98 protein-coding genes (1 of these 98 running past the window's edge) are annotated in these 115,343 nt (G+C 64.9%); 51 read left to right on the top strand and 47 right to left on the bottom strand.

All coding sequences use genetic code 11. The features are described from left to right. Positions 1-554: the 3' end of a glycosyltransferase family 2 protein gene (locus tag QZY03_RS16045; protein WP_295582773.1), read on the top strand. Its footprint begins 2,092 nt before the window's first position; the window shows 554 of its 2,646 coding nt (coding positions 2,093-2,646); its start codon lies off the left edge, out of view; the stop codon is at positions 552-554. A gap of 278 nt (positions 555-832) precedes the next feature. Here QZY03_RS16045 and QZY03_RS16040 read toward each other — a convergent pair whose 3' ends face one another. The 3 genes from QZY03_RS16040 to QZY03_RS16030 form a co-directional block, all read right to left on the bottom strand. Next, the gene (locus QZY03_RS16040) at positions 833-3,838 is read right to left on the bottom strand and encodes a DUF1998 domain-containing protein (RefSeq protein ID WP_295582771.1); all 3,006 of its coding nucleotides are present in this window, start codon (positions 3,836-3,838) and stop codon (positions 833-835) included. 67 nt (positions 3,839-3,905) lie between these two features. Next, on the bottom strand, positions 3,906-6,338 hold the full coding sequence (locus QZY03_RS16035; RefSeq protein WP_295582769.1) for a hypothetical protein: 2,433 nt from the start codon (positions 6,336-6,338) through the stop codon (positions 3,906-3,908). A gap of 92 nt (positions 6,339-6,430) precedes the next feature. After that, the gene (locus tag QZY03_RS16030; RefSeq protein WP_295582768.1) at positions 6,431-7,009 is read right to left on the bottom strand and encodes a DUF1640 domain-containing protein; all 579 of its coding nucleotides are present in this window, start codon (positions 7,007-7,009) and stop codon (positions 6,431-6,433) included. A gap of 179 nt (positions 7,010-7,188) precedes the next feature. Between QZY03_RS16030 and QZY03_RS16025 the strand changes: the two genes are divergently transcribed. Continuing rightward, positions 7,189-7,794 (top strand): LysE family transporter, encoded by a 606-nt coding sequence (locus QZY03_RS16025; protein ID WP_295582765.1) that lies wholly within the window; start codon positions 7,189-7,191, stop codon positions 7,792-7,794. Between the two features lie 205 nt (positions 7,795-7,999). Here QZY03_RS16025 and QZY03_RS16020 read toward each other — a convergent pair whose 3' ends face one another. After that, complete coding sequence (locus QZY03_RS16020; protein ID WP_295582763.1) at positions 8,000-8,686, bottom strand: PD-(D/E)XK nuclease domain-containing protein; 687 nt, start codon at positions 8,684-8,686, stop codon at positions 8,000-8,002. Positions 8,687-8,877: 191 nt separating this feature from the next. Between QZY03_RS16020 and QZY03_RS16015 the strand changes: the two genes are divergently transcribed. The 4 genes from QZY03_RS16015 to QZY03_RS16000 all read left to right on the top strand — a co-directional run bounded on the left by QZY03_RS16015 (position 8,878) and on the right by QZY03_RS16000 (position 17,338). Further along, positions 8,878-9,954 (top strand): efflux RND transporter periplasmic adaptor subunit, encoded by a 1,077-nt coding sequence (locus tag QZY03_RS16015; RefSeq protein WP_295582762.1) that lies wholly within the window; start codon positions 8,878-8,880, stop codon positions 9,952-9,954. After that, complete coding sequence (locus QZY03_RS16010) at positions 9,951-13,079, top strand: efflux RND transporter permease subunit (protein ID WP_295582759.1); 3,129 nt, start codon at positions 9,951-9,953, stop codon at positions 13,077-13,079. The genes QZY03_RS16015 and QZY03_RS16010 overlap by 4 nt, the downstream gene beginning before the upstream one ends. A 261-nt stretch (positions 13,080-13,340) precedes the next feature. Continuing rightward, positions 13,341-13,904 (top strand): hypothetical protein, encoded by a 564-nt coding sequence (locus QZY03_RS16005; protein WP_295582757.1) that lies wholly within the window; start codon positions 13,341-13,343, stop codon positions 13,902-13,904. Then, on the top strand, positions 13,904-17,338 hold the full coding sequence (locus QZY03_RS16000) for a tetratricopeptide repeat protein (protein ID WP_295582755.1): 3,435 nt from the start codon (positions 13,904-13,906) through the stop codon (positions 17,336-17,338). The genes QZY03_RS16005 and QZY03_RS16000 overlap by 1 nt, the downstream gene beginning before the upstream one ends. A gap of 146 nt (positions 17,339-17,484) precedes the next feature. Here the strand turns inward: QZY03_RS16000 and QZY03_RS15995 are convergent, their stop codons facing one another. From QZY03_RS15995 to QZY03_RS15960, 8 genes are all read right to left on the bottom strand, one after another. After that, positions 17,485-18,846, bottom strand: coding sequence for an agmatine/peptidylarginine deiminase (locus QZY03_RS15995; RefSeq protein ID WP_295582752.1), 1,362 nt, complete (start codon positions 18,844-18,846; stop codon positions 17,485-17,487). Between the two features lie 68 nt (positions 18,847-18,914). Then, positions 18,915-22,829 carry a helicase-related protein gene (locus QZY03_RS15990; protein WP_295582750.1) on the bottom strand — a complete coding sequence of 1,305 codons (3,915 nt, stop codon included), beginning with the start codon at positions 22,827-22,829 and terminating at the stop codon, positions 18,915-18,917. Between the two features lie 16 nt (positions 22,830-22,845). Next, positions 22,846-23,094 carry a hypothetical protein gene (locus QZY03_RS15985; RefSeq protein WP_295582749.1) on the bottom strand — a complete coding sequence of 83 codons (249 nt, stop codon included), beginning with the start codon at positions 23,092-23,094 and terminating at the stop codon, positions 22,846-22,848. Then, on the bottom strand, positions 23,081-23,227 hold the full coding sequence (locus tag QZY03_RS15980; protein ID WP_295582747.1) for a hypothetical protein: 147 nt from the start codon (positions 23,225-23,227) through the stop codon (positions 23,081-23,083). Before QZY03_RS15980 ends, QZY03_RS15985 begins: the two co-directional genes overlap by 14 nt. Positions 23,228-23,230: 3 nt before the next feature. Further along, positions 23,231-24,523, bottom strand: a complete 1,293-nt coding sequence (locus QZY03_RS15975) for an AAA family ATPase (RefSeq protein ID WP_295582745.1) — start codon at positions 24,521-24,523, stop codon at positions 23,231-23,233. A gap of 35 nt (positions 24,524-24,558) precedes the next feature. Continuing rightward, positions 24,559-24,777 (bottom strand): hypothetical protein, encoded by a 219-nt coding sequence (locus QZY03_RS15970; protein ID WP_295582743.1) that lies wholly within the window; start codon positions 24,775-24,777, stop codon positions 24,559-24,561. Between the two features lie 5 nt (positions 24,778-24,782). Beyond that, positions 24,783-25,025: a hypothetical protein gene (locus QZY03_RS15965; protein ID WP_295582741.1), complete on the bottom strand. Its 243-nt coding sequence runs from the start codon at positions 25,023-25,025 to the stop codon at positions 24,783-24,785. Positions 25,026-25,134: 109 nt separating this feature from the next. Further along, complete coding sequence (locus QZY03_RS15960; protein ID WP_295582739.1) at positions 25,135-28,356, bottom strand: DUF1156 domain-containing protein; 3,222 nt, start codon at positions 28,354-28,356, stop codon at positions 25,135-25,137. Between the two features lie 92 nt (positions 28,357-28,448). Between QZY03_RS15960 and QZY03_RS15955 the strand changes: the two genes are divergently transcribed. The 3 genes from QZY03_RS15955 (at position 28,449) to QZY03_RS15945 (ending at position 30,892) form a co-directional block, all read left to right on the top strand. Then, entirely contained in the window at positions 28,449-29,216 is a 768-nt protein-coding gene (locus QZY03_RS15955) for a TIGR04255 family protein (protein ID WP_295582737.1), read from the top strand. Positions 29,217-29,358: 142 nt separating this feature from the next. Further along, positions 29,359-30,018, top strand: a complete 660-nt coding sequence (locus QZY03_RS15950) for a hypothetical protein (RefSeq protein WP_295582735.1) — start codon at positions 29,359-29,361, stop codon at positions 30,016-30,018. Then, complete coding sequence (locus tag QZY03_RS15945; protein WP_295582733.1) at positions 29,993-30,892, top strand: hypothetical protein; 900 nt, start codon at positions 29,993-29,995, stop codon at positions 30,890-30,892. Before QZY03_RS15950 ends, QZY03_RS15945 begins: the two co-directional genes overlap by 26 nt. A 43-nt stretch (positions 30,893-30,935) precedes the next feature. Here the strand turns inward: QZY03_RS15945 and QZY03_RS15940 are convergent, their stop codons facing one another. From QZY03_RS15940 to trxA, 5 genes are all read right to left on the bottom strand, one after another. Then, on the bottom strand, positions 30,936-31,559 hold the full coding sequence (locus QZY03_RS15940; protein WP_295582731.1) for a hypothetical protein: 624 nt from the start codon (positions 31,557-31,559) through the stop codon (positions 30,936-30,938). A gap of 17 nt (positions 31,560-31,576) precedes the next feature. Continuing rightward, entirely contained in the window at positions 31,577-34,831 is a 3,255-nt protein-coding gene (locus QZY03_RS15935) for a DUF499 domain-containing protein (RefSeq protein WP_295582729.1), read from the bottom strand. A gap of 146 nt (positions 34,832-34,977) precedes the next feature. After that, a complete protein-coding gene (gene murU, locus QZY03_RS15930; RefSeq protein ID WP_295582727.1) occupies positions 34,978-35,664 on the bottom strand; it encodes an N-acetylmuramate alpha-1-phosphate uridylyltransferase MurU in 687 nt (228 codons plus the stop codon). Between the two features lie 167 nt (positions 35,665-35,831). Then, positions 35,832-37,088: a transcription termination factor Rho gene (gene rho / locus QZY03_RS15925; protein WP_295582725.1), complete on the bottom strand. Its 1,257-nt coding sequence runs from the start codon at positions 37,086-37,088 to the stop codon at positions 35,832-35,834. Positions 37,089-37,323: 235 nt separating this feature from the next. After that, a complete protein-coding gene (gene trxA / locus QZY03_RS15920; RefSeq protein WP_020503205.1) occupies positions 37,324-37,650 on the bottom strand; it encodes a thioredoxin TrxA in 327 nt (108 codons plus the stop codon). A 274-nt stretch (positions 37,651-37,924) separates the two neighbouring features. On the opposite strand from trxA, the gene QZY03_RS15915 reads away from it, so the two are divergent. After that, positions 37,925-39,811 (top strand): DEAD/DEAH box helicase, encoded by a 1,887-nt coding sequence (locus QZY03_RS15915; protein ID WP_295582723.1) that lies wholly within the window; start codon positions 37,925-37,927, stop codon positions 39,809-39,811. A 132-nt stretch (positions 39,812-39,943) separates the two neighbouring features. On the opposite strand, the gene yrfG is transcribed toward QZY03_RS15915, so the two are convergent. After that, a complete protein-coding gene (gene yrfG / locus QZY03_RS15910; RefSeq protein WP_295582721.1) occupies positions 39,944-40,615 on the bottom strand; it encodes a GMP/IMP nucleotidase in 672 nt (223 codons plus the stop codon). Positions 40,616-40,698: 83 nt separating this feature from the next. Between yrfG and nudE the strand changes: the two genes are divergently transcribed. From nudE to QZY03_RS15870, 8 genes are all read left to right on the top strand, one after another. Further along, the gene (gene nudE, locus QZY03_RS15905; RefSeq protein WP_295582719.1) at positions 40,699-41,310 is read left to right on the top strand and encodes an ADP compounds hydrolase NudE; all 612 of its coding nucleotides are present in this window, start codon (positions 40,699-40,701) and stop codon (positions 41,308-41,310) included. Between the two features lie 100 nt (positions 41,311-41,410). Beyond that, positions 41,411-42,454 (top strand): thioredoxin fold domain-containing protein, encoded by a 1,044-nt coding sequence (locus tag QZY03_RS15900; protein WP_295582717.1) that lies wholly within the window; start codon positions 41,411-41,413, stop codon positions 42,452-42,454. A 79-nt stretch (positions 42,455-42,533) separates the two neighbouring features. Beyond that, on the top strand, positions 42,534-44,342 hold the full coding sequence (locus QZY03_RS15895) for an autotransporter assembly complex family protein (RefSeq protein WP_295582715.1): 1,809 nt from the start codon (positions 42,534-42,536) through the stop codon (positions 44,340-44,342). 165 nt (positions 44,343-44,507) lie between these two features. After that, complete coding sequence (locus QZY03_RS15890) at positions 44,508-45,848, top strand: NAD(P)/FAD-dependent oxidoreductase (protein WP_295582713.1); 1,341 nt, start codon at positions 44,508-44,510, stop codon at positions 45,846-45,848. A gap of 137 nt (positions 45,849-45,985) precedes the next feature. After that, positions 45,986-46,909 carry a hypothetical protein gene (locus tag QZY03_RS15885; RefSeq protein ID WP_295582712.1) on the top strand — a complete coding sequence of 308 codons (924 nt, stop codon included), beginning with the start codon at positions 45,986-45,988 and terminating at the stop codon, positions 46,907-46,909. Further along, positions 46,906-47,745: a MipA/OmpV family protein gene (locus tag QZY03_RS15880; protein WP_295582710.1), complete on the top strand. Its 840-nt coding sequence runs from the start codon at positions 46,906-46,908 to the stop codon at positions 47,743-47,745. Before QZY03_RS15885 ends, QZY03_RS15880 begins: the two co-directional genes overlap by 4 nt. Before the next feature lie 98 nt (positions 47,746-47,843). After that, positions 47,844-48,572, top strand: a complete 729-nt coding sequence (locus QZY03_RS15875) for a lysophospholipid acyltransferase family protein (protein WP_295582708.1) — start codon at positions 47,844-47,846, stop codon at positions 48,570-48,572. 11 nt (positions 48,573-48,583) lie between these two features. After that, a complete protein-coding gene (locus tag QZY03_RS15870) occupies positions 48,584-49,342 on the top strand; it encodes a glycosyltransferase family 2 protein (protein WP_295582706.1) in 759 nt (252 codons plus the stop codon). A 423-nt stretch (positions 49,343-49,765) separates the two neighbouring features. Here QZY03_RS15870 and QZY03_RS15865 read toward each other — a convergent pair whose 3' ends face one another. From QZY03_RS15865 to QZY03_RS15805, 13 genes are all read right to left on the bottom strand, one after another. Continuing rightward, positions 49,766-51,082 carry a cation:proton antiporter gene (locus QZY03_RS15865; RefSeq protein ID WP_295582704.1) on the bottom strand — a complete coding sequence of 439 codons (1,317 nt, stop codon included), beginning with the start codon at positions 51,080-51,082 and terminating at the stop codon, positions 49,766-49,768. A gap of 85 nt (positions 51,083-51,167) precedes the next feature. Beyond that, the gene (locus QZY03_RS15860; RefSeq protein WP_295582702.1) at positions 51,168-51,617 is read right to left on the bottom strand and encodes a 3-hydroxylacyl-ACP dehydratase; all 450 of its coding nucleotides are present in this window, start codon (positions 51,615-51,617) and stop codon (positions 51,168-51,170) included. Further along, entirely contained in the window at positions 51,608-52,417 is an 810-nt protein-coding gene (locus QZY03_RS15855; protein WP_295582700.1) for a beta-ketoacyl synthase chain length factor, read from the bottom strand. Before QZY03_RS15855 ends, QZY03_RS15860 begins: the two co-directional genes overlap by 10 nt. Position 52,418: 1 nt before the next feature. Next, positions 52,419-53,615, bottom strand: coding sequence for a beta-ketoacyl-[acyl-carrier-protein] synthase family protein (locus QZY03_RS15850; RefSeq protein ID WP_295582699.1), 1,197 nt, complete (start codon positions 53,613-53,615; stop codon positions 52,419-52,421). A gap of 34 nt (positions 53,616-53,649) precedes the next feature. Then, positions 53,650-54,390, bottom strand: a complete 741-nt coding sequence (locus QZY03_RS15845) for a bifunctional 2-polyprenyl-6-hydroxyphenol methylase/3-demethylubiquinol 3-O-methyltransferase UbiG (protein WP_295582697.1) — start codon at positions 54,388-54,390, stop codon at positions 53,650-53,652. Then, entirely contained in the window at positions 54,387-55,217 is an 831-nt protein-coding gene (locus tag QZY03_RS15840; RefSeq protein ID WP_295582695.1) for a polysaccharide deacetylase family protein, read from the bottom strand. Before QZY03_RS15840 ends, QZY03_RS15845 begins: the two co-directional genes overlap by 4 nt. Then, on the bottom strand, positions 55,214-57,553 hold the full coding sequence (locus QZY03_RS15835) for an MMPL family transporter (RefSeq protein WP_295582693.1): 2,340 nt from the start codon (positions 57,551-57,553) through the stop codon (positions 55,214-55,216). The genes QZY03_RS15840 and QZY03_RS15835 overlap by 4 nt, the downstream gene beginning before the upstream one ends. Continuing rightward, the gene (locus QZY03_RS15830; protein ID WP_295582691.1) at positions 57,550-58,074 is read right to left on the bottom strand and encodes a LolA-related protein; all 525 of its coding nucleotides are present in this window, start codon (positions 58,072-58,074) and stop codon (positions 57,550-57,552) included. Before QZY03_RS15830 ends, QZY03_RS15835 begins: the two co-directional genes overlap by 4 nt. Positions 58,075-58,139: 65 nt before the next feature. Continuing rightward, positions 58,140-59,078: an acyl-CoA synthetase gene (locus QZY03_RS15825; RefSeq protein ID WP_295582689.1), complete on the bottom strand. Its 939-nt coding sequence runs from the start codon at positions 59,076-59,078 to the stop codon at positions 58,140-58,142. Then, entirely contained in the window at positions 59,075-59,401 is a 327-nt protein-coding gene (locus QZY03_RS15820) for a hypothetical protein (protein WP_295582687.1), read from the bottom strand. The genes QZY03_RS15825 and QZY03_RS15820 overlap by 4 nt, the downstream gene beginning before the upstream one ends. Continuing rightward, a complete protein-coding gene (locus QZY03_RS15815; RefSeq protein ID WP_295582685.1) occupies positions 59,398-60,762 on the bottom strand; it encodes an AMP-binding protein in 1,365 nt (454 codons plus the stop codon). The genes QZY03_RS15820 and QZY03_RS15815 overlap by 4 nt, the downstream gene beginning before the upstream one ends. Before the next feature lie 19 nt (positions 60,763-60,781). Next, positions 60,782-61,459 carry a hypothetical protein gene (locus tag QZY03_RS15810; protein WP_295582683.1) on the bottom strand — a complete coding sequence of 226 codons (678 nt, stop codon included), beginning with the start codon at positions 61,457-61,459 and terminating at the stop codon, positions 60,782-60,784. After that, positions 61,456-61,725, bottom strand: a complete 270-nt coding sequence (locus QZY03_RS15805; RefSeq protein WP_295582681.1) for a phosphopantetheine-binding protein — start codon at positions 61,723-61,725, stop codon at positions 61,456-61,458. The genes QZY03_RS15810 and QZY03_RS15805 overlap by 4 nt, the downstream gene beginning before the upstream one ends. A 426-nt stretch (positions 61,726-62,151) precedes the next feature. Between QZY03_RS15805 and QZY03_RS15800 the strand changes: the two genes are divergently transcribed. The 7 genes from QZY03_RS15800 (at position 62,152) to QZY03_RS15770 (ending at position 71,519) form a co-directional block, all read left to right on the top strand. Next, the gene (locus tag QZY03_RS15800; protein ID WP_295582680.1) at positions 62,152-63,195 is read left to right on the top strand and encodes a radical SAM protein; all 1,044 of its coding nucleotides are present in this window, start codon (positions 62,152-62,154) and stop codon (positions 63,193-63,195) included. Positions 63,196-63,378: 183 nt separating this feature from the next. Next, complete coding sequence (locus QZY03_RS15795) at positions 63,379-63,870, top strand: hypothetical protein (protein WP_295582678.1); 492 nt, start codon at positions 63,379-63,381, stop codon at positions 63,868-63,870. A gap of 137 nt (positions 63,871-64,007) precedes the next feature. After that, a complete protein-coding gene (locus tag QZY03_RS15790) occupies positions 64,008-64,838 on the top strand; it encodes a Uma2 family endonuclease (protein WP_295582676.1) in 831 nt (276 codons plus the stop codon). A 31-nt stretch (positions 64,839-64,869) separates the two neighbouring features. Then, entirely contained in the window at positions 64,870-68,913 is a 4,044-nt protein-coding gene (locus QZY03_RS15785; protein ID WP_295582674.1) for a translocation/assembly module TamB domain-containing protein, read from the top strand. Between the two features lie 298 nt (positions 68,914-69,211). After that, the gene (locus tag QZY03_RS15780) at positions 69,212-69,577 is read left to right on the top strand and encodes a hypothetical protein (protein WP_295582672.1); all 366 of its coding nucleotides are present in this window, start codon (positions 69,212-69,214) and stop codon (positions 69,575-69,577) included. Between the two features lie 23 nt (positions 69,578-69,600). Further along, the gene (locus tag QZY03_RS15775; protein ID WP_295582670.1) at positions 69,601-70,548 is read left to right on the top strand and encodes a lipid A biosynthesis acyltransferase; all 948 of its coding nucleotides are present in this window, start codon (positions 69,601-69,603) and stop codon (positions 70,546-70,548) included. Positions 70,549-70,604: 56 nt separating this feature from the next. Continuing rightward, entirely contained in the window at positions 70,605-71,519 is a 915-nt protein-coding gene (locus tag QZY03_RS15770) for a lysylphosphatidylglycerol synthase transmembrane domain-containing protein (RefSeq protein WP_295582789.1), read from the top strand. Between the two features lie 23 nt (positions 71,520-71,542). On the opposite strand, the gene QZY03_RS15765 is transcribed toward QZY03_RS15770, so the two are convergent. From QZY03_RS15765 to xoxF5, 4 genes are all read right to left on the bottom strand, one after another. Further along, positions 71,543-72,220, bottom strand: coding sequence for a PQQ-dependent catabolism-associated CXXCW motif protein (locus QZY03_RS15765; protein ID WP_295582668.1), 678 nt, complete (start codon positions 72,218-72,220; stop codon positions 71,543-71,545). Positions 72,221-72,270: 50 nt separating this feature from the next. Further along, on the bottom strand, positions 72,271-73,131 hold the full coding sequence (locus tag QZY03_RS15760) for a quinoprotein dehydrogenase-associated putative ABC transporter substrate-binding protein (protein WP_295582667.1): 861 nt from the start codon (positions 73,129-73,131) through the stop codon (positions 72,271-72,273). Positions 73,132-73,159: 28 nt separating this feature from the next. Continuing rightward, positions 73,160-73,696, bottom strand: coding sequence for a hypothetical protein (locus QZY03_RS15755; protein ID WP_295582665.1), 537 nt, complete (start codon positions 73,694-73,696; stop codon positions 73,160-73,162). 143 nt (positions 73,697-73,839) lie between these two features. After that, positions 73,840-75,636 (bottom strand): lanthanide-dependent methanol dehydrogenase XoxF5, encoded by a 1,797-nt coding sequence (gene xoxF5 / locus QZY03_RS15750; protein ID WP_295582663.1) that lies wholly within the window; start codon positions 75,634-75,636, stop codon positions 73,840-73,842. A 463-nt stretch (positions 75,637-76,099) separates the two neighbouring features. On the opposite strand from xoxF5, the gene pip reads away from it, so the two are divergent. Further along, the gene (pip, locus tag QZY03_RS15745; protein WP_295582661.1) at positions 76,100-77,062 is read left to right on the top strand and encodes a prolyl aminopeptidase; all 963 of its coding nucleotides are present in this window, start codon (positions 76,100-76,102) and stop codon (positions 77,060-77,062) included. Between the two features lie 10 nt (positions 77,063-77,072). Here the strand turns inward: pip and pqqE are convergent, their stop codons facing one another. The 5 genes from pqqE to pqqA all read right to left on the bottom strand — a co-directional run bounded on the left by pqqE (position 77,073) and on the right by pqqA (position 80,367). Further along, complete coding sequence (pqqE, locus tag QZY03_RS15740) at positions 77,073-78,218, bottom strand: pyrroloquinoline quinone biosynthesis protein PqqE (RefSeq protein WP_295582659.1); 1,146 nt, start codon at positions 78,216-78,218, stop codon at positions 77,073-77,075. Next, the gene (gene pqqD, locus QZY03_RS15735; RefSeq protein ID WP_295582657.1) at positions 78,184-78,480 is read right to left on the bottom strand and encodes a pyrroloquinoline quinone biosynthesis peptide chaperone PqqD; all 297 of its coding nucleotides are present in this window, start codon (positions 78,478-78,480) and stop codon (positions 78,184-78,186) included. The genes pqqE and pqqD overlap by 35 nt, the downstream gene beginning before the upstream one ends. Then, positions 78,477-79,238: a pyrroloquinoline-quinone synthase PqqC gene (gene pqqC / locus QZY03_RS15730; protein WP_295582655.1), complete on the bottom strand. Its 762-nt coding sequence runs from the start codon at positions 79,236-79,238 to the stop codon at positions 78,477-78,479. The genes pqqD and pqqC overlap by 4 nt, the downstream gene beginning before the upstream one ends. Positions 79,239-79,264: 26 nt before the next feature. Next, positions 79,265-80,179 (bottom strand): pyrroloquinoline quinone biosynthesis protein PqqB, encoded by a 915-nt coding sequence (gene pqqB, locus QZY03_RS15725; protein WP_295582653.1) that lies wholly within the window; start codon positions 80,177-80,179, stop codon positions 79,265-79,267. A gap of 113 nt (positions 80,180-80,292) precedes the next feature. Next, positions 80,293-80,367 (bottom strand): pyrroloquinoline quinone precursor peptide PqqA, encoded by a 75-nt coding sequence (pqqA, locus tag QZY03_RS32135; RefSeq protein WP_363168448.1) that lies wholly within the window; start codon positions 80,365-80,367, stop codon positions 80,293-80,295. 644 nt (positions 80,368-81,011) lie between these two features. Between pqqA and QZY03_RS15720 the strand changes: the two genes are divergently transcribed. From QZY03_RS15720 to QZY03_RS15700, 5 genes are all read left to right on the top strand, one after another. Then, positions 81,012-81,512 (top strand): formate dehydrogenase subunit gamma, encoded by a 501-nt coding sequence (locus QZY03_RS15720; RefSeq protein ID WP_295582651.1) that lies wholly within the window; start codon positions 81,012-81,014, stop codon positions 81,510-81,512. Further along, the gene (locus tag QZY03_RS15715; protein WP_295582649.1) at positions 81,509-83,071 is read left to right on the top strand and encodes an NADH-quinone oxidoreductase subunit NuoF; all 1,563 of its coding nucleotides are present in this window, start codon (positions 81,509-81,511) and stop codon (positions 83,069-83,071) included. Before QZY03_RS15720 ends, QZY03_RS15715 begins: the two co-directional genes overlap by 4 nt. 66 nt (positions 83,072-83,137) lie before the next feature. Beyond that, entirely contained in the window at positions 83,138-86,005 is a 2,868-nt protein-coding gene (gene fdhF / locus QZY03_RS15710; RefSeq protein ID WP_295582648.1) for a formate dehydrogenase subunit alpha, read from the top strand. Between the two features lies 1 nt (position 86,006). Beyond that, the gene (fdhD, locus tag QZY03_RS15705; protein ID WP_295582646.1) at positions 86,007-86,888 is read left to right on the top strand and encodes a formate dehydrogenase accessory sulfurtransferase FdhD; all 882 of its coding nucleotides are present in this window, start codon (positions 86,007-86,009) and stop codon (positions 86,886-86,888) included. Further along, positions 86,885-87,154: a formate dehydrogenase subunit delta gene (locus QZY03_RS15700; RefSeq protein WP_295582643.1), complete on the top strand. Its 270-nt coding sequence runs from the start codon at positions 86,885-86,887 to the stop codon at positions 87,152-87,154. Before fdhD ends, QZY03_RS15700 begins: the two co-directional genes overlap by 4 nt. Positions 87,155-87,187: 33 nt before the next feature. Here QZY03_RS15700 and QZY03_RS15695 read toward each other — a convergent pair whose 3' ends face one another. After that, positions 87,188-87,514 (bottom strand): c-type cytochrome, encoded by a 327-nt coding sequence (locus tag QZY03_RS15695; protein WP_295582641.1) that lies wholly within the window; start codon positions 87,512-87,514, stop codon positions 87,188-87,190. A 458-nt stretch (positions 87,515-87,972) separates the two neighbouring features. On the opposite strand from QZY03_RS15695, the gene QZY03_RS15690 reads away from it, so the two are divergent. The 4 genes from QZY03_RS15690 (at position 87,973) to QZY03_RS15675 (ending at position 94,244) form a co-directional block, all read left to right on the top strand. Next, on the top strand, positions 87,973-90,510 hold the full coding sequence (locus tag QZY03_RS15690) for a DEAD/DEAH box helicase family protein (protein ID WP_295582639.1): 2,538 nt from the start codon (positions 87,973-87,975) through the stop codon (positions 90,508-90,510). Between the two features lie 25 nt (positions 90,511-90,535). Beyond that, complete coding sequence (locus tag QZY03_RS15685; protein WP_295582637.1) at positions 90,536-90,820, top strand: hypothetical protein; 285 nt, start codon at positions 90,536-90,538, stop codon at positions 90,818-90,820. A 163-nt stretch (positions 90,821-90,983) separates the two neighbouring features. Next, positions 90,984-93,512 (top strand): N-6 DNA methylase, encoded by a 2,529-nt coding sequence (locus QZY03_RS15680; protein WP_295582635.1) that lies wholly within the window; start codon positions 90,984-90,986, stop codon positions 93,510-93,512. Between the two features lie 3 nt (positions 93,513-93,515). After that, positions 93,516-94,244 carry a hypothetical protein gene (locus QZY03_RS15675; RefSeq protein ID WP_295582633.1) on the top strand — a complete coding sequence of 243 codons (729 nt, stop codon included), beginning with the start codon at positions 93,516-93,518 and terminating at the stop codon, positions 94,242-94,244. Between the two features lie 169 nt (positions 94,245-94,413). On the opposite strand, the gene QZY03_RS15670 is transcribed toward QZY03_RS15675, so the two are convergent. The 5 genes from QZY03_RS15670 to QZY03_RS15650 all read right to left on the bottom strand — a co-directional run bounded on the left by QZY03_RS15670 (position 94,414) and on the right by QZY03_RS15650 (position 99,757). After that, positions 94,414-94,788 carry a 4a-hydroxytetrahydrobiopterin dehydratase gene (locus QZY03_RS15670; RefSeq protein ID WP_295582631.1) on the bottom strand — a complete coding sequence of 125 codons (375 nt, stop codon included), beginning with the start codon at positions 94,786-94,788 and terminating at the stop codon, positions 94,414-94,416. Between the two features lie 75 nt (positions 94,789-94,863). Beyond that, a complete protein-coding gene (locus QZY03_RS15665; RefSeq protein ID WP_295582629.1) occupies positions 94,864-95,676 on the bottom strand; it encodes a formylmethanofuran dehydrogenase subunit C in 813 nt (270 codons plus the stop codon). A gap of 153 nt (positions 95,677-95,829) precedes the next feature. Further along, complete coding sequence (gene fhcD, locus QZY03_RS15660; protein WP_295582627.1) at positions 95,830-96,726, bottom strand: formylmethanofuran--tetrahydromethanopterin N-formyltransferase; 897 nt, start codon at positions 96,724-96,726, stop codon at positions 95,830-95,832. 1 nt (position 96,727) lies between these two features. Next, the gene (locus QZY03_RS15655) at positions 96,728-98,398 is read right to left on the bottom strand and encodes a formylmethanofuran dehydrogenase subunit A (protein WP_295582625.1); all 1,671 of its coding nucleotides are present in this window, start codon (positions 98,396-98,398) and stop codon (positions 96,728-96,730) included. A 66-nt stretch (positions 98,399-98,464) separates the two neighbouring features. Beyond that, positions 98,465-99,757: a formylmethanofuran dehydrogenase subunit B gene (locus QZY03_RS15650; RefSeq protein ID WP_295582623.1), complete on the bottom strand. Its 1,293-nt coding sequence runs from the start codon at positions 99,755-99,757 to the stop codon at positions 98,465-98,467. A gap of 505 nt (positions 99,758-100,262) precedes the next feature. Here QZY03_RS15650 and QZY03_RS15645 point away from each other — a divergent pair. The 8 genes from QZY03_RS15645 (at position 100,263) to QZY03_RS15610 (ending at position 108,013) form a co-directional block, all read left to right on the top strand. Beyond that, positions 100,263-101,276, top strand: coding sequence for a beta-ribofuranosylaminobenzene 5'-phosphate synthase family protein (locus QZY03_RS15645; RefSeq protein WP_295582621.1), 1,014 nt, complete (start codon positions 100,263-100,265; stop codon positions 101,274-101,276). Between the two features lie 33 nt (positions 101,277-101,309). Further along, on the top strand, positions 101,310-102,212 hold the full coding sequence (locus QZY03_RS15640) for an NAD(P)-dependent methylenetetrahydromethanopterin dehydrogenase (protein WP_295582618.1): 903 nt from the start codon (positions 101,310-101,312) through the stop codon (positions 102,210-102,212). Continuing rightward, a complete protein-coding gene (locus QZY03_RS15635) occupies positions 102,202-103,344 on the top strand; it encodes an ATP-grasp domain-containing protein (protein ID WP_295582616.1) in 1,143 nt (380 codons plus the stop codon). The genes QZY03_RS15640 and QZY03_RS15635 overlap by 11 nt, the downstream gene beginning before the upstream one ends. Further along, entirely contained in the window at positions 103,337-104,320 is a 984-nt protein-coding gene (mch, locus tag QZY03_RS15630) for a methenyltetrahydromethanopterin cyclohydrolase (protein ID WP_295582615.1), read from the top strand. The genes QZY03_RS15635 and mch overlap by 8 nt, the downstream gene beginning before the upstream one ends. Further along, positions 104,317-105,270: a RimK family alpha-L-glutamate ligase gene (locus QZY03_RS15625; protein WP_295582613.1), complete on the top strand. Its 954-nt coding sequence runs from the start codon at positions 104,317-104,319 to the stop codon at positions 105,268-105,270. Before mch ends, QZY03_RS15625 begins: the two co-directional genes overlap by 4 nt. Further along, positions 105,267-106,232 carry a triphosphoribosyl-dephospho-CoA synthase gene (locus tag QZY03_RS15620; protein WP_295582611.1) on the top strand — a complete coding sequence of 322 codons (966 nt, stop codon included), beginning with the start codon at positions 105,267-105,269 and terminating at the stop codon, positions 106,230-106,232. Before QZY03_RS15625 ends, QZY03_RS15620 begins: the two co-directional genes overlap by 4 nt. Positions 106,233-106,251: 19 nt before the next feature. Next, a complete protein-coding gene (fae, locus tag QZY03_RS15615) occupies positions 106,252-106,764 on the top strand; it encodes a formaldehyde-activating enzyme (RefSeq protein ID WP_295582609.1) in 513 nt (170 codons plus the stop codon). 64 nt (positions 106,765-106,828) lie between these two features. After that, on the top strand, positions 106,829-108,013 hold the full coding sequence (locus tag QZY03_RS15610) for a 6-carboxytetrahydropterin synthase (RefSeq protein WP_295582608.1): 1,185 nt from the start codon (positions 106,829-106,831) through the stop codon (positions 108,011-108,013). Here the strand turns inward: QZY03_RS15610 and QZY03_RS15605 are convergent. Next, complete coding sequence (locus tag QZY03_RS15605; protein WP_295582606.1) at positions 107,962-108,717, bottom strand: HisA/HisF-related TIM barrel protein; 756 nt, start codon at positions 108,715-108,717, stop codon at positions 107,962-107,964. The genes QZY03_RS15610 and QZY03_RS15605 overlap by 52 nt on opposite strands. Positions 108,718-108,753: 36 nt before the next feature. Here QZY03_RS15605 and QZY03_RS15600 point away from each other — a divergent pair, with 36 nt between their 5' ends. The 8 genes from QZY03_RS15600 to QZY03_RS15565 all read left to right on the top strand — a co-directional run. Next, positions 108,754-109,755, top strand: a complete 1,002-nt coding sequence (locus QZY03_RS15600; RefSeq protein ID WP_295582604.1) for an ATP-grasp domain-containing protein — start codon at positions 108,754-108,756, stop codon at positions 109,753-109,755. Further along, positions 109,745-110,815 (top strand): hydantoinase/oxoprolinase family protein, encoded by a 1,071-nt coding sequence (locus QZY03_RS15595; protein ID WP_295582602.1) that lies wholly within the window; start codon positions 109,745-109,747, stop codon positions 110,813-110,815. Before QZY03_RS15600 ends, QZY03_RS15595 begins: the two co-directional genes overlap by 11 nt. 37 nt (positions 110,816-110,852) lie before the next feature. Then, positions 110,853-112,238: an aminodeoxychorismate synthase, component I gene (gene pabB / locus QZY03_RS15590; protein WP_295582600.1), complete on the top strand. Its 1,386-nt coding sequence runs from the start codon at positions 110,853-110,855 to the stop codon at positions 112,236-112,238. Positions 112,239-112,252: 14 nt separating this feature from the next. Further along, positions 112,253-112,882, top strand: a complete 630-nt coding sequence (locus QZY03_RS15585) for an amino acid kinase (RefSeq protein WP_295582598.1) — start codon at positions 112,253-112,255, stop codon at positions 112,880-112,882. Positions 112,883-113,066: 184 nt separating this feature from the next. Further along, positions 113,067-113,438, top strand: a complete 372-nt coding sequence (locus QZY03_RS15580) for a hypothetical protein (protein ID WP_295582596.1) — start codon at positions 113,067-113,069, stop codon at positions 113,436-113,438. After that, on the top strand, positions 113,425-113,745 hold the full coding sequence (locus QZY03_RS15575; protein WP_295582595.1) for a type II toxin-antitoxin system PemK/MazF family toxin: 321 nt from the start codon (positions 113,425-113,427) through the stop codon (positions 113,743-113,745). The genes QZY03_RS15580 and QZY03_RS15575 overlap by 14 nt, the downstream gene beginning before the upstream one ends. A 111-nt stretch (positions 113,746-113,856) precedes the next feature. Then, positions 113,857-114,285: a hypothetical protein gene (locus QZY03_RS15570; RefSeq protein WP_295582593.1), complete on the top strand. Its 429-nt coding sequence runs from the start codon at positions 113,857-113,859 to the stop codon at positions 114,283-114,285. After that, a partial coding sequence (locus QZY03_RS15565; protein WP_295582591.1) for an AAA family ATPase occupies positions 114,282-115,343 on the top strand: 1,062 nt, incomplete at its 3' end. The genes QZY03_RS15570 and QZY03_RS15565, both read left to right, overlap by 4 nt.

Below are 115,343 nucleotides of genomic sequence, written 5' to 3'. Positions count from 1 at the left end.
CCTGCCGCCCCGACATCGGCGCGGTCGGCGCCAAGCTCTTATTTCCTGACGGTACCATTCAGCATGGCGGCGTCATCCTCGGCGTGCACGGCGCCGCCGAACATGCGTTCACCGGCCTGCCGACGGACCGCGCCGGGTATATGATGCGTGCCGCGCTCACGCAAAATCTGAGTGCGGTCACCGGCGCCTGTCTCGTCTGTCGGCGTCAAGTGTTCGATCAAGTCGGGGGGTTTGAGATGGTCAACCTGGGGGTCGCCTTCAACGATGTGGACTTTTGTCTGCGGCTGACTGCGGCGGGTTACCGAAACCTGTGGACCCCGCACGCCCGGCTACGCCACTTCGCATCCGCGACCCGCGGGCCGGACCAGCGCGGAACGCAGCGCAGCCGGCTCGATCGGGAGATTGCACATCTGTACAACCGACACACCCCGATTCATCGCGATGGCGGAAGCGCTGATCAAGCGCAAAGGCTGCTTCGTGACCCGTATTACAATCCAGCGTTTGAGATACACGAACACCCGTATGCCACACTAGCAGCCGTGGAACACATATAGCCATCGGACGTGATAACCGGACGTAGGGGCGGGTTTTAAACCCGCCCCTACACCAAGGGTCTGCCTGTATATCAGGTAGGAAGGCTCTAAATCGGCTATTTATTGATTCCTTGCGATAAGATTTCGTTATGCTGCGTAACGTCAGCGGCGGTTGCAAGGATCCACAATGGGAGACCTGACCCTTGTCCTGTCGTGACCTGTCGGATGATGTGGGGCCAAGCATAGCCGACTGATCAAGGCCCCAAGCATCGTATTCGCGTTCATTTACGGACGCTGACTCAATCCCCCAACACCTGCCGCAACACCTCCACCGCCTCCCGCCGACTCAAATGACGATCGACTGAATAGCGGGTCGCGGCGATGGACGGCGGTGATTGCAGACAGAGCGGGCAACCGGCTTCGCTGGCGCAGGGACATTCGGCGAGCCAGTCGCGGGTGTGTTCCAGCATGCGGCGCAACAGGGCGTCGTCATCATTCAGGGCATCGATCAGGCCGATGCCGTGCGGATAGAGGTCAAGGATGACCAGGCCCGATTCGCGGCGGCGGCCGACTTTGAGGTTCTCCGCCGCCATAACGCGCACGGCGTCCTCTTCGACGCCGACATGCACCGCCAAAACCTGGCTCAAGGCCAGCGCGATTGAATGCAGGGCGGCGGTGCGCTCGGCCAGGTCTTCTTCGAGAAAGCGCAGCATCAGCCCCTTGGTCGGGAAGGTCAGGCTCTCGATGGGTTCGCCCCAGTCGGTCTCGCTCTGACGCGGCGCGCCTGAATGTGCATCGTATTGGCCTTCGCGCCGGATCTCGATGAGGCCGCTGACCTCCTCCGCGTACTGGGTCTGGATGACGACCTTATTGAGTGTGTTGTGGGCGAAGAAGGCCTGATTCTGGCTGGGATCGACCAGCGTGCGGCGCAGCCGCGGTTCACTCACCCGCCAGGTCAGCACCGGGTCATCGGTGCGGGTGCAGTAGAGTACGCCGCGACGCTTGATCTCCTGCGCATCGGTGCTGGGCCAGGCGTTGATGCGAAAGGTCTGCCCCTTGACCTGAAAGACGCGCCGTGGATAGGCGACGATGGTTGCCCGCTCCGGGTCGATACGCAGCAGCAGTTCTTCGGCTTCACCGGCCTCGCGCAGGATGATCGAGACCAACTGATCGCCGACGGTGTCCAGCGGACCGGGGCGATATTCCGCGACCGAACTGGTATAGCCGGTATCGACCTTGAGCCGGTTGTCGTGGTCGAGAAAATGCACGTCGCGGCGCTCGATCTGGTGATGATTGGCCAGGTCTTCCAGGACCGGGTCGAGAATACTGTCGCGCCATTGGAAGGTGGTGAGCAAGCCGTTGGCCACCGCTTCCATCTCACGCAAGGCCAGCAGCAGATGACGGCGCACGATCGCCGGCTGCGGCACACCGGGGACCAGCCGGCGCACCTGGCGGAAGAAGGCCGCCGGGTCCCGCTCCAGGCGCAGCAGCAGCCGGCGCACATAGGGGTTCCCCGGCGGCAGGAACACACCGACATGGTGGGCCGGCAAATACTCCAGACAGCGCCCGCCCTGGGAGAGCAGATGACCGAGCGAGAGCACGTCCTCGGCACGCACCTCCATGATCCGCGCCCCGGCGTCGGCCGGCCCCGGCGGTAGCCACTGCGCCAGACGACGCCCGTCGATCCGCTGTTGCAGGAAATCCGCGGTTTTGATCAAGTCCAGGCCCGGCGGTGGCTCGAAACGGGTGCGCCAGCCGGCTTCCACCGAGGTCCGGGCGGCCAGCAGGCTGGGGTCCCCGTGGTCCTGTGCGACCAGGTCCGCGGGTTTGAGGTCGGCCGTCGGCTCCAGCAAATGGATGCAGAGCGGATGGCGGCGGCGCTGGGCGACCACGACCCGATCCTCGGCCTGGTAATCATAGGGCAGCGTCTGCGAGGCGAAGGCGGCGAAATTGGCCTCGTGGCTCTGGTGATAACGGGCGAAGGTGAGTGAGCGGGTCTCCTGATGGCCCTTGCCCTTGATCAGCCGGTGCAGACGATGGGAGACGGCCCAGAAGTTGGCGGCCATGACACCGGAATAGGCGTCCAAATCCCACCAGGCGATGAGACCGATGCGGTTGAGCAGCAGCGGATGATCGGAGAGGTCTGCCAACTGATCCGACAGGGTGCCGGCCGTGAGTACCCAGACCATGGCCGTGGTATCGATAGGGGCATTGGCCCGCGGCAGATGGATCAGCTCGCGGCCTGGCAGCCAGGGCGCAAGACGCTCGGCGAGCGCGGTCGCACCGCGCGGACAGATCACCAGGGTGACCAGTTCCAGACGCAGGTAAGTGAGCCGGATGGCCGCGGCCAGGGCCTCCAACTGGCCGGCATCGTCCGGGGCCAGGATCAGCCGATCCAGCCCATAGCGACGCCGGCCGACGCCGGCGCCGAACAGATCGGCGACGGCCTCGACCAACTCCGGGGCCACCTGGCGCTCGCGCAGGAAGGGCCATTGATCGAGCAGTGCGCAGGCATCGGGGTCCTGGGTCTGGACCCCCTCCAGACTGGGCTCGAGCCGGGCGAGTGGCGTGACGGCGAAGCCGCGGCGGCGTAGCGCGTCCACCCAGTCGTCAGCGTCGGTTTCAGGCGCCGGCGCGGTCGCGGTCGCTGCGGCATCCGCCCGGCCGCGGCTGAAGGCGATGACGATGAGGGTGACGGCGAGGACGGCCAGGATCCCCCAGAGCGCGGCGCGCGCCTGGATTGGCCCTTCGCCGAGTTGGTCGGCACTCCAGGCCAGCAAGAGCAACAGTGGTGTGGCCAGGGCATACCCGACCCAGTGCCGCGCGTCCGCGAACCCGGCGGAACCAGCCAGCCAGCCGCCGGGGCGCGGCTGCTCCGGTCCGCGTTGCGTCGCGGGCAGCAGGAGCCGGATCAGAACCACGGCAAACCAGACGGCGAATGGCATGGCGAGCGCCCACCACTCGGGATGCGCCAGCCGCTGCCCGTCCGCGCCCAGGGGCGTCGGGACCGGCAGCACCAGGGCGGGCAGCCCCGGCAGATCGACCTTGAGCCCGGTCTCGTCGAACAGGGGATGCCAGCCCTTGAACCACCAGGCCAACTCGGTCCATTGGAGCGTCCAGGCATAGAGCAGCGACAGGGCCAGCAGGCCGCCGCACCAGACCAGGACACTGGTCCAGAGCGCACCACTGTCCCGGTCCGGCCGCCGCGCGATGACCAGGGCATTGAGCGCGAATGCCAGGCCCAGCGCGACGGCGAAGGCCGCGGCAGGGATCAGCCAAACCGGAAGCACGGCGATCTGACTCATTGGCCCCGCCCCCGTAGATGCCGCATCCCGCCGGGCGGCACACCTGCCGACCACCGCACTGCTGAACTCATGCCTGCTCCCGCTCCAGGTTCGCCGCCGCCACCCCGGTTTGCAGCACCAACAGATAGACCCGCGCGTGATCGCGGGCCGGGATGATGTCCTCGGCGATGATTCCGAGCCGGTTGTTCAGTTCTTCGACCATGCCCGGTACGGCACGCCAGCGCTGCGCGGTGATGCACCAGCGCTGCGCATCGGTGACACCGGTGTCCTGCATGAAGCGGCAGGCCGGCGCCAGCCGGCTATGGTCGATGAAGTCGATCAGTTCGCGACGACGTAGCGGCAGATCCTCACCAGCATCGCGCCGCTGCTCGGCATGCTCATAGCCGTCCGCATAGGGTTTGCTCAGGCTATCGATGAAGCGCAGCGGATCGAGAAAGGCATCGCAAAAGTGCGCGTTCCAGCCGGCAAAGGGTCGGGGCAAGACGTCCTGTCGATAGCAGATGCGGTCGCGGATCGGCGGATTAGCCTCCAGCATGGTGTCCAGCGCGCCCGCGCGGCTGACCCACTTGCGCACCGCGGTGGTCGGCTGGCTGCTGAGGCGCAAGAACTCGTTGAGCTGACGGCGCAGCCAGTCCATCTCCCGCCCGCGTTCGGCGAGCCGCTCGCCGATGCGGCTCAGCGTTTTCTGCACATCGTTGGCGAGACTGGAGCGGATGTTGCGGCGCACGCGCTCCAGCAAGGATTCGCGCAGGGGCGCCAGCAGGTCGCGGATATGGTCATGGAAGCGTCCGCGCTCGGCGCTGGTGAAAAAGCGCTGGGCGCGCGCGATGCGGGCGGTGATCAGCGGTTGAATCAGCAGCGCCAACAGTACCCACAGGAGCGGCAGCCATACCAGCGTCCAGAGCAGCGGCTGGTTGACCGTATGCAACGTGGTCACCGCCTGATCGAGCCAGCCGCCCAGCCAGGCCGGACCGGGCGGTTTGAGCTGACCGGCCACTTGCACCGACAGGGGCGCCAGGCCAAGCGCAAGCAGGAGCGCGAACAGCGGCCAGAACCATTGCAGCGCGCGGCCCTGACGGGCCAGCCATTGGTCATACTGGTCGCGGTAGCGCCGGTGCAGCAGTCGCAGGCGCCGCAACGGATCGGCGTCGACCTCGGCCGCCGGGAGCAGTCCATCCGCCCCCAGGCGGCGTTCATCGCGCAGGCCGTCGATCGCCTCGCGCACCAGCCGCAGCGAAGCCGGGGCGCGCGCGTCATGCAGGTCCGCCTCGACCGCCGCCGCGACCTGCTGATCCAGGTCCTGAAAGTGCGCCTTCTTGAGCGCGCTGACGATCTCCCAGCCGGCGCGATCCAGCGTCTGCGCCAGGGCTTGGCGCTCACGCTCGAAAACGGCCTGGAGGCGTTCCGGCCAGTCCGCCGCCTGCCGGTCCGGTACCGCCATCAGGGCCTGAGTCAACTGGAGGCCGCCGGTCTGGAACAACTGTTCCAGACGCGCATCGTCGATGCGCTGCTCGATGGTCCGGCGGCGATAGGGCTCGAGGGTCTCGTGCACGCGCCGGGCGGCGCGATCCGGACACTGCTCCTGGTCGCCGATCAGGGCATCCAGCCAGCGCCGCCCGAAGGTCGCCGCCGCCTCGCGACTCAGCACCAGGGTGCTTTCCTCCAGGAGGCGGATACCAAAAGTGGCGGTGATCGGCTGAGCCAGTGACTGCTGCTGGTAGAGCCCCTGCTTGGCGGCGCGCAGCCCCTCGAACAACAGCAGTTCGAGAAACAGCACCACCTCATCGAGCCGCACCGGCGGCGGGCGATGACCCATCGCCGTGCGGCCGTCCACCAGATAACAGCGGTCGACCGCCGCCAGCCGCTGGGCCTGCCGACGCTCCCAGCCCAGCATGGAATTGCGCAAGGCCGCGCGCAGCCCCTCGGCATTGGTCACCGCCTCCGGCGCGCCGGCGCCCTGCCAGTAGTCATCGAAGTCCAGCACCAGGATGCAGTTGAGATTCTCCGCCCCCTGCACCGCGACCTGGAAAAAGCGCGAATCAGCGAGTGTCTTCAAGATGTCCTGGAGCAGGATATCCAGATGCGCGATGGTCTCGGGGACGGTCGGACGCGCCAGGACGATCAGGTCAAGCCCCACCGGGTCGCCCTGATCGAATGCGCCCTGGGCCATGAGCGCATCGGCCGCGCGCCGCACCCAGTGCGCGACTCCGGCCTCGACGGTCGGCGCATCGGCCGGCAGCAGCTTGATCTGGCGGTAGAGATCGGTCAGAAACTGGGGCGCACCGGCCGCGGCCTGGGCGCCGCTGCCGGCCGCGCCGTCGAACGGATCGGGCAGCGCCAGCAAACCCAGGTCTTCGAGCTGACGCTGGGCCGAGGCGACCCCGCCGGTCTGGGTCTCGCGCCACCGCAGCACGCCGCGCAGTGCGGATTGGTGCAGCAGCCGCTGCATGGCGTCCAGACCGAATCCGCCGTAACCAATCAAGAGTGTGCGTCTGGGCATGGTCCCTGGTCTGGCTCCTCAACTGATACCGGCGGGGGTCGACTCCGCCTCAGGCGACCCGGATCGCCGCGCGCCCGTCCTGGAGTCTCAACTCAAAGGAGCTTCACCAAGGCAGCGATGGCGGCAACTTGCGCAAACATCAGCGGAACGATCCATTTCAGCAGATCGATCTTGGTGCGTGCCACCTCGCCGCGGACCCGCTCGATGTCGAGCTTGAGCTCGGCCCGTAACTGTTCGATGTCCGCCTTGAGCTCGGCCCGTACCTGTTCGATGTCCGCTTTGAGATCGGCACGTACCTGCTCAATGTCCTTCTTGAGGCTCAGTTCGGTGGCCCGCAGATCACCACGAACCTGCTCGATTTCCTTTTTCAGTCTCAGTTCGGTGGCCTGGAGGTCGCCGCGCACCCGCTCGAGGTCGAGTTTAAACTCGGCACGCACCTGCTCGATCTCTTTTTTCAGCCGAAGTTCAGTGGCCTGGAGATCACCGCGGACTTGCTCGATCTCCTTTTGCAGACGCAATTCCGCCTCGCGCACATGACCTTGAGTGGCCAAGTCCGGCAGCTGGGGATAGCGTTCTTCCAGACGCTCGAACGCCTCGGCGATCACCCGGGCACGGGTGCGATCGTCGGGGGCCGAGGTCAGGGCATCGTAGAGTGCGACAACAGAGGTCATGGCGGTACTATGGAACCATTCATGTCAGCGGGCAAGCCCCGGCGCGGCGGGAGCCTATCCTCAGTCGCCTGGGTGCTGGACAGGGGCTGGTGACCGAACCCTTGGCGAAGGCTGACTGCGGCGATCACCGCTAAACAAGAAAACCGACGGCCCACAGCGCTTCCATCAGCATGCTCGCGATGACTCTGCAAGCAGTCCTGCTCGGCCTCGGCGCGGGACTTGCGCCCGGCCCCCTACTCGCCCTGGTGATGACCGAGAGCCTGCGCGGCGGTGCGTCCGCCGGAATCCGCGTGGCGCTTGCCCCGCTGCTCACCGACACACCGATCGTCGCACTCAGTTGGGGCCTGGCCGGCAGCCTGGACCCGCAATCTCCCTGGTTGGCCGTACTGTCGTTGACCGGAGCCCTGGTGGTCGCACACCTGGCACGCGCGCAATGGCGTGCCGTGCTGCCCGAACCGGCCGGCACCGCGGTCAACGGCGCGCTCGGGCGGGGCATGGCGGTCAACCTGCTGAGCCCCTACCCCTGGCTGTTCTGGATCACCCTTGGCGGTCCGCTGCTGGCCGCCGCCGCGGACCGGTCCCCCCGGCTCGCCCTGTGGTTCCTGTTGACCTTCTATACACTGCTCGTCGGCACCAAGGTGGTGCTGGCGCTGCTCACCGCGCATTGGGGGCGGGGCCTGACCGATGGCGGATACCGCCTTGTCTGTCGCGCCTTGGGGATCGTCCTCGCGCTGTTCGCCGTGCAACTTGGCTGGGACGGGGTGGCGCGGTTGATGGGGCTGTAACCTCAAGATCAGCGTCTGCCACAGCCGGCCCATCCGACCGTTGCCGTCCGCTTGCCTTCCAGAATGGCCGTGATCTGTTCCTGCGTCAGCCGGTTACCCTCAATAGCCAGGGTGCCGTGAATCGTGCGGATGCGATTGATACGTTCAGTCGCAAGACGCGCAACCTGAGCCGCGTCGCATGGGAGCGGCTGAGGTCCGCGCGCGGTCAAACCACCGCCACCCAATCGGCTTGCGTCAGGTTGCCCGCTTGGGGGTCGAACACCAGTCCAACCTCAAACAAACCCTTGTTCGGCAGACCGCGGTACTTGGCGCTGTAGCCGCGGGCCTGGATTTGGACCAGGGCCGGATTGTCGCCCGCCTGAGTCAAGACGGGCACGGTCGCGTCGCCAGGGCGCGGCTCGATCCCGGACGGCACCGGCCCAGCCTGGCCGCGGTTCAGCTTAATCTCGATGACATAGATGTAGTCGACCAGTTTGATGGTCAGGTCGACCTGGCCCTGATTGCTGATGTCCTCGGGGATGATCTCGGCATTGAGGCTGGCAAAGAAGGCATAGAGGACGCTGGCGTAATAGCCCTCGGTCAAGGGCAAGTCGTTGGCCGTGAAGTTTCGCCAGGGAATACCGGCGAACAGCCGGCTGATTGCCGCCAACAGGCCGGCGACATCACCCTGGGCTAAAGAATCGTAGAGGGTCTTTTGCCAACGCAATCGCTCGCTGGGCAAGCGGGACGTGTAGGCATCGACCAAGTGGTTGGCAAGCGCTTGACGCACTTCCTGATTGGGGACACGAAGTGAGAACAGCCATTGATCAAAAATCTGGCGGGCGTGGTCGATCGTCAGATAACCGGCTTGGAACAGCAGCGTCACCGGATCGATCCGTTCGACCAGGATCACCACGCGCGCGCCGGTCGCAACCTGGGCAGCACGGATCAGATCACCGAAACAGCTGGGGATATCGTGCGGTCAACCGCGTTGGTGCCTGTCGGCCGTTGCTCAGGCTTGCACTGGTACTGGCCGGATGGCGTCTCCATGTTGCGGCAAAGGCTGAATCACCAAGCCCCGTCAAGCGTCCGCCAGGTCACTCCATGCCGCTTCGCACCGCTCTGCTCCTCTGCGCCACACTGCTCGCGGCCGCCGCCGCGTCGGCGGCGGAGACCCCGCCCCAGCCGGCGACGCCCGTGATCGTCGCCGCGGTGCGCACGCTGCCCTTCACTGACCCGGTCGAGGCGCTGGGGACCCTGAAGGCGCGCGAGTCGGTGGTGGTTACCGCCAACGTGACCGAGACCGTGTCGGCGATCCACTTCGACGACGGCCAGCGGGTCAAGAAAGGCGACATCCTGGTGGAGATGACCGGGGCCGAGGAGCACGCGCTGATCGAGGAGGGGCGGGCGCGGGTGGCGGAGGCGCAGCGCCAGTACGAGCGGGTGAAGTCGCTGGCCGGGCAGCGCTCGGCCGCCGAATCGCTGCTCGACGAGCGGCGCCGCGATCTGGAGACTGCGCGGGCGGCACTCGCGGCGATCGAGTCGCGGCTGGCGGACCGGCTGATCAAGGCCCCCTTCGACGGCGTGCTGGGGCTGCGCAATATCAGCGTCGGCGCCCTGGTGGAGCCCGCGAACCAGATCACTACGCTGGATGACCTCAGCACCATGAAGCTCGATTTCTCGGTGCCGAGCGTCTTCCTCGCCGACCTCAAGCCCGGTCTTGCCGTGACCGCGCGCGCCCCGGAGTACGGGGACCAGCGGTTTCGCGGTGAGGTGAGCGGGGTCGACAGCCGGATCGATCCGGTGACCCGCTCCATTGCGGTGCGCGCCCTGATCCCCAATCCGGATGGCCGGCTGCGCCCCGGACTGCTGATGCAGGTGGAGCTCGAGCGCAATCCGCGGCAGGCGCTGGTGATCCCGGAGTCCGCCCTGCTGGCGCTGGGTCAGGATCAGTTCGTCATGCGGGTGGGCGCCGACGACCGGGCCGAGCGTGTCCAGGTCCGCATCGGCGCCCGCCGCCCCGGCGAGGTGGAGATCACCGATGGCCTGCGGGCCGGCGATCGGGTCATCACCCACGGCAGCGACAAGGTACGCGCGGGTCAGGCGCTGGATCTGGTGCTGGACGACGGCACCCGACCGCTCAAGGACCTGCTGGGGGCGCGGGAGGCGGTCAAGCCATGATGCTGTCCGATGTCTCGGTGCGGCGCCCGGTGCTGGCCGCGGTCCTGTCGCTGCTGCTGACCGCCTTCGGCCTGGTCGCCTACGACCGGCTGCCGCTGCGCGAATACCCGGACATCGACCCGCCGGTGGTCTCGGTAGAGACGACCTACCCGGGGGCCGCGGCCGCTGTGGTGGAGACCCGCATCACCCGGCTGATCGAGGACCGCATCGCCGGCGTGGAGGGCATTCGCACCATCGCCTCGGTGAGCGAGGACGGGCGCTCGGCCATCACGGTCGAATTCACGGTCGGCCGCGACATCGACGGGGCGGCCAACGATATCCGCGACCGGGTTTCCGGCATCCTCGATCAGCTCCCGACGGAAGCCGACCCGCCGGAGATCCAGAAGGTCGACAGCAACGATGACGTGATTCTCTGGCTGAATCTGGTCAGCGACCGGCTCTCGGTCCCTGAGCTGACCGATTATGCCAACCGCTATCTGGTGGACCGCTTCTCGGTGCTCGACGGGGTGGCGCGTATCCGGGTGGGTGGGGATCAGACCTATGCCATGCGCGTCTGGCTCGACCGGCAGGCCCTGGCCGCGCGCGGCCTCACGGTCACCGATGTGGAGAACGCGCTGCGGGCCGAGAACCTGGAACTGCCGGCCGGCAGCGTGGAGTCGCAGACGCGTCAGTTCAGCGTGCGGCTCGACCGCGCCTTCGGCTCCGCCGAGCAGTTCGCCCGGCTGGTGCTGGGGCGCGGGCGCGACGGCTACCTGGTGCGTCTGGGCGATGTGGCGCGGGTCGAACGGGGGACCGAGGAGGACCGCAATCTGTTCCGCAGCAACGGGGATGCCGTGGTGGGCCTGGGCGTCGCCAAACAGTCGACCGCCAACACCATCGCGGTGGCCGATGCCGTCAAGGCCGAGGCCGCGCGCATCAATCCGTCCCTGCCCGCGGGTCTGGAGATCAAGCAAAGCTACGACAGCTCGGTCTTCGTCAAGGGCGCCATCGCGGAGGTCTACAAGACGTTGGCGGTCGCCGTGGTCCTGGTGGTGCTGGTCATCTTTCTCTTTCTGGGTTCGGTGCGCGCCACTCTGATTCCGGCGGTGACGGTGCCGGTGTCGCTGATCGCCACCTTCACCGTGCTGTTGATGCTGGGGTTCTCGATCAACATCCTGACCCTGCTGGCCCTGGTGCTCGCCATCGGCCTGGTGGTGGACGACGCCATCGTGGTGCTGGAGAACGTGCATCGACGGATGGCTGAATACGGCGAGACCCGTTTGGTGGCCGCCTACCGCGGGACCCGGCAGGTGGGGTTCGCGGTGATCGCGACCTCGGTCGTGCTGATCGCCGTCTTTGTCCCCATCGCCTTTCTGCAGGGCAGTGTCGGGCGGTTGTTCTCGGAGTTCGCGCTCACCATGGCCGCCGCGGTGGCCTTCTCCACTCTGGTCGCACTGACGCTCTCGCCGATGATGGCGTCCAAGATCCTGCCCCAGGGTCACCAGCCGGGGCGGCTCAGCCGGGGCATCGACCGGGTCTTCGAGTCGATCCGCCGCGGCTATCTGGCGGCGCTGGGATTCTTTCTGCATCATCGCTGGGTCATGGTGCTGGTGCTGCTGGGCACCCTGGGCGCCGCGGCCTGGCTCTATCGCGCCATTCCCCAGGAATACACGCCGAAAGAGGACCGCGGCGCTTTCTTCGTCCTGGTGGACGGACCCGAGGGCGCCTCATTCGCCTATATGAGCGACTATATGGACGAGATCGAACGGCGGCTGCTGCCCTATACGCACAGCGGCGAGGCGACACGGCTGCAGATCCGCTCCCCGCGCAGCTTCGGCGGGACCCTGGCCTTCAACACCGGCATGGCGGTGCTGGTGCTCAACGACTTCGATCAGCGCCGCTCGGCCTGGGTCATCATGGAGGAAATCCGCAACCGGCTCGCCGACCTGCCGGGCATCAAGGCCTTCCCGGTCATGCGCCAGGGGTTCGGGGCGCGCATCCAGAAGCCGGTGCAGTTCGTGCTGGGCGGCGGGACCTATGAGGAACTGGCGCAGTGGCGCGACCTCCTGCTGGCCGAGATCGCCAAGTCCAACCCCGGACTCAGCGGGATCGAGTGGGATTACAAGGAGACCAACCCGCAGTTACGCGTGGCGATCGACTACGAGCGGGCGGCGGATTTGGGGGTCAAGGTCGGCACCATCGGGCGCACCCTGGAGACCATGCTCGGTTCGCGGCGGGTGACCACCTACCTGGACGCCGGCGAGGAATACGATGTCATCCTGGAGGGGGAACGCGACGCCCAGCGCACCCCGGGCAGCCTCACCAACCTCTATGTCCGCTCCGAGCGCAGCGGTGAACTGATCCCGCTCGCCAACTTGGTCCGCGTCTCCGAGCGGGCGGACTCCCGCAGCCTCAACCACTTCAACCGGCTGCGCGCCATCACCCTGGAAGCCAACCTGGCCGAGGGCCTGGCGCTGGGCGACGCGCTGGAGTATCTGGAGGGACTGGTGCGCACTCACCTGCCCGCGCAGGCGCAGATCGATTTCAAGGGCCAATCCAAGGACTTTCGACAGGCCGGCGGCGGCCTCCTGTTCGTCTTCGCCTTGGGCATCATCGTGGTCTATCTGGTGCTGGCCGCCCAATTCGAGAGTTGGGTACATCCCTTCATCATCATGCTCACCGTGCCGCTGGCCATGGCCGGTGCGCTCTTCGGGCTTTGGATCACCGGCGCGACACTCAACATCTACAGTCAGATCGGACTCATCATGTTGGTCGGTCTGGCCGCCAAGAACGGCATTCTCATCGTCGAATTCGCCAATCAACTGCGCGATCAGGGTACGGCCTTTCGCGATGCACTGATCGAGGCCTCGCGCGTGCGGCTGCGCCCCATCCTTATGACCAGTTTCACCGCCGCCGCCGGGGCTATCCCGCTGCTGCTCTCCTCCGGCGCCGGTGCCGAGACGCGCGCCGTGATCGGCACCGTCATTCTGTTTGGTGTCCTTGCCGCGACCCTGTTCACCTTGTTCGTCGTCCCGGTCGCCTATGACCTCCTGGCGGGGCGCACCGGCTCGCCGGGGGACGTGGCGCGGGCGTTGGAGCGGGAGGAGGCCGCGGCGCAGGCAGGTGCGATGACGGGGACGCCGTGAGCCGGGAAATGCTGTATCTTCTTCCGCTTGATTCCAATCGCCACCCGGAACATAGAGTCGGCGTTAATCGGTCATCGCGTTCTCACCAGATGCCCATCCACCCCGCCGAAGCCCTTCGCATGGAGCGCCTTGCCGTCGCTCGCGTCCCGCCCCAGTCGACACGCCAAAGCCCCGGCACGCGTTGGTCTTGCGGATTCACAAAAAGGAGCTATAGTTAACGTACGTCAACTTTGACGTAAATTTTTCTTCAATGGTGTTCCGATGAAAGCGAATCCCGGTGGCATCGTGTCTCCCGCGGACGTGGTCGGGCGTGAACGTCTGATCGCGCAGCTCTGGGCCACCCTGGAGCGCCAGAGTCTGGTGCTGGTGTCCGAGCGGCGCCTGGGCAAGACCACCATCGCCAGGAAGATGCAGGCCGAGGCCGCGCCCGACTTGCGGGTCATCTACATGGATATCGGCGCGGTCAGCCGGGCGGCCGAACTGGTCGAGCGCCTGGCCCAGGCGATCCGCGTCCATCTCGGCGCCACCAAGAAGGCCACCGGATGGCTCGCCGAACAGTGGTCCGCTCTGGGTGGACTCGAGGTGGGCGGCATCCTCCGGCTCCCGGAAAGCAAGGGGCCGTCCTGGAAAGTCGCCCTGGAGCGTCTGCTAGGCGACCTGCTGCACAGCACCGGTCAGCGCACCATCCTGATCTGGGACGAACTGCCCTGGGCGCTCCAGAAGATCGCCCGGAGCGAGGGCGAACCGATGGTCGTGGACGGTGCCTACCGCTTTCGCTTCGATCTGATCCGCCGCTGGTGGCGCTGCGACCTGGGGCTCGACTGATGGCCGCGGAGCATTCCACCTTCACGCCCGGCCAACTCAGCCCGGCGACCTTGGAGGCCCTGTTCGTCGTCCGCGAGCCCCTGGTGCGCGGGATCATGGACGGCATCCGCGCGAGCGCCGCGAGCGGCAACAAGCACCAGCGCCTGCTGATCGGTCCGCGCGGCAGCGGCAAGAGCCATCTGGTCGCATTGGTTTATCACCGGGTGCGGGCCGACCGCGAGCTCGCGGCCCGGCTGCGCATCGCCTGGCTGCCGGAGGACCCCTACGCGGTCGGCTACGCGGGCTTGCTGACGCTGGTGCTGCGGCGGCTGCGCCAGGACGAAGGGGACCTTGACTGGCTCGATGCCCGGCTGGAGGCGATCTTGGACCTGACCGCGCTGCCGCAGCAGGAGTCGGCGCTGGAGGACCTGCTGTTGCAGGCGCTCGACGGCCGCACCCTGCTGTTGATCATCGAGAACCTCGACGAGCTGTTCGGCGCACTGCGCGAGGACGGCCAGCGCAAGCTCCGCGCCTTCATCCAGAATCATGGCCTGGTCAGCATCCTGGCCAGCACCACCAGCCTCACCGCCGATCTGAGCGGGCGCAAGAAGACCTTCTATGGTTTCTTCCGCAGCCACACGCTGGAGCCCTTCGGGGTCGCCGAGGCCGCGGACATGCTGGCGCGGCTGGCGCTGCATAAGGGCGATCCCGACCTCGCCAACCTGATCCTGAGCCCGCTCGGTCTGGCGCGGGTGCGCGCCCTGCACTATCTGGCCGGCGGCAACCCGCGGGTTTACAAGTTCTTCTTCGACTTCCTGACCTGCGACTCGCTCGATGACCTGGTGGCGCCCTTCATGGGGCTGATGGAGTCGCTCACCCCCTACTATCAGGCACGCATGAGCCGGCTGCCGCCCTTGCAGCGCGGCATCATCGACACCCTGCGCCGGCTGCGCGGCGCCGTTCCGGTCAAGGAGATCGCCCGCCAGGTCATGGCGACCTCCCAGACCGTCTCGGCCCAACTCGCCAAACTGGTCGACCTGGGCGATGTGATGCGGGCCGATTCGCTCGGGCGGTCGAATTATTACGAACTGCGCGAGCCGCTGATGCGGCTGTGTCTGGAGGTCAAGGAGCAGCGCGGCGAGCCGGTCGGGCTCTTCGTGCAGTTCCTGCGGGTCTGGTATTCGCAGACCGAGCTCGACCGGCTGGCCGACCCGCACGGGGAGGCCGCGGCGGACGCCCGCTTGCGCGAGGCGGCGGCGCGCGCCCGGGCCGAGGCGGACCCCCTGCGCTCGGCCCTGGATCTGGCCTTCTCCGAGCACTATGGCGTGGGTCATTTTGAGGCGGCGCTCGCCGAGGCCGAGTGTGCCATCGCGCGGGACCCGAACGATGCCGAATGCTGGCGGCGCAAGGTCCGGTGTCTGGAGGCTCTGGGTCGGCCCGCCGAGGAACGGCTGGCGTGCTGGGTGCAGGTGAGCCGGATCGATCCGGATGACTCGTCGGGTTGGAACCGGCAAGGTGCGATCCTGGCGGAGTTGGGCCGGATCGACGAGGCACTGGCGGCCTCGGCACGGGCCATTGCGCTGAAGCCGGATGACCCGGTATTGAACCGCAATCATGCCTGGTGTCTGGAGCAGGCCAAGCGGTTTGCCGAGGCTCGGGACTATTGGCAAAAGGCCATGGACCTGGCGGGCGAGCCCGAGACCGCGGCGGATTGGGATCAACGGGGCTATGACCTGTGGGCCATGGATCGGCACGACGAAGCGCTGGGCGCTTTTCGCCAGGCATTGGCCCTGGAGCCGCGGCGCATCGCCGTCTGGGACCACCTGTTCGGCGCGTTGCAGGAGCAGGGGCGTTACCGGCTGAATCATCAGGTCGCCGAAGGTGCAGCGGGCCTGATGCCGCAGGAGCCGGTATTCGTTTTCTCTCTAGGTAACGCAAAGTCGCACCTCGGCGATTTTGACGGAGCCTTGGCCTGCTACCAACGTGCGCATGAACTGGATCCCGAGCTCGACGGCAAGGGCAAGCCGGTAACCTTGTGGCGCGCGATCAGTCTGGCCCGGGTCGGCCGCCACGGTGAGGCACTGGCCTTGCTCGCAGAGTCCCAACCGGCCTATTCGACATGGCAGGAGTTTCAGCGCGCCCTGCACCAGGCCGACACCCTGCTGTGGCTGGACCGCTGGGACGAGGGCCGCGACGCACTGGATCGGCTGCTGGCCGAGTTTCGCCCGCCGGCCTGGACCAGTCGGGATCTGGGGGTGATCGGGTCGCTCGTCCTGCGCACCCAGAATCCCCAGGTCTGGCGCCGCTTCATCGCGCTCTGGCTGGATTTCTTCGCCCGGCACGGCCGACTCACCGAGCTCGGCGATGCCTTGGTCCGCAGCCTGCGGTACTGCGCCGTCGACTGGGTGACTGATCAGACCGCCCAAGCCTGGTACGCCGCCTGGCGCGACCTGGCCGGCGACCGGGCGGAACTCGCCTTGCCGCTGCGCCTGCTGGCGGCCGGGGTGGCATACCGGGCGGACCGCGACCCCCGCGCCCTGCTCGACCTGCCGCGGGAGGAGCGGGGACTGCTGGAGCCCTGGCTGATCAATCTGTATCAGGACCAGCCGGACCAGACCGACCGCGACCTGGATGACCTGCTCCAGCGCGTTGCAGCCCGCTTGGATCAGGACGCGCGGCAGGCCCAGGCGCGGGCCTACTGGGAGGCACCGGCCCCGCCCCCCGACCGCATCGACCTGGACGCCGTGTTGGCCGACTACGGCGCCCCGCCCGCGCCCGGTCCGGCCTGGTTGCTGTCCGGCCCCTGGGAGACCCTGGACCGCACCGCCGCTGCGGTCCTGCTGCGGCGGCTGGCCAACCAGGGCGCGGACGGTGCACGGGCGCTCGCCCGACCTGGCCTGCGGGTCCTGGCCGTCCTGCGCTGCCATCCGGGCTTCAGCGATCAGGACCTGTATCAGGTCCAGATCCTGGATGGTCCGCGACCGGGCGCCCTGGACCTGCTGGCCGGAACCACGGATGTCCGCCTGCTGGATGGCCTGGCCCAGACTCTGCTTGAATTGGTGGAGTCCGGCACAATCCGCCTCGACACCCCGGCGGCTCAGTCGGACTACACGCGGTTTTGTTTCAGTGTCGGCCGGGCCGAGGAGGGGCGGTTCCAGGTCATCGACGGTTTGGACGACCTCCCGCTCGCCGCCGCGCCGCCGCCCGAGGCGCAGGCCGCGCACCCCTGGGGATTGGAGCGCGTGGATCGGGACGGCCGGCCGGTCTATGCCGGGACCGTTCTGTTCGGGACTAACCTGTTCCGCGTGACCTTGGCCTTGCACCCGTGGTCGGGGCGGGTCGAACTGCTTGCCGACGCGCCCATCGCCGAGGACTTGCCGATCCGGCGCGAGGGCTTCGATGGCCCTATCCGCTACCTGGCAGAGGCCGCCTCTACGCCTGCCGCGGTTCCCTGACACCGGTGCCCGCGCGTCCGCGGGGGAGGGCCGATCTTCCCACGCGGAAAGCCGCGGGTCCGACTTGGTTCAAGGGCAAAGGTCTCGGGGTCGTTCCCGGCCGCCGCGGGGAAGCAATCACCCGGACAGGCACCCAGAGCGACTCTTTATCTTGTCTTCGGGACCTGCTGCGTATTGCAGTGAATGCCGCCACCGCCGACATTGATCGCCCTGGCATCAAACGCGATGATCTTCCTGTCCGGAAACACCGACTCCAGGGTTCGCAGTGCCCGCGCGTCAGTCTGCTTCCATTCGTCAGGGCTGCCTTCGCGCCAGAACTTCTGGGCCAGAACCACGCGATTGGTCACCAGGAAATTCAGATAGCTGGTTGCCAATAGGATTCGTATCGGCTGCCCGTCAGGAATCCTGTTGAGCTTCTTCATGTAGTCATTGCCGGCCAGGTAATCGTATACGCCGTCACCTGGTTTCACCGTGGTCACGATCGTCGGGGCATCGGGCATGGCGATCAGCGTGAATGGTTTGCCGTCCTGGTCGGTGGCCGACTCGAGGATCTCCAGATTTTCGTCGAACCGTTTCTTGTTTTCAGCAGCGATGGGGTCAGCCTTGGCCTCCGCGTCGGAAACCGTGGTATAGAGAATCGTGTTCGGACCGGCAAAACGGACATGCTCGTCGATATGTCCGCCGGTGGTGATCGCCGTGTAAAGTTCCAGTTTTCCGTCTTTGTCGGGCAGGCGGCCCGCAAAGCTCAGGTCGTCGTCATACCGCCCCCGTTTGAGCCAAATGATCTTTTTCACCCCCAGGACCCGCTTGAACTCAGACTCCATTTGTTCCTTGGTCAGCGTCGGATTGCGTTGTCTTTCGACTGCTTCGACCGCCATCATCACGCCCTTGCCGTTGAACTCCCGGTCGCCTCCCTCGCTGACCATGGCGGTCTTGAAAATCGTGTTGACGCCGTCGATCCGGGCCGCTTGAGCAGCGATGGCGCCTTCGGTTTCGGCATACCTGGAGTCATTGGCTTCATATCCCCACCCATTGAACCGGAAGTTGGCCGCCGCCCGCCGGCCTTTCCCGTCGACCAGGTAGATAGGGCCCATGTCCCTCCACCATACGTCGGCGTGCGGGATCTTGTGGAGCCTGATCTTGTTTTCCGGTACGGCGTATTTTTTCATCAATGCCTTGATTTCGGCAATTTGTGTGTCGTAACTCCAGCCCTTCTCTGCATTGTCGGGATTGACCGCCACCCTGACATCCACATGCGGCGCCATGGCGGCCCATAGCTGAACATGCAGATCTTTGACTGACCATCCGGACTTGTTCTCGTACGTCGGCCAGCCCATCCACACGGCCTCCTGTTCCTCGAATTCGGCAGGGAAGTAGAAGCCCTGATCAGCAGCCGAAGCAGCAGCGGAGTCCCCGTGATCACCGGAGCGACTCGAAGGCGACAAAACGAGCATACAAGAGAGTATGACGAAGGCCGCGGCAAGATAAGATAGGGAGCGTGTTTTCATACAATTTCTCTATATTGACATCGTTTGTGAAGGTCTCGGACATCTATGCCGCCGGCCGCAGTCACTGGTCATGAAAGCAACCGCTTCATTTCGGCGACGATCCGGGTCAATGCCATCTCCGTCGTCAGATCCGATTTTTTCCGCTTGATCCCATCCGCGACCCGAGCCGCCGCGTCAAAAGCCGCATTCAGTAAAGGCGGCGGAGCCGTATCGACCCAGAAGCTTTCGTCGCTGATCTTGCGTTTGACTTCGAACGGCACGAAGGCCGTGGCCACCCGGTCGTAGATGCTCGGCACGCGCTGGACCGAAAGGCCCCCGCCCTGTGCGGTTCGCTCCGCGATCAGCCGACGACAGGCGTCGAGTTCCTTCCAGAAGTTGTCATCGCCCCCGCCGGACTTCCGGCGCCCGGAGATGAACCCATAGGCGGTCCCGAGCGCCAATGCGGCCTGGGCGCGGCCGGACCGCTCGTTGTCCGTCTCCACCTCGGCAACATGGGCGGTGAGTCGAAACTCCGCGTCCGCCATGTCCTGAAGTCGCGCAACAAAGGGCGCCGTGTCGGCCTCGGAGACGGTCGCCGATGTATCAAGGTCCAGCCCTGCGAGGCGATCCAGATCGCAGATCAGCCGCAGTGCGCCGCCTTCGCCATCCCGTGTTGCGACAACGAAGGCCACGTACTCCAGGTCCAGCCCCTTGGGCCTGACGGCAATCCGGCGCACGCAACCGGGTGCCGCCCATCCCGCGCTCAGGGCCAGGATCGCGTCAAAGATCGGCTCCCCATAGGTCGCGAACCGCAACCGCGTCCCGAGCGACTCGATGCCTTCATCGAACAGTCGTCGGTCCGTGGTCAGCGCGGTGCCGTCGATGATACCGGGAACACCGCGGAGCAACAGCGGCTCCTGGTGGTTACCCGTCAGGTTGGCGGCAAGGGCACACCCCAGGGCCTTCAGGTACGCAGAACCGGTCAGTACGCGCCAGAGGCCATCCAAGGTCGCCGGCAACTGCTCCGCCGCATGCGCCTGCTCCAGTCGTTGGTAGATGGCGTAGACCTCCTGCCCGGTCAGTTCGGTCTCACGGATACGCTGCTGGCTGGACGCAATCCGTTGGCGGGCCTCTGCCTCCAACTCCGCTTCGGTGATCTCGCCCTCGGCCAGCCGACGGAAATCCTCGTCGGTGACTGGCAATAGTGAAATCTGTTGGTCGCCCACCACGGCGATCATACTGCCCAGACGGTTGAGCAACCGATCGTAGACGATCTCCTCGACCGAGCCCAGATAACACAGATTTTGAACGTAGATGTGCTCATGCAGTTGGCCGATGCGATCGATCCGGCCGATGCGCTGCTCGACCTTGGCCGGGTTCCACGGCAGATCGAAATTGACCAGAAAGTCAGCCGTCTGAAGATTGAGGCCCTCGGCCGCCGCATCCGTGCAGACCAAGATATCAATCTGCCCCCGTAGGAAACGCTGCTTGATCTCGTCGCGCTCGGTGCCAACCAACGTGCCCGTCTCAGGATGGGTGTATTGTCCCCCGCGGCCGGAATAGGTCCCGACCAACAGCCGGGCATCGGCCTGTCGCAGGCGCCGGACGATATCCTCCAAGGTGTCCCAGAACTGGGTGAAGATGACCGTCTGCCGCACCCGGCCGGGCCGCGCGCTGTCCCGACGCTGATCCACGTAGCCCAACAGCGCCTGCGTCTTGGACGATGCCGGCGCGGCGTCGTACAGGCTGCCTGCGAGCATCCCGGCGAGTTTGTCCAACTCCCAGCGGAGATCCGCCTCGCTGCGGTTCTTGAGCAACCGCTCGATGACCTCCGCGTCGCCCTCCTCCTGTTCCAGATCCTCATCGAGGGGGGACAGATCGGGGTCGGCGGCGGCAGTCGCGGTGGCACCCGGCCCCTCCAGTAAATGTTCCAGAGTCCACTTGACCCGCTCGCAACGCCGCCGCAGGGTCTCGCCGATGGCGTGCAGACTGGAGGCGAACCGCCGTTGCAGAAAGCTCAGATAGAAGCCGGTCGAGACCCGCGCCTGTTGGTCGTTGGCGGCGGCGATCTGCTGGGACAACGTCTGGGAATAGGATTGCAGGGCCTCGTAAGCCGCCTGCTCCTGAGTCGTGTATTGGATGCGCCGCATGGGCAGGATGTGCCGATGCGCCAGGTTGGCGGTCAGCCGACCCTGCTCCTGGTACACCTGCAGCAGGGCGCGGTTGTGGCGCATCATCACCCGTGAGAGCGGCGCCGAGGCAAAAATGGCGCGCAACAGTTGCTTGAGACTCGCACCCGTCGGCTTGATCCCCAGTGTCAGCCAATGGTCATACTGGGTCCGGTTCGACGGGTTCAGCACCGTCTGGCGGATAAAGGCGGCGACCTCCGGATCATGCCGCTGGAGCGAGCCAAGCACCCGGCGCAGGAAACCCAGTTCTTCGTCGGAAACCCGCTCGCCCCGCTGGATGCGGCCCTGAATCGCGTAATACGCCTGGGTCAGGGACGGATCGTCCTGAAAGGGGCCAACCCGCCGGGTCAGGCGAAACAGGTCATAGACCTCGATCGGGTCGAGTTGCATCGGCGTCGCCGTGGCGAGCCACAGGGCGCGGGTCTGCGCGCGCAAGGTCTGACTGACCGCCCGGTAAAGGTCCCCGTACTTGGGTTGCACCACCAGTCCGGCCGTCGAGTTGCTGCGCCTGGCATAGTGAGCCTCGTCGACCAGGGCGATGTCCCAGGTCTGCGCCGCCAGCTCCCGCTGGCGGTCTTTGCGCCGGACCAGCCCGGTGGAGACGATGACACACTCGGGTGCAAACACCGACTTGGCCGGAATCTGTTCCTCCATCGATCCACCGGGCGGATGCAGATAGGCGTGCCGGACCGGGGCGCCGGAGAGCGCCCGGCCGAAGCGCAGGAAGAACTTGGTTGCCAGTTCGCTCTGCCACTGCCGGGCCAGGCTTGCCGGCGGTGCGATCAACACCCGTCGCGCCAGCCCGGACAGGATCAGCGAGCGCAGGGCCAGGCCCGCTTCGATCGTCTTGCCCAAGCCCACCTCGTCGCACAGCAGAAAGCTGTAGGGGTAGGAGGCGATCAACCGCCGCGCCACAATGGCCTGATGGGGCCAGGGCTCCACCGGGGCCGTGGCCATCCCGACGAAGCGACCGTTGGGCATCCGCGGGGCCTCGCGCAGGATCGCGAATTCCAGCCACTCCCGCGCGGTTGGTCGTGGCGCCTCCACCGGACGCTCGCTCGACCCCTCGATCTCCTTCGGTGCAACGACGGCGCTGCCAATCTCGATCAGGCGCTCGCGCACCGCCTGGGGCAGGTCCACCACGTAGAGCCCCGGGTCCTGGTTCTGCCAGATGGCCTCGAAGTCGGCCGCGTAGCTGTCGGCCCTGGCTGCCTCGCGGGTGCCCCACCAATCGCAGTGCACCCCGATGTTCTCGGCGTTGATCAGCAGCGCCGTGCGCGACTCGTTCAGGGACCCCTCGGCGATGAGTCGGTTGCCCTCCGCGTCCTCAAAGACGGCCCATTTCTCGTGGACATAGCCGTCCTCGCGCGAATCATAGGGGATGGCCACGCCGGTCTTGCGATGACGGCGCAGCGCCACGCGGATCGTAAGGCAACCCTCCTTCAGCATCCAGGCCAGTAGACTCAAGCCGTTCTCGACCGGTTCCGGCCAGGCGTGAGGATCGGCGAGGGCGGCCAGCAGCGTCTCGGCGAGCCGCCCGCCGTCCTGATTGCCGAGGATGACCTGCGCATCCTTGGGGTCCAGGTCCGCACCCGCCACCAGTCGCACCCGCCCCTGGTGTCCGGCGAGGGCGGAGAACCCTTGGGACGCCGCGGCGAGCGAGGTCGAGCGGAAATACCCGGCCACCCGGTCATAGCGCACGGCGGAGCGCAGGACCGGGAGATAGAAGTCCTGGAGCAGGTCGCTGGTGGTGCTGCGGTAGCGTGGCTCCCAGCTACGCTGCTTGAACGACTCGGGCTTGTCGGTGCTTCTCATGCTGCGATGCTCCGACTCAGAAAGCCAGGGCTTCGGGCGCCTGAGCGAATAACTCGGCAAGCTCGGGAAGCTGCTGCTGTTGGCGCTTCATCTCGGCCCACACCGTGGCGTGGGGCGCCGTCCGAAACCCAATCCCCAGGCGTGCCAAGTCATCTGCCGAAGCGCCTGCTTCGCGTTGCTGGATGAACTCCCGCAGACGTGCGCGGTAACCGCCGAAGGCATCGGCCCGCGCGGCGACCAGGAGGTCGCGCTCATTGAGCCGCAAGACCCTGATCGTATAGCGACTTGGCCGCCGCAACCCGGGCGGCATAGTCGCCCTTCCCGTCGACCTCGGCCTGGTATTGCTCCAGCAACCCGTTCGCCTGGGCGGGAAGCACTGCGTCCGGTATCCTGATCATGACTCAATCGACCCTTGAGGCGACAGTCGGCAGGGCCGCACGGAGTTGCACCTGTTCGTTTCGCTCCGCCTCGTCCAGTCCCGTGACGAGTTCCTTATTATTCAACTGGGCCAGGCGGTCGCGCATTCCCTGCGCTGTCAGCGACCGGGTATTCGCCGCTTCCGCGCCGAAGGCATCGGTGCCGTAAGCATCCAGCACGTTGCCGTAGACCACACGCTTGAATTCATTGCCATCCAGCAATCGGGCCTCGTCATTGGTCCCGGAGCGGGGCAGCAGCAGGATCGAGCCGTGCTCGGCCGCCTGGCAGATCAGGGGGCTGTGGGTGGAGACGATGAACTGGATATTGGGGAAGTGTGCGCAGAGCCAGAATCCGATGCGCTTCTGCCAGGTGGGATGCAGATGGGCGTCGACCTCGTCGATGAGTACGACGCCGCCGGCCCACACTTTTTCAGGGTCATACCAATCAAAGATCTGCCCCGGTCCAAACGCAAATGAGAGTTGTCGAATCAGTTCAAAGGTCATGCTTAGGATCGAGCGGTACCCATCGCTAAGCTCCTGCACGGGAATCGACACCCCCGATGCATCCGAAAAAACCACCTGCTTCGGCGTAATGTCTTTTAGTTGTACTCCCGACGGCAAGAAGCCATCCTGGTTGATGAATCGTTTTAACGGATCCAGTAGAACGTGAGCATCGTCCTGAAAAAGCCCCTCAGCGCGTAACCCGACCAACCACTCCAACCCCTCCGTCAGTGCGATGCCTTCGCCATACAGCGATAAGTGTCGATTGAGTCGAAGCAGGGTCCCCGATGTGGATTGCTCCACGCGCCCCACGCCCCCGGTGAAACGCCGAAACGGGCCGTATGAAGCCGCGAACCAGCCTCGTTCGCTGCCCCAAACGTGTCTGTTTGGGTCAGGTTTGCTTTTCAGCGGCTCAAATGAAGGGGCCTTCGTGTCGTCGTCCGCTCGCGCCAGCTTCAAGCCCAAAGGCAGAAGGGTATCCGCGGCCGGTATTGTTCCCTTCCCAGCAAAGCCGTCGAAATCTGGATTCCAGGCGATTTGTAGCTCGATCTCGCCTATGTCGCAGCCATCACGCAACCAGGCATCCCAAGGCTGTCGTAACCCGTAGGACTCACGCGGCCCGAGTAAGGCAACGGCGATCGACTTCAACAGGGTCGACTTGCCTGCCCCATTATCGCCAAGCACCACATGCCAGCCCTTGGCCTTGTCCGCCGGTATGTCCCAGGTCAGCTCGCGAATAGACTTGATGTTCTTTATGTGAATCTGGCGGATGTGCATGACTCGAACCTCACCGGAAGGGCGATAAGCCCCGATTAATCGCCTTCAATTTCGGCCAGTTCTTGGTCGAAGAGTGATTGACCGACACGCAAAGCGCGTCGATTCTCGCCGCGCATCCGCATCAGGGTTAACAATTCATCGACGACGTAATCGGTGGTCAGCAGCGGCGCCTGGTTACGGACCAACCAAGCCCGCGCAACCACATGGTCTGCGTCCGCGGGCACGAAAACGGCGAACCAGGCGCCGGTATCCACGAAAATCACGGCCGTCGTCCATAGATCTGGGCATCGTGGTCCCGGTTGGAGAATCCGTCGTCCACACTCTCACTGGGGAGGGCATCCAACTCCCGCAGCAGGCCGTCCAGTTGGGCCTTGCGCGCGGCGGGCGGTGGCGCCGTCTGGTCCCACTGTAAGGCATGGGCCAGAACCTCGATCAGGTGAAGTTTGTCGCGGCGATCCAGGCCCATGATGGCCCGTTCGATCTCGGCTGTTTGCGGTTGCATGGGTGCTTTCCCGGTGTTGTCTGGCCCGAGTTTAGCGGATACCGGGGCTCCCCGTGGGGCGACATGGTCCCGCAGCCGCGTAGGATGGACAGAGCGACAGCGATGCCCATCAACCCCCGCGCAAGCCGAAAAGGGCCATGCGCCCCTGGCGCTTGAGGTCCGGGTTGCGCGTCTCGGCGGCCCAAACTTCCAGAAGGGCGAGGATGCGCTCGGCACTTTCTGCCGCGTGCTCCTGTAGATAGGCGCGGGCGACCGGGATATCGCCCTCACGGTAGGCGGCGATCAGACCCTGGAGGCGATCCCAGTCGGTCTGGGGGGTGGTCAGGCGGACGGCGTGGCGCTCCTCCGGCAGCGCCAGGCGGAGCTTGGAGCCGGTGCGGACCAGGGGCGCCTGGTAACCTTCCGCGCCTTTGTCGCGGCCACGGGTACCGACGGACTGGTTGATGCCGATCTCCCGATCCTGGACCCGGTAGCCCGCGGGCTTGCCGTCCAGGGCGATGCCCAAGGAGCGGGAGAGGTTCAGGATGTCGTCATAGGCGACCTCGGCCAACTCCCAGATGCCAAAGATGGTTAGGGCCATGGCGGTCTCGCTGTCCAGGTCCTCCACCCGGACCTTTCCCTTGGTGATCTGACTGACCCGGCCCTGGGAAACCACGCGGCTCGCCTCGTTCATGGCCTTGACGGGACTCACCAGGTCATCGCCGTCCTGCACCGGCCAGTGGGCGGAGAGGACCTGAAGCGCCTTGCCGTAGCTCGCGACCATCTCGTCCACCGGGTTCAGATGCAGCGGCTCAAATTCTGTGAGTCCCTGGCGGACGGCGGCCTCGATCTGGTGACGGATGCCGACTTGACCGAAGGCGCTCTCCCAGATGGCGGTCTCTGTGTCTTGGGCCGGGCGCTTGCGGCAGGAGAGAAAGATAGAACTGGCGGCGGCGGCCAGGTCTTTCTGGTGCATGGAGTTCTCGCCCTCGGACTCCACCGGGAAGCAGGCGGTGATGACCCAGCCGGCATCGATCAGCGAGCGGGTGAGGGTCTCCCACGCATCTTGGGACTTGTGGTTGAACATCAGGGTGAAGAGACCGTCGTCCTTCAATACCCGGAGGCACTCCCGGAAGATGTCCCGCATCATCCGCTCATAGGCCGCTTTGGCCGCCTCACCGCTGCCGTCGCGGGCACGATTGGCCACCGCTTCCGATTTTTTATCGGTCAAACGCCGAGTGAACTGGCCGGGATAGAGGTCGGCCAGGGTGCGTCGCTGCCAGACATAGAAGAAATCGGATAGCTCCGCGTAGAGGACGTTGTCGTAATATGGCGGGTCCATACAAACCAGATCGACCGTACCCGTTTCCACCTGCGGTAAATAGTCGCCGCGTTGGTTGAGGATCGTCAGCGGCAGATTGCCCTGGGTATGTTGGTGTACCGGCTCCACCAGTTCCGCAATGCCCTTATACGCATCCACGACCTGCGATAGACCCCAGGCGGCACCGGAGTTTGGGCCGCTGAAGATCATCTCGCCGAAGCTCCATTGAATCGCATAGTTATGGCGACTGAAGGTGCCCTTGACAACGCCTCGCGTATATTCCCAACGCGTATGCCGGCTGTTGTAGTCCATTCCCTTGTCGATGGCGAGTTGCAGATAGGTCACGACCGCCCGCCCCCGATCGGACCCCAGTTCGGCCAAGATCTCGGGTTTCAGCCGGTTCAACGTCTCGGTCAGGGTGAGGTGACCCAGCAACTGGCGCGGGGTGAACAGGTCGCACCAGCGTTCCTCGCCGTACATCCGGTGTCCACGGTCGTAGTTGGAGCAGCGGTCGATACCCTCGGTCGGGATCAGACCCAGCCCATCCCAGGCCCCCCAGTTGGTCTGTAAACGACGCTGGGCCTCGGCCAGTGCGTCCAGGTCACGCTGGTTCGGCGCGCGGAAGTAGCGGACCTTGGTGGTCTTGATCTCACCCTTGCGGGCGCCTGAGGTGTAGCGTAGGGGTTGGCCGTGGCCGTCGAGCTTGGGCTCCAGGCGCACGGCGACCACGGCATAGAGCCGATCCTGCCAGCCGTCCGGGCGGTCCGTCATGGGCACGGGGTGCTTGGCGGAGGCGCGAGCCTGACGCTTGATCTCCTCGCCGTCGATGGCCTGTTTGCAATGAATGCATTGGCCAATGCCACGATTGACCGTTGCGGCGTTTGGGTCCTCGCCGTTTGGTCCACGGCCGTGTTTAATTCGATAGGTCTCGAAGCGGATCTTGGCATTCTCCGGGATGATGCGAACACCCCAGGGATCACCTGACTCTTTGGACAGCCAACAGGTGTTGAGCAGCGGGGCCTCGCTGCCGCAATGGGGGCAGTTTACCAGCCGGACAAATAGGTAGCTCGTTACAGATTCTCGATTGAAGTCATCGAACAGCTTTGGTGCGCGCCGAAGATGGCGCCTCAGCGCTTCAGTTTCTTCCTCGGGAAGATCACCATAAGCAAGAAAGGTTTCGGGAAGGTCTCTGTCCAACGCGCCAAGCAGTTGACTTCCCCACCGCTCGATTTCGGCAAGAAGTGGTTTGCCGAACCGCGCGGGGTAATCCAAGGTCGCGTGCAGGATTGCTGCGGCAACAGGGTTCAGATCATTCGCGATTACGCGATGCCCTAGACGAATGGCCTCGAACGGAATAGAGCCACCGCCGGCAGTTGGGTCGAGAATGGTCAAGCCCGAAGGCTGGTAAGGGACTGGAGCGGCATAGGCCCGGTCGTATCCATAGAGGTTAGGAACGCGGACACCCTGTGCAGTGGCGATCTCCATGAGTCCCTTGAACCAAGCGGGATCGGCTGAAACCCGCTGGAGCATCAACAAATCGCCTTCCGCAGGCCAGGGCATGGGTAGCGAGCGACTTTCGCTTTCCCAGATGCCCAGCGCCGGATCTCTAGCCAAATCTGGATTGTTGACTTTTAGAGACTCGATGTGCGCCCGATTCTGCGCCCGAGAGGTTTGCTCTTGCTCCAAGGCCCTCAACACAATCTGGTCTACCGGCAGCACTTCCCGCCCGCCCCGGCTCTCGACCCGCTCCAACAGTTTGCCGGTTAGAGTCCAAGGCGCGCCGTGGACCAGTGCCTGGACCTGCTCAATGCCGAGTCGACGAACGAAGGTGTCAGGGTCGGTCCCAGCGGGCAGCAAGGAGGCGAGGATGGCGGCGCGACTCGGCGTTAACGGCCGACGCGCCCACCAGACGTGCAACCGAGCGGTGGGCGGTTGTTTTCCGGTGTCCCGTTCCCGCTGCGTCTCCGCCCCAACCTGGTGACAGGGAAATCCGGCCTCGATCAGGCGGCGGTCAGTCGTGGTCGTGTCCATCCGATGTCCTCAAGGGTCTTGCTTAACGGCCGAAGTATCCCATACTCTGTCAAGTCAAGTGTCAACTAGGCTAGACTAAAGATAAGCCGACCGTGGAAAAACTCAGCAAATCGCCGCTGATCTACGTCCTGGCCCAGGTACGCATTGGGGCGGTCCTGAAGATGGCGGACCATGTGCCCCAGATTCAGGAGCGACTGCGCAAGACCGGGTATCCTCTGTACCGCGCCAGCGAGATCCAAGAGGTCCGCTTCGGACTCGGGCAGCCAGAGCTAAAAACGACGCCCCGTTGGTACTTCGATGCCGGGGATCGCAGCACCGGATTTCTACTTCAGGCGGATTCCGTCGTCTTCCACACCAGTGTTTACGACACCTCTGAGGTTTTTTTTGCCGCCCTCAGCCAAGGGCTCGGGATCGTCCACGAGGTGGTTGGCGTAGAGGTGGCCGAGCGGCTTGGCCTGCGGTACGTCGATGCCTTTCAGGCTGATCCGGGCCATCGGCTTGCCGAGTATTTCCGCACGGGTATCAGCGGCATTACGCTCGACGAGATCGGCGCGACCCAGCCGCGACTACTCATCAATCTGGTTGCGGACACCCAGGTTGGAGGCAAATTGGTGATTCGGCTCGGACAAAATACCGGCCCTGGGTTCTTACCGCCGGATCTTCATCCGCTGGAGCTGACCCTGACCAAACCGTTCGCCCCCAACGAGGAAATCGCGGTGCTGGACTACGACCATTTCATCGAGCGGGTCGTGCCGTTCTCGGTCCAAGAGATTGTCGATACCTTCGATGCCCTGCATCAGGTTACCTCTGGGGCTTTTCGCAAAACCGTGTCCGAATTTGCCTTGCAGTCATGGCGCTAAAAACATGACTTACACTATCGAAAGAGTTGATGCAAACCGTGGAGGCGGCGCCTACGCTGTCTGGCAGGACTGGCCCGCTGCTTCAAGTCTCGAATTTGTTGCAACAGGACAGCGGGACTGTCTGGCGCCCAGTGGACCTGGCTTGTGTAGCCTACGCAACGGCACTGTGTTTGCCGCACTGGTCGGTGTTGGTCTCACCGGTGGGGTCGGGCTGGCCTTACTCGTCGGGTCAGGCGGCTCGTCCGGCTATCTGATCGACTATGCCCGCCGCGAGATTCCGACCACCTCGGAGGCGACTTGGGGGACCCTATTCACTGATCTTGGAAAGACCAGTCCGTCGGCCAAGGCGGTGACGGACACCCCCGCCGCCGTTTTTCAGGCGGCCGACCTGGTAGCCGAAATCAAGAGCGTACTCGGCATCAATGTCACCGATCTTGCAGGGATCGCGGGTGTCTCCCGTCAGACGATCTATGATTGGGTCGGCGAAGGGCAGATAAGCGACCCGAATTACGAGCGACTGCTCGCGCTCCGTCAGGTTTGCCTGGACTGGCAGGCACGCGTGAAGGGACCAGTGGGGCGTCTGCTGCGCGCCAAGGGTGCCCATGGCCGCTCGTTGCTCGATTTGTTGGGGCAGGAATCACTGGATCACGCCGCTATCGAACAGCAATTGGGCGTGCTGGCGGCCAAGGCTGTGGAGCAAGCAGAGCAGCGGCAAGCGCGCAACGCGGGATTCGCCCCGCTAACCGAGAAGGACCAGTACGAGAATCTATTGACGCATGCTATTCCAGCGGCTGATTCGTAGATTATTTCGCATCCGGATTGCGCCGACCGCAGAGGACCAACCACTCCCCGCGGCCGAATCGATCAAAGCGCGTGGCTGGCGGCAGTGGTCCTGCGTCGCGCGCGCCGATATTCCATGGGTGCGAGACGGCGCATCCCATGCGGGTTCCGGGAATGGGACTGATGGAACCCGGCTGTTGGTGGTCACGCAAAGCTGTGATCTTGTGCATCCTGACTACGGGAACGAGCCGGTCGTCGAGATATTCCGGTGCGAATCGCTCGGGCCCGATTACCAACCGGACGGGAACCTTACGGCGGGGAAGAACCCACGTTCACTGCTTGTGCGGCTCTCCATCGCCGGGATCGATTCTTGGTTTCAACTCCGCTCGAATGGCCGTGCCTTGGTGCCGCGGCACCGATTGGCTACGATCGATCCCGACGCATCGGTGGTAGTGACGGACGCGGCGGTTCGTATCCTCCAGCGATGGATACTCAACCGCACGATTCGTACAGCGTTTCCAGATGCCTTCAACGAGAGAACGCAGAAGGTCCGAAGCAAGCTGGAGAGCCGATTGAAAAAAGGCGGCGCATCTTTGCTGGGTCTCTATATCAAACTGTCTTCCTGGGACGAACTACCTAGAGACCAAGGCTACGCGGTCGATTTCGTGGGGCTGGTCGATGAGGGACTAGATAGGGAGCACCGTAAGAGGATCGAGCGGTTACTCGGCGAGGTTGCGCGAGCCTTCGAGGAGACCGACGGTATTGCGAGCTGCGACTACCAGGTGCAGGACGAAGAACAGGCATCGCTGAATTTGCTGCGGACCCACCGCCTCTTTCCGTTGGATTTTCTGAGCCTGGGCGATAAGTCGGGTGGGGATCTGCCGCCACTCGCATAGCCCCCGTTCCGGCGCTGATGTCAGCAGGTCAAGCACCCGTGATTCATGCCGCCAACCGCAGCCGCTCCAACATCTCTTGAACCCCCTTGTCGTCCGCATGCCCGCCCAGCATGGTCCGTAACCCGGAGAGCGCCCAGCGGTTGGCGATCGGCCCAAAGCTGGTGGTCCGCGATAGCCAATAGGCGGCCTCTTCACGGGTGAACTGGCGGACGCGATGGGCGATCAGCTCCACCCGATCCAAATCTTTGATGCGGTCCTGCAGACGGAAGATCAGGGCGAGCTTGGCGCCGGCCTCTTCGTCCAGGGGCAGATTGCCGCGGGAGCGCAGCCCCTCATTGGTGAGGTAGCGAGACAACTCCAAGGGGACGCCGGCCGGATCGGTGACACCTTCGACGACGCGACGCAGCATCGGCAGGCAGCGGTGCAGGGGCTCGCCCGCGAGGTTGCCGCGTTCGATCAGGACGGGGCGGGCGCGGCGGCGCTGGCCGTCCGGCCCCTTAGCGGACGCGTCATGGTCGCGGTACTGGCGCTCCTTGACCACCAGCACCGGGATCGGAGCATCCTGCCATTCGGTGATACGCAAGAGGAAAGGCGCCTTGGCGCTGAGCTTGGCGAGTTGCTCCGCGAGGTGTTTGGCGAGATCGAGCGGTACTTTTTTCTTAGCCATGGGTGTCGATCAGTGCCCTAGTCTTTGCTCAGCTCGCCAACCAGTTTGCAGCCGGGCTGCGGCTCGGCGATGACGATCTGGACCTCGGTGTCTCCATCCTGAGTGGTCAGGGCCATCGCCGGGTCCAGCAGCTCCTCGAGGGCCTTCACATCCTCGGGCTTGAGTTGATGCAGTTGCAGGCTGATCCGCCCCCCGCCGGGAAGCTTGAGGCCGCTGACTTCCAGGTAATCGATGGTGGAGGTGCCGCCGGTCTTGTAGATCTCCGCGAGCCGTTTCTTCAACAGTGGCAGCACCTTCCGGCGCGCCTGATCGCCGGAGAGCGACAGGGGTTCTACCTTCGTGATCACCCAGCCACGGACGGCGGCCTCGGTCTTGGTGACGACCTTATAGTCCGGGCTGACGGTCTCCAGCACCCATTCGTTGGCCCCACGCAGGACGGTGGAGTCGAGGCTAGGATCCTGGTCCGGGGCATGGACATAGAGGGAGTTGGCCTTGACCAGCTCGTCAATGGCTTTGCCCGTGTCCTGAACTGAGATGTCGCCGTGGGTCTGCGCAACCGCGGCGGCCACGTCGGTGACCGAGCAATAGCGGGCCTGCGCGATGGCCTCCTGGACCCACTTGCGGACCTGGGCAGCGTCGGGTTTGTCCGCGGCAGTCCAGTTGCGCTGCTTGGCGCCCTGGGGGGTGACCAGGCACCAGCCCGGTTCGGCGAGGTCGATCGGGAGCGGGAGCTGGCCCGTCTCGCGGGCGTAGAAGTCGGCCGGTTTCTCCGATTCGGCTGGCCCCATGCGGAAGAGGCACCAGGCGCCGTGGCCTATCCCAGCACGGATGAGCGTCTCGAAGACACCCTTGTCCTCCAGGACGGGCCAGTCACGACGGCAGGCGAAGGCGCTACGCAGATCCTCCAGGGTCTGGTAATCCTTGTTCGCGGCAAAGAACAGCTTGACGGCAGCGCCGGCGGTCGCGCTGGTGGCGGCCAGTTCGGCGGTGACAAGCTTGCCCTCGCCCAGTAGAACCTCGCGGATACTTTCGATCACCGAGCGCCCACCTTCGCCGCCGGCCGTACTGATCTCGCGGCGAACAATCTTGCCCCCCTGACCTGGATACCAGAGGTTGCGGTACGCCTGGGTGACGACGGTCAGCAGGGCCTGCTCGCGCTCCTTGGTGTCACGGTTGAAGGTCTGGTCGCTTAAAACCGCCTCCGACAGGCCGTAGCCGGCCGGGTTGTTCTTGAGCGTGCGTCGCGCCAGTACGTCGATGCCGATGCCGCTCAGGCGTTCGCGGAGATCCAGGGCGCGGGTAGCGGCGTTGTCCAGCATGTCATCGCCGGGGCGGTACTCGCCGTCCACCTCGACCGTGTCCGGCACCAGAAGAAAGACCAGGTTCTGGTGCACGCGGGGCTTGTTGGCTCCCGACTGGGTGATGAGCTGCGTAGGATCCACCGACGAGCTATCCAGAGCAATCAGGGCCAGGGTGGGCTTGGTGCCTTTGTCCGGGATGCGCTCTGGAAGCTCCACCTCGGCGATGACCTCGAAATTGAGGGTGCCTGGCTTGACGACCTTACGCGAGGTCTCGTGGATGAGCTGATCGACGCCCTTGGTGCCGCGCAGTGCCCGGCGGATATCCGCCAGGACCCGGTTGATCGAGACCCCGGTGCTCGCGTAGTAACGGCCTTCGGTCTCCGAGTAGCGCAGGTAGTACGCCTGGGAGCGCAGGGCATCCAGGGCCGTTTCCACTTGGGGCGGGGTCATGCCCGGGAAGGCGGTGGCGAACAGGGCGTCCTGCTTGGCGATGCCGAAGACGTTGGAACCAAGTCCGTCGCCGAACCCTGCGAGACTGTGCAGGAAAACCGTCTTCCAGGCGTATTCGTGAAGGGGGAAGCCCTCCGGATGGGGATTGGCGCGGTCAGCCAGGGCGGCATTGCTGTGCTGCGCCTTGAGGTCGCCGCTGTCGGGGCCGCCGAGGTCGGCGTTGATGATCGGCATCAGCTCCGCACTTTCGGTGCGGCTCACCAGTTCGTCAGAGAGTCGCGGGTCACGTAAATCCAGGTGGCAGGCATGGATCATCGGTGCGGGGGCCTGGCGGCGCCAGAGGTTGGCGACCGTCAGCGCCAGGACGCGCAGCACACCGCGGGTACCCTGAAAGCTCTCGACGGTGGCGAGCTTGTCGGTCAGGTAGTCGATCAGGGTCGGGTGAAAGGGATAGTGGGCGATCAAACGCTCGCGGTAGGTCTCCTGCCGGGCCTGCTCGGGCAGCAATAGGGCGGTGCGCCGGTACATCTCCATGTAGGCATCGGCCGTGGTCGCAGCGCCTCCCTGGTCGATCCGGGTGAATAGGCGGCGCGCCAGCACCCGTGAGATTTCTTGGCCGCGGACTGGGACCACGGCCGTGGCATCACGCTGGACGACGCTGCGGACCTCACCGTCCGCCGCGCGGGCGATCCCGAGCGCTTCCTCCTTGGAGACATCCTGGCCGCGGGCCTTGGAGACGAGATCCAGGATCATCGCAGTCTGGCGGGCAAAGGCGTCACGCTGACTGGCCAGGGTCAGGATCACGGCGAGCCCGGTATGCTCCTTGGCGTACTGGAAAAGCGACATCAGGAAGGTCGCCACACTGGAGCGCCCACCCGGCCGGGCGGCCTCAATGCGGGCCGCGTAGGCCGCCAGCTCGTCGAGCATGATAAGGACCTTGCGGCCCTTGAAGACGATGTCGAAATACTCGTCCCCAGGGGAACCGAAGGAACTGGCGCCGGGGCCGATGGACTGATAGAGGGCCTCGCCGCCGATCTGGAAGGCGATCTCGCCCCATAGGGTATAGGGGATCAGCCGTGGGCCGTGGGTTTCATGGATGGCAACCCGGTCGCCGGCGATACCGACCACGGTGACCTCACCGGGGGCCGGCAGCAGGGCGGCGTCGATCGCGCCCAAGGCCGCGTCGGCGATCGCCGTGCCCTTGAACGCCAGGTGGGTGGCGGCAATCAGGGTGTGCGTCTTGCCGCCCCCGAAGGCACTCTCCATGCGTTGGATCGCCGGATAGGTCGCGTCTTTCCCGCCGAGCCGTCCGAAGCAGTTGCGCAGAACCTGACGCATGCCCTCCGTCGGGTAGGTCCCCTCGCCGAAGAAAGCCAGCGGGTCCGTGTAGATGTTCTGCACCACATCGGGATCGCCCCGGTAGTGGTCGATGACCTGCATCAGGTTGGCAGTGAAGATTTCCGGGTTGAGGGTTCCGGCGAGTAGATCGGCGCGGGGCTGGCAGAATTCCAGAATCGACATTGATGCGTTCCCTCTCTGGCGGCGATGAGCGGGTGAGTTTAGGCTTTCCTGGGTATCCGTTCCAAATCTTCTATCGCCTTCGGACACGATGACCGGACGTAGGGGCGGGTTTCAAACCCGCCCCTACACGAAAGTCTGTCTGGAGATCAGGTGCGAACGCTATACCGCCGACTCCCCAGCCACAAATCCAACTCCGCCAGGCGCTCCGGAGTGCCGATATCGACCCAGTGTCCGCGGTGCTGGTGACCGCTCACCCGGTCCGCGGTCATGGCGTCCCGCAGCAATGGCGCCAGGGGAAAGGCGCCTGGTTGGCAGTCGGCGAACAGTGCCGGGTGATAGATGCCGATGCCGCTGAAGGTGAGACGCGGCTCGCCTGTTGCGCGCACGCGCCGGTCGGCGAGGTGGAAGTCACCCTTGGTGTTATGGGGCGGATTCTCGACCAGGACCAGATGCGCCAGGTCCTGGGCCGCGAGTGTCAGGTCCGTGAAGGGACAATCGGTCCAGACATCGCCGTTGACGACCAGGAAGGGGTCGGGACCCAGCAGCGGCAGGGCTTTGAAGATGCCGCCGCCGGTTTCCAGGGCCTGGCCTTCGCCCTCGGCCGAATAGCGGATCGCGACCTGGAAGCGTGCGCCGTCGCCCAGGGCCGCTTCGAGTTGGCCGCCCAGGTGGGCGTGGTTGATGACGAGGTCTTGCACCCCGGCCGCGGCCAGCCGCTCGATGTGATATTCAATCAGCGGCTTGCCGCCGGCCTTCAGCAGCGGCTTGGGGGTGTGGTCGGTCAGCGGGCGCATGCGGTTGCCGCGCCCGGCCGCCAGGATCATGGCCCTCATGGAATCCGCCTCCTGGTCAGCCGACCAGGCGTTCGCGCAAGCAGGACCCATTGTGCTATCCGCATCGCGCAAAACCCTGTTGACCGCCGCCCAAATTCCCGCTCTAACCCACTATCCACTATCCACTATCCACTATCCACTATCCACTATCCACTATCCACTATCCACTAACCCCGCATCGAGTCGAAAAACTCGCCATTGGTCTTGGTGGCCTTGAGCTTGTCGTGCAGGAATTCCATAGCGGCCAACTCGTCCATCGGGTGGAGAATCTTGCGCAGGATCCACATTTTTTGCAGATCGGCCGGGCTCATCAGCAGTTCTTCGCGGCGGGTGCCGGAGCGGTTGATGTTGATCGACGGGAAGATGCGCCGCTCGGCGATGCGCCGGTCCATGTGGATTTCCATGTTGCCGGTGCCCTTGAATTCCTCGTAGATGACATCGTCCATGCGCGAGCCGGTGTCGACCAGGGCGGTGGCGAGGATGGTCAGGCTGCCGCCTTCCTCGACATTGCGCGCGGCGCCGAAGAAACGCTTGGGGCGCTGCAAGGCGTTGGCGTCCACACCGCCGGTCAGCACCTTGCCGGAGGAGGGCACCACGGTGTTGTAGGCGCGGGCGAGCCGGGTGATGGAGTCGAGCAGGATCACCACGTCGCGCTTGTGCTCCACCAGGCGCTTGGCTTTCTCGATCACCATTTCGGCGACCTGCACATGGCGGGTGGCGGGCTCGTCGAAGGTGGATGAGATGACCTCGCCGCGCACCGAGCGGGCCATTTCGGTGACCTCTTCCGGGCGTTCGTCGATCAACAGCACGATCAGGTAGCAGTCCGGGTGGTTGTGGCCGATGGACTGGGCGATGTTTTGCAGCATCATGGTCTTACCGGCCTTGGGCGGGGAGACGATGAGACCGCGCTGGCCCTTGCCGATGGGGGCGACCAGATCGATGGTGCGGGCGGTGATGTCCTCCGTGCTGCCGTTGCCGATCTCCAGCCCGAGCCGCTTCTGGGCGAACAGCGGGGTGAAGTTCTCGAACAGGATCTTCGATTTGGCGTTCTCTGGCCGGTCGAAGTTGATGTCGTTGACTTTGAGCAGCGCAAAATAGCGCTCGCCGTCCTTGGGTGGTCGAATCTTGCCGGAGATGGTGTCGCCGGTGCGCAGGGCAAAGCGGCGAATCTGGCTGGGGGAGACATAGATGTCGTCCGGGCCGGCCAGGTAGGAGGCATCCGCGGAGCGCAGAAAGCCGAAGCCGTCGGTCAGTATCTCCAGGACGCCGTCGCCGTAAATATCCTCGCCGCGTTTGGCCTGGGCCTTGAGGATGGCGAAGATCAGGTCCTGTTTGCGGGAGCGGCCGACGCCTTCGATCTCCATGGTCTGCGCCAGCTCGACCAACTCGGGCACCGGCGACTTCTTCAATTCGGTTAAGTTCATGAACGCTCTTCGTCAGGCAGGGTCAGGGGGAGGTGCGCGGTGCCATGCGATGGGTCGACGTCAAGAGAAGACGGCGTGAGGCAACCGCGTACCGGGGAGAGGGCGTCCGAACGAACGCCGCGTGGAATTGATGGAGGTTCGGTCGCATCCGTACGCGCCGCGGCGCGAACCTCAGGAACCGGCGACGAGGGGAACCACGGGATGCATTTTGTGTTCCGTGGCCCCTGTCTGGTGTCTAGAGATTGCTGTCGATAAATGCCGTGAGTTGCGACTTGGAGACCGCACCGATCTTGGTCGCCTCCACCTCGCCCTTGCGAAACAGCATCAGGGTCGGGATGCCGCGGATGCCGTAGCGGGGCGGAGTTGCCTGATTTTCATCGATATTAAGCTTGGCGACCTTGAGTCGGCCGGCGTAGTCCTTGGCAATCTCGTCGAGGACCGGGGCAATCATTTTACAGGGCCCACACCAGTCGGCCCAGTAATCCACCAGGACGGGTTGGGGAGATTTCAGTACCTCGTCCTCAAAAGAGTCATCGGTCACATGGACGATGCTGTCGCTCACTGAAGTTCGCTCCGGTTGGTTGTTCGCGTGGCTGCTGGGGGGACCAAGCCGCGAGGTCCGCGGGCGGCACATCGTGCGCGTCCGGTCGGATGGCTTGCTCGGCTGCTGTCGGTTGTTTACCGGGTCAGGTCGTGATCGTGTCGGAGCAGGCCGAGGGCGGGTGAATTGGCGCAGAGATTGGCCCAAGGGTTAAGATGCTATTTGATCCAAAGCGAAAAGAATTTGCAAGCCTTGCCGCCGGTGAGGTCCGCACACCGAAGCCCTTAGGATTTCAATGACTGAGACACACCTGACGACGAAGCGCTTCGACAGCTTCGATCTTGACCTGAGCATTTTGCAGGGTCTCGCCGACGCCGGTTTCTCCTACTGTACGCCGATCCAGGCCGCGACGCTGCCGATTGCGTTGGCAGGTCAGGACGTTGCCGGCCAGGCGCAGACCGGTACCGGCAAGACCGCCGCCTTTCTGCTGGTGATTCTGGAGCGGCTCCTGGCCTCCCAACCGACACCGTCCGCGGAGCAATCCCAGCCGCGCGCGCTGATCGTGGCGCCGACCCGTGAGCTGGCGGTCCAGATCCACAACGACACCTTGCTGCTCGCCCGCCACACCGGTTTCCGCGTCGGTCTGGTGTTCGGCGGCACTGGTTACCAGCAGCAGCGCGACGATCTGGCCGCCGGCGTCGATATTCTGATCGGCACCCCCGGCCGCCTGATCGACTATTACAAGCAGCACGTCTACAGCCTCAACCGCGTCGAGGTGGTCGTGCTGGATGAAGCAGACCGCATGTTCGATCTTGGCTTCATCAAGGATATCCGCTTTCTTTTCAAGCATATGCCGCACCCGGAGGAACGCCTGGGGATGCTCTTCTCCGCGACCCTGTCCTACCGGGTTCTGGAGCTTGCCTATGAGCACATGAACCAGCCGCAACTGGTCAAGATCGAGTCGGAGCACGTGACGGCCGATCGGGTGCGTCAAGTCTGCTATATGACCGCGAATTCCGAGAAAATTCCTCTGCTGATCGGTTTGGTGCGGGGTTGGGAAGACCCGCGTGTCATGGTGTTCGTGAACACCAAGCGGGAGGCCGACCGGGTCTGGGGGTTTCTGCAGGGCAACGGCATCAATACCGCCGTGCTCTCGGGTGACGTGCCGCAGAAGAAGCGCCTGAAACTGCTGAAACAGTTCACCGACGGCGAGTTGCCGGTTCTGGTGGGTACCGACGTGGCGGCCCGTGGACTGCATATTCCGGATGTGACCCACGTGGTCAACTACGACCTGCCCGAGGACGCGGAGGACTATGTGCACCGTATCGGCCGCACCGCCCGGGCCGGCGCGGCCGGGGACGCGGTCAGCTTCGTGTGCGAGACCTATGCCTTCTGTTTGCCGGATATCGAGCGGTTCGTCAGCGCCAAGATCCCGGTGGCGCCGGTGGATGTGGCGCTGCTGCCGGATATCGATCCCAGAAGCCGGTTGCGTCCGGAACGCGAAGATCGCGAGTATCGCAGCGACGGGCGCGACGGGCGGGGTCCCCGCGACGGGGGCGGCGACCGCGGCCGGTCTGGACCGCGCTCTGGTTCTCGCGACGGGCGCGGATCGGGCGGCGACCGCCGTCGTGACGGACCGGGCGGGCCCGAGCGCCCCCGGCGTCCGCCCCAAACCACTGAATCGACGCCGGTTCAGGTTCAGACTCAGGTCCAAGCGGCGGAGCAGCCGGTGGCCGGTCCGATCTTTATGGCGGATCCGGTGTTGGCTGCCATGCCTGACCTGAACCCGGATGGGGCCCCGGATCTGAATCCGGATCAGCTCCCGGTCCGCACCCAGCGCCGTCGGCGGCGGATGCCCGAGCAGGCCGCGCTGACCTCGCCGCCGCCGCCCGGAACCGCGGCGGCGGCGATCCCGGCGATCCCGGCGATCCCGGCGATCCCGGTGATCCCGGTGATCCCGGTGATCCCGGTGATCCCGGTGATCCCGGCGGTGCCGGCCGAATCCATCGCCGTAACGTCCGAGACGCCCGCCGCGCCGGTCGAGGCGGGCGGCGAGCCGGTGAAAAAGCGGCGTCGCCGGCGCCGTCGCAAGCCTGCCGGGGCAGCGGGCGAGCGTCAGCCGATCGATCCGGCGGTTGATCAGGCGCCACGCGAGCCGCTGAGCGAGACCTCGGAGTCATGATGGTGGATGCGCTGCGCTTATCCACCCTACAAAACCGGCGCTGCTGTAGGGTGGATAAGGCGCGCCGCGCAATGTTAGAGACTGGGCACGTCGGTTGTGCGCGCCGCATCCACCATGCGTCGCACGAGGCCCTTACATTTTGCGTTGCTGGAGCCCCGGCAGCAGGTCCGCGAAGTTGTTGATTGCCGCGAACTCGTCGGTCGCGTGCCGCGGCTCGTGCGAGTCCGGTTCCAGTACGGCGATGAGATGGATCAGGCCATAGGTTCGCGCGGCGCGCAGGACGCTCAGGCTGTCATCGACGAACAGGGTGCGGGCCGGATCGAAAGGCAAGACCTCTTGCATCCGGATCCAGAAAGCCGGGTCCTCCTTGGGCAAGCCCAGGTCATGGGCGCTGATGATTCGTTCGAAGTGATGGGCCAGTCGCGTGCGGTCCATCTTGATCGCCAGTGATTTCTGGTGGGCATTGGTCACCAGGACACGGCGCTTGCCGCGGGCGGCGACGGCCTCCAGGAAGTCCGCGACATGGGGGTGGACGGCGATCAGGTGGTCCACTTCCGTCTTGAGCAGCGCGATATCGAGGCCGAGTTCCTGACTCCAGTGATCGATACAGTACCAGTTGAGCGTTCCTTCGCGGTCGCGGTAGCGTCCGCGCAGTTCGGTCTTGGCCGCGTCCAGCGTCAGCCCGCGGGCCTCGGCGTAGCGCTGGGGGACGTGTTCCCGCCAGAAGTGGTTATCGAAATGCAGGTCCAGCAAGGTGCCGTCCATGTCCAGAAAACAGTTGTCGATGCAATCCCAATCGATCATGGTGATGGCCTTGTCCCCGGTCGTCGTGGGTGTTGATGTACAGGCCCGCGCGGCGCGCTGCCCCGCTTAACGGAGCCACCCGCGTGTCTGCAAAGCCCAAAATTTTGGCTCGGCGACTGGTCGCCCAAAGCCGTCTGTTCCGCGTCGAGGAAGTGGACCTGGAGTTCGCCAACGGCAGTCGGCGAACCTACGAGCGCATCCCCGGCGGGTCCGATTCGGTGCTGATCGTGCCGCTGTTGGATGCCCAGACCCTGCTCTTGATCCGCGAGTATGGGGCCGGGAGTGACCGCTATGAACTGGGGCTGCCCAAGGGCATCGTCGAGCCCGGTGAGGATCCGCTGGCCGCTGCCAATCGCGAATGTCAGGAGGAGGCCGGCTATGCCGCGCGCGACTTGCAGGTGCTCGGCCGGGTTTCGCTGGTGCCGGGGTACATCGGGCACCGCAGCCTGATCGTGCTCGCCCGCGACCTCTATCCGAGCCGTCTGCCGGGGGATGAGCCCGAGCTGATCGAGGTCGTGCCCTGGCGTCTCGACAATCTCGATGCGCTGCTGGCACGCGATGATTTCGACGAGTCCCGCTCCATCGCCGCGCTTTTTTTGACCGAGCGTTTCCTTGCCCGCGAGTCGGCCGGGGTCGGCGGGACACCGGGTTTTCCCCCTGATCGCCATCGCCCGATACTTCCCGTGTCGTCCTGACCAGGCACCTGCGCCATGTCTCTTCAACCCAAGTCCCAACGCGTTGTTCCGTAGGTCTATGCAGTGAGTCTGTTCGACTTGAATTGATCGGAGGTCCCGAATGCCATGTTCGCTCTCACCGGCTGCGGTTCTGATCTGCGTTAGCCTGCTCGTGGGCGGCTTCGCCGCGGCAGAGGTTTCGTCGGACGCCGGGGAAGTCGAGGATGTCTACGGTTTCGATGACGCCCCGCGTGCCGAGCCGCTGGATCACCCGGCCTGGTTCAAGGCAAGCTTTCTCGACCTCGACGCAGATCTGAAGGAGGCCGTGGCGGTCGGCAAACAGGGTCTCATGGTCTACTTTGGCCAGCCCCGCTGCGCCTATTGCCACAAGCTGATGACGGTCAATTTCGGGTCCCCGGATATCGTCGAGTACACCCGCAAGCACTTCGATGTGGTCGCCATTGATGTGTGGGGCATCGACGAGGTGACTGACGTCGGCGGGGTGCGGCTGACCGAGCGCGCCCTGGCCGAGCGCGAGCAGACCAACTTCACCCCCGCGATCCTGTTCTACGATGCTGCGGGCAAGGTGGCCCTGCGGCTGCGCGGCTATTACCCGCCCTATCAGTTTCGTGCCGCGCTGGAATACGTGGCGGACGGCCATCATCAGCGCGAGTCCTTCCGCGACTATCTGGCCCGCGGGGACAATCGTATGGTGTTCGATGAGGGCGATCTCAATGACGAATCGTTCTTCGCGCCGCCCCCCTACAACCTGGACCGCCGCTATCCGAGCGATCGGCCGCTCGCGGTCTTTTTCGAGCAGGGCGATTGCCATGGCTGCGATGTCCTGCACGGCCAATCCTTGCGGGAGGAGGCGATCAGGCGCCAGTTCGCCGATCTCGACAGCGTGCAGCTCGATCTGCGCTCGACGACGCCGGTGGTGACGCCCGCGGGCAAGCCGATGACGGCGCGGGATTGGGCGGCTGAACTCGGACTCTTCTACGCGCCGTCGATCCTGTTCTTCGACGAGCGCGGCCGGGAGGTCTTGCGGGTCGACTCGGTGGTGGGTTTTTATCGCCTGCGTCATCTCATGGCTTACATCAACAGCAAGGCGTATCGCACCGCGAGCTTTCAACAGTGGCGGCAGGGCCGGGAGTTGTTACCATAGGGGGACTGTCTCATCCGGAGCGCAGTCCGTGGCGGATTTGAAACCGGCTCGCTGCCGATCCTTGAGTTGTCGGGATGTTTTGCTGTCGCCAACCGGCTCGACTGTCGCGCGGTCGGGCCGGTGCCGGCTGTTCTGCGCGCTGGTGGTGCTGTGCTCACTGTTGGCGGCCGGCGAGGCCACGGCACTCAAGCTGGAGGTCCGGGTTCAGGGCTTGGCGGGCGAGCAGCAGTCCAATGTGCTCGCTCAACTCGCCATTTATCAGGAGCGCAAGGACGCGGCCTTGACCGAACCGCGGATGCAGGCCCTGCACCGCCTGGCCCCGGATCAGATCCGTGCGGCCCTGATCCCCTTTGGACTTTATCGGGTGCAGATTCAGGACAGCCTGACGCGGCCGGCCGATCCCGCCGGCGCCTGGATTGCCGATTACCGGGTGGACCCTGGTGCCCCGGTGAAGATCACCGCGGTAAATTACCAAGTGACGGGTTCTGGGGCGGGCAACCCGGCCTTTCCCAAGACTTTCCCGATGCAGGTCGGAGAGGTGCTGCTGCACAGCCGGTACGAGCAGGCGAAGGGCGACCTGCGTGCGGTCGCGTCAGCCCAAGGCTATCTGGATTACCAGTTGGTGCGCCATCAGGTCCTGGTCGATCCGGCGAACAACAGTGCAGTGGTGGACCTGACGCTCGATACCGGACCCCGCTATGTTTTCGGCCCGGTGACTTTCACCCAGGATCTGCTGGCCGATGACCTGCTGCGCCGCTATGTGCGTTTCAAACCGGGGGATGTCTACAACCCCGACCGGCTGGTGAGTCTGCAATCGCGTCTGCTGGGGACCGAATACTTCGGCAAGGTGGAGATCGTGCCGCACAAGGACCCGACGGGGGAGAGTCTGGTGGTGCCGATCGAGGTGATCGCGGAGCGCAATCAGGCGAACAAGTTTCGGGTGGGTGCGGGTTTCGCCACCGATATCGGTCCGCGCGTCAGCATGGACTGGCGCCGTCGTTACCTGAACCAGTGGGGGCACAATTTCCGCAGCCTGCTGAGCCTGTCCCCGGCCCTGTCGCAGTTTAACTTCGACTATCGGATCCCGATCCGGGACCCACGGCGTGATTATCTGCGGATCAACCCGAATTTCACCTATTACGATACGACCACCCGCTCCGGCTGGATCGGCCTGGTCCACTTCGGCCAATCGATCGTCACCCCGGGCGGCAGGCGGCGTGATCTTGGTATCGACTACCGCTACGAAGACTTCACCATCAACGACGTGGAGACGGACGAGGTCAATGAGCTGGTCCCCAATGTATCCTGGGCCAAGACGGTCGCCGATGATCCGCTCTACACCAGCAAGGGTTACCGTCTCAAATACACGATTCTCGGTTCGGTCGGCGGGCTCATTTCCCCGACTTCCTACGTGAGCGGCGTCCTCGACTTCAAAGGGATCAGGCGCCTGTCGAGCAAATACCGTCTTATCGTTCGCAGCGATCTGGGCGCCACCTGGGCCGGCAGTCTGGATGACTTGCCGGCCAGTCGGCGCTTCTATGCCGGCGGCGATCAGTCGATCCGCGGTTGGGGCTACGACACCCTGGGCCCGAATGACCCGATCACCGACGAGACGATCGGCGGACGTTTTCTGGCCGTTGGCAGCCTGGAGTTGGAACGGCAACTCAAGGGTAACTGGAGTGCCGCCGTGTTCACCGACTTCGGCAACGCGTTCGACCCGGAGTATGCGCTGGAATACGAGCAGAGTCTCGGCCTGCAGGTGGCGTGGCGGTCGCCCATCGGTCAGGTCCGGTTGGCCGTGGCCTTTGCCCTGACCAAGGATCAGGGGCCAAGCAACTGGGGTCTGCCGCCGGCGCGACTGCATTTCATCATCGGGCCGGATTTGTGAGGATATTGGCATGGGTGGCGGGGTACCTGAGTAGCTACATTTATGGTTTAATTGCAAGAGCAGCAGGATTGCATTTGGTTCAGCAGAAATTTTTCTGAGTTTCAGTTCATGCGGCCGGATCTCTGCTGAGGTTGCGCCGTCAGCCGGGGAAAATGGAGAAACGTCATGCTGTCTGATCTCATGCAAACCAGTCACGCCGATCAATGCTGTGACGTGTTGGTGATCGGTGGGGGGCCGGCCGGTACCACTGCGGCCACCTTGCTGGCTGAAAAAGGCCACCGGGTTACTCTGCTGGAAAAAGCCCGCCATCCTCGCTTCCACGTCGGCGAATCGCTGCTGCCGGCTAACCTGCCGCTCTTCGAAAAACTGGGCGTGCGTGCGGAAGTTGCGGGTATCGGCATGGAGAAATGGGGAGCGGAATTCGTGTCCCCCTGGCACGAGCATAGCCAATCCTTCGAATTCGCCGATGCCTGGGACAAGTCGATGCCGTACGCCTACCAGGTGCGCCGTTCGGAGTTCGACGAGATCCTGATCCGCAATGCCGGGCGTAAAGGCGCCAACGTCATCGAAGGTTGTCGCGTCCGCGATGTGGAGTTCCTGCCGAACGATGGGGGCGCCATTGTCCGGGCGGAACATGACGACGGCCGGACCGAGATCTGGCAATGCCGCTTTCTCATCGATGCCTCGGGTCGCGACACCTTCCTCGGTAACCGATTCAAGGCCAAGCACCGCAACCCCAAGCATAACAGCTCATCGCTCTATGCCCACTTCAAAGGCGCGATGCGACACGCGGGCCGGAAGGAGGGTCACATCACCATCTTCTGGTTCGCGCATGGGTGGTTCTGGTTCATTCCGCTCGCCGACGGGGTCACCAGCGTCGGTGTGGTCACCTGGCCCCATTATATGAAGACCCGCACCAAGCCGGTGACGGAGTTCTTCCTGGATCTCATCCCGCTGTGCCCAGCCCTCGCGCAACGGCTTCAGGGAGCAGCATTGGTGACGCGGGTCGAAGCCACCGGTAACTTTTCCTATACCTGTGATCGTACTCACGGCGCCAACTGGTTACTGCTTGGTGATGCCTACGCTTTCATCGATCCGGTGTTCTCGTCCGGCGTCATGCTGGCCATGCAGAGCGCCTTCGCCGGTGCTGAGGCGGCCGATTCCTGCCTCCGTCAACCGGACCAGGCAGCCCACGCCTTGCGGGCGTTTGATCGCGCCATCAAGCACGGACCGAAGGAGTTCTCCTGGTTTATCTACCGCGTTACCAGTCCCACCATGCGCGACATGTTCATGTCTCCACGCAATGTTTTCCGGGTGAAGGAGGCGTTGCTATCGGTATTGGCGGGTGATATTTTCGGCAAGACGCCGATCTGGCGTTCGGTACTTGCATTCAAGGCGATTTATTACCTGTCGGCCGTGGCGAACCTGAAGCACACGTTCATGGCCTGGCGGCAGCGAAAGGTGAATATCCGTTACGTTGAAGAGACGAAAGAGATCGGCTGCTGATGAAGCCTCCGGGAGATCTCCTGCGACTGGATTACCAACCCGTTTCCCGGCTTTTGCGGCAGGCTCGAGACGGCGCGCCCAGTGCGCTCGGTGGCGTTTGCTTTTTCCACCCCGTCATTCCTGTTGAGGCCGCGGGATTGCCGCTTCTGTCGGTGGACATGGCCTTGCTGGAGGGGGAGGAGGCACTCTGCGAGGTCTGGTACAGTCAGGGCGTACTCGAGTCCGGCTGCCACAACGGTATCCGTTACCGTGAGGGTGAAACCTTGCTGCTTGGCTGTCTGACGCGCAATGAAGCTGCTGAGGTGACGCCCCTGGGTGCCTGCGCTCCCCTGCAGGCCGCGACGCAAGCCGCCTACGAAGCCGTTTTCGAACTGCTTGAATCCCGCGGTTTCAAGGCAGTCCTGCGCTTCTGGAACTATTTCCCCGGGGTCAATCGCGTCAGTCACAACCTGGAGCGTTACCACCAGTTCAATATTGGTCGTCAGAATGCTTTTCTTTCACACGGTCGGTCAGTGATCGACAACGTGCCGGCCGCCTGCGCCCTTGGCTCCACCGACGGTGGTCTCCAGGTCGCCTTCCTGGCTGCCCGGGCGGAACCGGTCGGCATCGAAAACCCTCGTCAGATCAGTGCCTATCATTACCCTGATCAGTATGGTCCCCGGAGCCCGACCTTTTCCCGCGCGTCCCTGGTCAACCTGGGGGGGCGCGACCTGCTGTTCATCTCGGGCACTGCCAGCATCGTCGGTCATCAGACCCTGCACGCGGGCGATGTGCGCGCGCAAACGCGGGAATGTCTCCACAACATCGCCGCCGTCGTCGCGGAGGCGAACCGTCGGACCCCGGGCGCCGGATTCCAGCTCGGCAACCTTGCCTATAAGGTGTATATCCGGTACCGGGAAGACGTGGTGAGCGTACGGCAAGAATTGATTCAGTTTATCGGCGCCCCCGTGTCCGCGGTGTTCTTGCGGGCCGATGTCTGCCGCGCGGACCTGCTGGTCGAGATCGAGGCCTCCGGCGGTCATGCGCTTCCCCCGCTGCTAAAGTCCGGAGCTGGGCCATGACGCAGGTCCGCCGACAGTCAGCCCTGACCGCCTTGCTGTTTTGCTGTCTTCCCGGCTTTGTCGGCGCCGGCGAAAAGCCCTTATGGGAGCTCGGCGTCGGCGTAACCGCGCTGTATTTCCCGGACTACCCCGGTTCCGACCAATCCAGTGCTTATGGCCTGCCCTTTCCCTATTTCGTCTATCGCGGAGATTTCTTTAAAGCCGACCGCGACGGCATTCGCGGTGTCTTCGTCGACAGTCACCGCATTGAGCTCAACCTCAGCGTTGGCGCCTCGTTGCCGGTGAACAGCGACCAGAATCGTGCCCGGCAGGGGATGCCGGACCTGCAGCCGACGGTAGAGATCGGCCCGGCCCTTGATATCCACCTGTGGCGTACCGGCGACCGGCGCTACAAGCTCGACTTGCGCCTGCCAGTGCGGATCGCCGTTACCGTGAGCGGTGGGATGGAGGATATCGGCTGGGTGTTCTCGCCTCGCATCAACCTGGATATCGTCGATGTTGTTGGGCTGCCCGGATGGAATCTGGGGTTGCTCGCAGGCCCCCTGTTTGGGTCCGAACGCAGCCATGAGCACTTCTATTCGGTGGCTCCGCAGTATGCCACCGCTGATCGCCCGGCCTTCGATGCCGAGGGCGGCTACTCCGGTAGCCAGTTCTTGATCGCGGTATCCAAGCGCTATCCGCACTATTGGATTGGCGGCTTCGCTCGCTGGGACAACCTCAGCGGCGCTGCCTTCGCCGCCAGCCCGCTCGTTCGGCAAGACTATTCCTTTTCCGCCGGTATTGGCGTCGGCTGGATTTTCGGGGAATCATCCACGCGGGTCGAGGCGTTCGAGTGAGCCTGGGCGTCACATCATCGCCTGGATTGCTGAGGCGCTGGAGGCATCGCGCGTACGAATACGGTGCCCTATGGTTCGGTCTGGGTCTGTTCGGTATCATGACCCTGACGTGCTCATTGTTGGCGATGCCGCTCTTGTATGTCTTGCCGAAGTGTTGGGGCGCCGCGCTTGGTCGTTGGACGATCACTCACACGTGCCGCGTCTACCTTGGTGCGCTGGAGTTGATTGGTGCTTGCCGCTTCGATATCGAGGCCCTTGATGTCTTGCGGGGCGAACGGCCGCTGGTGATTGCTCCCAACCACCCCGGCCTACTCGATGCACTGTTGATTGCGTCGCGGCTGACCAATATCGCCTGCATCATGAAGGCCGACATTGTCGATAACGTCTTCCTGGGCGCCAGCGCCCGGCTGGCCGGTTATATCCGCAACGACGCACAACTGAGCATGATCAAGCAGGCCGTTGCCGAACTGTCACGCGGCAGTCACCTGTTGCTGTTTCCTGAAGGCACCCGCACTACCCGGTGGCCCATCAACGCCTGCACGCCGGCGGCCGCGCTCATCGCCAGTCGGGCAAAGGTGCCGATCCAGACAGTCTTCATTGAAACCGACTCGCCCTATCTCGGCAAAGGCTGGTCACTGTTGCGCCGGCCCACGATGCCGATCACCTATCGTATCCGTCTTGGTCGCCGGTTCGCGCCCGCGGAACAGGCCAGGGTGTTGACCGTGGAGTTGGAGCGTTATTTCATTGACGAGTTGCGCCATACTCCTCTGCTTTCTGACGCCGGGTGCACCGCGGAAGCAGCGTTCAGTGCGCCCCGGCACCAATGATGCCGCCCGACTTGAATATCAGCGACACCCATCTGGTGCTGATCCCCAGCTACGACTCCGGTGCGCTGGTCTACGACGTGGTGCGCGCCGCCCGTCGGCAATGGACACCCGTTTGGGTGGTCGTAGACGGCAGCACTGACGGGACCACCGCGGGCCTCCAGGACATGGCGGCAACAGACCGCGGGCTTAGGGTGCTCGTGTTATCCGAAAACCGCGGCAAGGGCGCGGCGATTCTGTATGGTCTCGATCTCGCCGCGAGCGAAGGTTTCACCCATGCCCTCACTATGGACGCGGACGGTCAGCATCCGGTCGAGCGCATCCCGGACTTCATGGCCGCCTCTGTTGGGGCTCCGGACGCGATGGTCCTGGGCGTGCCGGCGTTTGATGTCAGTGCACCCAGGCTGCGGGTACAGGGTCGCAGAGTATCCAACGGGTTTGCGAACCTGGAAACCCTGTGGATGGGCATTGATGACTCGCTCTGCGGCTTCCGCGTCTATCCCATCGAACCGCTGCGTCAAGTGATGCATGGTCAGCGCTGGATGCGCCGTTTTGATTTCGATCCCGAGGCGGTGGTTCGCCTGTGCTGGCGCGGCGTCCACCCCATCAATCTGCCCGCTCCGGTGAAGTATCTTTCCGCCGACCAAGGTGGTGTTTCTCATTTTCACTATCTGCGCGACAATGCCCAGCTGACATGGATGCACACGCGGTTGATGTTGGGTTTTCTGCTGCGATTACCCGCGCTCCTGCGACGACGGTTGGGCGCCGGATGAAGGTGTGGCCTGAGGATCTGTTCACTAACATAGTCTTCGTACCTGATATCCAGACGGATTCTTGGTGTAGGGGCGGGTTTGAAACCCGCCCCTACGTCCGGTTATCACGTCCGATGGCTATAAACTGAACCAGTCGCTTAGGGAACGCCTTCGGCGTCTCGGTCGTTGTCGTTGTCGTTGTCGTTGTCGTAATTGAGTTTACGGCCTTGATCGTAATCCCGGCCAGCGGCGTGCGTAGTCAGGGCTTCCAGCCCTGACAGTGTCAGGCCAGGATGGCCTGACTACGCACCCGGCGAGCCCAAGGGGCCGGAAGGCAGGGGGCTGCTCATGCCTGACTTGAATCACCTCTCCGATTACGACAACGACAACGACAACGAAACGACAACTTGTTATTAGCGCGGACGTGAGTTTGGGTGGGCCGTTTCAGTGCCGGGAATAAATCCCGATCCGCAATCCCGGTAACCAGCGGCGCAGGCCCGGAGTGGTGATGACGGTACTGAAGATGGCCATCAGCACCAGCATCGTGAAGACCTGCTGAGAAATGACACCAAGATCATAGCCGACGTTGATGACGATGAGTTCCATCAGGGCGCGGGTGTTCATCATGATGCCGAGCACTTTGCCCTCCTGATGCGATAGCCCGGCCCATCGGGCCGCGACATAGCTGCCTCCGAATTTTCCGAGGGTTGCCAGGGCGATCAGTAGCAGGCACCAACCCCAAGCGGCAGCGGAGTCCAGGCTCCCAATGTTGGTGCGCAGACCGGTGTAGGTGAAGAAAATCGGCAGGAAGAAGACCATCACGAAATGGCCGATGCGTTCCTTCCAGGCCGCGATCAGCTCGTGCTCGTCATACAGGATCACTCCCATCATGAAACCACCGAAGATGGCGAAGATGCCGATCTGATAGGTGGTGATCGCCGAGATGAAGATGCCGGCAAGCAGAATTCCCAGAAGATTATGGGTGAGCTTGCCCCGCCCGGCCTTTTCGCCGGTTGGCGCCGGGCCAGCCTGGCTGATGTGGATCAGGCGCTTCATCAGGGGTCGCATGACGAACCACCAGGTCAAGAAATACCCTAATACCAGTAAAACCTTGAGACCAAAATCGATGGCGTTGAACTGGCTCAGGGCGAGCGCGGTGACCAGGGCGAGCAGCAGCCAACCGACCACGTCGTTGATCGCGGCGGCGCTGATGGCGATGACGCCAATTGGCTGATGGGTGATCTTGAACTCGATCATCATGCGCCCGAGGATGGGCAGCGCCGTGATGGAGAAGGCCGTTGCAATGAAGAGCGCCGACGCGATCCGATCGACGCCGGGTGACAGCAACGGGGCCGTGGCGTACCCGAATCCGAAGCCGAGGGCGAATGGCGCCACCATGCCGGCCGTGGCAACGTAGGTGACGGCGCGGCGGTGATGCCGGTCCAACAGATGAGCGAAATCAAACTCCAGGCCAATCTGAAACATCAGCAAGATCAGACCGATCTGCGACAGCATCTGCATGGGCGCGGGCTGAGCCGAGTGAAAGACATAGGCGAAGACCGCGGGCGCGAGCAGGCCAAACAGGGAAGGTCCGAGCAGGATGCCGACGATGATTTCCCCCACCGCGGGTGACTGCCCGAGCCGCTGCGCAATCCCCCCTCCGAGGCGGGCGGCCAGAATGATCACCGTCAGTTGCAGCAGGGTGAAAAACAGCAGTGTTTCGGTCTGATGGACGGCGACAGTCGCCGCGGACGCCGTCATCGCAGGCCTCCGTTCGCCGAGATGACTTGACCAGCGAGCGGTCTGTTCGGGGGCGGGAAATCCCGGCAGGTTACGGGGGCGCGTGTCATGTCTGTGTCCTCGGTCTCGCCGCATCCAGCACCACTGTGACGCGACCGCTCAGCAGCAGATTCCCCAAGGTGGAAACATTGAACTCATAAAGGACGGTGTTGTCATTCCCGCACAGGAGTTCCGCCGCGACGATCAGCTCGGCATCGATGTCATCCAGTCGCGCGACATGCAGTTCAACCTCGCGCACGCTGGTGAGATAACCGGCGCGGGGCGGCGCCGCGGGAGCAGCCAGCAGGGCACCATGGGCAGCCATCGCCTGGACCGCGTATTCGATGCCGCAGACGGCTCCCAAGCGGCCGTGAGCGCGCAAGGGATTCTGTGGGGCGCGATGGCTCACCGCCGTGCAGCGGATCCCCTGGGCGTTCCAGGTATCGATACGGTCCAACAGGCACATGGTGCCTTGGTGGGGGAGATGGGCACGCAGCCACGCGGAGTCTAGCGGCATGGCAGGACATCCACGGCTAGGTTGAGCGGGTCCAGGTATTCCAGAATCACCCGCGCGCCACGGCCTTCTGCCAGCACTTGCAACAGAGGCAGGCCGCGCGCCGAGGGGATCCGGCAGCGCAGAGCCTCGAGCTGCGCAAGTGTCACCCGGTCCGCGGGTGCCTCGACCAAGTCGACTTGAATGTGCGCCAGGGAGTGAGGGCCTGGCTGCGGCATCAACACCAAGGCCAGACCGAAGGCTGAGGGAAGGGGTCGCTTGGCGTGCAGCGGCTCTGGATAAGGCACCTCGTAGGTCACCAGCAGGGTGCCAACGCCGTCCACGACCACCTGGGTGAGTGCCTCCAGCAAACCGGCCCCGAAGCTGCCGTCATAGGCGCACAGCGCCGTGGCTGGGGTCATGGCGCCGGAGGCGATGCTCCAATAGCCGGCCGCGACGTTATGCACCGAGTTGTGGAAGCGCGTGGGGGAAATGTGGCGATCCTCGGACGCCAGCACCTGACAGATGGCATCGCAGTTATCGCAATCCGCTCCGGACGATGAGAACACGGCCGCGAGCGCTGCGGCATCCTGCCGGGCATTGGCGATGGCCTCCTGCGCCACGGCCAGTGCGACCTTCGCGGCTAGACCGACGCGGCGACGTTCCGGTGGGGGAAGCACCGCCGCGGCCGGCACGAGTACTGGCTGCGGCTGATAGACGACCGCGCCGGCCAGGATCGGCTGCGCCTGCGCCCAGGTGTTCAGGCCGGGGCCTAACACGCCGATCCCGTCGATCCAACCCCGGAGGGTGGTGGTGGATGCCATGTCAGCCTGAACGTCCGAACACCAGGCTGCAATTGGTGCCGCCGAATCCGAAGGAATTGCTCATCACCCTGGACGGCACAATATTGCTATTGGCGGTCAGATAGTGGATGGGAATGGCGGGATCGAGGTGCCGGGTATTGATACCTCCGGGCAGGAAACCGTCTTGCAATGCCAAGGCGCTGATGACAGCCTCTAAGCCGCCGGCGGCGCCCAACGTATGCCCGGTCGCGCCCTTGACTGAACTGCATGGCGTGCGGTCGCCGAATAATGCTGCCACGGCCTTACCCTCAGCGGCATCGTTGCTCGGCGTCGCGGTACCGTGCAGGTTGATGTAGTCAATGTCGGTCGACTGCAAGCCCGCCGAGCGGAGCGCCGCGGCCATGGCCATTTGAGCGCCAAGACCGTCGGGATGGGGCGCGGACATGTGATAGGCGTCACTGGACTCGCCGGCGCCCAGCAGCAGCACCGTATCGGCGTCGAGGCTGGAACCCGGCCGCTCCAGCAGGACAAAGGCCGCGGCCTCGCCGATACAGAGGCCCTTGCGGTCAACATCAAAGGGTCGGCAGGGTTCGGCGGAAAGCAACTCCAGCGAGTTGAAGCCGTACAGCGTCGTCAGGCACAGGGAGTCCACACCGCCGACGATGGCTGCATCGATGACGCCGGCGGCCAGCATGCGGGCGGCTGAGGCGAAGACTTTGGCACTCGACGAGCAGGCGGTGGAGACGACCATCGCCGGTCCGGCGAGGCGGAAATAACAGCGAATGAACGCTGCGACCGAATACGTGTTGTGAGTGGTCTGATAGACAAGGTCGTCCGGCAAAGCGCCGGTGTTCGGGTCCCGGCGACGGTAAGCCTGTTCGGTCTGCAGAATGCCGGCAGTGCTGGTGCCGATCAGGATTCCCACCCGCCGCGGGCCATACCGGGCAATGGCGTCCTCAACGGCGGCGCTGAAGTCGTCCTGTTGCAGGCCAAGCAAGGCCAGGCGGTTGTTGCGGCATTCATACTCGGCCAAGGGGGTGGGCAAAGCGACAGCGTCCACCTGAGGTACCGCGCCGATTTGTGTTTCGAGATCGTCTACCGTCTCGAAACGACAAGGAGCAAGGCCGCCGCGGTGCTGACGTAACGCCGTCAGCGTCGCTGTGCGTCCGCAGCCGAGGCAACTGCTGGCAGTGAAATGGGAAAGGCGCACCGGCGTCATGAGGGATCCATTGGCCGTCTGAGCGTGCACTGACTTATCTCCCTACCCCGGCGCTTTCGTCCAACCGGGCAATCAGCATCACGTTAGCGAAAGGCAGAAGGCCATTCATGGGGGCGGTCTCGACACGAAAACCCAGCGCCTCCAGCGCCTGGATCCAATCCTGCAAGCGGCGCGGATACAAGCGCAGGTGGCCCATGCCGCGGAACAAGGCCACCGTGCGATCGATCCAGTGGCTCAGTTGGAACCTCAGGCCACCGCCGGCGTCTCCCACGCGCGTCAACAACAGGCCATTGGGCGGCAGCGCGGCACGCACCCGTCGCAGGATGTCGTCCTGCGACGACTCATCAACGTAATGCGCAGCATCCATGATGACCACGACGTCAGCTTGGCCAAAGTCCATATGCCGCATATCACCTTCTTCGAAGCAGGCCCACTGGCCGCAGGCACGATGGGCGCGTTGTATATCAGTCGTCAAGAGATCGATGCCACGGAGGCTGGTTACCCGTGGGGGGGCGGGCCAGTCCGCCGACCACTCACCCGCATCATACAGTTTTCGGGCGGCAAGCAGCCAGGCCGCCAGCAGGCCCTGGCCGCAGCCCAAATCAAGAATGCGGGCGTTGTCGGGGAAGAGTCCGCGCTTCAACAGACCAACGAACACCGGATCGCGGCGGAGCTTACCGCGCGCGAAATGGTAGGGAAACCGTCCGACCGCCCGGTAAGGGCCGCTGGCCTGGTCGATGAGGCGTTTGCGCAGGGTCTCGGGGCTGAGCGTCATCGCGGGGGCCTGTCCAGGGTGGAGCGCAAGGTGACCGTTTTGAGGCCTTTGGCCGCTGCCCTGTCCAGCACCTGGGGCAGCGCGACCAGGATCACCGGCTGACCGGCCGCGGTGCGGGCCGCGTTGCCGTCATGCAGCAGCAGGATGTCGCCGGCGGCGAGATCATGGGTTAAGCGACGGACCACGTCATCCGCATCCCGGTTGCGGGTGTCGTAGCCGCGGCGGGTCCAACTGGCCAGATAGAGGCCATGCCGGGCCAGGATGGGTTCCAGAAAGGGACTGCGCAGGCCCGCCGTGGGCCGAAAGAAACAGGGCCGCTGGCCGGTGACAGCGGCCAGGCTGTCCTGGCCGGCTGCGATCTCGCGCGCCATCCGGCGCGGCCCGAGGATGGCGAAGTGGTGATCATGATGCTGGCTGTGATTTTCCACGGCATGACCCCGGCGAACGATCTCCCGGCACAGGTCGGGGTAGCGTTGCGCCATCGCACCGATGCAAAAAAAGTTGGCACGGGCGTCGAAGTGGTCGAGCAGGTCGAGCACCGCCGGCGTGACCTTCGGATCGGGGCCATCATCAATGGTGATCGCGACCTGCCCGGCCGCTGTCGGCGGCAGTCGCACCCAGTTGGGGCCAAGGCCGCGGCTGCGCGGCCAGAGGCCGACCGCGGTCAGCGACAGGTGGTTGGCGGCCAAGGCACCCAAACTCCAGGGCCACAACCCCGGTTGCAGCGCGAGCAACCCCAAGGCCCCGGCGTGTAGCGCGAACGTCGCCTGCAAGAGCGGGGTGGGGCGCCAATGGCGCGGCGCGTGGACCGGCGGCGGCACCGTCATGTGCGCCGCGTCAGGATGGCGGAAAACGCCAGGGCGAGCAGCGCGCCCGGACCGACCGTGCAGCCGACCGCGCTGAGCACCGGTACAGTGGAAAAGGCCAGAATGCCGAAACCGGCCACCGTCGTGCCGACAGCGACCAGGATGGACGCCAGGACGCGCGGCGACATGCTCCCTTCAACAGCCCCCTGGTCGAAGAACAGGGCGTAGTTGGAGCCGATCGCCACGACCAGCAGCATGCCCACCAAGTGCAGGATGGTGAGTTGCTGACCGGCCAGCACCAGGCCGGCGATGGTGACGGCCACGGCGACTACCAGCGGGGCGGCGATGCGGAACACGCGGCCGGGGGATCGGGTGGCAACGAAGAGCAGGCCGAAGATCGCGGCCAAACCCGCAAGTGACAACAGGATGGCCTCGTGCAGATAGCCCTCGTAAAGCTGGTCGACCGCGCCTTTAAGATCAATGAAGTAGACCCCTGACAGGCCGGTTTGCGCAAGCATCAGTCGCATGTCCCGCGGGTCGAGGCTGTCAGTGGCCGCGATGCGTAGCGGTAGTAAGGCGGTCCAGCGCCCCCCCGACTGCATCAGCAGGGCATCGACGCCCTCTGCCAGTGCGGTTCCCTGGATATCGTCCGGGGTCAAGGGCGCCTGGCCGCGCGCCTTCGCCACATCCGCAAAAAACGGATCGAAGCGATCTGCCTTCAGCGGCAGTTCGGCAATGGCCGCCTGGAACCGCCAACGCAGTTCGGCGTCGGGCGGCAGGTTGGCCTGGCGCTGGCGCTGGCGCGCCTGGCTGGGCAGATAGGCGGCGGGACTCTCGAAACCCGTGATCGTGCCAGCCCCTTCCAGCCGCTGCAGCGCGCTCGCCACACCTTCGCTGGTGGCGAGCGCCGTCTCGCGATCGTTTGCGGTCACGACGACCAGATAGCGCACGTCCGGGGCGCCCAGGTCGGCGCGCATCGCCATGTCGAGGGCCTGGTCGGCATCAGACACCGGGTTCAAGGCCGCCAACTCCCGGTTCCACAGGTCGTCATGCTTCGCCAGCAGCACGCTACAGGCGGCAATGAACAAGACCAGGACAGGTCCGCGCAACCGGCCAGCCCATTCAACCCAGACCTGCAGGTGGCGGCCTGCGGCCGTGAGATCGCGCACGCGCAGGTCACGAGGCAGCAGGGTCGGCAGGACGAAGCGGGTCACCAGGGCGGCGGTGACCAGGCCGGTGATCGAAAAAAGGCCCAGTTGGGAAAGGCCGGGGAAGCTGGAAGCGAGCAGTGAGGCAAAGCCGATGACGGAGGTCAGCACGCCGATGCGGATTGTCGGCCAGAAGGCCGCGTTCCAGTGGCTCCGGGTCTTGCTGGTTGTGCTGTTCGTCTGTTCGGACTGAATGAGGAGGTAGGTGGAATAGTCCACCGCCTCGCCGATGAGCGCGATGCCAAAACCGAGCGTGATCCCATGCACCATGCCAAATGCGAGACTCACCGCCGCGATGCCGGCCACCGCGCCTGACAGTACCGGCAACATGCCCAGCAGCAACGCGATGGGCGAACGGTAGACCAGGAGCAGCAGGCTGATAATGATCAGGCTGCCGACACCGGAGAGCGCGAGCACGTCGCGTTTGATGGTGGCGCGTGCCGTCACCGAGAAGGGGCCGGGGCCGGTCAGCGCCAGCGACATGCCTGGCGGCGGTGACACCGTCGCAAAGGCGCTACGGACGGCCTCGACCGCCATGGACTGCCCGTTCGTGTCCGCCCCTTCGGCACGGGTGCGGGCCAGGAGCAGGGCCCGCTGACCGTCGCGCGAAAACCAGACGCCGTCGACTGTTTGCGGTCGCTGACCGCTTGCCATGGCATCCAGCAACTGCATGAACTCACCGGTGGGGTCGCGCGGCAGCAATCCCTTGCTGAGCAGCCCGCCCGAGGAGGCAAGCAGGTCGATGTGGTCCGCGACGCCCTGGCGCAGGCCGGCCACCGTGAAACGATCGGCATTCATTGCCGGGCTCAACAGATAGCGGTTCTCCAGCAAGACTTGGGTATCACGCTCAAGGCCCAGGAACTCACCGTTGGCAATGTGCAGAAATTGGGAGTCAGCGCGAAGGCGAGCGGCCAGATCGCGCGACACACGCGCCCGACCGGCTTGGTCGCCCCCCTCAATGCCGATCAAAATCAGACGGGATGCGATGCCGGATTTCAGTTGATCGATGAGTAGTTGCTGTTCCTGGGTCGGGGTTCGCGGCAAAAAGGCGGACAAGTCGGCCGTGTAATGCGTCCGCATCACCATCCACAGACACGCCGATAGCAACACCAGCCAGAGCGTGACCGCGACACTGCCAGCTCGCCTCATGGCGCAGCGCTCTTGCTGACGCTCATGACCGAACGATCGCCGTCGGCCAGTACGATCTCGACCGTGCGTACTTCATTCCGGGTCCCGTCGATGCGGATGCGGGCGAGCACGAAGGCCACGCGGGCGGCCAGCGGCGTCAGCATCAGCGTCCAGCGGTCACGACTGCCTTCGAGGTCGAGGTGATAGACTTGCTCCAGTGCCTCGCGGTCGCCGGCCAGCGTGGCGCGGATGCCCACGATCATCGCTGCCATCTCCGGATAATCCTTGAGTTGCAGCGTATGTTTCTGGGCCTGTCGCTCAATGGTGAGGGCATCGCCATCCAGCACCAGGGTTTCCGCCTTCGGCTTGAGTGTGCGTTTCTCCAGGCGGGCGGGGGGGACGAACAGCAGTTCGCCGGACGACTCCACCGGTAGGTCCAAGATGGAAATGTACTTCTTCTCGGTGAAGGAGACTGTCCCATACGTATTGTCGGCGAATGCGCTCATGAGTTCGGCGACAGTGAATTGGGCGGCCAACGTCAACAGCTGGAATCCGAGCAAAAAAATGCTGAGGATCACCCCCCCGCCCCAGCGCTGCCTATCCCGCATCATGCGGCATCGCGCCCGCCACCCGCGGGTCCGCGCCAGAAATCGAAGAAATTAAACCAGTTGAACGGCGCGCCACGACAATGCCGCTCGAGCGTGGCGGCATAGGCGGCGAGCGCCTCACGGATGGCCGCATCGCGCCCTTTGCGCTCAATGCCCGTGAAATCCGCCAGCGGCTCAAAATGGATGGCGTAGCGGTTGCCGCCCAGATGCAAGCCCGTCAGGAAGAGCACCGGACATTCTAGCGCGGCCGCCAGGCGCATGGGACCGCGAGGAAAGTTGGCTGTTTCACCGAGAAATTTCACCGGTAGGACGGGGTCACGGTCCAAGGTGCGATCACCCAAGACACCCAGCACCATACCCTCGTCCAGCCGGGCGCGCACCTGGAGCATGGAATCGAGTTGCCCAAGGGGGATGATTTCCTGCACTGCCGCAGGGTTGATGGCCGCTAAGGCAGCGTTGATCTTGATCGCATTATTCTCGTACATGACCATGGTCACCCGTCGCCCCAGCCGCTGCCGACCGACCGCGCGCACCACCTCGAAGCTGCCCAGGTGGGCGCCGATCAGGAAGGCGCCATGACCGGCGGCAAGCACCGCCTCGAGCGCCGCTGCGCCATGCACTTGGATATCGAAGAGATCCAAGCGGTCGTTGAGCAGGTAAACGCGGTCGTGGGTGCAGGTGGCGAAGGTGTGAAAGTGCCAAAACAGTTCGCGCAGCCGTGGTGCCCGCCCCAGGGCGCGCCGCAGATAGGCGTGGGAGGCCTGTCGTGCGGCCGAGGCAAATAAAAGGAAGTAGAAACTGATGCCGAACAGCAGTCCGCGCGCGATGCGGCGCCCCAGCTGCAGCGAGATCCAGGTCATCACGCGCAGCATGGCCATGTTGCTGCGTTCCTGGCGTCGCGCCCATTCGGCTTGGCGCGCGAGGTCGGGAGGGATCACGCGGTCTCAGCTCCCTGGCCAGTCGCCGCGAAGGTCATGACGCCGCTGGCTGCCAGCCGCCCGCCAGCCAGGACCGCGAAGCGGAACACGCCTGGTGCCGTCGCGGCATAGTTGAGGCAGAGCGGCTGTCCCGGTTGAACCGGGCTCGGAAACTTCGCCGATTTGATCTGACCGACGGCCGCCTCGCACCCCTGCTGTGCGGCCAGGGCATGGAGGGCCTCGTCCAGCAGCACCGCGCCCGGCAGAATCGGCCGGCCGGGAAAGTGACCGGCATAGGCCGGATGATCGGCAGCGATTGAAAGCGGCAGGCTGACATCCGTCATGTCTGGAGGTCAGTTGTCGTCGGTGATTGCAAGCGTGCCAGAAGCGCCTGGGTCGCGTGGTCCGGCAGTTTCCCGGCGGCATTACGCGGCAGCGCATCCACGAACAGCAGCGGTCGGGGGAGAAAGACCGGGTCGATGCGTTCGCGCAGCGCCTGCATGAGGGCTGTCGGCGTCAACTCCGGTGCCACCACCAGAGCAATCAGGCGGCGGATGCCGCCCGTCGCGTGATCATCGCCTTCGGGCGGTTGGAGAAAAGCGCCGTCCAGCACCCCCGTGATGGCGTTGAGATGGTAATTGAGATAACCGAGCGAGGTCCGTTTGCCGGCGATATTGACGACTTCGGCATGGCGGCCGTGGAGCAGGAAACGGGTCGGGTCCGCGTCTACCAACTCAATGATGTCGCTCAGCGGTGTCGGCCTCGTGACGGGCCCGCCCTCGGCCCAGACGGTCTCCCCTTCGCAACGCAGGTGGACGTCCGCGAAGGTCTGCCAGGCGGCACCACGGGTGGTGCGTCGGGAGGCAATCTGGCCGGTCTCGGTGCAGCCGTAAATCTCGAACAAAGGGGCTGCGAAACGGGTCTCGGCCTCGACCGCCAAGTCGCGCGCGAGCGGCGCGGTGGCGGACAGCAGCAGGTCCGCGGCCGGCACGGCGCCTGATTCCGCCAGCAATGTCCGCAGGTGGTAGGGCGTCGTGACCAACAACCGCGGCCGGGGCAGGGCCGCCAGTGCCGCGCAGATATCGGCTGGATAAAAGGGGCGTGTGGCATGCAGCGAGCCACCGCTCTGCAGGGGCATCAGTAAGGTGGATTCCAGACCATACATGTGCTGGGCCGGCACGGTTCCGAGCGTGGCGTAGCCGGCGGTGACACCTAGCTGTTGCGCCTCCGCACGCACGCTGCGCACCAGGCTGCCCCAGCGTTTGAGATGGGGCTCGGGTACGCCCGTGGATCCGGACGTAAACACCTGCGCGATGACCTGTTCGCAATCGATGTTGGGGATCATCCGGTCAGCAGCGGACGTCGGCATCCGGTCGGGATAGTGGAAGACGGGCAAGTCGACACCGCCCGCATCCTGGTCGGCAATACAAAAAACATCCAGGGCGATGTGTCGCATCTGCCGGACCATTTCCGGGGTGTGCGTGGACGGCAACAGGCTGACCCGGTCGCTGACGATGCACGCCGCCAGGGCCACGGCAAAATGGTACTGGTCGCGGCACAGGTTGAGCACACTCCGCCCCGCGGGCAGCAATCCGGCCACCTGATCAACATCACTGAGAAACTGCCGGGCGCTGATCGGACGGCTGTCGCGCCAGGCCACGATGGCATCAGGGCTGTGATGGGCAATCAGCGGCAGTGTCGACATGCTCGGATGCAATGGTGGTTCAACGGGGACGAAGGGACACGCCGGGGCTTGCCTCGGGGATGTTGCGGAAGGCGCGGATGCTATCCATGATGGTGTGGCGTTCCAAGTATGGCAACTTGCGCAGGCGCACCAGATGCTCAGCGACAAACATGAGCGCCATCAGTGGCAGTGTCAGAAAATTAGCGAAAACCGACCAGACATCCATGCTGCAGAAGAAGAACAGAAGCGTGGACATCAGGCTGATGCCTAGAAAAAACAGCGTCCAAGCCAGTGTGACGTAGCGCGTGTAGCGGGCCACCTCCGGGCTGAGATGACCGCGTAGCGCTTGTGCACAACGGGTGCACAGGGGGTGCCGCCCGCGCATCAGAGTCATGCCAAACACAGCGCCCAGCAGAACGTAAGTGCCGGCATGCTGGATAAAATAGACCCAGCCGACATTGCCTTCCAGCGTGTCCCGGTACCGCCATAGCAGGCACCCTACCGCGACGCAAAGCGCAAGCATGGCAACCCGCCGGGGCGAACGCCAGGCCAACCACGTAAGTAGCGCCAGCACGGGCGTCAGGGAGATAGTGAGACCCAGCGCCGGAACGGTATTGACCGCCTCCGGGGTGGTGCTGTAATACGCCAGTACCGGATAAGCGATAACCCCGGCGGCGATCAGGGTCCGCCGGGCCGCGCAGGCTGGGGTAAGGCTCATTTTGTCCGGGCCGCCGCAATGTGCTCCGTGAGACTGCGCAGAGAATTGAAAATTCGGACATTGTCCGCATTATCCGTACGCAACTGAAAGCCGAAGTGCTTGGATACGGCCAGGGCCACTTCCAGAATGTCGATGGAATCGAGGCCCATTCCCTCGCCGTATAGGCGGGCCTCGGATTGAATCGCTTCGGGCTTGATGTCGAGATTGAGGGCATCGACAATAAGTCGGGCGACCTCGCTTTGCAGTTCACGATTGGCTTCAGACATGGTGATTTCGCAGCTTACGTGAGATCGAGCCAAACGCCCTTGGCGCAGGGCCAGCAGTGCGAGCCCGCGCCGAGCCGTGGGTTAGCGATATCCCGATTCGTTCGCATTGTGGATAATCCAGATCAAATGTCCGTTGCAAAAAATCGCCGATCGATCCGTCGGCAAAGATCAGGCGTCCCTGGCCTTTGTAAACTATATCTTAGCGATCATTGGGCTTTTTATTTCCGCGCCGATTGACGGTTGCCTGATCCCGGGCGCGACAGGTGTCCGCCGTTTCGTACCCAAAATCGTTACTGACAGTTTACTCGATAATTTGTGCGGCCTAAACTCCCGCGTGCGCGCTACGGCTGTTCTTCGGTTGGTGGCTGCCGGTCCAGGCGGACCTTTTCCCGGTGTTTTTGGATGAAATCAAGTTATTGAAAATAAATGAGAATCACCCTTGTTCACCCGGCCGGATTCAATTTCGTACCCGGTCAGCCGGATTTCTCGCTGCTGGCGAATCGCATGGCGCCGTTGGGCATCCTGCAACTGGCGGCATGGCTGGAACAGCATGGTCACCCATGTGCTGTACACGATTGTCTCGGCCCCGGCGCGCCCGCTTCGATCGACGCCAATGCCGCGATCGTGTTGGCGACGAACCCCGAACTGGTCGGCTTTTCGGTCACGACCTCGGGCTTCATGGATGCCTTCGAGATCGCGGCGCGGGTCAAGGCGAAACGTCCGCAGGTTCGAATCGTGTTCGGCAATGTGCACGTTTCCTCGATTGGCGCAGCGCTGCTGCGACACTTTCCGGAAATCGATTATCTGTGCATCGGCGAAGGCGAGGGGACGATGCTGGACCTGGCCGAGCACCGGGATCCACGCGCGATCGCCAATCTCTGCTATCGCAGCGGCGAGGACATCGTTTCCAACCCCCGGCGCCAGCGCATCCTCGATCTCGACGATCTGCCTTTCCCCGCTTACGAAAAACTCGCCGGTTTCCCCCGCGGTTACCATCTGCCACTGTTTTCCTACGTCAAGCGGTATGGCGCGACCATGGTCACCTCCCGCGGCTGCCCTTACACGTGCTCGTTCTGTGATCGCACGGTGTTTGAGCGCTTGTACAAGACGAATTCTGCGGATTACGTCTATGCGCACATGAAGTACCTGCGTGACCGTTTCGGTGTCCGCCATATCAATTTCTACGACGACCTTTTCACCGCACAACGCAAGCGCGTGACGGATTTATGTGAAAAGCTGATCGCGAAACCCCTCGGCATGGATTTCAACTGCGCGGTGCGCACCGGCCACACGTCGGACGAGTTGTTGTGTCTGCTCAAGCGCGCTGGTGCATTGATGGTGTCCATGGGGATTGAGTCGGCCGATCCGGGCATGATGGAGCGGCATAAGGCCGGCGTCAGCCTGGACAGCGTCCGTAAGACGGTCGAGCAGATTCACGCCGCGGGGCTGCGGGCAAAAGGACGGCCTTGATCGTAACCCCGGCCAACGGCATGCGTAGTCAGGGCTTCCAGCCCTGACGGTGTCCGGCCAGGATGGCCTGACTACGCACCCGGCGAGCCCAAGCGGCCGGAATCTTGATCGAGGCCAAAAGGACTATTCATCTTTGGGCTGCCCGGCGAGACACCGGAAACGATCGCCGCGACCAGCGATTACATGCTGTCGCTCGATCTCGACGAAATGAATATGAGCAAGTTTAGTCCCATGTATGGGGCGCCGATCTGGGATGACTGCGTCGGAGGTGAATCGGGCGAGTTCAACGAAGACTGGCGGCTGATGAACTGTCTCAACTTTGTCTACCTGCCGAAGGGCTTCGCTTCGCGAGTGGAAATGGACGCACTCTATAACACGCAGGTCCGTCGATTCTATGATAGCAAGGGCTATCGACGGCGCTTCTCGCGACGCCTGTGGCAACATCGCTGGAGCCTGTGGCATGTGCTGAAGAATCTGCCGAAAACGCTTCAGGCGGCACGCTATTACAGCAGCAGCAAGGCCGACTTGGCGCGGGTCGGCGAGGGGTTTGCGCCTCATCCGCGCCAGCCGCGTGGGCTGAGGCCCAATCTGAGTCCGGAGCTTGAGGTGGATGGCATCGCCTCACTTGCGACGATCAAGGTGTCGCGCCGGGTGAGGTCCGAAACAGCGGCTTAGCCGCGTCATCGTTCACGGATACCGCTTGCGCGCGGGCGCCAAGGTCGAAGCCTTGGGCTGCGGCGCGGCGGCGTGCCGATCGCGGCCGGCTTGGTTACACTGCCGACTGATGCCCACCCTAGAGGAGGACCGTAGCGATGAATCCTCTCGCACATTTCGACCCCGACGATCCCTATCCGGAGAGCGACGGCGAGCCCATGGCGGAGAACACCGAGCAGTATGAGTGGCTGGTCAAGATCAAGGAGAATCTCGAGATCCTCTTTGCGCAGGACCCGAATGTCTTCATCGCCGGGGATCTCTTCTGGTACCCGGTTCCTGAGCGCCGGATCACCGGGCCCGTGGCCCCGGACGTGATGGTCGTCGTTGGCCGGCCCAAGGGTCGCCGCGGCTCTTACAAACAGTGGGAAGAGGGCGGTATTGCCCCGCAGGTGGTCTTCGAGGTCCTCTCTCCGGCCAACAGCGTCAAGGAGATGGCAGACAAACTGGCCTTCTATGATGCCTATGGGGTTGAGGAGTACTACGTCTATGATCCTTCGCCCAACACGCTGGAGGTTTGGCTGCGCCAGGAGGGACGGCTGCGGCGGATGTCCCACTTGAAGGGCTGGGTCAGCCCGCGGCTGGGTATCCGCTTTGCATTGAGCGGCGAGACGCTGGAGATCTTCGATCCGCAGGGGCAGCCGTTCTTGACCTCGGTCGAGTTGGCCGCGCGGCTGCGTGATGAGGCGGCGCGTGCCGCGCAGGCGACCGCCAAGGCTGAGCACGAGGCCGCGCAAGCGCAGTCGGCGCGTGACAGTGTCGAGCAGGAGCGTGCTCGTGCGGAGCAGGAGCGTGCCCGTGCCGAGCAGGAGAGTGCCCGTGCCGAGCAGGAGCGTGCCCGTGCCGAGCAGGAGCGAGCCCGCGCCGAGCAGGAGCACGCGCGTGCCGAGCAGTTGGCCGCGCGGTTGCGTGCCCTGGGGTTGGAGCCTTGAGCCTTGGACACCGATCACCGGGTTAGCGCCCATGTCTGACGGGATCCAGATCGCCGCAGCCGCAACTGACCCGTCCCCGCGGACGGTGGCGCCGGCGGACCGACGGCGCCGTCCGCTGATCCGCTCGCTGCGCCTGCTCGGCGGCTTGTTCTTCCAACTTGTCCTGGTGGTGCTGGTGGTGTTGCTGCTGGTGCTCGGCACCCAGCCGGGCCTGCGTGCCGCGCTCGGGCTCGCCCAGGATCTGGCCACCGGCGTGATCCGTGTCGGCAAGGTGGAGGGTCGGGTCCTGGGGCGGCTGCATCTGGAGGATCTGGAGGTGCATCTCACCGACCTGGATCTGCGGTTGGGCAGTCTCGATCTGGACTGGTCGCCGCTGAGCGTTTTCGGCGGCACCTTGCGGGTCGCCCGGCTGGTGGCGCGCGACCTGGATATCGTCACCGTCCCCGGCCAGGAGCGGGAGCCACAACCGATTGCGTTGCCGCAGATTGGCCTGCCGATTCGGATCGCGATCGACGAGGTCCTGGTGGAGCGGCTGCGGGTGCTGCAGCGGGGGAGCGCGGTGCCTGTTTTTGTCGTGGACCGCGCCCTGCTGGCAGGGGGGCTCGCGGGCAGTGACTTGGACCTCCTGCGGTTGGAACTCGACCTGCCGGAACCCCGGCTCGCGGCGCGTGTCGAGGGCCGGATGGAATTGCGGGACGCGTATCCACTGGACTTGCGCCTGGACTGGGATCTGAGCCTGGCGCCGACGGCGCGGATCAAGGGTCGGGGCCAGCTCAGCGGCGACTTCAAGCGGCTGGTCATGCTGGTCGACCTGGACGGCTCTGCGCAGGTCGAACTGGATGCCCAGGTCCAGGATTTGCTCGGGCGGCCGAACTGGGAGGGCCTGCTCCAGATCAAGGACGTGCGGGTGCCGGACTTTCAGGCGGGAGCCCCGGAGGTGGCGGTGCGCGGGCGCCTGGAGACCCGCGGTGACCTGGATGCCGCGACCCTGACCGGCACGCTGGAGGCCCAGGCGCTGAACCTGCCTGACTTCGGCCGACTCCAGATGGAACTGGACGCAGTCTGGAAAAACCGGGCGCTGGCGCTGCGCACGCTGCAACTGCATGAGTCGGTTTCCGGGGCGGTGTTCAAGGCCGCGGGTGGCCTGGACCTCAAACCGAACCCCGGCAGCTTCCAGCTCAAGGGTGCTTGGGAGCGGCTGCGCTGGCCGCTCTCCGGCACTTTGGTAGCCGCGGCCCCGCGCGGCCGGTTGGACGCATCAGGCACCTTCGATGCCTATGACTACGCCGTCGCGGCCGCGGCCGAAGGCCCCGGGTTCCCGGCGACCGAACTCGACCTCAAGGGCAGCGGGACCGCCGCGGGCACCCGCATCGCCGCATTAGTGCTGAAGACCCTGGGCGGCACCCTGGAGGTCAGCGGCGACCTCGCCTGGGCACCTGCGCTCGCCTGGGACCTGAAGCTGCGCGGCCAGGACCTGAACCCGGCCGGCCTGGCTCCGGGGCTGGATGACCGGATCAGTCTCGCACTGGATAGCAAAGGCGGGCTCAACCGTTTCGGCTATGACCTGCTGGCCAGTTCCCAGGGGCCAGGGCTGCCGCCCGCGCGGCTGTCCGTCGGCGGCACGGGCGATGGTCAGGGCACCGTGATCGAGACCCTGCGGTTGGATGCCCTGCAGGGCCGCATCGAGGGCCGCGCCCGCGTCGGCTGGGATCCCCAGGTCACCTGGGAGGCGGATCTGACGGCCGGCGGGATCAATCCCGGCGCCTATGCGTCCGCGTGGCCGGGCCGCATCGACGGCCGGATCAGGGCGCAGGGCACCCTGGAGGCCAAGGGGCCAAACCTCACGGCGGCGCTGGAGGGCGTGCAGGGCAATCTGCGGGGTTATCCCATCGCCGCGACCGGCCAGGTCAGCATGGCCGCGGGGACGTTGCGCGTGGCGGGCTTCACCGCGTCCTCGGGTCCCAGCATGGCGCGGGTTGACGGCACCGTGGCGGGCGAGACACTCGACCTGCGTTTCGAACTCGCCTCGCCGGATCTGGCCAGTCTGCTGCCGCAGGCCAAGGGCAGCTTCCAGGCCAAGGGCCAGGTCGCGGGGACGGTGCAGGCCCCGCGGGTGCGGATGGACCTGAGCGCCAAGGACGTCGAAGCGGCTGGCCAGCGCATGGCCGGTTTGACCGGGAACCTGGATTTGGCATTGACCCCCACGGGTCCGCTCAAAATCGAACTCGATGGAACCGGCCTGGCGGTTGGGGCCTTGCGGTGGGACAGTCTCAAGGTGCGCGGCGACGGTAGCATGCCGAGCCATCGCCTGAGCGTCGTCTTGACGGGCGAGCCGCTGGCGGTCCGGCTGGAGGCCGTGGGCGGACTCAAGGACCAGGGTGCCTACCAGGGGGCGCTGACCCGGCTCGATCTGGACAATCAGCCCTATGGCAACTGGCGTTTGCAGAAGACCATGCCGGTTGTGCTCGCCGGCCCCAGGATCGCTGCCGGACCTCTGTGTCTGCGCAACGGCAAGGGTTCGGGGGGCTGTGTCGGCTTTAACCAGACCGCGGCGGGCCAGTGGACGGCGGATATCGATCTGGACAAGCTCGGGTTCGAGCTGTTCGAGGGCCTGTTGTCCGCGAACCAGAGCGCCGAGGGCGCGGCGCAGATCAAGGGCCGTTTCCAGGCTTCGGGTCCGGTACTGACCGGCAATCTGGTCGCTGCGGTTCCCGACGGGCGCATCCGCCTGATCCTGGGCGCAGCCCGATCGGAGGTGCTGGATTTCTCCAAGACCCGCCTGACCCTGGACGCGGGAACCAAGGGTCTGGGTGGGCGTCTCGCGCTGCCGCTCAAGGGGTTGGGCGAGGTCAGCGCGTCGGCGGAGTTGCCGGGCTGGCGGCTGGACCATCCGGCGCGTCCGGATCAGCCGCTGCGCGGCGGCCTCAAGGCCAAGATTGACGGGCTGGCGCGCCTGGCCCGGTTGGTGCCGGACCTGACCGGCGTGAGCGGGAGCATCGCTGCTGATCTGACGTTGGGTGGAACCCTCGGCAAACCCGGGGTCAAAGGGGACGCGGCACTGCGCAAGTTCGGCGCCGAGGTGCCGCTGATCGGGCTCAAGGTCGCCGATCTGAACATCAATCTCCTGGCTCCGACCATGGATCGCATCGATCTTCAGGGTCAGGGGCAGATCGGCGGTGGACGGCTGGAGCTGAGCGGTGATGCGCGGCTGGGCCCCATGGGTCTGGCCGGCCGCTTCCTGATCGCGGGTGATCGGCTCAAGGTGGCCGACACCAAAGAGTATTTCGCCCTGGTTTCGCCGCGTATCCAGGTCGATCTGACACCGCCGGGCGCCCGCGTCTCGGGTGAGATCAGTGTCCCCGAGGCGCGTATCCGGCCGCGCGCCATCCCGGCGGGCACGGTCTCGGCGTCACCGGATGTGGTGTTGGTCGATCAGGCCGGTACTGCAAAGCCACCGTTTCCGATCGACATCGATCTGCGTCTGAAGCTCGGCGACAACGTGACGCTCGACGCCTTTGGGGTGCGCGGTCGGCTGGCCGGCGACCTGCGGGTGGTGCAGGCCCCGGGCAAGGAGATGCTGGGGGATGGCCAACTGGCGATCGTGGACGGGATCTACCGTTTCTCCGCCGGGTTCGGTCTGGGCGCCGAAATCGGCGCCCCCCTGACGATCGAGCAGGGGCGGTTGGTCTATGCCATGACGCCCATCGGCAATCCGGGTCTGCTGCTCCAGGCCCAGCGCGAGAGCGGCAGCGCCAGCGCCGGCGTGCGGGTTCTCGGGAACATCCGCAAGCCGAAACTCGCCTTCTTCTCGGACAGTAATCCGAACCTGAGCCAGGCGGAGATCACCAAGTACCTGTTGACCGGGATCGCACCCCGCAGCGATTCGGGTCCGGAGGACCAGTCGGTGTCGGTCGGGACCTATGTGGCGCCCAAGCTGTTCGTGGAATACGAGAGCGGTATCGGCGACCGCAAGGACGCGGTGAAGCTACGCTATGACTGGAGCCGCAATATCGAACTTCAGACCGAGACCGGCGAAAATCCGGGCGGGGATATTTTCTACAAGTTTGAGCGTTAAACCGCGCCCAGCGCGGTATGCGATGTTTTTGGATGGGATCGGCCCCGGCGAACTCGACGATTACTGAAGCTGGCGCGGTTTACATTTCTAGAAAATATATAATTTTAAGCCGCATCGCAACCGAGGCTGGTGAAATCCCCAAGGCCAACAACACCATGAAAAATACGTTTTTCGCGCTGATCGCGGTTTAGGCAAACGACAACGACCGAGAAACCAAAGGCGCTCCCGAATGGATGTGCATCGCTTATTCCTGAACGGTTCCCAAACGCGACAGAGTGACTTATCGTGTCGGCGCCGAGTGTGCGTTGGCTTGGTGCTGAGTCTGCTGCTCGGCAGCGCGGCGGCGGGGGAGGGCGCCACCGCCGGGGCGCTGATCGGTTTCGACCTGAATCGGTTGAACGCGTCCGGGCTCCAGGGTCCGCCCGCTGGCCTGCGCGCCCTGGACTATGAGTTCTGCATTCCGGATGGCCCCGAGTACCGCGCTGCGGTGGCCGCCATCGACCCCAGCGCCCGCTTCCATCCGGGCAGTCGCGGGCGCATCGGCTGCACGTCCGGCCAGATCCTGGTGCTCGGCAATACCCATCAGGACCGGTTTCGGGAGATACTCCACGCCCTTGCCGGGCTGCCCTATGTGGCGCGGATCGACGAGGCCATGTTCGAATAAGAGTTTGCAACGACGCTGTTCAGATGTCAGGTACGCACGCGATAGGTGATGGCAACGGACTCTGGCACCCCCGCCACTGGCCGAGTTGGCTGGTGGTCGGTCTCGTCTATGCGCTGGGGCGCCTGCCGTTCCCGCTGCTCTGGGCCCTGGGCCAGGGCTTTGGGCGGCTCGGGTATTTGCTTGCGCCGGATCGACGCGAGGTGGCACGGCGCAATCTGGCGCTCTGTCTCGCCGCTGCCGCGCCCACGGAGCGCGAGCGCGTGCTGCGCGCCCATTTCGGCTGGCTCGGGGTCGCGGCCCTGAGTCAGGGGGTCGGGTGGGGCATCTCGCGGGCGCGCCTGGGACGACTGGTGCACGTCCGCAACCGCGAGTGCATCGACGCCTGCATCGCCGCCGGGCGACCGGTGATCGTGCTGGTCCCGCACTTCGTGGGCCTGGAACTGGGCGGGGCGGCTTTTACCGGCTTGGTTCATTCCGGGGTCTACATGTATCAGAAGATCCGCGATCCGGTGGTGGATTGGCAGGTCAAACGGGCGCGGCGCCAGTACGGCAGTGTCTCGATCGAGCGCAGCGATGACTTGCGCGGTCTGCTGCGCGTCATCAAACAGGGGATTCCTTTCTTTTACCTGCCGGATCAGGATGCCGGGCGTCGTGGTCTGTTCGTGCCCTTCTGCGGGGTGGCGGCTTCGACGATCCCGATGCTTGGACGCTTCGCCGCCATGAGCGGCGCCCTGGTGATCCCGACTTTCGCGCGCTATCTGCCCTGGGGCCAGGGGCTGGAACTGATCTTCGATCCGCCCCTCACGCCCTTCCCGAGTGGTGACCCGCAGGCCGATGCCGCCCGGATGAACCAGGTGATCGAGGCGCGGATTCACACCATGCCGGAGCAATATTTTTGGGTGCATCGCCGCTTCAAGACCCGCCCGCCGGGCGAGCCGCCGATTTATCCGCCGAAACAACGGCGCCGCTGAGTCAGGACGTCCCCCCAGGCGAGTCGCGGCAGCCTCCTGACGGCGCTGCGGCGACGCTGCGACTCGGCCGGCCGCGGGATTGGGCCATTGGCGCCGGACTGCTCGCCGCGCTGATCGCCGCGGTCCATTACACCGTCGGCTGGGGGCCGCTGCTCGCCCCTTGGCGCGCCTTCTCCCCGACGCTGATCGCCTGGCTCGTCCTGCTCGCGGCACTGAGCTATGGCGTGCGGGCGGTGCGCGTGTCCGCCTGGTTCAGTCCGCGGTTCCGCGGCCGGTTCATGCCGCTGCTGCGGCTCACCATCCTGCACAATGCGGCCAACAATCTGCTGCCGATGCGCACCGGAGAACTGGTCTTCCCCTGGCTGATGCGCCGCTATTTCGGCTTCGGCGTCCTGGACGCCGGTGCCGCGCTCCTGTGGATCCGCATCCTGGACATGCACTTCCTGGGTCTGATCGGCATCCTGATTCTGTATTTGCGCGATCCCGGCTGGTTCTGGTGGGCGGCCGGTCTGGCCTGGATCGGCGCACTGTCGCTGCTCGTCCTGATCAGCCGCGCGGGGACCTCGCCGCGGCTCGCCGGGGGCGGGCGCGCCAGGCAGTTGGTGCGCACGGTCGCCACCGCGGCCCCGCGCGACCCCTGGCGGATCGTGCGGGTCTATCTGTGGACGGCGGTCACCTGGACGCTGAAGTTCATCGCCTTCGCCAGCGTGCTGGCGCATTTCGTTCCGGTCGATTTCTGGCGGGTCATGGCCGGCGTCATGGGGGCCGAACTGTCGAGCGTCCTGCCCTTCCACGGCATCGCCGGCAGCGGCAGCTATGAACTGGCCGCGGTCGCGGCCCTGGTCCCCCTGGGGGTGGACCCCCGCGTCGCGCTTGCCGGAGCGGTCAACCTGCACCTGTTCGTGCTCGGCACGACCTTGCTGCTGGGCGGGTTGGCTTTTTTGCTGCCGCGGTCGGCGGGTGTGCGTTAGCAACCTCGATCGTCGCGGTCGCCTTAGTCCGGCGGCACCGGGCGGCTCACCGCCAGCGGCAGCCCCGCCGCTTCCCAACCGGTGACGCCGTCGGGGTACCAGTAGACCGCGGTGTAGCCCGCGGCAGCCAGCCGCTTGGCGGCGTTCCAGGACATCCAGCAGTCGGCACGGCAATAGACGATCAGTCGGTGGCCGTGGTCACCCCCGGTCAGACGTTCCAGATTGCGTTGCCAGTAAGCGGTGAGCGCGTCGGAGAGTCGGCCATAGCCGATGTTGGGGAGCCATACCGAGCCTGGGATGTTGAGCCGCGGCGGCGGCAGCCAGAGGTCGGTCGGCCCCAGACCGGCGGGCTTTGGCGGCGCGGGCATGACATCGATCAGGGTGACATGACCGTGCTCGCGCAGGGCCGCGACCTCCCCGGTGTTTACGGTCGTGGCGCCGGGGGCGGTGGCAGGGACGGACGCGATAAACTGGTCGACGCGGTAACCGTCCGCGTCGAAGAGCGGGGCGGGCTCAGCGGTGCGGCACGGAGCGGTAGGCAGGGCGATCAGCCCCATCACCAGGAGCCGGCGGGCGAGGCAATTGATCGGGTGGCGGACCCGGTGGGAGCAGCCTGCGAGCGGGGGGGCGCGACGCGGGCCTGCGCCCAGGGTGCGACCTGTAAACACCGTTGCCGCCGCTGGCTTCGCGCTGATCTGCATCGCGGCTGCAAGCCGCTCCCACGGGAGCGATCTAAGCACCACGTGGGTTATCACGGTGCGATCAGTTGATCATTCATGTCCAGCAACGGTACACCGTAACTTTGAAGGATCGTCAGGATTTGGGGCGCGAGCCGTTCCAACAGCGCGTTCAACTCGTGTTTCCAGGCTGTTTCACGAGGACGGATGCCCAGAGAAATGCTGAAGGCCAGCGGGATACCATCCTCTTCCGCGGGCAGCGGCACCAGGGTCAGGGGGACAGGCTGCTTCCGCGCTGCATCGCCCGCAATCGGTCCCCAGATAACCGCCAAATCCAACTGACCCCGGGCGACGTCTTCCACGGCATCACGGGCGGGGGCGTAGAGTCGGGTGTCGACGGCCCGTTCATAAGAGCGGGTCTGCCCCAGCAGGTCGTAACGCGTGAGCAGGCTGACGGGCGGAGTTCCGGCCACGACTCCGATGCGCAGGCCCTTAGCGGCGGGATCCTTGAGACTCTGGAGGTTGAGACCGGCGTCGCGCCGATAGACCAGGGTGTAGACGGACCTGTAATAGGGATTAGTATTCTGGACCAGATCATTGACCGTGCTGATCCCCATGATCAGGTCGCACAAGCGGGTCTGGAGCGTATTGCGGACGAATCCCACGGTTTGGGGCCACCAACGGTAATGCAGCGGGCGGTCCAACCCGGCGGCGATCAGCTCGGCGATCTTGTTCTCAAATCCTTCCAGTTGCTGGTTGGAGAAAGGCAGGTTGTTGGGGTCTCCACAGACCGTCAGATACTGGCCGGAACGGGCTTCGTGATCGGTTGCCCCCAGAACCGGCGAACCCGTAACAAGGATCGCCAGAGGTGCAAGATAGCAGAGTGCACGCAGTGCGCCGAACCAGTGATGGCATGGCGCGGGGGTGCGTTTCAAGAGACAGCAGTACCCGGTGTCCATCCGTCTAGGGCTTGGCGGGAGTCGCCGCCGAGGCTTGGGCCGCGGGTGCTGGTGCCGCCGGCTTCGGGTCCGGTTTGGCCTTCGGGAAATTGGCCGGGCGGGCGACGTCGATGACCCCGTCGGAGCGCGCCTTCAGGTAGGCGTAGATGTCGCTCATGTAGGGCAGCACGTTCTGGTTGCTGGCGAAGGAGGGCATGACCCGGTTGTCGAGACCTTTGCGGCCCTGGATGACCACGGTCACGAACTGATCGAAATTCAGTACCTTCATTGAGTTCATCAAAGCGGGCGCATAGGCGCTGCCCATGCCGGCGGGTCCGTGACAGACGTGGCATTCCGAGTGGTACCGGCGGAAGCCGTTATAGGTCCCGAAGTCGACCTTCCCGTCCTGAAAAAAATAGGGGTGGTCGGCGGAGAACTTGAATGCCTTGTAATCGGCCGTCGCGGCATTGGCGGGCGGGGAGTCCGCGGCGTAAAGGGCGCTGGCGCCCGCGAGTGTGAGCGTGGTGAGGAGTGTGAGGCTCAAAGCCTTCCGGTTACCCATGGCGTGTCTCATGGCAGGTCTCGATGCTGGATGCGGTGGGCCGCGATGGCCCGACGCCAAGATGCCGCCCCTTGGGCAGCCGACTTGAATGGCGCCGCTCGGATGGCCGCATCCCCGGCTGGCCCAGGGAGCGGCCGTTCAGGTCAGTTCGGCAGCGAGAACACCGTAAGTTGACCGCCCAATTGGGTGTAGTCGCTCAATGAGGCATAGGCACCCACGGCACCGAGACCGGCGGTGGGATCGGTCAGGCCGGCGGCCATCCCGATGCCGGCCCAGCCACCCAGACCAGACAGGACGGCGAGATACTGCTTGCCATTGTGGGTATAGGTATGGACATTGCCGATGATGCCGGACGGGGTCTTGAACTTATAGAGTTGCTTCCCTGTCTTGGCGTCGACGGCTTTCAAATAGCCTTCCAGGGTGCCGTAGAAGACCACGTCACCGGCGGTGGCCAGGGCCCCGCCCCACACCGAGAACTGCTCGGGGTCCGACCAGACGATCTTGCCCTTGTCTGCGTCCCAGGCGATGAAGTTACCCAGGGTGGTGCCGCCGGGGGCCGGATACATGGTCAGGGTGGCGCCTACGTAGGGTTGGCCCGCGGTGTAGGAGACCTTGAACGGCTCATAGTCCATGCAGACGTGATTGGTGGGGACATAGAACAGACCGGTGCGCGGAGAGTAGGCGGACGGCTGCTGGTCCTTGCTGCCCAGGGCGGCCGGGCAGACCCCGGTGGTGTTCACGTCCTCACCATTGTGGTCGGTAGAGTATTTGGCGACGACCTGCGGCCGTCCGGTCGCCATATCCACGTGGGTCGCCCAGTTCACGGCCGGGTCGAACTTCTCGGCTACCAGCAGTTCGCCGGTGACGCGGTCCAGGGTGTAGCCGAAGCCGTTGCGGTCGAAGTGGACCAGGGCCTTGCGCGGCTTACCCTTGATCTCCTTATCGACCAAGACCATCTCGTTGATGCCGTCATAGTCCCATTCGTCATGGGGGGTCATCTGATAGACCCATTTCGTCATGCCGGTATCGGCATCGCGCGCCCAAATGGTCATTGACCAGCGGTTATCGCCGGGGCGCTGTGCCGGGTTCCAGGTGCTGGGGTTGCCGGAGCCGTAATAGATCAGGTTAAGCGCTGGATCATAGGAGTACCAGCCCCAAGTCGTCCCGCCGCCGATCTTCCACTGGTCACCCTCCCAGGTCGCGGTGCCGGAGTCCTTGCCGACCGGTTTGCCGAGATGGGTGGTCTTTTCCGGGTCCATCAGGGTGTCGGCGTCGGGACCCATGGAATAGCCGCGCCACACCAGCTTGCCGTCGTTGATGTTGTAGGCCGTCAGGTAGCCGCGCACACCGAATTCGCCGCCGCTGATGCCGACGTAGACCATATCTTTGACGACCATGGGCGCGGCGGTGGAGGTGGAGCCCTTGCTGGGGTCACCATTCACCACTGACCAGACCTTGGCGCCGGTCTTTGCGTCGAGTGCCACCAGGGTCGTGTCGGCCTGGGAGAGGAAGATCTTGCCGTCGGCATAGGCAAGCCCACGATTGACGGTATCGCAACACATCACCGGGATGACACTGCTGTCCTGGCGGGGTTCATACTTCCAGAGAATTTTGCCCTCGTTGTTCAGATCCAGCGCAAAGACCTTGTTGGGGAAGGGGGTGTGGACGTACATCACGTCGCCCAAGACCAGTGGGCCGCCCTCATGGCCGCGCAGAACGCCGGTCGAGAAGGTCCAGGCGACTTGCAGATCCTTGACGTTGCCCGCGTTGATCTGATCGAGTGCGCTGTAGCGCGTGCTGGAGTAGTTTCCGGACGGCATCACCCATTGATTCGGATCCTGTTGCAACTCGATGAGACCTGAGTTGGCGACGCTGGATGCGGTGTAGGTCACTGCGGCGGCTACCGCGACGGCTAGGATGGAATGCTTTATCGGTTGCATGTTTCCAAGACCTCCTCGATCTGGGATTGTGATTATCAGGACAGGGACGCGGCCTCAAGGCAGACTGCTGACGGTGCCGCTGCGCTCGGCTCAAGGGCGCGCTCAATGGCGTGCGGGTTTAGGTTGAGGTGGCTCCACCAGATCAGCAAACCCTGTGCCAGGGTCGCGTCCGTACGCAGGCGTTGCCTCTTTCCGGTCGGGGAATGGTCAGGACGCAGGATTTGGGCCGGTCGGGGGCTGCCCGCGCTGGTCCGAAACCCCAGCGCCATGGTGTCTTACTTGGACTGTCGGTCATCCCCAGCACTCGGCCTCGTTCCCTCATCGGATGGGTCGGCGACGGGTCCGTCATGGCGTTGCGCCCCGGCTGTGCGCTCCAGGTGTCACGCCTGTGTCAGTGCTGGGACACTCTGTGCGTCCCAGCGTTCGTGAGCGTAGTTCGTTAACGTGATCCGGGAGTTGTACCATGCGCGTGCTCTATCCGCCGACCGAACCCTATGCGGCGCGGCACCTGGTCCTTGGGGACGGACAGCGACTTTATGTGGAGGAATGCGGGCGGGTCGACGGTTGCCCGGTGGTCTTCCTCCATGGCGGTCCGGGGTCTGGGTGCCAACCGGATCACCGGCGCTATTTCGATCCGGACCACTACCGCATCGTGCTGGTCGATCAACGGGGCAGCGGGCGCTCGACCCCCGTGGGCGGCATCGCGCAGAACAACACCCGGAATTTGATTGAGGACCTGGAGACCATCCGAACGGGGTTGAGGATCAACCGCTGGCTGCTGTTCGGCGGGTCCTGGGGTGCGACCCTGGCCTTGGTCTACGCGCAGACCCACCCGCAGCGGGTGATGGGGTTGGTCTTGCGCGGGACCTTTCTGGCCCGGCAGCGGGATCTGGACTGGTTCTTCGGGCCGAATGGGGTCGCGCGACTGCTTCCGGATGCTTGGCGGGACTTCTGTGATCAAGTCCCCAAGGCGGCGCGCACCGGCCTGCCGATGGCCTATCATCGCCTGGTCCGTTCCAGGGACGCGGCGCTGGCGTCAGCGGCGGCCTTGGCCTGGTCGGCGTGGGAGGAGCGGGTGTTGACCTGGCAGCGGCCGTTCGTCCCGGCGGTGTCGACCGCGCCGGTCGTTGCCGCGCAGGTCCTGGCCAAGGTGCGTATCGCGACCCACTACGCGCGCCACCGCTATTTCCTTCAGGATAATGAGATCATCGAGCACGCCGAACGGCTGCCGACAGTACCCACCACCATCGTGCACGGGCGGCTGGACCTGGTCTGTCCCCTCGAGGGTGCCTGGACCTTGCACCAGGCGCTGCCGGGTTCACGGCTGCTCTTGGTCGAAGATGCGGGGCACCTGATCTCGGACCCTGCGATGATCGACGCCCTGGTCGGCGAGACGGATCGGCTAAGGGCCTGTCGCGTGTGTTAGGCCGGATTCATCAATCAGGCGCCGCGATGCCCATCTGCCGCTTGGAGTTGCGGAAGTTACGGTAGATCAAGGGGGCCACGGCTCCCGTCTGGGTCTCGCCGATGGCCTGGACCTGCTGTTGGAGTGCGGCATGATGGGGTGATTTGGAGCAGACCGGGTCAGCATTGGCGGGGTCGCCGGTGAGCAGATAGGCTTGGCAGCGGCAGCCGCCGAAGTCGCGGGTCTGCTCCGGGCAGGTGCGGCAGGGCTCCTTCATCCACTCAAAGCCGCGGAACCGGTTGAAGTCCGGTGACGCGTTCCAGATCCAGGCGAGATCATGCTGGCGTACGTTGGGAAAGCTCAGCCCCGGAAGGCTGCCGGCGGCATGGCATGGGAGGGCGGTGCCATCCGGGGCGACGGTGAGAAAGATCGCCCCCCAGCCTTTCATGCACGCCTTGGGGCGGTCCTCGTAATAGTCGGGAACGACATAGAGGGTCTTCATCCGGCCTTTGAGCTTTTCCTGATAGCGATGTGCGGTCGCCTCGGCATGCGCGACCTGCTCACGAGTCGGGAACAACTGGTCCCGATTGAGCATGGCCCAGCCGTAGTATTGGGTGGTGGCCAGTTCCACATAGTCGGCCTGGAGCGCATGGGCCAGATCGAGAATCTGTTCGACGTGGTCCGTGTTGTGTCGGTGCAGGACGAAACACAGCACCATGGGATAGCCATAGTGCTTGACCAGCCGGGCCATTTCCAGCTTGTGCTTGAATGAGTCGTTACCGGCGATGAAGTTGTTCAACTCCTCGCTGCTGGCCTGGAAACTGATCTGGATATGGTCGAGCCCGGCCTCCTTGAAGCCGCGAATGCGCCGCTCGTCCATGCCCACACCGGACGTGAGCAGGTTGGTGTAGAAGCCCAGCGCGTGGGCCGCGGCGATCAGCTCTTCCAGGTCCTGGCGCACCAGGGCCTCGCCGCCGGAGAGACCGAGCTGCACCGCCCCCAGGGCGCGCGCCTCACGGAAGACCCGTACCCATTCCGCCGTGCTCAATTCGTCCTGGTAGCGGGCGATGTCGAGGGGATTGGAGCAGTAGGGGCATTGGAGCGGGCAGCGGTAAGTGAGTTCCGCCAGAAGCCAAAGCGGCTTAGGCAGGGTCGATACGGAGCCATTGGTTGTCATGGGCAGTCTTCAGAAATTGGCGGCAGTCGTCGGGCAGGGTGGGGGCCGCGGGGAAGCGGACGCTCAAGTCATGGATAATCTGTGCGATCGAGCGCACCCCGTCGCAGCACTTGAGGATCTCACCGGCCGGGCCATTGAGCTTGACCATGCCTTCCGGGTAGAGCAGGACATGACAGCCCTGGGCCTCTTCCCACTGGAGGCGGAACATCGGTGACAGGCGCGGCACCGTGTCCGGGCTGATGATCGGCTCCGGGGCACTCATGGCCGACCGCCGACATTGTGGTAGGGCGGGCGCTTGGCGACATAGGCGACCCACATGCAGTCGAGCATAGTCCACAGGACATCCAGTTTGAACTGGAGAACCTCCAGCATCCGCTCCTGCTGCTCACGGGTGCGGTAGTAGTCGAGTGTAATCGCGAGTCCATGTTCGACGTCCCGACGCGCCTCGGCGAGCCGCTTGCGGAAATAGGCATAGCCCTGAGGCTCGATCCAGGGATAGTGTCCCGGCCAGGAATCCAGGCGCGCCTGATGGATGGTTGGGGCGAAGAGCTCCGTCAGTGACGAGCTGGCGGCGATTTCCCAGGGTTGGCGGCGCGCGAAGTCCACATAAGCGTCCACGGCGAACCGGACCCCGGGCAGCAGATGTTTGTTCGACAACAGATCCTCGCGGGTCAGTCCGACTGCCTCACCCAATTGCAGCCAGGCTTCGATGCCGCCCTCATCCCCGTGGGTGCCGTCGTGATCGATGATGCGCTGGACCCACAGCCGACGGGCGTCCCGATCCGGGCAATTGGCCATGATTGCCGCGTCCTTGAGCGGAATCGATGTCTGATAATAGAAGCGATTGGCCACCCAGCCCTGGATCACGGGCTTGTCGACCTGGCCCGAGTTCATCAGCACATGGAGTTCGTGATGAATATGGTAATAGCGCTCCTTGTCCCGTAAGCGCTGCTCAAATTCTGTCCTGCTCCAGGGGGTCGCGGTATCGGTCTCCATCAGCACTCCAGGGTGTGCGTTCATGTGTTGAAAAACATGTGTTTATCGGGTTACAGCGTGATCTCCATCCCGTCGAAGGCGACCTCGATGTCGGCCTGCTCCAGGGTGCGGCGCTCGCGGGACTCCTCGTCCAGGATGGGGTTGGTGTTGTTGATATGGATGAGGATCTTACGTGGCCGGGCCAGGCGGCTCAGATGCTCCATGAGACCGCCGCGGCCGGATTGGTCAAGGTGGCCCATGGCACTGCCGAGTTTATCCCCGATCCCGCATTCGATCATCTCGTCGTCGCGCCACAGGGTGCCGTCCACCAGCAGACAATCCGCCGCCTCCATATAGGCAAGGACCGACGCGTCGATACGCCCTAACCCCGGCGCGTAGAAGAGCGTCCGGCCGGTCCGCTCGTCGCGTACGCGGACGCCGATATTGTCCCCAGGGACCGTATTGTGGCGATGGGGTGAGTAGGGTGGTGCCTCGCTTTTCAGGGGGACGGCGGTAAAGACGAGTCCCGCGGCGCCGGGAATTGTGAAATCCGACTGATCGGTCAGCACCTCGTGCCAGTTTATCCCGCGGAAGTGCCCGAGGATGTTGAAGATCGGGAACCCGGTGGTCAGGTCCTGCCGAACCGCCGCGGTGCAGTAGATGTCCCACGGGGCGGTGTGCTCGCGCAGCATCAGGAGTCCGGTCGTGTGGTCGATCTGCGCATCGACCAGCAGGATCGCGCGGATGGCCGTGTCCCGGACCTGGCGTCCTGGCTGTAAGGATGGGAATGCCGCCAACTGGGCGCGGATGTCCGGGGAGGCATTGAACAGGATCCAATCCCCTCCATCGGCGCTGACAGCGATCGAGGATTGGGTACGCGCGGTGGCTTTGATTCGACCGGAGCGGACGCCGGAACAATTGGGGCAGTTGCAATTCCACTGCGGGAAGCCGCCGCCCGCGCCGGACCCGAGAACGCGAATATACATACTAACTGCTTGGGTTAAGTCGAGCTGGGGTTGCCAAATGCGGGGGTGGGTGCGCCCCGGCCGGCAGCTGGCCGGCTCAGGGCGCTTGTGCCTCAATCTTTAGGTTAACCGGTTTACCGGTTGTTGATATACAGGTTGATCTCGAAGCCCAGACGCAGATCCTCGAACGCGGGGGTTGACCAGGTCATGTTGGCTGTCGCCTCCTCGATGGAATTGATGGGACCATTTCGACGTGCAGCCGATCCCTAACGTGGAATCGGCCCGCCAGAGTTGCGTGTTGTCCGCAACTTGGTGAGATGAAGTCAAGCAAAGCACGTGCCATTGCCCGAGGTGGTGATCTGGCCTGCCCGGGTACACCGGACGCCAGCCCGTAACGCGTGCACGGCCGCGTGCGGCTGGTCGGTCGGCGCTTGGCGGCGATCGGGTCGGACTGCGTGTGCCTGTGCCAGCGCTGGGACACTGTGCCCCTATCGTGCCACTGCGGATGCCGCAGCAAGACATTGCTGCCGGGTCGGCACACGGACCTAGGCTCAGTCGTATTTGACGTACTTGAATCGCGGGTCATCTGGGGTGCTCTCCAAGGCGCTGTCCGCATGACCGTCTGCTCGATCTTGCGGGCCACCTCGAAATCTTTGTCGGTCACGCCCTTCGCCGAGGCGCAGGACCCGATCGTCGACCATTCTGCCCATCAGTTTCAGCGTTGATCGCGGTCGGTGACACCTGTGACGAAATCGGCGCAACGGTCGGCGCTGGGCCAGCGATTAGTCCACTTGGGGGCGACGCGGTGCGAACTTTGCATCGAACGCGCCAACAGTCTTGAGGAGTCACCCGCATGTCGAACCTTGTCGGCGCCGATCGCGAAAGCGACCAGGCAGCACTGCGCGCCATCATCGAAGTCCACCGCGCTATGCCGGGGGCCATGCTGCCACTGCTCCACGCCATCCAAGGTCAGATGGGCTGGGTCCCTGCCGAGGTGGTTCCGCTGATCAGTGATGCCCTGAACGTCTCGCGCGCCGAGGTCCAGGGTGTGCTCGACTTCTACCACGATTTCCGCCGCGCCCCGGCCGGGCGCCACGTGTTGCAGATCTGCCGGGCGGAGTCCTGTCAGGCCATGGGCTCGTACCGCCTTGAGGCCCAGGCCCGCGACATCCTTGGGATCAACTTCCATCAGACGACTCCGGACGGTGCCCTGACCCTGGAGCCGGTCTATTGCCTGGGCAACTGCGCCTGCTCTCCGGCCATTCGGATCGACGATGCCATCTACGGCCGCATGGACCCGGCGACCTTGGACGCCCTGATCGGCGACTTGCGTGACGCGCAGGCTCCGGCATGACCAGAACCGCGTCCCCTCGGGTCCTGGTGCCCATCGATTCCAGCGCACTGTCGGTGGGTGCCGAACGCGTCGCCCAGGCGATCACGCGCGAAGCCGACCGCCGCGGTCTGTCCATTGATCTGGTGCGCAACGGTTCGCGCGGCCTCTTTTGGCTGGAGCCGCTGGTGGAGGTCGAGACCCCGGCCGGGCGCATCGCCTACGGCCCGGTGCTGCCGCCGGACGTGCCGGACCTGTTCGACGCTGGGTTCTTGAGCGGCCGGCCGCATCGGCTAGGTCACGGGCTGAGTGACCATATCCCCTATCTGGCTGGGCAAGAACGCTTGACTTTCGCCCGCATGGGTTTGACCGACCCCTTGAGCCTCAACGATTACCGGGCCAACGGCGGCTTCGCCGGCCTGGACCGGGCCATGTCGATGTCCGGTGAGGAACTGATCCGCGAGGTCACTGATGCCGGTCTGCGCGGGCGCGGCGGTGCCGCCTTTCCGACCGGGGTCAAGTGGGCCACAGTACGACAGGCCGAAGGCCGTCGGAAGTACGTCGTCTGCAATGCCGACGAGGGCGACTCCGGTACCTTCTCCGACCGCATGTTGATGGAGGGGGACCCCTATTGCCTGATCGAGGGCATGACCATCGCGGCCCTGGCGGTGGGCGCGACGGCGGGCTATATCTATACGCGTTCCGAGTACCCGCACGCCTGCCGCACGCTGGCAGTCGCCATCGACCGGGCGCGGGAAGCCGGTTACCTGGGCGCGGACGTCCTGGGCTCCGGTCGTGCCTTCGATCTTGAGGTGCGTATGGGCGCCGGGGCCTACATCTGCGGCGAGGAGACCTCCCTGCTGGAGAGTCTGGAGGGCAAACCCGGTCTGGTCCGTTTCAAGCCGCCATTGCCGGCCGTCGCCGGACTGTTTGGCCAGCCCACCGTCATCAACAACGTCATCAGTTTGGCTACGGTGCCGATCATTTTGGCGCGCGGCGCGGCCTTTTACCGGGACTACGGGGTCGGGCGTTCCCATGGCACCTTGCCCTTCCAACTGGCGGGCAACATCCGCCACGGCGGTCTGGTGGAGAAGGCCTTCGGGCTGACGCTGGCCGCGCTGCTCTACGATTATGGCGGCGGTTCCGCCAACGGCCGGCCGATCCGCGCGGTCCAGGTCGGCGGGCCGCTCGGGGCCTATGTCCCGGAGTCCCAGTTCGAGGTACCCCTGGATTACGAGACCTACAGCCGGATGGGCGCGATGATCGGCCACGGCGGCATCGTCGCCTTTGACGACACCGTCGATATGGCGCGCATGGCGCGCTATGCGATGGAGTTTTGCGCGCTGGAATCCTGCGGCAAGTGCACCCCCTGCCGCATCGGCTCCCGCCGCGGGGTGGAGGTGATCGACCGCATCATCGCCGACCAGGAACGTGCTGCAAACCTTGCCTTGCTCGAATCCCTGTGTGACACCCTGGAGTACGGTTCACTCTGCGCTCTGGGCGGCATGGCGCCTTACCCGGTGCGGTCGGCCCTGCGGCATTTTCCGCAGGACTTCGGGGTCGAAACGCCAGTCCTTTTCTGAGCGCTCCGCGACCGCTCTGTGTGCGGTCGCCCACCACCGCGGGCCTGACTCGCACGAGGTAAGACCATGTCCCTTCCCCGCGATACCGATTTCGGCACCCCGGCCCGCACCGCCGGGCAGGCGGTGACCCTGACCATTGACGGCTTCGCGGTGTCGGTCCCGGCGGGGACGTCGGTGCTGCGTGCGGCCCAGGAAATCGGCATCAGTATCCCGAAACTGTGTGCCACCGACAGCCTGGAGCCCTTCGGCTCCTGCCGCCTGTGTCTGGTCGAGATCAAGGGGCGCCGCGGCTACCCGGCTTCCTGTACCACGCCGGTGGAGGACGGGATGCAGGTCAGCACCCAATCGGAGAAGCTCGCCGGAATCCGCCGCGGGGTCATGGAACTCTACATCTCCGATCACCCGCTTGACTGTCTGACCTGTTCCGCGAACGGCAACTGTGAACTCCAGGACATGGCGGGCGTGGTGGGGCTGCGCGAGGTCCGTTATGGTCCGGACGGGGCGAATCACTTCGACGCCGTCAGTGCCCGGCCACAGGACGAGTCCAACCCCTATTTCAGCTTCGATCCTGCCAAGTGCATCCTGTGCAGCCGTTGCGTGCGGGCCTGTGCCGAGGTCCAGGGAACCTTTGCGCTCACCATTTCCGGGCGCGGTTTTGACTCGCATGTCAGCGCCGGCCAGGGCCAGTCCTTCATGGCGTCCGAGTGTGTCTCCTGCGGAGCCTGTGTTCAGGCCTGTCCCACGGCCACCCTGATCGAGAAATCAGTCACGCGCTTGGGCCAGGCGGAGCGTGCGGTCATCACCACCTGCGCCTACTGCGGCGTGGGCTGCGGCTTCAAAGCGGAGGTCAAGGGTACGACGGTGGTCCGCATGGTCCCCTGGAGGGACGGCCAGGCCAACCACGGACACGCCTGCGTCAAGGGGCGCTTCGCCTGGGGTTATGCTACACATCCGGACCGGATCAAGACGCCGATGATCCGCGCGTCCATCCACGACCCCTGGCAGCCGGTCTCCTGGGATGAGGCTCTGACCTACGCGGCAGCGGAACTCAAGCGCATCCAGGCCAAGTACGGGCGCGGATCGGTGGGTGGTATCACTTCCTCGCGCTGTACCAACGAGGAGACCTATCTGGTCCAGAAACTGGTGCGCGCCGCCTTCGGCAACAACAATGTGGACACCTGTGCGCGGGTCTGCCACTCGCCGACCGGCTACGGACTCAAGCAGACCCTGGGCGAGTCTGCCGGTACCCAGACCTTCGACTCGGTGCTCGCGGCCGACGTGGTCATGGTCATTGGGGCCAACCCCACCGACGGACACCCGGTCTTTGGCTCCCAATTGAAACGCCGGCTGCGTCAGGGCGCGCGCCTCATCGTGATCGATCCGCGCCGCATCGATCTGGTCAAGAGTCCCCACGTGGCGGCGGATTACCACTTGAAGTTGCTGCCCGGAACCAATGTCGCCATCGTCAATGCCCTGGCCCACGTCATTGTCGTCGAGGGCCTCGTCAACGAGACCTTCGTGGCCGAGCGTTGCGAGCCGGCCGCCTTTGCTGCCTGGCGCGACTTCGTGGCGCAGCCCGAGCAGTCCCCGGAGGCGATGGAGTCAGTGACCGGTGTTCCCGCTGCGGCCGTGCGTGGCGCGGCCCGGCTTTATGCCGGGGCCGGCAATGGAGCGATTTACTACGGCCTGGGCGTCACCGAACACAGCCAGGGCTCGACCATGGTGATGGGAATTGCCAACCTCGCCATGGCCACCGGCAACGTCGGGCGCCTGGGCGTGGGAGTCAATCCATTGCGGGGTCAGAACAACGTGCAGGGGTCCTGCGACATGGGTTCCTTCCCGCACGAACTGCCGGGGTACCGCCACGTCTCCGACGCCGTCACCCGCGCCCTGTTCCAGGACGCCTGGGGGGTGGCGATCGACCCGGAACCGGGTCTGCGCATCCCCAATATGTTCGAGGCGGCTCTGGACGGGAGCTTCAAGGGGCTTTACTGCGAGGGTGAGGACATCGTCCAGTCCGACCCCAACACCCAGCACGTGCAAGCGGCCATGGCGGCGATGGAGTGCGTGGTGGTGCAAGACCTCTTCCTGAATGAAACTGCCAAGTATGCCCATGTCTTCCTGCCCGGGTGCAGTTTCCTGGAGAAAGACGGCACCTTCACCAACGCGGAACGGCGGATCTCGCGGGTACGTAAAGTCATGCCGCCGTTGGCCGGACTGGCGGACTGGGAGGTGACGGCGGCCCTGTCCAAGGCCCTTGGCTATGCCATGGAATATCCGCACCCGTCCGCCATCATGGACGAGATCGCCCGCCTCACCCCCAGCTTCCAGGGGGTGAGCTACGATCGGCTCGACGCCTTGGGCAGCATCCAGTGGCCCTGCAACGAGGCCCATCCGGACGGCACCCCCATCATGCATGTGGATGCCTTCGTGCGCGGCCAGGGGCGTTTCATGGTGACCCGCTATGTGCCCACCGCCGAGCGGGTCAACCCGCGTTACCCTTTGATCCTGACGACCGGACGCATCCTTTCCCAATATAACGTGGGGGCCCAGACCCGCCGTACCGAGAACGTCCGGTGGCATGCCGAGGATCGCCTGGAGATCCATCCCCAGGACGCGCAGGATCGGGGGATTCGTGAGGGCGATTGGGTGGGGGTGGCGAGCCGCGCCGGGGAGACGGCGCTGCGCGTCGCCATCACCGAGCGGGTCCAGCCCGGGGTGGTCTACACCACCTTCCACTTTCCGGAGTCGGGGGCCAATGTTATCACGACGGACAACTCTGATTGGGCGACCAATTGTCCCGAGTACAAGGTCACCGCCGTGGAGGTCGTCCTGGTGAGCCAACCCTCGCAGTGGCAGGAACGCTATCAGCGCTTGCATCGGACCCAACTCGGGCTGCTGCCGGGTGCCTCGGGACCGGATGCGCGGCCCTGACTTGAGCAGCCTCTGCGCCACGACCAGGTCGGGTCCGGATGACGGCTGCACAGTTGGGGGAACGGGAACCGAGTGGCCGGAGCACTGCGGCTTCCAGGTTCTGGAACTCAATGCCGGGCAGGCGGTCGAGCGTGCCGATGAGGTCATCGAGGAGGTCCCTGTCGCCCTGGTTTACAACGGCATTTCCCATGCCGTCATGCTGGTGACCCCCACCGACCTGGAGGACTTTGCCCTGGGCTTCAGCCTGGGGGAGGGCATCCTCACCAGCGTCCGAGAACTCTATGACTGCGAGTGCCTGCCGGTCCGTCAAGGCATTGAGTGCCGTATGCGCGTGGCCGGCGCCCCCTTCTCTGCCCTCAAGGAGCGTCGACGCACCCTGGCCGGCCGCACCGGTTGTGGTCTCTGCGGGGTCGAGAGCCTGGCGGCCCTGGAACGGCCGATCGTGCCAGTCTCGGTGGGGCAGACCTGCACCCCCACGGCGAGGACTATCGCCGGGGCACTCGCCGAACTGCCCCGGCACCAGCCCCTGTTCCGCCTCACCGGCGGCGGCCACGCGGCGGCCTGGGTGAGGGCAGACGGCGAGGTGCGGTTGGTGCGCGAGGACGTCGGACGGCACAACGCCTTGGACAAGCTCATCGGCGCGCTGGCCAGGGCCGGGTTGCGGCCCGCGGACGGATTTGTCATCTGCACCAGCCGCGCCAGTTACGAGATGGTTCAAAAGGCCATGTCCGCCGGGATCGGCCTGCTGGTCGCGGTCTCCGCCCCCACCGCCTCGGCCATCCGCTTGGCCCAGGCCGCCCATATCTCCCTGATCGGCTTCGCCCGCGGAGAGCGGATGCTGGTCTATACCTATCCGGACGCGATCCGCGGCGGTTGCGGATGACGGTGACTCTTCAACAACCGGTCAAAGGCAAAGCGATGGACATCGACAACCTCATCAAGATGGCAAACCAGATTGGCGACTTTTTTGGCGCCTGGCCGGACTCCCAGCAGGGGCGGGACGAAATCGCCAATCACCTCAAGCGTTCCTGGGACCCGCGTATGCGTCGTCAGATCGCCGAGCATGTGCAGGAAACCGGGGGCGCCGGGCTTGCGCCGATCGTCGTCGAGGCCATCAGGCAATTGGAGCGGGACCTCGTGCAGCAATGATCTTGACCGATCCGTGCGCCCGATTCTAGGAATTTACTTCAGGCCGGAAAGCCAAGTGGCAATCGCCTCAAATTCTGCATCGGTGACGCTCGCCATCAGAGGGCGCATGGCCGACGACAGGCCGTTGGTGCGGGTCCCGTCACGGATCGCCTTCATCTGCTCCAGCAGATAGGGGGCATTCTGCCCGGCCAGTTTGGGGTAGATCGGCAGCACCGTGGTCTTCGCGTCCGGCCCATGGCAGGCATGGCAGGCCCGCACCGTGTAAAGGGTGCCCCCGTCCTCCGCGCTCAGGCTTCCGGCCTGCCCCAAGGTCAGGCTCGCGATGGCGGTGGTCAGGGCCAGTGTCTTCGACAATCTCATCGTCTACTCCTCGTCTGCTCGGCAAGTCCCCGGTGTGTGCTCAGGGTGTTGGTGACGACTGTCGGCCCTGCTCAAGGGCCGTGGACAGAGTCCCTGTCGGGACGCAACTTTGGTGCCATGGTCGGTGAGATGCTCTCTTTGGACTTCGGCCTTCAAGAGACGGGTCTGGCTGTGTCCTGACGGCGCCACAGACCGTCACAGCCGGCGCTGCAGGGTCGCCGTGCGGGGCGTAACGCGCCGCCCAGCCAATGACAGGGCGGTCAACGGCAGTAACGCCCCGGTGACAGTTTGTACCGTTTCAGCTTTAGGTAGAGGGTGCTGCGCGATTGGCATAGAGGGCAGCAAGACTTGCAACAGGTCGATCATCTGGCGAGACTCACACCCAGGGCGAGCGGTTTTCACGCCGACGCGCCTCGCCTGGCACACCCATCGACAACCACCACAGGAGACGGATCGCCATGCCCCCCAAGGAAGCAACAGCGCGGATCAAGATCAACAAGCTGCTCGAAGCCGCGGGCTGGCGCTTCTTTGCAGAAGGTGGCCGGCCCGCCAACATCTGCCTTGAGCCCGGCGTGACGATCAAGGCATCCGACCTGGCCGCCCTTGGCGACGACTTCGAAAAGGCCATCAGGGGCTTTATCGACTTCCTGCTGCTGAATGTCTTGGGGTTCCCGCTGATCGTCCTGGAGGTCAAGGCCGAGGACAAGAACCCCCTGATCGGCAAGGAGCAAGCCCGAAAATACGCCAAATCCCTGAACTGCCGGTTTGTCATCCTCTCCAACGGCAACCTGCACTATTTTTGGGACCTCGAACGAGGCAACCCTTACGTCATCACGTCCTTCCCCACCCCCGACTCTGTCATTGGCTATCAAAAGGTAACGCCAAACCCGCAGCGTCTCATCGACGAGCCCGTGGCCGACGACTATATCGTGCTGACACAGCGCCCAACCTATCGGTCCGAGGCCGCCTGGCGCAACGAGTCGGAGCGCCCTGACTACGTCAAGGCCAACAAGCTCCGCTTCCTGCGGCCCTACCAACTCAAAGCCGTCCATGTCCTACAACGAGCCGTCAGCGAGGGCATGGATCGCTTCCTGTTCGAGATGGCCACCGGCACCGGCAAGACCCTGACTGCCGCCGCGGTGATCAAGCTCTTCTTGCGCACCGGCAACGCCCACCGGGTGCTCTTTCTGGTGGATCGGCTGGAATTGGAGGATCAGGCTAAGAAGGCGTTCTCGACACTGCTATCCGCCGACTTCCAGACCGTCATTTACAAAGAGAGCCGCGACGATTGGCGGCGCGCGGAGATCGTTGTCACCACGGTGCAGTCGCTCCTCTTCAACAACAAGTACCAGCGGATCTTCTCGCCCACCGACTTCGACCTGGTGATCTCCGACGAGGCGCACCGCTCCATCGGCGGGAATGCCCGCGCCGTCTTCGACTTCTTTATCGGCTACAAGCTGGGCCTGACGGCCACCCCCCGGGATTACCTCAAACGGTTCGACAGCGCCAATCCGACCACACGCGACCCGCGTGAGGCCGAGCGCCGTCTGTTGCTCGATACCTATCGGACCTTTGGCTGTGAAAACAGCCAGCCGACATATCGCTACTCCCTCCTCGACGGCGTGAAAGAAGGCTTCCTGATTAACCCGATGGTGGTGGATGCCAGGACCGAAATCACCACCGAGCTGCTTTCTGAAGAAGGTTTTGTCCTCGCCGTCACGGACGACACCGGTGATGACCAGCAAGAGTCATACAAGCAGCGCGAGTTCGAAAAGCGCTTCTTCTCCGCAGCCACCAACGAACTCTTCTGCAAGACCTTCTTGGAGAATGCCCTGCGCGATCCCGTCAGCCGCGAAATCGGCAAGTCGATCATCTTCGCGGTCAGCCAGAACCACGCCGCCAAGTTGACCCAGATCCTCAATCAGATGGCAGACCGCATGTTTCCCGGCAAGTACCAGTCGGACTTTGCCGTTCAAGTCACCTCACAGATTCCCGCTGCCCAGCAGTTCACCATCAATTTCACGAACAACTGCCTGCTTGGTTCGGGCAACTTCCTGCCCGCTTACAAGTCCAGTAAGGCGCGCGTGTGCGTGACCGTAGGTATGATGACCACGGGCTACGATTGTCCCGATATCCTCAATCTCGGTCTGCTCCGCCCCATCTTCTCGCCCACTGACTTCATACAGATTAAGGGACGCGGCACGCGCAAGCACGATTTCCTCGATCAGCTCTTCGACGAAGCCGTCAAGGACGGCGTCTTGCAGCCCGAGAAGACCGCCTTCAAGCTTTTCGACTTCTTTGCCAACTGCGAGTATTTCGAGACCGAGTTCAACTACGACGAGGTGCTGAAACTGCCGCGGCCCCAAGGCCTGGGGCCCAACCGCGGCGCCGGCCCCGGTCCCGTCGCCGGCGGCACCTATGAGCACTTGGGCGGTGACATCATCGCCTCGCTTCGGGTCGAGCAGATCACCGCCGAGGGGATGAGGATCGACCGCATGTTCTTCGAGAGATTCGAGGACAGCGTGCGAGAGGATCCCAAGATCGTGGCCGCCGTCGAAGCGGGCCACTGGGACCAGGTCATTGACTACGTAAATCGCGAGGTCTTCGACCAGCCCGAGGAATACTACACCCTGGACAAGCTGCGTAAGGCTGCCGCAGTGGACCGCCGCCTGACCCTGCGGGAGATCCTGGAGAAGGTTTTTGGCCTCATCCCCCGCTTCAAGTCCAGGGACGAGCTGCTGGAAGAGGAATTCGCCAAGTTCGTCGCGGACCGCAAGCCCGAGGAGGCAACGGCCATTCCGGCCATCAAGACCTTCTTCAAAGCCTATGCCACCAGCGGCCGTGTCCGCGACATCATCGACAGCCGCCAATTCACCGACCTGGCGACCAACCCGATGTTCTCGACCCGCGACTTCAAGGCCGTGCCGCCGAAGTACCGTGCCCTCGTCCCTAATTACATCAAGGACTACGTCTCATTGAACCAATTTGCCGCATGAGGCCCCTCGTTACCCGGAGCACCGTATGCAAACCATCTACCAACTGCGCGCGAGCGAGTTGAATGAGCGATTCATCGAGTCCATCCGCGCTCAGTTCCAGGACCAGACGATCGAGATCGCCGTCTCCGACCTCGGTCTGGCGCCCGCGGCGTCGCCGCGCGAGGCGGGGTCGATGCAGGGGGAGTCGGCGCCGGGCGATCGGATCGGTGTCGCCAAGGGGCTATTCGTTGTCCCGGACGACATCGACGCCAACAATGCCGAGGTGAGACGGCTGTTTCTTGGCGAGGACGCGGGCGATAGCGCGCCATGAATCTCCTGCTCGACACGCACATTGCCCTCTGGGCCATCACCGACAGCCCCCGACCGTCCAAGGCCGCGCGCGACCTGATCCCGCCTGCTCACTCGCGATCCGCTCCTGGCTCGCTATAGCGATTTCATCGTCGCCGTCTGATTGCAAACCCATCTGGACAGAGATGCTCGATACCGATACTAAACGCCGCATTGACACCGCCCGCGATATCCTCGTGGGCAAGGTGCCCGACCCCAAGAGCCAGGTCGAGCAGATCACCATCGCACTGATCTACAAGTTCATGGACGACATGGACGCCGAGGCCGAGGAACTGGGCGGCCGCCGCAAGTTCTTCGCCGGCGGCTTCGCTCAGTATGGCTGGGCCAAGCTCATGCACTCCGGGCTGGGTGGCCACGAGGCCCTGAATCGCTACGCCGAGGCCATCGCCAAGATGCCGGAGAACCCCGGTATCCCGCCGCTCTTCCGCGAGATCTTCAAGAACGCCTATCTGCCGTATCGTGATCCGGAGACCCTGCGCGCCTTCCTCAAGATCATCGACGAGTTCGAGTACGACCACAGTGAGCGTCTGGGCGACGCCTTCGAGTATTTGCTCTCCGTGCTCGGTTCCCAGGGCGACGCCGGGCAGTTCCGCACCCCGCGCCACATCATCGATTTTATCGTCGGCGTGCTCGACCCGAAGAAGGACGAGACCGTGCTCGATCCCGCCTGCGGCACGGCCGGCTTCCTGATCTCGTCGTGGAAGCACATTCTCAAGGCGAACACCGACGCGGACGGTAACAGCACCCTCACCCCCGACGAACGCGGGCGACTGGCTGCCAACTTCAAGGGCTACGACATCTCGCCCGATATGGTGCGGCTGTCGCTGGTCAACCTGTACCTGCACGGTTTCACCGACCCGCACATCTACGAGTACGACACCCTGACCAGCCAGGAGCGTTGGAACGATTACGCGGCCGTCATCCTCGCCAATCCCCCCTTCATGTCGCCGAAGGGCGGTATCAAGCCGCATAAGCGCTTCTCGGTGCAGAGCAAGCGCAGCGAGGTCCTGTTCGTCGACTATATGGCCGAGCATCTGACGCCCCAGGGTCGCGCCGGTATCATCGTGCCCGAGGGCATCATCTTCCAGAGCCAGACGGCCTACACCCAACTGCGCAAGATGCTGGTGGAGAACTTCCTGGTCGCCGTCGTCTCACTGCCGGCGGGGGTGTTCCAGCCCTATTCCGGCGTCAAGACCTCCATCCTCATCCTCGACAAGTCGCTTGCGAAGCAGGCCAGCACCATCGCCTTCTTCAAGGTCGCAAACGACGGGTTTGGCCTCGGTGCCCAGCGGCGCGAGATTGACAAGAACGACCTTCCGCAGGCGCGTGTCGAGATCGCCGAGTATCTGCGCCGCTTGCGGGCACGCGAATCGGTGGAGGACTTCCAGCCGACGCTTGGCCTGATCGTGCCCAAGGAGCGGATCGGCGCGAATGCGGACTATAATCTGAGCGGGGAGCGTTATCGGGAGGTGAGAGCGAATAATCACTCGTTCCCGCTGGTCCGCATCGGTGATGTCTGCACCGTAAATCCACGGAAAAGCCAGCTGGTCATGCGAGAAGCCGACACGCGGGTCTCATTCGTTCCTATGGCCGACCTTAATGAGCACCGCATATCGTTTCAACCCAATTCCGAGAAGCATATCTCCGAAGTATCCACGAGCTACACCTACTTCGAGGACAATGACGTCCTTCTCGCGAAGGTCACCCCATGCTTCGAGAACGGAAAAGCCGGTATCGCCCGTCGTCTTCTTAATGGCATCGGTTTCGGTTCGAGTGAGTTCTATGTACTGCGAAGCGGTGGGCAGGTGTTGCCCGAATGGATCTACTTCTGCATAATGCATCCGAACTTTCGTGGCGCAGCTGTTGCTCAGATGACTGGCACCGGCGGTTTGCAGCGCGTCCCGCGGGATTACGTGGAGAACTTCCATATTCCCCTTCCGCCGCTTGAGGCGCAGAAGGAGATCGTGGCGGAGATCGAGGGCTACCAGAGAGTCATCGACGGAGCCCGCGCCGTCCTCGACAACTACCGCCCCCAAATCCCCATCCACCCCGAGTGGCCGATGGTGGCGATAGGTGACATTTGCGCGATACGTTCTGGCGGGACGCCTGCTCGAAGCAACCCCGACTATTGGGGCGGAGAGATCCCTTGGGTCACTACAACTCTCATCAATTACAATGTGATTGATCGCGCAAACGAGTTTATCTCAGAAGACGGGCTGCGCAACTCATCGGCGTGGATAGTACCGGAGGGCACCGTGTTGATGGCGATGTATGGAGAGGGCGTTACACGCGGCAGGGTCGCGGTCTTAGGCATTAACGCGGCGATAAATCAAGCTTGCGCAGCATTTGTCCCCAAGAGCGACACTTTCGCTCCAAGCTATCTCTATAGAGTCCTTCAATCGCGATATGAGGATCTGCGAAACATAAGTGATGCACGTGGGGGTAACCAAAGTAACTTGAGCGCGCAGGTCTTGAAACTATATCGTATTCCGCTTCCTTCTCTAGCCACCCAGCAAGCCATCGTCTCCGAAATCGAAGACGAGCAGACGCTCGTCGCCGCCAACCGCGAGCTGATTACCCGGTTTGAGAAGAAAATCCAGGCCACCCTGGCCCGCCTCTGGGGCGAGGTCGAGCTGGCCCCGCGGAAGGCTTGAGCCATGGAAGAAGCAATCGAACTGGGCGTCTACCTGCCGCGCTCCTTCAAGAGCCCGAAGGAGCAGGAGTATATCGCCTTTCTCTGGGGTGCCTTCCAGACAAACTACACCCACTGCAAGTACCAGTTCGCTTTCTTGGCCTATCACATGCTCGCCATGAGCTTCATCTACTTCAACATCTGGCAGATCAGACAGACGGAGCCCAGGGACTTCGAGAAAGGCCTGATCGGTTTCGGCAAGGACGTGGAAAAGAATCTGCTTGCGGCCACCTCACCCTTCGTCTTCAGCACAGTGCCCGAGCGCAGCATCCTGCGCTTCCTCAGGCTCATCGCCTGCGACAATAGCAAGATCGGCACCTATATCAAGCTCGTGGACGACCGGAACGACACTGCCCACCCGAATGGCAACATCTTCTTCAGCACGCAGGCGGCGCTGGATATCAAGATCCGCGAGATCCTACGGGTTGTGGACGAGATCCAGGTTCACTCGCGACCCGTCATAGAGCATTGCTACGGAGACTTCCTGCGCCAAAACCACGATCCCGATGAACGCGAGTACCCCGACGCCGCGGACCAGATTCGCGAGGTACTGATCCACGGAAACTACCTGTCGCAGAAGGACATCGAGATCTGCCTAGGCTTCGACCTTGGCAGTGTTGCCGATAGTCCGCAACCAGAAGGCATACGGCAGTTGCATGAGGCTCTTGTAACGAACTACGCATCCGATGCCTAGACCGGCAGCGCTTAATCCAAACCGCCGGGGGAATTCCTGGCAAGACATCGCTAACCCGCCAGCGTTGAAGGTGTCAGCGGTCCATTCGACTGCGGACCTGAATGCGAGAAGCATTCACGGTCGCACCTGGTCGAGACCTGCCCCTGGTGGAGCCGGAAACGAACCCCGCTCAGTCGTACTTGATGTACTTGAACCGCGGGTCGTCGGGGGTGCCCTCCAGGGCGCTTTCAGCCGCCGGGCGCCACATCAGGGTGTCCTCGATCTTGCGGGCCAGCTCGAAGTCCTTGTCGGTGATGCCCTTGGCCGAGTGGGTGACGAGTTTGACGATGACGAAGGCGTAGGAGACGGTGAGGTCCGGGTGATGCCAGGCGGCCTCCGCCAGGTGGCCGATGGTGTTGACCAGCATCAGGGTGGCCTTCCAGCCGCTGGTGCGGTACTTGCGGCGCAGCCAGCCGTCCTCCAGATACCAATGGGGCAGATCGGTGGCGATACGGCTGCGCACCTCGTCTTCGCTATAGACGCTCTCTTCGGACGCTTCGGACATGGTTGTGGGTTCCTGGTCGTTTGATCGGTCCCCTAAACCATGTGGGTTGAGCCGCGCATCCTAAAGGCGTGGCCTTCAGCCCCAGACGAGCACCTCGCCCTGGCCGCCATATCCCAGGTCTCCGAGCCAGCGGCGGACGCGGGTCCCGCGCGACTTGAGTTGCTCAAAGGGTCCGCCAGCGGTCGCGAGATCGCGGGTCAGGAGTGCCAGGAAGGCGAGTTGCTGGGTGCCGTTGTCGTTGAAGGTGGGCGGCAGGTTGGGCTCGGCGGTCAGCAGCAGGGTGCCGCGGCGCATGGCGAGCCCGGTATTGATCCCGGTGCGGCCCAGGACCAGGATGGTCCCGGCGACCATGCGTGAGCCGCAATAGTCCCCGGCGTTGCCGTTGATCAGGATCTGGCCGCGACGCTGATGGTCGCCCACGCGGTCACCGGCGTTGCCGAGCACTTCGATGCGCCCGCCGCGCATGCCGCGGCGCTCGCCGGCGATGGCGGCGCCCAGGAAGTCACCGGCGTCGCCGCCGATGCGGATGGTCCCGCCGGACATGCCGCTGCCGGCGAAGGGGCCGGCGTCGCCAGTGACCGCGATGGCACCGCCGCGCTGCCGGCGGCCAAGATAGGCACCGGCGCGGCCCTCGACCCGGATGGAACCCCTGGTCATGCCGGTGCCGATGCCGTCCAGGCGGTCGCTGTCGGAGCGGATCAGGATCGCGTCCGTGTCGTCCCCCGTGACTCTGAACAGGTCGCCGGTCTCGACCTGTTGGTTGCCGACCCAGAGCGGCAGGCGCCGGACCTCGTCGGCCGACTGGCCCGCAAGCCCGTCCGGGGTGAAGGCGGAGAGGTCGATACGAGGGGATGGCGGAGCCAGCAATTGCAAAGTCAGAGCGGTCATATTCAATCTGAGAGTTCGAAGAAGAGTTTCGGCCGCAAATGAATGCACATAGACGCAAATGAAGAAGGAATAACCGGTGGCCTGGGTGGCGTCATTCTCTTGTTCAATCGAGGCCGGCCGTTGTCGCCCTGTGGGCCGATCAAACGCGGGTGATCAGCCGATGATCTCCCGCAAATGAAAGTGGTACTGTCCGAGCTTGCCGCCATAGTTGCCGGCGGAGATGCGCACGACCCCGGACTCCGGTCCCAGTGCGCAGATGGTCTCCAGGCCGATCCGTGTTGCCTCGCGCACGTCGGCCTCGGTCAGTCCGTTGATGACGATCTCCAATACGGCACCGATGTCGGCGTCCAGTTGGCTCTTCACCAGGCCCCGCAGGGTCGGGCAATAGGCGTCGTTGGTGGAGGCCATCAGGGCCTTGTATTTGGAGCCGACCTTGGAGCCGGAGCGGGCGATCCCGCCGGGGAAGGGCAGCAGCACATTGGGCCGGCGCCGGATGGCCGCGACCGCGTGCTCGCAGGCGGCCAGTGCCTCGGGCAGTCCGCGGGCCAGGACCAGGAAGTTCCCCCCGCCCACCGCGCTGGTGCGTGCCGTGGTCTCCTCGCACAGAAACTCGCCGTCCATCACCGGGACGCGCCAATAGCGCCGGCCGTCGATCTGTTTGGATGACTGCCAGCCGTCGCCGAAATAACGCAGGTTCTTGCCGAGCGGCACCGGCTTTTCGCTCGTCATTCCCGCAAAGCAGGCGGTGCTGGGACAGGTCAGGACACATTGGCCGACCCGCCGCTCCACCTGTTTCTCCAGTTCCTTGCCGGACATGGCGAACAGCAGAACGCTGACGCCGGGCCGGCCGTCCGGTGTCTGGTCCGGTGCCAGCTCCGCCTCGATCCCGGCCTCGGCCCCGCAGCCGATGACCGAGGTGGCGAAGCCGGTCATGGTCTCGCCCGCGATCCGCGCCCACCGGGGGTTGATGGCCGTGATGATGAGGCGCGTGGCATTCATGCCGAAGGCCTCGGCGAAGGTGTCCTCGATCTCGATGCCGTTGATGACCATCTCAGGCAACACCCCGCGGGCGGCACGGATGGACGGTGACCGGGCTGCCGATGCCGTCCGCCATCTCGGTATCGGAGATACGGAAGTTGGCCATCCGGATGCTGTGATAGCGGTCGAACCAGCGGCCGATGCGCAGCTCGATGGCCGGGTCGAACTCCGGCCGGACCACTTGGGTACCGCCGCCCACGACGCGGGTGACGGCGCCGTCCTCGACGACCACCTCGCCATCCTTGAAGACCAGCATGGGCCGGGCGAAGGTCTGCTCCGGGTCGTCCAACTGGTGGTAGACGGTGATATCGGCGCGCGCCCCCGCGCCCAGGTGCCCGCGGTCGGCCAGGCCCAGGATGCGGGCGGGGGCGGCGCGGGTCATGATGGCGATCTCATAGAGGCTGTATTCGCGCTCGAGCGAGCCCAGACACGACATGGCCGCCGCCTCCGGGTTGATCCGGGCGAGCTGGTCGTTGCGGAAACCGCGGTCCATCAAGAGCCGGATCAGCCGCGGATAGCTGGTGAAGGGAGCACCGTTCGGGTGGTCGGTGGTGAGGAAGACCCGCCAGGGGTCATCCACCATCAGGAACAACTCCAGACCAATGGCCCACTGGAGCGCATTGACGAAGTTCTGATCGCGATAGCGGAAAGGCACCACCCCGCAGCCGGCATCGCACTCGATGTCCATGCAGGTCCACTTGCGGGGGTGGGCGTGGTGATGGTTCGCGTACTGGCGCATGGTGTCGCCGGAGACGGTGACGGTCTGGCCGAACATCACCTGGCCCACGTCGATGCTCACGTTCTTGCGGGCGTTGACGGCCTGGGCGATCTCCCCGGCGGCGGAGGAGAAGTGCCGGTCGCCCTCGGTGCCGTAGGTATGGAACTGGATATGCGTCAGATGGATGGGGAACCCTTCGGCGGCGTCCATGGTCGCCAGCGTTGCCGTGTGGTTGCCCGGGATGCCCAGATTGCTCGCGTGGACGTGCAGCGGGTGCGGGACGCCCAGCTCGAACACGGCGCGGCTCAAGGTGCGGACGATATCGCGCGGGGTGAGCGGGTAGTGTGGGTGACGCTCGTCGACGTCGAGGCTGCGGGCATTGAACTTGAAGGCGCTGATCCCGCCCGGGTTGACGACCTTGATGCCGATGCACTGTGCGGCGTGCAGCGACCAGGCAACATAGTTGTTGATGACCTCCTGGCCTACCCCCTCGCTCATCAACTGGAGCAGCAACTCGTCGCTGCCGAGCATGGCGTAGCCGCCGGTGTCGAGCATCGGGGTGTCTGCCATCTCCATGTGCGCCTGGCGCGCGTTCACCGGCAGGACGGCCGGTTCAAAGGCTGTCGTATAGCCCATTTCGGCGTAGCGATAGCCGGCGGCGAACGTCGAGGGAGCGGCGTGCCCGCCCCCGGTGCGGGTCAGCGCTGTGCGGGTGCGCACCAGGGCGCGCTGGTCCTCCGGGAGCATGGTGCGGGCGATGTTGACCTTGCCGCCGCCGATGTGGGTGTGCAGGTCGATGGCCCCGGCCATCACCAGCTTGCCGGCGAGGTCATAGGTGCGCCCCGGGGTCTCGCCAAAGGGTGCCTTGGCGAGGATCTGTCCATCGCGCAGGTAGAGGTCGCGGACCTCGCCGTTGATCCCGTGGGCAGGGTCGTACAATCGGCCGCCGGCAAGTTTGGTCAACACGATGCCTGGTCTCCGTTGGGTCGGGGTGCGGTGGCGCGACGGGACGAACGGGGGACCGCGGTTTTCTTATCCATGCTGGACTCGCAACCGCTCGCCAAGCATCCCGATCACCTGCGCCACTGACGGCAGGCCGACATCGCGCACTTGACCCAGCGGTAAGGGGCACACTGCATCGCTGCGGTACCAGTGACCGGGGTGATCGACGCCGGGAAGTCCCACCGGAATGAAAACTTCCGGCACCCGCTCGCAGGCCATCCCCGGATGACCCAGCACGATAGTTGGCCGGGCGGTGATCGGCACGGCCGCTGTTGCCGCGCCAGCAAGCGCCTGGACCCACAGCAGCAGGTCGCAGTAGCCGCCGGCGAGCAGATCTTGATGGCGGTAGAGTACCGGCTCATAGCGCAGCCGGTTCTGTTGGCGCCCGCTGCGCAGCGGATATCCGGTTTGCCAGGTGCAGACCTGATTGACCGTCACGTCACCGAGGGTCCCGGCCAGCGGTAAGGCTGCGGCCCGGGTAGTGCGGTTGAGGTCCCGCACCAGTTCTACGAACCCCTGAATCGTCAACTCCGCGTGGGGAAAGTCCAATTCGGCGGCGGCCCAGATCACCACGGTGTAACGGGCGGTGCGCAACCGTCCCGCCAGGTCCTCCAGTTGCAGACCAGACACCCCAGGGATCGCATTGGTGCGCACCGGCCGACCGGCGATCAACCCGCGCAGCAGGCCGCAGACACCGGCCAAATCCGCGTTGGCGACGGGAATGAGAGTCGGATTCGCCGCAGCGAGCGCGGCGGGCAGGGACTCCTGATCCCAGCCGCCGAGCAGCACGAGGCTGCGTTGTCCGGGCGGCGAAAACAAGGCGTCGGTCGGCAAGAGAACTCGCTCGATGAGCCGCGGGAAGCGGTGCGTGCACTGATTGCCGAGCAGCAGGATCAGGTCAGCACGGTTGCGTACCTCGGTCAGCGTTGCGGTCATCCAACCGCTATCCTGAAGGACCAGCAGGTTACGAAACAATGCATCGCCGCCGACATGATCGAGCAGAGCGCCCTGGTGATCGGCCAGGTCCATGATCGCGCGCATTCCGTTGACATCGGCCACGAGCCCGCCGAACAGGGGGGCATGCGCCGCCGCCAAGAGGTCCGCCGCGCGGGTGATCGCTGCGTCCAGAGCGACTGGCCGACCGGCGATCTGCGGCGATCCGGGCGCTTGCGCCAAGGCCGTGGAGAATGCCTGTTGGGCGGTTGCGCACCCATTGACCAGGGTCGGCCGGTCGACGCCATCGGTCGCCACACGCAAGTCGTCACATGCCAGCCCGCAGAAGGGGCAGGTCAAGGTGCTGTCCGCGGGTTCGGTTTGCCACATCGTTGTTGGGGACACTCCGGAGCGTCAAGGACTCAGAGAAGCGGCCAGGGCGCCGGGGGCGCCATGGGTGAGACGGCTGAAGCGCCGGCCGGGGGCACGCCGGCGCGCTCGAACAGCGGACAGCCAAGTGATTCAGGAACTGTGCCAGACGAATGCGCGACCAATCCGGCGGTCGTGTTCGACGTCCTCCGCAGGGCCGGGTGACGCCCCTAGGTATCGCCACGCGCGACGACTGTTTCTCCCCGACGTCGCTGATGTGACATAGTGATTCAGCAGAGGGACAAAGGGTGCTGGTTTGATTCCCCGCGCCAGCGGGTCCGGGCCATGACGGGCCGTGAAGGGGTCGTTGTCCGCCCCCGTGTCAGGCCGCCTCTTGCGGTGAACCGCTGAGCGTCATGACGTCAAGCGGACGATTCAGGCATCAAGTTTGCTTGTGATTCCTGCCAAGGTCGCGAGACTCTAAGTGCCGGAAAGACCTTATGAGCATCGTGCGAGGCCCCCGATCATGATCAACCGTCCTTCCCTTTGTGTCCAAGTGGAGGCCCCGGCTCGGCTACATCTTGGGTTTCTAGACCTCAACGGCGGTCTGGGCCGGCGGTTCGGCAGTCTGGGGCTCACAATCGACACCTTCACCACCCGTTTGAGTGCCGACCGGGCGGACGGTTTCAGTGCCGAGGGGCCGGGTGCGGAGCGGGCCGTCGCCTACGCCCGGACCTTTGCCGCGGCACGGGGTCTGCGTGGTGGGGCCCACATCCGACTGCGCGAAGAGATACCCGGCCATGCGGGCCTGGGTTCCGGGACTCAAATGGCACTGGCGGTCGGTACCGCCCTGGAGCGGCTGTTGGGACAGACGGCCGCCGCCGCGGCCTGGGACAGTCGCGCCATCGCCCAGACTTTAGGGCGCGGTCAGCGGTCGGGGATCGGCATTGGCGCCTTCGATGAGGGAGGATTTATAGTCGACTGCGGACGCGGCGATCATGCGCAACAAGTGCCGCCGGTCGTGATGCGGCTGCCCTTCCCGACCGATTGGCGGGTGTTGTTGCTGCTGGATCTGCAGCGCCAGGGACTACATGGCGAGCGCGAGACGCGCGCCTTCGCCGAACTGCCGGAGTCGCCGGCGGCCACCGCCGGGCACCTGTGCCGACTGCTCCTGATGCAATTGGTACCGGGGCTGATCGAGGGCCGGTTGGAGCCGGTCGCCGACGCCATCGGCCAGATTCAGCGGGCCGTCGGTGTCCATTTCGCCCCCGCCCAAGGTGGGTGTTTCGCTTCGCCGGCCGTCGCCGCTGCATTGCATTGGGCGGCGGAGCAGGGCTTTGAGGGCGGCGGCCAATCGTCCTGGGGGCCAACGGGATTCGTCCTGACCGCGGATGCGGATCAAGCGTGTTGGCTGGAGCGTGGCCTCAAGGCACGGTTCGGTGAGTTGACGCCGCTGCGGTATCGGATAACCGCCGGTCACAACCAGGGGGCGTCGGTGGCTGTGCTGCAGTCGCCCCTGCAATCGATGCGAGAATACTGAGTCGAGCACCGCGTCAAGCAACCGAGTGAACGCATGTCCAAGCCCTATCTTCTGCATATGATCACGGCGGCCAAGAATCTGAGCCCCTTCGATGTCAATATGGCCTACGACGCTGGCTGGAGCGCCTGCACGCCCTATACCCAGGTCACGCTGGAGGAGATCGCCGGCCTGACTCAGGATGCGATCTTCTCCCGTGGACCCAAGGGGGTGGCGCGCACCGGGATTTTCCTGGGCGGTCGCGACGTACACCTGGCGCTGGAGATGCTTGCCGCTGCCCGTGCGGCCATGGTGCCGCCATTCGAGGTCTCGGTTTTCGCCGATCCCAGTGGGGCCTTCACGACCGCCGCGGCGATGGTCGCCGGGGCCGAGGGGTGTCTGCGCGGCAGCCATGGCAGCGGGCTTGCCGCGAGCCGCTGCCTGATCTTCGGCGGCACCGGTCCGGTGGGCTCGGCCGCCGCCATCCTCGCCGCCCGCGCCGGGGCGGACGCGGTCATCGTGAGCCACCTGGGGCTGGTCCGGGCCGAGGAGACCGCCCGGTTGTGCAATCAGCGCTATGGGGTCAGGTTGAGCGGTGCGGACGGGAGCAGCGACGCGCACATCCGTGATTTGATGGCCGGTGCCGACCTGATCTTCAATGCTGCGGCGGCCGGGGTGCAGGTCCTGAGTGCCGACCAGCTCGGCGCGGGCCGCCGGCTGAAGGTCGCCTGCGACGTCAATGCCGTACCCCCGGCCGGCATTGCGGGGGTCGGCGTGATGGACAACGGGGTCCCCGTGCCCGGCTCGACCAGCGGCGCCCTGGGGCTGGGGGCACTGGCTATCGGTAACATCAAGTACAAGGTGCAGCAGGGTCTACTGCGGCAGATGCACGAGGCCGGTTCGCCCCAATACCTGGGGCTGGACGAGGCCTTTGAGGCGGCGCGTCGGCATGTGGACTGAGCCCGCCGAGCTGTTCCTGGCGGCCAACAGCGCCCGTGCCATCGCCGAGTCGGCGGTGCGTGGCGGCTTTCGGGTCCAGATCCTGGATGCCTTCTGTGATCAGGACACCCAGGGGCTCGGCTCCTGCACCCGGGTTCCCATGATCGGTTGGGGTCTGGACCCGGTGCAGTTGAGCGCCGCGATTGAGCGGCTTGCGACCGGCCCGTCGCCGGTCGGCTTGGTTTATGGGGCCGGACTGGAGTCGTCGCCCGACTTGCTGTCGGCCCTCCCGGAACCGGTACGGCTCTTGGGGAACGCCCCCGCGGTCCTCGCCCTCCTGGCCGACCCGGTCCGGCTCTTCGCGTTGTTGACGCAGCGCGCGATACCGCACCCGCAGACCCGATTGGACCCGCCCCCGGCGGGGGATGCGTCGCCCTGGTTGCTGAAGGAATGCGGCGGCAGCGGCGGCCTTGGGGTACGCCTTTGGCGGGATGGCGACCCGCGGCCCAGGGGTCCGCACTATTTCCAGCAGCAGCTCGCCGGTGAGCTGATGTCCGTCCTCTTCATCGCCGATGGGACTCGGTTGGAGGTCATCGGCTTCAACCGCCTGCTGGTCGCGGACGGCGGGGTCCAGCGGCCCTTTCTGTACGGTGGGGCGATCGGGCAGGCGACCATCGCCGACCCCCTGCGGCAGGCGGTCATCGGCTGGGCCGAGTCCCTCGTGGAGGCGCTGGGCCTGCGCGGGCTCAACAACCTGGACTTCATCCTGCATCAGGGGCGGGTCTATCTGTTGGAGCTTAATGCCCGGCCATCGGCAACGATGAGCCTTTACGAGGGTCAATGCGCGGAGGGTTGGATCAGCCGGCATGTGCGCGCCTGCCTTGGCACCTTACCGGCGGAGTCATGGGCTCCGCCGGCCGGTATCTGCGGCCAGCGGCTCGTCTATGCCCCGGCCGACCTGCGCATCCCTATGGATCTGGTCTGGCCTGCGTGGTGTCGGGATCGGTCGCCGGCGGGTACCCTGGTGCCGCGGGGCGCGCCCCTGTGCACCGTGCTGGCGGATGGCCCGGCGGCGGGCTCGGTGGAGTCGCTGTTAGCCGTGCGGGCGCAGCGGATGTTGGACCTGATCGGTGAGCATGAAACCCATGAATGAGCCCAGCCTCAACGCCCTGACCGCCCCCTTGGTCGATGCATTGGTCGCGGACGCACCGGCACTGCGCTTGGGATTGTCCCGCCTGGAGAACGGTTGCCTGGTGGTCGATGCGGGCCTCCAGGTTCCTGGCGGCCTGGAGGCCGGCCGGCGCATCGCCGAGGTTTGCCTGGGCGGACTCGGGCAGGTCGGCCTGCGCGGCGGGCTGGCCGTCGGCGGCGTGGTCGGCGATTGGCCGATCGCGGTACAAGTCCATACCGCCGACCCGGTGCTGGCCTGTCTGGGGAGCCAGTACGCGGGTTGGAGTCTGAGTCACGGCGAGGGCAAAGGCGCCTTTCACGCGCTCGGCTCAGGTCCGGGCCGCGCGCTTGCCGGCAAGGAGCCGTTGTTTGCCGAACTGGACTATCGCGACCAGGCTGAGCGGGCCTGTCTGGTGCTGGAGGTGGACCGCGTGCCCCCAGTCCCCCTGGTGGATAAGATTGCCGCCGATTGCGGCATCACGCCCGCCGCACTCACTCTCATTCTCACACCCACCCGCAGCCTGGCCGGTACCGTCCAGATCGTGGCGCGGGTGTTGGAGGTGGCCTTGCACAAGGCCCATACCCTGGGCTTCGATCTGCACGCCATTCGCGACGGCATGGGGAGCGCCCCGCTGTCGCCGCCCTGCGCGGATTTCGTCACCGCCATGGGCCGGACCAACGATGCCATCCTCTTCGCCGGTCAGGTCCACCTGTTCGTCACCGGTGGGGATGAGGCCGCGCAAGACTTGGCGCAGCGTCTGCCGAGCAGTGCCTCCCGCGACTATGGGCGGCCCTTCGCGGAGGTCTTCGCGGCGTATCAGTACGACTTTTTCCAGATCGATCCGCTGCTCTTCAGTCCGGCCCGTGTTCGCGTGACGGCCCTGGACAGCGGGCGGACCTTCAGTGCCGGGCGGATCGATCCGGACCTGCTCGCGGTCTCCTTCGGGATCGGCGCATGACACCGGTGCGTCTGGCTCAGCGGCCGCGGGTCGCGCCCGTGGTCGCCATCTTCACCGATGACCCCGGTTGGCACGGAGCGCGGCTGTGCGAGGCCTTCGCCGTTCACGGCTGGGAGGCGCGCTATGTGTCGCTGGCGGCGTGCCACTTCGCGCTCGGCGACGGCGGGCCGGGTCTGCGTCTGCCCGGCGGCGATGGCCTGCCGGACGCTGCCTTCGTGCGCGGTGTGCCGGGCGGGACCCTGGAGGAGGTCGTTTACTATCTGGACGTGCTGCACGCCTTGCGCCACTTGGGGATTCCGGTTTACAACGACGGCCGGGCCATCGAGCGCAGCGTCGACAAAGGCATGACCAGCTTCCTGCTGCACAGCGCCGGCATCCCCACGCCCCCGGCCTGGGTCATCCGCGATCCGGGGCAGGCGCAGCAGGTGGTCGAGCGTGAAGTGGCTGCCGGCCATGCGTTGGTCTGCAAGCCGCTGTTCGGCTCCCAGGGCGAAGGACTCATCCGCTTGACCGCCGCCGGCAGCGCCTTACCGGACTCGGCCGCCTGCCAGGGTATCCATTACCTTCAGCGCTATGTCGCCGGCGCGACGGCGCAGGCACAGGACTGGCGGGTCTTCGTCGTCGGTGGGCGGGCGGTCGCGGCAATGCGTCGCGCCGCTGCCCACGGCTGGATTACCAATGTCGCTCAGGGTGCGACCTGCCACCCGGCCGCACTGGAGCCGGACCTGCGCGAACTGGCGCAGGCTGCCGCCCAGGCGCTGGAGATGGCCTATGCGGGAGTCGACATCCTGCGTGACGCCGCTGGTCGGGCCTGGGTGATCGAGGTCAACGGCGTCCCGGCCTGGCGGGGGCTCCAGCAGGTCTGTGGCTGTGACATCGCCGCGGCTCTGGCAGCCGATCTGTTGCGTCGGCATCAGTGGGCGGCTCGCCGGGAGGCGGTGGGGAGATGACCACGGCTCGGCGCGATCAGGGGCACGTGGCGCGGCGGCAGGCGATTGCTGCTGCCTATCGGGCGGCCTGCGCCCTGGAACTCGATGCGCAGAAGCCCGGCAACGTGCACCGTGAGTCGGCCGGACATGGCATGACGGTGGAGGACTTTCTGCGCAGTGCGCAGGTCAGTGCCGGACCCTTGACCAGGCCCGGCCTGGGGCTCGGCGAGCGCATCTTCCGTGCCGTATCCGCTACCCGGCGGGCGGTCGGCTGCAACACCAATCTGGGTATCCTGCTGCTGAGCGCCCCGCTGATTCAAGCCGCCCTGGCGCCATCGGCGGCGGGTGGCGATCTGCGCCACCGTCTGGAGGCGGTGCTCAAGGTTGCCGATCGGCAGGACACCGACTGGCTGTTTCGGGCCATCCGCCTGGCCGCCCCCGGAGGGCTCGGCGCGTCGGTGGAACACGACGTGTCTGGCGTGGCTCAGGGTACGCCGCTGGAGGTGATGCGCCCTGCCGCTCACCGGGACCTGATCGCCCGCCAATACACCGAAGGCTTCAGCGATTTGTTCGAGCGGGCGGTTCCTTTGCTGGCCATGCTCAACGACCGCTGGCAGGATCCGGCGTGGGCGGCGGCCGGTCTCTATCTGGATTTTCTGGGGCGCTACCCGGACTCCCATGTCGCCCGCAAGCTGGGGCTGGAGCAGGCCGTCGCGGTGTCCCGGCAGGCCGCGCCCCTCGCCGCCGCCTTGACCGGCGCCGCGCGGCCCGAGTCCTATGCCGCGGCCCTGCGGGGGCTGGACCGGGAACTGAAGGGGGCCGGTATCAACCCCGGAACCTCAGCGGACCTCACCGTGGCCTGTTTGTTGATCCGCGGGATCGAGTCCCGGCCCCGCGCACTGTTATCGGCGGCGGATGCCCGTCGTCTTCCCGTTACCGGGCCGGTCACCCTGGCCCCGGTACTTTCCTTCCGAGAACTTTGAAACCTGAGGAGCGCATGCGATGGCAGTTATCAATAAGACCCTGGTCGGTGAGTCCCTGGTCGGCGATGGCAACGAGGTTGCCCATATCGACCTGATCATGGGGCCGCGCGGCTCCGCGGCCGAGACCGCCTTCTGCAACGGCTTGGTGAACAATAAGGACGGCTTTACCGGCCTGCTCGCGGTGGTGGCTCCCAACCTGCCGGTCAAGCCCAGCACCCTGATGTTCAACAAGGTCACCATCAAGGGGGCCAAGCAGGCGGTGCAGATGTTCGGACCCGCCCAGCGCGGCGTGGCCATGGCGGTGGCCGATTGTGTCGAGGATGGCACCATCCCGGCTGCTGAGGCGGACGATATCTTCATCTGCGTTGGCGTCTTCATCCATTGGCAGGCCGAGGACGATGCCAAGATCCAGGACTACAACTACCAGGCGACCAAGGAGTCCATCAAACGCGCCGTCGCCGGCGAACCCAAGGCCGCGGATGTGGTGAAGCAGAAGGGCAGCACCGGCCATCCTTTCGCTGCCCACCTCTAAACTCAAGGGGCGAGTGACGAGGGCCAAGGAAGGCCCCGCGCCATCCGCTACGGCAAGATTACTGATGAATCCCGAGTTGTGCGCCGATTTCCAAGTACCCCCAGGTTTGCCGGCAGAGGGCCTGACGCCTGCGGAATACGCGTTGCGTCACCACCTGCCGCTGGAGTTGGTGGTGGATCGGGCGGCCCTGAACCGGGAGGATCAGGTCGCGGATTTCCCGCCGCCTACCACCTATCCCGGCGAGCGCGCCCGCGCGGTCTTGCGTGGGCTGACCTGGGCCGGGCTGCTCCGGGAAGAGGGCGCTTTCGTCCTGGTCCCCGGCGAGATACGGCGCCTGGATCTGCTGCTGTGGGACCTGTCGGCCCTGTGCGATTATGGCTTTTGCTTTGGGCAGGACTATACCTATGCGGGTGACACCCACCGAGTGGTCGCCCACAACCGTCTCAAAGCGCCGAAAATCCACCTCGATCGCTTCCGCGGCCTGCGGGTTGTCCCCGAGCCGCCGCCGGACTTCCTGCTGAGTCTCGCGGTGTATGTCGCCCACGCGGCGGAATTACACGCGGGCTATCTCTTTCTGGAGTTCGCGGACGCCGCGGCGGGTCGGTGGGCGGCCACCGAACTCCTGCGGCACCGAATTCAGTTCAAGGAACTCGACGCCGCCGACCGCCCGGGCGCCGCCTTGCTGCGGACCCTCACCCCGGTGGACGCCCAACGCCTCCTGGAACTGTTGCGGGGGCGTCTGCAAGACATGCCGGGCGCTCTGGACCGTTTTGAGCAAGTGACCCCTGTCGTCACTGTGTGTAAGGAACTGGTCTTCGATGCCGCCCACTTCATCACGGATCACCCGGCAAAATGCGCCAACCTGCATGGCGGCCGCTATGCCCTGCACGTCAAGGTCAGCGGCCGGATCGATCCGGTGACCGGCTGCGTGGTGGACTACGGTTACCTTAAACGGGTGGTCAACCGTCGGGTGGTGGAGCGGTTCGACCACCATACACTGAACTATGCCGCCCCGGAACTGGCCTGGCGCTCCAGCACCGAGCTGTTGTGCGTGTATATTTGGGAGCAACTCATTGATTACTTGCCTGGACTGGCGGGACTGGACCTCTACGAGACCACTCAGTCCTGGTGCAGTTATCGCGGCCCCAGTCTGGAGGAGTTTCAGCGGCGGGGACCCGACCCGGTGCTCGGGTGGTTTCAGGGACCCATTGGCGGGTCATCGCTGCGCGCGTTGATACCGAAGATTTGAATTTCCAACGATTGCTTGACGTTCGCCAGATCGTCGAGAACGTCCGGCGTGAAGCGGCCCAGGTGCAGGGCGGTGGAGACCAGGGCGCCGACGACGCCCAGATCGCGCAGTTGGAGCAGATCCGCGGGGCCGCGCACTCCGCCGGCGGCATAAAGCCGCTGGGTGGGGGCGGACTGCCGCAACGCGGTCAGTCGCTCCAGATCGGGCCCCGCCTCGCTGCCGACCTGCCCCAGGGTCATCAGGATGACTTCGCGCGGCCACAACTCAGGCCGCTCGTGAAGCTCTGTCGGTCCCAGGGGCTGGTGACCCCGATAGTCAAGGGAGAGGATGGGGGCGTCCAGGGCGGAGCGCAGTGCCGCCCAGTGCTCCAGGTCGGCGAGTGATTCACTGCCGATGACCGGACGGGCGACGGCGGCGAGGCGCTGGATCTGCGTCAGTCCGTTGTCGGCCCACAGTTCCACTCCGGGGTGGGTGCGGTGGATCTGTTCGATCAGCTCCAGTTGGCTGGGCCCGCCGCCGATCGCGTCCAGGTCGGCGATATAAAGCGTATCGAACGGGTACAGTTCCAGAAGGGCCGCCGCGACCGGTAAGGGCTCGGCGGACGGGCACAGCGGGGACTGGATCGGTGCATAGGCATGGCGATCCCCGCGCCGGGCGGCGACCACCAGGCCGCCTTTGAGGTCGATGACCGGAATCAGTTTCATAGTCGTTTCAATCCTGGTTTCATCCGAAAGGTCTTCATGCGCATCTTCGTCTTCGAATTTGTTACCGGCGGTGGCCTGCTCGGTGCCGACCTCCCGGCCTCCCTGGTACGGGAAGGAGACATGATGCTACAGGCACTGGTCTGCGATCTCGCGGCAGTAGCCGGCGTGGAGTGCATCGTCACCCGCGATGCGCGCCTGGCCGCGCCAAGCCTGATCGCGGACTTTCGTCTGGTGTATGGCCCGGCGGAGTTTCCCCGCGTCTGGGCGCAGACCCTGGCGCAGGTCGATGCCGTCTGGCCCATCGCCCCCGAGATGCAGGGCACCCTGGATGCGATCAGCCGCCAAATCCTGGCAGCCGGTCCCCGACTCCTCAACAGCACCCCCGCGGCGGTGCGCACCGCCGCCAGCAAGCTCCAGACGGTGCGTTTGCTGGCGGACTGGGGCGTGCCGGTGGTCCCGACCTTCGGCCGCCAAGACCCACTCCCGATGATCCCCGGTCCCTGGGTACTGAAGCCGGACGACGGGGTCGGCTGTCTGGGTATCCGGCTGTGTCGGGATCGGGACGCCTTGTGCCGCTATTGGGATCAATTGGCTGATGGTCGGGTCTACGTGGCCCAGCCCTTTGTCCAGGGCACGGCGGCGAGCCTGAGCCTCCTGGTCAAAGACGGGGAGGCCGCTGTGCTCAGCGTCAACCGCCAGCGCATTGCCGTCATGGACGACGAGCTGCTGCTGCTGGGCTGCGTGGTCAATGGCCTGGGTGCGGCGGATGCCCGCTTGCGCCGTCTCGCCGGGGATGTTGCCGCGGCGCTGCCCGGCCTGTGGGGTTATGTAGGGGTCGACCTGATCGTCACCACCGCCGGTCCCCTGGTGTTGGAGGTGAATCCGCGCCTGACGACCTCCTATGTGGGCCTGCGCGAATCGCTCGGGGTCAATCCGGCGCGCCTGGTCCTCGACCTGCTGTCTAGTGGGCTGCCCCGGCCGGGGTTGGTCGGGGGCTTGGCAGTGGATGTCTGTCTGGAGGTTGCCGATGCCGCCTGATCAGGGCTCCGGCTGGTTGGGCTGGGACCTCGGCGGCGCCCACCTCAAGGCTGTCCAACTCGACGGCGCCGGCCGGGTGATGGTTGTATTGCAGGTACCCTGTCCGCTCTGGCAGGGGCTGGGGCATCTGGAGTCCGCCATCGACGCGGTCTTGGGACAGCTGCCCCAGCGCGCGGTCTGCCACGCGGTCACGATGACCGGAGAGTTGGCAGACCTCTTCGAGGACCGCGCTCAAGGCGTCGCATCCCTGGTCGGCTGCATTGCGCGGCGCTTCGTCGGCGAGACCATCCGCATCTATGCCGGCCCCGCCGGGTTGCTGGACCCCGCGGCGGCCATGGCCGCTGCCCCCCAAGTGGCCTCGGCCAACTGGATGGCGAGCGCCAGCCTGGCCGCGACCCGCTTTCCGCAGGGGCTTCTGGTGGACATCGGCAGCACCACCACGGACCTGGTACCCTTCCGTGACGGGCGGGTCAGTGCCCGAGGCTACGCGGACCACGAACGCCTGGCGCTGGGAGAACTGGTGTATAGCGGGGTGGTACGGACCCCGGTGATGGCGCTGGCCCGGCGCGTCCCCTGGTGCGGGTCCTGGGTTCCCTTGATGGCGGAGCACTTCGCGACCACCGCCGACCTGTACCGCTTGACCGGGGAACTCCCCGACCATGCGGACCTGATGCCGAGCGCGGACGGTCGGGCCAAGACCCCGGCGGCCAGTGCCGGCCGGGTCGCCCGGATGCTGGGGCTCGACGGGTCCGCCGCGGACCTGTCCGGCTGGCGCCGGGTGGCGGAGGTCCTGGCGGAGGCCCAGTTACGCACCTTGGCAGACGCCGGAACCTGTATTTTTTCTCGCGGCGAGCTGGCCGCGGACGCGCCGATTCTGGGGGCCGGGGTCGGACGTTTCCTGGCGAAACGCCTGGCGGCGCGGCTCGGGCGTGCCTACCTGGGCTTCGAGTCGCTGTTTGACGGCCCGCCCGCCCTGGCACCTGATGTGGCGGACTGCGCCCCCGCCGCCGCCGTTGCCCGGCTGGCGCTGGAGCGTGCTGCTGCGCCGCCCGTGACCTGATTGGCATGTACACGGATTCGCAGACATTGGAGACTCGATGACACCGCAGGTGATTGATCTGCCTTATCAGCCGGACAGTGCGCCGCTGTTCTCGGCACTGGTCGAGCGCCCCTGGCCGGTCTTCCTCGACAGCGGTCGGCCAGGCTGTGCTCAAGGCCGCTACGACATCCTGAGCGCCGACCCCCGCACGATGCTGGTCACCCGCGGACAACGCACCGAGGTCCGCACCGGGCGTGCCATCCAGGTCTCACTGGCCGACCCCTTCACCCTGCTGCAGGAAGCCTTGGGACCCCGGCGACCCGGGGTTTCGGACCTGCCGTTCAGCGGCGGCGCCATTGGTTGGTTCGCCTATGACCTGGCGCGTCGTCTGGAGCGCCTGCCGAGCCTGGCACAGGACGCCGAAGGAACCCCCGATATGGCGGTCGGCATCTACGACTGGGCGCTGGTGGTGGACCACGAGTCCAGGCGGACCCGGCTGGTCGCCCAGGATTCGGCTACCCTCGCCGAGTACCGCGGGCAGTTCGCGGCCGTGCTCGCCGGGCGCCGGATGGTGCGGCCCCGCGCCCCTTTCCGCGTCCTGGATCGGGTCCGTCCCAACCTGAGTCACGGCCAATATATCGAGGCCGTCGCCCGCATCAAACACTACCTCCTGGAGGGTGACTGCTATCAGGTCAACCTCGCCCAGCGCTTCGCGGCGCCGACCCAAGGCGACCCCTGGGATGCCTATCAGAACCTGCGGGCCCGCAACCCGGCCCCCTTCAGTGCCTATCTGGCGACCCCGGACTGCCAGGTCATGTGCTCGTCCCCGGAGCGCTTCCTGCAGGTGCGGGGCGATCAGGTGGAGACGCGGCCGATCAAGGGTACCCGGCCGCGCGGGGCTGACCCGATCGAGGACCTGCTGCTCGCCCAGGCCCTGCAAGCGAGCCCCAAGGACCGGGCCGAGAACCTCATGATCGTCGACCTGCTGCGCAACGACCTGGGCAAGGTCTGCGCCATCGGCAGCATCCAGGTTCCCCGGCTGTTTGAGGTCGAGCATTTTGCGCGCGTCCATCACCTGGTCAGCACGATCCGCGGGCGGCTGGCGGCAGGCCGCACGGCGGTGGATCTGCTGCGGGCCTGTTTTCCCGGCGGTTCAATCACCGGTGCACCCAAGCTGCGCGCCATGCAGATCATCGAGGAACTGGAGCCGCAGCGCCGCGGCATCTATTGCGGGGCCATCGGCTATCTGGGCTGGGACGGGGCCATGGATACCAATATCGCCATCCGCACCCTGGTCCACGCGGACGGCGTCACCCGGTTGTGGGCGGGCGGCGGGATCGTCGCCGACTCGCACCCCGAGTCCGAGTACCGGGAGACCTTCCACAAGGCGGCCCCCCTCCTGGATCTGCTGGAACGGCGCCGGCTCGATCATGTGGCTGGTTGAATGTGACCAGTAAGATGTGGGTCGTTAAGCTCGGCGGCAGCCTGACCCGGTCGCGGCAGTTGCGCGCCTGGCTCGCCGTCCTGGCGGGGCGCCGCGAGCTGGTCCTGGTGCCCGGCGGTGGACCCTTCGCCGATCAGGTGCGCAGCGCCCAGCAGAGTCTGGGGTTCGACGACGCCACCGCGCACCATCTGGCGCTGCTCGCCATGGAGCAATACGGCCGCGCCCTCTGTGCCCTTCACTCCGGCTTCGCGCCCGCGACGAGCCTGGCCGAGATCCGGTCGCTGTCCGCGGTCGGGATCACCCCGGTCTGGATGCCGGTCCCGCTGGTCCTCGCCGACCCGGACCTACCGTGCTCCTGGGACCTGACCTCCGACTCACTCGCCGCCTGGCTGGGCGGGCGGCTGGGGGCGCAGGCCCTGGTCCTGGTGAAGATGGCCGCCGTCCCACCCGGCCCGGTCGATCCGGAGGCGATGGAGACCCTGGTCCGCGACGCCATCGTCGACCCGCTGCTGCCCGGTTATGCGCGGGCCGGGGGCTTGGCTGTCTATCTGCTGGCGGATGGGGAAGCGAACGCCCTCGATGGCCTGCTGGCGGGCCGGCCAGTTGCAAAGCGGCCGCGACGAAGCGCCAATCAACGCGCGTAAGCGCGGTGCGCCCGGATCGCCCGTGGGAGCGGCTTCGGATCCCGCGCGCGTTTGAGCACTGAACGGGGTTCTAAGGTCTTACGTAAGATCATATGTAAGATTAAAAGTAAGATTTTACATAGTGAAAAGCGTTTATCATACGTGTAAAATCGACACAGAGCCTACTGACAGAGGAGCATCGATCATGAGCTACATCAGTCCTGAAGCCGTTCAAGGACCTAAGAAGCGGGTTAGCAATGTGCGGGTCGTCTACGACGGTGGACCCGGTGGCGGAGCGGTCTGCGAGCTCGAGTGGGAAGGAGAGCCCGGAGTCGCCATCCGCTGGACCGGCGAAGATGACTGGCCGCTCGGCAACCCGCAGAGCCGTGGTAATCCGACCTGGTTTCTCGTTCCAGCCGAATTTCAAGATGTGGTGCTGCAAAGGGCGCGTGATCTCGCTCCGGAGTCGGAGGAGGAGGCCGGCTATCGTGCGATGGCCGCGGACACCGAGCGCGAGGCGGAGGCTCTCGACTGGAGCAATGCACTGATCGGAGATACCAACCGTGCGGCGGGGTGAGGTGTGGTGGGTGGATTTCGATTCGGCCCGGGGCGGCGAGATCAAGAAACGCCGCCCGGCGGTGATCGTCAGCAATGATCTGGCGAATCGCTTTCTGAACCGGGTGCAACTCGTCCCCTTTACCAGCAGCACTGACCGGCTCTATCCGAGCGAGGCCAGGGTCAGCATTCAGGGGGCCGTCAGCAAAGCGATGGCAGACCAACTCACCACGGCGGACAAGTCAAGACTCATGGAAAAGATCGGGAGCCTCTCCGCGGCCGATCTGCGCGCGGTCGAGGGTGCGATCCGGGTTCAGTTGGGTCTTTAAGACCTCGCGTTTGTGCATCGCAGATGCGACAAACACTGACGCACCGCAGTGGTTGAATAGGTCTCGCCAGTCGCCGCAAAGCCCACTTGAACGAACCCGGAGGAACCCGCCATGGCCCAGAAGAACCAAGACCTGTCATCGCGCCAATTGCTTGACCTGATCGGTCTGAGCGAAGAAGCCCCGCTGGACCTGCTTGCGGACGAGCCGCTGGAGGGGCTGAACGGCGACCTCGGTGCCATCCTGCGGGAGCGCTACCGGTCGTTCATCCAACCGCATCGCTTCGCCCCCGGCGATCTGGTCGTCTGGAAAGCCGGCATGCGCAACCACCGCCTCCCGCGCTATGGCCAGCCCGTGGTGGTGCTGGAGGTGCTGGAGACGCCGCTGTTCGACGCGGAGTCCGATGCCGGGTCAACCTATTATCGGGAGCCGCGCGATCTTGTGTTGGGCATGATCTGGGAGATCGGGCCCGGCCGCGGCGACTTCGTCAGTTTCCACTTTGACCAGCGCCGGTTCATGCCTTATGTGGGGGCCTGCGCATGAACGATCACCGCACCCTCTGGCGCGCTGACTTCAGTCCCGTTGCGGCGGCCCCGCGCCGGGTCGCCCGCTATGCCCTGCAACTGGCGCGGGGCGACGCGCGTCTGTGTCACGATCTGAAGGACTCCGATGTGTTGGCCGCCCTGTGGGAATTGACGCTGCCGTTGCTCGAGCCGGACGCCGTGGCGGCGCTGCTGTCGCGCTATGCCGATGCAGAGCTGAACTGGATGCCGCCCGGCGCGGTTGATTGGGAAGCGTGGGACAGCGTGCAAGGCGCACGACGGCTTGACTACGAAATCGCCCGCCGGGCCAACGATGGCCAGGACGAGGTGCCGTCTCTCCCACTCGGTGCCGCGGAGCTGCGCGAGCGCCTGCGTTCCTTCTTCAAGACCATCCCGCGCCGGGTGTTGCGGCGGCTGGCGGCGGCCGACGCCGTGGCGCCGACCGCCCCGACCGTTGCGCTGCTCGGCGAGGCCCTGCGGCTCGACGCGACCGCCGTCTGGATGCTCGATTACCTGGAACAGCGTGAGCTGAGCGAACCGCTGCGCACCCTGTTGCGCGCCACCGGGCGCACCAGTGGCCGCCTCGCCGCCCGCCTGAACCTGGGGCGCCTGGCGACCCTGCTGGACCTGGACCAGGCGACGGTGCACCACGCCCTGACCAGGCGCGCCCCACTGCGGGCGCTCGGGCTGGTGGAGTGCGACGACGGCTTCAGTGACCTGGAGGACTTTCTGACCCCCGCCGGCCTGCTGCGCGAGGTGCTGGCGGCTACCCCCCAGGATGCCGAGGCGCTGCTGGCGCTCTTGATCGAACCAGCCCCGGCCGGGGCCTGGTGCCTGGACGCCTTTCCGCAGTTGGCGGAGGCGGCCGGGCGCCTGGAGGGCGTCTTGCGCCACGGGGCGGCCACCGCGGCGGTCGGCGTCAATGCGCTCTTCTATGGGCCGCCCGGCACCGGCAAGACCGAACTGGCGCGGGCCCTGGCCGCGGCCAGCGGGCTGCGCGCCTACCAGGTGCGCAGCGCCGATGAGGACGGCGACGGACTGGCGCGCACGGGTCGGCTG

Origin of the sequence: uncultured Lamprocystis sp., from assembly GCF_903933125.1 — a bacterium.
Classification (GTDB): Bacteria; Pseudomonadota; Gammaproteobacteria; order Chromatiales; family Chromatiaceae; genus Thiodictyon.
The sequence above is the reverse complement of the archived record's forward strand: the minus strand, read 5'-3'. Positions and strand labels throughout refer to the sequence as shown.

Coding starts and splice junctions, on each gene's coding strand:
- QZY03_RS16040 (WP_295582771.1), bottom strand. CDS start 3,838: ATGAGTCAGATCGCCGTGCTTCCGGTTTGGCTGATCCCTGCCGCGGCC.
- QZY03_RS16035 (WP_295582769.1), bottom strand. CDS start 6,338: ATGCCCAGACGCACACTCTTGATTGGTTACGGCGGATTCGGTCTGGAC.
- QZY03_RS16030 (WP_295582768.1), bottom strand. CDS start 7,009: ATGACCTCTGTTGTCGCACTCTACGATGCCCTGACCTCGGCCCCCGAC.
- QZY03_RS16025 (WP_295582765.1), top strand. CDS start 7,189: ATGACTCTGCAAGCAGTCCTGCTCGGCCTCGGCGCGGGACTTGCGCCC.
- QZY03_RS16015 (WP_295582762.1), top strand. CDS start 8,878: ATGCCGCTTCGCACCGCTCTGCTCCTCTGCGCCACACTGCTCGCGGCC.
- QZY03_RS16010 (WP_295582759.1), top strand. CDS start 9,951: ATGATGCTGTCCGATGTCTCGGTGCGGCGCCCGGTGCTGGCCGCGGTC.
- QZY03_RS16005 (WP_295582757.1), top strand. CDS start 13,341: ATGAAAGCGAATCCCGGTGGCATCGTGTCTCCCGCGGACGTGGTCGGG.
- QZY03_RS16000 (WP_295582755.1), top strand. CDS start 13,904: ATGGCCGCGGAGCATTCCACCTTCACGCCCGGCCAACTCAGCCCGGCG.
- QZY03_RS15995 (WP_295582752.1), bottom strand. CDS start 18,846: ATGAAAACACGCTCCCTATCTTATCTTGCCGCGGCCTTCGTCATACTC.
- QZY03_RS15990 (WP_295582750.1), bottom strand. CDS start 22,829: ATGAGAAGCACCGACAAGCCCGAGTCGTTCAAGCAGCGTAGCTGGGAG.
- QZY03_RS15980 (WP_295582747.1), bottom strand. CDS start 23,227: ATGATCAGGATACCGGACGCAGTGCTTCCCGCCCAGGCGAACGGGTTG.
- QZY03_RS15975 (WP_295582745.1), bottom strand. CDS start 24,523: ATGCACATCCGCCAGATTCACATAAAGAACATCAAGTCTATTCGCGAG.
- QZY03_RS15965 (WP_295582741.1), bottom strand. CDS start 25,025: ATGCAACCGCAAACAGCCGAGATCGAACGGGCCATCATGGGCCTGGAT.
- QZY03_RS15960 (WP_295582739.1), bottom strand. CDS start 28,356: ATGGACACGACCACGACTGACCGCCGCCTGATCGAGGCCGGATTTCCC.
- QZY03_RS15945 (WP_295582733.1), top strand. CDS start 29,993: ATGCTATTCCAGCGGCTGATTCGTAGATTATTTCGCATCCGGATTGCG.
- QZY03_RS15940 (WP_295582731.1), bottom strand. CDS start 31,559: ATGGCTAAGAAAAAAGTACCGCTCGATCTCGCCAAACACCTCGCGGAG.
- QZY03_RS15935 (WP_295582729.1), bottom strand. CDS start 34,831: ATGTCGATTCTGGAATTCTGCCAGCCCCGCGCCGATCTACTCGCCGGA.
- murU (WP_295582727.1), bottom strand. CDS start 35,664: ATGAGGGCCATGATCCTGGCGGCCGGGCGCGGCAACCGCATGCGCCCG.
- rho (WP_295582725.1), bottom strand. CDS start 37,088: ATGAACTTAACCGAATTGAAGAAGTCGCCGGTGCCCGAGTTGGTCGAG.
- QZY03_RS15915 (WP_295582723.1), top strand. CDS start 37,925: ATGACTGAGACACACCTGACGACGAAGCGCTTCGACAGCTTCGATCTT.
- yrfG (WP_295582721.1), bottom strand. CDS start 40,615: ATGATCGATTGGGATTGCATCGACAACTGTTTTCTGGACATGGACGGC.
- QZY03_RS15900 (WP_295582717.1), top strand. CDS start 41,411: ATGCCATGTTCGCTCTCACCGGCTGCGGTTCTGATCTGCGTTAGCCTG.
- QZY03_RS15890 (WP_295582713.1), top strand. CDS start 44,508: ATGCTGTCTGATCTCATGCAAACCAGTCACGCCGATCAATGCTGTGAC.
- QZY03_RS15880 (WP_295582710.1), top strand. CDS start 46,906: ATGACGCAGGTCCGCCGACAGTCAGCCCTGACCGCCTTGCTGTTTTGC.
- QZY03_RS15875 (WP_295582708.1), top strand. CDS start 47,844: ATGACCCTGACGTGCTCATTGTTGGCGATGCCGCTCTTGTATGTCTTG.
- QZY03_RS15865 (WP_295582704.1), bottom strand. CDS start 51,082: ATGACGGCGTCCGCGGCGACTGTCGCCGTCCATCAGACCGAAACACTG.
- QZY03_RS15860 (WP_295582702.1), bottom strand. CDS start 51,617: ATGCCGCTAGACTCCGCGTGGCTGCGTGCCCATCTCCCCCACCAAGGC.
- QZY03_RS15855 (WP_295582700.1), bottom strand. CDS start 52,417: ATGGCATCCACCACCACCCTCCGGGGTTGGATCGACGGGATCGGCGTG.
- QZY03_RS15850 (WP_295582699.1), bottom strand. CDS start 53,615: ATGACGCCGGTGCGCCTTTCCCATTTCACTGCCAGCAGTTGCCTCGGC.
- QZY03_RS15845 (WP_295582697.1), bottom strand. CDS start 54,390: ATGACGCTCAGCCCCGAGACCCTGCGCAAACGCCTCATCGACCAGGCC.
- QZY03_RS15840 (WP_295582695.1), bottom strand. CDS start 55,217: ATGACGGTGCCGCCGCCGGTCCACGCGCCGCGCCATTGGCGCCCCACC.
- QZY03_RS15835 (WP_295582693.1), bottom strand. CDS start 57,553: ATGAGGCGAGCTGGCAGTGTCGCGGTCACGCTCTGGCTGGTGTTGCTA.
- QZY03_RS15820 (WP_295582687.1), bottom strand. CDS start 59,401: ATGACGGATGTCAGCCTGCCGCTTTCAATCGCTGCCGATCATCCGGCC.
- QZY03_RS15815 (WP_295582685.1), bottom strand. CDS start 60,762: ATGTCGACACTGCCGCTGATTGCCCATCACAGCCCTGATGCCATCGTG.
- QZY03_RS15810 (WP_295582683.1), bottom strand. CDS start 61,459: ATGAGCCTTACCCCAGCCTGCGCGGCCCGGCGGACCCTGATCGCCGCC.
- QZY03_RS15805 (WP_295582681.1), bottom strand. CDS start 61,725: ATGTCTGAAGCCAATCGTGAACTGCAAAGCGAGGTCGCCCGACTTATT.
- QZY03_RS15800 (WP_295582680.1), top strand. CDS start 62,152: ATGAGAATCACCCTTGTTCACCCGGCCGGATTCAATTTCGTACCCGGT.
- QZY03_RS15795 (WP_295582678.1), top strand. CDS start 63,379: ATGCTGTCGCTCGATCTCGACGAAATGAATATGAGCAAGTTTAGTCCC.
- QZY03_RS15790 (WP_295582676.1), top strand. CDS start 64,008: ATGAATCCTCTCGCACATTTCGACCCCGACGATCCCTATCCGGAGAGC.
- QZY03_RS15785 (WP_295582674.1), top strand. CDS start 64,870: ATGTCTGACGGGATCCAGATCGCCGCAGCCGCAACTGACCCGTCCCCG.
- QZY03_RS15775 (WP_295582670.1), top strand. CDS start 69,601: ATGTCAGGTACGCACGCGATAGGTGATGGCAACGGACTCTGGCACCCC.
- QZY03_RS15765 (WP_295582668.1), bottom strand. CDS start 72,220: ATGCAGATCAGCGCGAAGCCAGCGGCGGCAACGGTGTTTACAGGTCGC.
- QZY03_RS15755 (WP_295582665.1), bottom strand. CDS start 73,696: ATGGGTAACCGGAAGGCTTTGAGCCTCACACTCCTCACCACGCTCACA.
- xoxF5 (WP_295582663.1), bottom strand. CDS start 75,636: ATGCAACCGATAAAGCATTCCATCCTAGCCGTCGCGGTAGCCGCCGCA.
- pip (WP_295582661.1), top strand. CDS start 76,100: ATGCGCGTGCTCTATCCGCCGACCGAACCCTATGCGGCGCGGCACCTG.
- pqqE (WP_295582659.1), bottom strand. CDS start 78,218: ATGACAACCAATGGCTCCGTATCGACCCTGCCTAAGCCGCTTTGGCTT.
- pqqD (WP_295582657.1), bottom strand. CDS start 78,480: ATGAGTGCCCCGGAGCCGATCATCAGCCCGGACACGGTGCCGCGCCTG.
- pqqC (WP_295582655.1), bottom strand. CDS start 79,238: ATGAACGCACACCCTGGAGTGCTGATGGAGACCGATACCGCGACCCCC.
- pqqB (WP_295582653.1), bottom strand. CDS start 80,179: ATGTATATTCGCGTTCTCGGGTCCGGCGCGGGCGGCGGCTTCCCGCAG.
- QZY03_RS15720 (WP_295582651.1), top strand. CDS start 81,012: ATGTCGAACCTTGTCGGCGCCGATCGCGAAAGCGACCAGGCAGCACTG.
- QZY03_RS15715 (WP_295582649.1), top strand. CDS start 81,509: ATGACCAGAACCGCGTCCCCTCGGGTCCTGGTGCCCATCGATTCCAGC.
- fdhF (WP_295582648.1), top strand. CDS start 83,138: ATGTCCCTTCCCCGCGATACCGATTTCGGCACCCCGGCCCGCACCGCC.
- QZY03_RS15700 (WP_295582643.1), top strand. CDS start 86,885: ATGACGGTGACTCTTCAACAACCGGTCAAAGGCAAAGCGATGGACATC.
- QZY03_RS15695 (WP_295582641.1), bottom strand. CDS start 87,514: ATGAGATTGTCGAAGACACTGGCCCTGACCACCGCCATCGCGAGCCTG.
- QZY03_RS15690 (WP_295582639.1), top strand. CDS start 87,973: ATGCCCCCCAAGGAAGCAACAGCGCGGATCAAGATCAACAAGCTGCTC.
- QZY03_RS15685 (WP_295582637.1), top strand. CDS start 90,536: ATGCAAACCATCTACCAACTGCGCGCGAGCGAGTTGAATGAGCGATTC.
- QZY03_RS15680 (WP_295582635.1), top strand. CDS start 90,984: ATGCTCGATACCGATACTAAACGCCGCATTGACACCGCCCGCGATATC.
- QZY03_RS15675 (WP_295582633.1), top strand. CDS start 93,516: ATGGAAGAAGCAATCGAACTGGGCGTCTACCTGCCGCGCTCCTTCAAG.
- QZY03_RS15670 (WP_295582631.1), bottom strand. CDS start 94,788: ATGTCCGAAGCGTCCGAAGAGAGCGTCTATAGCGAAGACGAGGTGCGC.
- QZY03_RS15665 (WP_295582629.1), bottom strand. CDS start 95,676: ATGACCGCTCTGACTTTGCAATTGCTGGCTCCGCCATCCCCTCGTATC.
- fhcD (WP_295582627.1), bottom strand. CDS start 96,726: ATGGTCATCAACGGCATCGAGATCGAGGACACCTTCGCCGAGGCCTTC.
- QZY03_RS15650 (WP_295582623.1), bottom strand. CDS start 99,757: ATGTGGCAAACCGAACCCGCGGACAGCACCTTGACCTGCCCCTTCTGC.
- QZY03_RS15645 (WP_295582621.1), top strand. CDS start 100,263: ATGATCAACCGTCCTTCCCTTTGTGTCCAAGTGGAGGCCCCGGCTCGG.
- QZY03_RS15640 (WP_295582618.1), top strand. CDS start 101,310: ATGTCCAAGCCCTATCTTCTGCATATGATCACGGCGGCCAAGAATCTG.
- QZY03_RS15635 (WP_295582616.1), top strand. CDS start 102,202: ATGTGGACTGAGCCCGCCGAGCTGTTCCTGGCGGCCAACAGCGCCCGT.
- mch (WP_295582615.1), top strand. CDS start 103,337: ATGAATGAGCCCAGCCTCAACGCCCTGACCGCCCCCTTGGTCGATGCA.
- QZY03_RS15625 (WP_295582613.1), top strand. CDS start 104,317: ATGACACCGGTGCGTCTGGCTCAGCGGCCGCGGGTCGCGCCCGTGGTC.
- QZY03_RS15620 (WP_295582611.1), top strand. CDS start 105,267: ATGACCACGGCTCGGCGCGATCAGGGGCACGTGGCGCGGCGGCAGGCG.
- fae (WP_295582609.1), top strand. CDS start 106,252: ATGGCAGTTATCAATAAGACCCTGGTCGGTGAGTCCCTGGTCGGCGAT.
- QZY03_RS15610 (WP_295582608.1), top strand. CDS start 106,829: ATGAATCCCGAGTTGTGCGCCGATTTCCAAGTACCCCCAGGTTTGCCG.
- QZY03_RS15605 (WP_295582606.1), bottom strand. CDS start 108,717: ATGAAACTGATTCCGGTCATCGACCTCAAAGGCGGCCTGGTGGTCGCC.
- QZY03_RS15600 (WP_295582604.1), top strand. CDS start 108,754: ATGCGCATCTTCGTCTTCGAATTTGTTACCGGCGGTGGCCTGCTCGGT.
- QZY03_RS15595 (WP_295582602.1), top strand. CDS start 109,745: ATGCCGCCTGATCAGGGCTCCGGCTGGTTGGGCTGGGACCTCGGCGGC.
- pabB (WP_295582600.1), top strand. CDS start 110,853: ATGACACCGCAGGTGATTGATCTGCCTTATCAGCCGGACAGTGCGCCG.
- QZY03_RS15585 (WP_295582598.1), top strand. CDS start 112,253: ATGTGGGTCGTTAAGCTCGGCGGCAGCCTGACCCGGTCGCGGCAGTTG.
- QZY03_RS15580 (WP_295582596.1), top strand. CDS start 113,067: ATGAGCTACATCAGTCCTGAAGCCGTTCAAGGACCTAAGAAGCGGGTT.
- QZY03_RS15570 (WP_295582593.1), top strand. CDS start 113,857: ATGGCCCAGAAGAACCAAGACCTGTCATCGCGCCAATTGCTTGACCTG.